The following is a 98,713-nucleotide window of genomic DNA, read 5'->3' on the forward strand; positions in this document are numbered from 1 at the left end:
CTGCTGGCGGCGATTTACCTGCTAGATATCTACGCCACGCTGTTCCTGCTGCCGAAAAAACAGGGCGCAGGCGATACGCTGGGCGCGATTGGTTAACGCTGAAGAGGGATTAAGGCAGAGCCGCACGCGCGGCGGAATGGAACAAAAAGTTGGGGGCACTGCGTTAACAGTGCCCCCGGTTCGTTTTATAGCCATCCCGCTACACAGCGTGCTCCCTGCTCAATCCTTGAAAACTTTTCCTGCGGCCATCCTGACCAAGTGGTCCTTGCATCATCCTGCAGCATCGTCCTGACGCGGTTCCTCAGCCTTCCTGACCCGCCGACAGTCCTGTGCCGGCTCTCAATCTCCGTCCTGGAGGTGTCCCTGGTTTCTATCCTGAAACATCCTGGGCATCTCCTGACGCCATCCTTCGCTCTTGCCTGAGCGCATCCCTTTCTTCTTCCTGAAGCTGCATCATCCTGATGCTTTCCTGCTCCGCCGGTTCCGTTCCGGTAACGATAAGATCGCTTAAATTCCCCGGAATCACAAGGGTTTGGGAGGTGTCTCACACTAAATTAAGCCTAAGAGTTATCCTAAAGAAATTCTAACCAATTGATCTGGATAACAATAATCTCATCACCTGGAGAAAGGCGGGAAAAATTAAGAGCGATCTCTCACAGCCCGTGTGAGAGATCTCGCACACGGGCGACGGCGAATCCGTCGCCATTCAGTCCAGCACCGGGCGCAGCGCATCGAGGAAATTCCCCAGCGTCGCCGCCAGCAGGGTACGCTTATCGCTGCCGAACTGTTCCAGCACCACGTTGCCGCTGACGTTGCACAACGACACCATCGTCATCTCGGATTCGGTGGTCGCCAGGAACAGCGTTGGCGGCAGCTTGAGGCGCTTTTGCGTCACCAGATGGCCGATCAGGTTCTCCTGCAGGCGGATAAAATCCTCTTCGCTCCAGACCTGCAGCAGGCTCAGACGATGCTCGCCGAACTGTGCGCTCATGTCGCCGGCGTATTGCTGCGTGTAGAAACGGTGCGCGTCCGGCTGCAAACGCAGCTCCAGCGCGGCTTCTACCTTTTCCAACGTCGCCGGTTCGAAAGGCTGTGGCAACCACAACACTTCGTCCTCGCGGTTCTCCACGATGCAGGGCGACGGCACGCCGTACAGCGCCTGGCTGGCCGGCGCGTGGCCGCGCTCTTGTTGCCACAACTCGACATAGCGTTGAGTGAATTCACGCAGAGCGTGCGATACATCATGGTCCATATTCTTTCCCGCATACGTTAAACTGACGGCCATTGTACCTATCTCTGACCAAGGTGACAGCAGATGTCCTCATATCAAGACCACCAGGCCCTGTCGGGGCTGACGCTGGGCAAACCCACCGCCTACCGCGATCGCTACGACGCCTCGCTGCTGCAGGCGGTGCCGCGCAGCATGAACCGCGAGCCGCTGGGGCTGTACCCCGATAACCTCCCCTTCCACGGCGCGGACATCTGGACGCTGTACGAGCTCTCCTGGCTGAACGCCAACGGGCTGCCGCAGGTGGCGGTCGGCGAAATCAGCCTCAACGCCGACAGCCTGAACCTGATCGAATCGAAAAGCTTCAAGCTGTATCTCAACAGCTTCAACCAAACCCCGTTCGCCGATTGGGAAACGGTGCGCAGCACGCTGCAGCGCGATCTGTCCGCCTGCGCCCAGGGCGAGGTGAGCGTCACCCTGTTCAGCGTCGAGCAGTTGGAAGGCACGCCGATCGCCCGCCTGGCCGGCGACTGCATCGATCAGCAGGATATCCGCATCGACAATTATGAGTTCAACGCCGACTACCTGCTGAACGCCGCCGGTGAAGAGGTGGTGGAAGAGCAATTGGTCAGCCACCTGCTGAAGTCCAACTGCCTGATCACCCATCAACCGGACTGGGGCTCGGTGCAGATAAGCTACCGCGGCGGCAAGATCGATCGCGAAGCGCTACTGCGCTATCTGGTCTCCTTCCGCCACCACAACGAATTCCACGAGCAGTGCGTCGAGCGCATCTTTAACGATTTGATGCGCTACTGCCGGCCGCAAAGCCTGACGGTTTACGCCCGCTACACCCGCCGCGGCGGGCTGGATATCAACCCGTGGCGCAGCAACGTCGAATTCGCTCCCGAGCGCGGCCGCCTGGCGCGCCAATAAGTGCGAAACATTGCTCAACAACTGAGCTAACGAGCGGTTTATGTTGGTAAAAGCGCAGGGACGGCGGTAAGGTTAAAACGAGGCTGCGGCCGGGCGGAGCGCCCGCTGCGCCGCAGCACGCCAACCATAACGAGATGCTGTTTTGCTGCGTATGGATTACTACCGCCCCGCACCGGGTGCAAAGGAGTTACCTTGATTACACACATCAGCCCGCTTGGCTCTATGGATTTATTGTCGCAGCTGGAAGTAGACATGCTGAAGCGCACCGCCAGCAGCGACCTGTACCGCCTGTTCCGCAACTGTTCGCTGGCCGTGTTGAACTCCGGCAGCCAAACCGACAACAGCAAGCAGCTGCTGTCGCGCTATGAAACCTTCGACATCAACGTGCTGCGCCGCGAACGCGGGGTGAAGCTGGAGCTGGTCAACCCGCCGGAAGAGGCGTTCGTCGACGGCCGCATCATCCGCTCGCTGCAGGCCAACCTGTTCGCCGTACTGCGCGACATCCTGTTCGTGCACGGCCAAATCGCCAGCGCCGGCCGTTTCCAGCACCTTAACCTGGAAAACTCGGCCCACATCACCAACCTGGTGTTCTCGATCCTGCGCAATGCACGCACGCTGCATCTGGATGAAGATCCCAATATGGTGGTGTGCTGGGGCGGCCACTCGATCAACGAGAACGAATACCTGTACGCGCGCAAGGTCGGCAGCCAGCTGGGCCTGCGCGAGCTGAACATCTGCACCGGCTGCGGGCCGGGCGCGATGGAAGCGCCGATGAAAGGCGCGGCGGTCGGTCACGCGCAGCAGCGTTACCGCAACAGCCGCTTCATCGGCATGACCGAGCCGTCGATCATCGCCGCCGAGCCGCCAAACCCGCTGGTGAACGAGCTGGTGATCATGCCGGACATCGAAAAGCGCCTGGAAGCCTTCGTGCGCATCGCGCACGGCATCATCATCTTCCCGGGCGGCGTCGGCACCGCCGAAGAGCTGCTGTACCTGCTGGGTATTCTGATGAACCCGGAGAACAGCGAACAGGTGCTGCCGCTGATCCTGACCGGGCCGAAAGAGAGCGCCGATTACTTCCGCGTGCTGGACGAGTTCATCATGAACACGCTGGGCGATGCCGCGCGCCGTCACTACACCATCATCATCGACGATCCGGCGGAAGTGGCGCGGCAGATGAAGAAAGCCATGCCGCTGGTGAAGGAAAACCGCCGCAACACCGGCGACGCCTACAGCTTCAACTGGTCGATCCGCATCGCACCGGATCTGCAGCTGCCGTTCGAGCCGACCCACGAGAACATGGCGAACCTCAACCTGTATCCGAACCAGCCGCCGGAGCAATTGGCCGCCGCGCTGCGCCGCGCGTTCTCCGGCATCGTGGCCGGCAACGTGAAGGAAAACGGCATCCACGCCATCGAGCAGTTCGGCCCGTACAAGCTGCACGGCGAGCCGCAGATGATGAAGCAGATGGACAGCCTGCTGCAGGGCTTTGTCGCCCAGCACCGCATGAAGCTGCCGGGCAGCGCCTATGTGCCCTGCTACGAAATCGTCGCCTGACCCTCAATCCCGGGCGGCGTAACGGCCGCCCCGTTTTTTGACCTTGCCGCCCATGATGATACACCTACTGATTGTCGACGCCCTGAACCTCATCCGCCGCATTCACGCCGTGCAGGGTTCCCCTTGTGTCAACGCCTGCCGCCACGCGCTGCAGCAGTTGATCCAGCACAGCCGCCCGACCCACGCGGTGGCGGTCTTCGACGAGGACGATCGCCGCGACAGCTGGCGTCACCAAATTCTGCCGGACTACAAGGCCGGGCGTTCGCCGATGCCGGAAAACCTGCAGCAGGAGATGCCGCAGCTGCGCGAGGCCTTCGCCGAACTGGGCGTCGCCAGCTGGCATTCTCCCGGCAACGAGGCGGACGATCTGGCGGCCACGCTGGCGGCGAAGGTCGCCGGCGGCGGCCACCAGGTGACCATCGTCTCCACCGACAAAGGCTACTGCCAGCTGCTGGCACCGAACGTGCAGATCCGCGATTACTTCCAGAAACGCTGGCTGGATATGCCTTTCGTGCAACAGGAATTCGGCGTGCAGCCGCAGCAGCTGCCGGACTATTGGGGGCTGGCGGGGATCGGCAGCAGCAAGATCCCCGGCGTGGCCGGTATCGGGCCGAAAACCGCCGTGCTGCTGTTGCAGCAGTCGGGCAGCCTGGACGGGCTCTATCAGCAGCTGGAACAGGTGCCGGAGAAATGGCGCGGCAAGCTGGAGCGGCACCGCGAGCTGGCCTACGTCAGCAAACAAGTCGCCACGCTGCGCACCGATCTGTCGCTGGACGGCAACCTGCAGCAGCTGCGCCTGCCGATACCATAAGGGCGCTGCAAGCAGCGCCCCTCATCAGGCTTAACGCGATTAATCGCGCTCGTCGCGCCGGCCCGGCACCGCCGACCACATGCGGCGCACGTGTACGGTGATCTCTTCGCGGTCGTGATACAGCTGCTTGGCATGCACTTCGACGCTGACGCCGGCAGCACCCAGCGCTTCGCGGATGCTCATCAGGTTCTGCGACACTTCCTCGTAGCGCTTTTTCATCGGCAGCTTGAGGTTAAAAATCGCTTCGCGGCACCAGCCTTTCACCAACCACTGGATCATCAGGCTGGTTACCTTCGCCGGCTTCTCCACCATGTCGCACACTAGCCAGTAGATCTTGCTGCTGTTCGGCTCGAACTTGAAGCCGTCGGCGCGGTGGTGCGTCACCTGGCCGGTTTCCATCAGGCTCGGCGCCATCGGGCCGTTATCCACCGAATGCACCATCATGCTGCGTTTCACCAGTTGATAGGTCCAGCCGCCCGGGCAGGCCCCCAGATCGACCGCGTGCATGCCGCTGGCCAGGCGTTCGTCCCACTCGTCGGCGGGGATGAACACGTGGAACGCTTCTTCCAGCTTCAGCGTCGAACGGCTCGGCGCATCGGCCGGGAAGCGCAGACGCGGAATGCCCATGTAGAACGGCGAGTTGTTGTTGCTGTAGGAGTAACCGACGTAGCAGCAGCCCGGCGCGATGAAGAACACGTGCACCACCGGGCGAGTGGGGTTCTCACGCGCCATCAGCACCTTCTGCTCGCGCATCGCGGCGCGCAGCGGCACCGTCAGCTTGCGGCAGAACTTCATCAGCTCTTTGCTTTCGTTGGTGTCCGGCACTTCCACCCGCAGCTCGCCGCCGCGGTCAACCACGCCGATCAGCATGCCGACGATCGGCGATACCCGATCTTCCGGCGGCAGATCGCGCAGCAGCTCACCCACCACGATCATCTGGCGGGCGAAAATCAGTTCGCGGAACGGAATTTCCCGCGCCAGGCGGTCGGCATCGTCCGGCTGATAGCATTCGAACAGCACGTAACCGCTGTGCTCTTTTACCCGCGCAAAACCGAAAATCTCCCGCTGGGCGGCTTTGTCGGTGATCTCCGCCGCACACTCTTTTTCAAAGCCAGGGCGGCAGTACAACGCAATCTTATTCATGGCGCTCGGCCTTTTTCCTCAGACGCAAAGCGCCAATCAACATCAATATCCAGCCGATCAGGAAGCACACGCCGCCAACCGGCGTGATGTATACCCAGACCTTCAGGTGCGACAGCGCCAGGCAATAGAGGCTGCCGCTGAACAACACGGTGCCGAACGCCAACAGCGCTCCGCTCCAGTAAAACCACAGGCTCACGCGGCGCTGCATCGCGACCGCCAGCGCCAGGATGGCCAGGGTGTGGAACCCCTGATACTCCAGCCCGGTGCGGATCCAGGCCATTTCGTTGGCGCCGAGCGTGCCGCTTAATACATGCGCGCCGAATGCGCCCAACGCGACAAACACAAAGCCGCTGATAGCGGCGAAAACCAGCATGGAACGGCTGCTCATCGTGATTTATCCCATTTAAAATCACCGGCCGCGGCAAGGCGGCGGCCGGTCTTATTGTTCGTAGCGGAAGCGGAACTTCTCTTGTTCGCTGGCGGCGCGCGCCAGGATCCACTGCCGGAAGGCGGCTATTTTACCCAGTTCTGCCTGGCTGTCATGACATACCAGATAAAAAGCGTTTTTACTGACCAGCACATCGTTGAACGGGCACACCAGGCGACCGGCTTCGATCTCGGTTTGCGCCATCACATTGTTCACCAGCGCCACGCCCTGGCCGTGCACCGCCGCCTGCACCACCATCGCGCTATGGCTGAAGATCGGCCCCTGCTGCACATTGATGTGCTGCAACCCCAGCTGGCGCGTATAGGCCAGCCAGTCGCGGCGTGAAACGTCATGCAGCAGCGTATGATAAGCCAGATCCTCTGCGGTTTTCAGCGGATGATCGCCGGTCAGCAGGCTCGGCGAACACACCGGCAGCAGATATTCCGCATACAGGCGCTCGGCGCGCAGCCCCGGCCAGTTGCCGCGGCCGTAGAAAATCGCCACGTCGACGTCGTCCGCCAGCTTGTCTTCTTCGCGATCCACCGCCTGGATGCGCACGTCGATCCCCGGATAAGCTGAGTTAAAGCCGGACAGGCGCGGCACCAGCCACTGAATGGCGAAGCTCGGCGGCAAACTGACGGTCAATGCCCCCTTGGCGCTGCGCGCCTGCAGCTTGCGCGTCGCCTCGTTGATCGAAGAGAAGATCTCCTTGATATCGAGGTAGTAACTTTGCCCCTCTTCGGTCAGCAGCAGCGAGCGGTTACGCCGGCGAAACAGCTTCAGCCCGAGGAAGTCCTCCAGCGACTTGATCTGGTGGCTCACCGCGGCCTGGGTCACGAACAGCTCTTCCGCCGCCTTGGTGAAACTCAGGTGGCGAGCGGCCGCATCGAACACGCGCAGCGCATTGAGGGGAGGTAAGCGTTTAGACATTAAATTAGCTACTTTTGTGTAACATTAATCCGAATGATTCGGCGCCGAAAATCGGGCGGCTTTGCGTGGCAAGCCATCGGTAAACGCTAACGGCGTATTGCCATTAGTTTTTTTAATCCGAGCCATTATAATTTGTCCGTTGAGGATGCGCCAGCAAATACCTATAGTGGCGGCACTTCCCGGGCCGGAACGAAAAGGGAGTGGGTGTCGAGGACGCCGATGAACTTTTGGCTTGTGGTTGTGATGTTGTGTTTGCAAATTGTCCGGCGATTCCGGACATGGTAGCTAGGCTACTGTTTTTTCACTTCCTGTACATTTACCCTGTCTGTCCATAGTGATTTTATGCAGCACCGCAAAACTTGCGGTGCTTTTTTTTGCCTGACGGTTACTGGTTGCTTTCAACCATCTCTTTCACATCGGCGCGGTTGATCTGCTGCTCGACGCCGTTGGCGTCTTTATAGCTGATCATGCCGGTATCGTTGTCCACTTTTGGCTTGCCGTCAGCGACAATGGTGCGTCCGTCATTGGTATGCATCACGTAGTTGCTGGAACAGGCGGCCAGGGTGAACGTAAGCATCAGGGCAGAGAGAACTGCGGCTGTTTTCTTCATTGAGGACTCCTTTTTAGTTTTAAATGCTGATAAATACCTTTTATGTGTATAGATGCGATTAATAAGCGCACATTTAATAGCATAACAAACTTTCCCAATTTTGCCAGGCGATAAGTCCTAATAGGCAGGATCGCTTGTCTCCGGCGGCAAAATAGGACAGGATCCCCCATCGACTCAAGCCAGTGACAATCAGGGTATGACGCCTTTTAACCCCAGCCTTTTTCGCCAACAGTTTCCCGCGCTCGCGCAGGACGGCATCTATCTGGACAGCGCCGCCACCGCGTTAAAACCGCAGGCGGTCATCGACGCCACGCAGCAATTTTATCGCGATGACGCCGCCACCGTGCACCGCAGCCAGCATCGGGCGGCGCAGGATCTGACCGCCCGCTTCGAGCAGGCGCGCGGCCAGGTGGCGCAGCTGATCAATGCGCCGTCGGCCGACGACATCGTCTGGACGCGCGGCACCACCGAAGCGATCAACCTGGTGGCGCAGAGCTACCTGCGTCCGCGTCTGCAGCCGGGCGATGAAATTCTGGTGAGTGAAGCGGAACACCACGCCAACCTGATCCCCTGGCTGATGGTGGCGGAACAAACCGGCGCGCGGGTGGTGAAACTGCCGATCGGCGCCGATCGGTTGCCGGATTTGACGCAGCTGCCCACCCTGCTCAACGACAAAACCCGCCTGTTGGCGCTGGGGCAAATGTCCAACGTCACCGGCGGCTGCCCGGATCTGGCGCCGGCGATCGCGATGGCGCATGCCGCCGGCGCACGCGTGATGATCGACGGCGCACAGGGCGTGGTTCACGGCCCGGCCGACGTACAGCTGCTCGACATCGATTTCTACGCCTTCTCCGGCCACAAGCTGTATGGCCCGACTGGCATCGGCGCGCTGTACGGCAAAGCCGAGCTGCTGGCGCAGATGGCACCCTGGCAAGGCGGCGGCAAGATGCTGACCCAGGCATCGTTCGACGGCTTTGCCCCGCAAAAGCCGCCGCACCGCTTCGAAGCCGGCACGCCAAACATCGCTGGCGTGCTGGGGTTGGCCGCGGCGCTCACCTGGCTCAGCGAACAGGACATGGCGGCGGCGGAGCGCTACAGCCGCGAGCTGGCGGACCAGGCGGAACAGCGGTTGGCGCAGCTGCCGGGCTTTCGCAGCTTCCGCAGCTCCGGCTCCAGCCTGCTGGCGTTCGACATCGCCGGCGTACACCACAGCGACATCGTCACCCTGCTGGCGGAGCAAGGCATTGCGCTGCGCGCCGGCCAACACTGCGCGCAGCCGCTGATGGCGGCGTTGGGCGTCAGCGGCACACTGCGCGCGTCGTTCGCCCCCTACAATACGCAACAGGACGTCGATACGCTGGTCAGCGCGTTGACTCACGCCCTCGATCTGCTGGCCGACTGACTTGATTCCCGGAGACGCTATGCTCGCCCCCCATCCTTTTGGCCGAGAGGTCACCGCCGAGGCGTTGATCGCCACCTTCAGCGCGCTGAAACAGTGGGAAGATCGCTACCGCCAGCTGATTATGCTCGCGAAACGGCTGCCGCCGCTGCCGGAGGCCTTGCGCAGTGAAGAAATGGCGTTGAGCGGCTGTGAAAACCGCGTCTGGTTGGGGCACCAGTTGCTGGAAGACGGCACGCTGCACTTCTATGGCGACAGCGAAGGCCGCATCGTGCGCGGCCTGCTGGCGGTGCTGCTGACCGAAGTGGAAGGGAAAACGCCGCAGCAGATCGCCGCATTGGATCCGCTGGCGCTGTTCGACCGGTTAGCGCTGCGCGCCCAGCTGAGCGCCACCCGCGCCGGCGGCCTGGCGGCATTGGCCGCCGCCGTCAAGGCGATCGCCGCCCGTTACGCCTGACGCGCCGCCTTCGCCACCATCTTTTTCAGCGCGTGCGACACGGCGACGAAGCCGAAAGTAGCGGTGACCATGGTCGCCGCGCCGAACCCCGCGCTGCAATCCATTCTTTTCGGCCCTTCCGCCGTGCTACGTGAAGCGCACACCGAACCGTCCGGCTGCGGATAAACCAGCGGCTCGCTGGAGAAGACGCAGTCGATGCCCAGCTTGCCCTTACCGTTTTTCACCACGTTGAAATCGTGCTTCAGCCGCTCGCGCAGCTTGGCGGCCAGCGGATCCTGGATGGTTTTCGCCAGATCGGCCACTTCGATCTTGGTCGGGTCAATCTGCCCGCCGGCGCCGCCGGTGGTCACCACCGGGATCTTGAAGCGGCGGCAGTATGACAGCAACGCCGCCTTCGGCCGCACGCTGTCGATCGCGTCGATGACGTAGCTGAAGTTATGGTCCAGCAGCTCGGCGACGTTGTCCGGGGTGATGAAATCGTCGATGCAGGTCACCCGGCATTCCGGGTTAATCGCCAGGATACGCTCCGCCATCACCTCGGTTTTCGATTGCCCGACGTGTTGGCGCAACGCGTGGATCTGGCGGTTGGTATTGGTGACGCAAACATCATCCATGTCGATCAGGGTGATGGCGCCGATGCCGGTGCGCGCCAGCGCCTCAGCCGCCCAGGAACCCACGCCGCCGATGCCGATCACGCAGACGTGCGCCTGCGCGAACACCGCCAGCGCCTGCTGGCCGTACAACCGCGCCGTGCCGCCGAAACGCTGCAGATAGGCTTCCGAATAAGCTGTGCTCATAACGCTTTAATTACCTTCGTAATGCAAATGATAAGGGCCGGAAAATCCGGCCCTTGCGGGTCACTCTTTTCACGCCGTATGCGTTTAGCGGGTGGCCAGCAACGAACCGCCGCCGTTTGACTGATTGGCGCTGAACAGCTGACCGCCGCCGTTGTTCTTCAGCACCCAGACGCGGCCGTAGTGGTTGTAGTACCCCGCCGAGTGGCCGGCTTCCGGCCCGATGCCCTGATACATGTCAAAATGCTGGCCCTTGATGGCGCCGCCCACGTCGAGCGCGACCATCAGACGCATCTCGTATTTTCCCGTGAATTTACCCTTGTTGTCCAGCAGCGGCACTTCGGCCAGCAGCGTGGTGCCCGCCGGGATCAGCGAACGATCGGAGGCCACCGAGGCTTTGGCGATCAGCGGCACCGCGCTGGCGCCTCTCACCGGCGCAAAAGCTTCCGGGCGGAAGAACACGAACGATGGGTTTTGCTCCAGCAGCTCACGCACCTCTGCGGCGCTGTGGGTATCCGCCCACTGACGGATCGCCTGCATCGACATGTCCGCCTTGGCCACTTCGCCGCGATCGATCAGCACCTTGCCGATGCTGCGATAGGCGTGGCCGTTCTTGCCGCCGTAGCCGAAGAACACCAGCGGCTGGCCGTTGCCGTAGTCGACATAGCCGCTGCCCTGGACTTCCATCATGAAGTTGTCCATCAGCGAGTTGGTGTAAGCGATGATATAGCGATCGTCGAGCGCGCCGGAATAGATGCCCGCGCGATCCGGCAAGCGGCCCCTGCCCTTCGGCGGCATGCGGTACAGCGGATAGCGGAACTCGCCCTGTTGGGTATAGCGCGCCTGCACCACCGGCGTGTAGTAGCCGGTAAACTGCACGTTGCCGTAATTGTCGACGCCTTCCATCTGGTAAGCGCTGAGGCCGTACTGGCTCAGCATGCGCGTGTCGGCGCCGGACGCCATCCAATTTTGTACCGCCTGATAGGTGCCGTTGTTGCGGTTGAACAGCGAAGGCGACGCGTACTTGATCTCCATAAGCTGATCCGAATAATCCTTGGCGTTGACCGGCGAACCTTTGGCGTTGGGCTGATTGACCAGCTCCAGCGACTGATCCAGACGGCCGTCTTTATATTGCTGACCCCGATCGGTCGGCTTGGACGAACAGCCCGCCAACACCGCCACCATCAACCCGCCCAGCAGGTATTTGCCCCAACGTCCTTTCATCGCGCACACTCTCAAACTGATATGATCTACCGGCTGAACGATAACAAACGCTCATTGATAAAGGAATCGCTGCAAATAAAAAAAGCCGCACGGAGGATGGTGATGAAAAAGAAGGCAAATTGCGGGCAAATTCAGCAGAAAAACGGGTTTAGGCCAATAAAATGCAAAAAGGGTTTGCAACAAAACGCATGGAGAGTATAGTGCGCATCCATCGGACGCGGGGTGGAGCAGCCTGGTAGCTCGTCGGGCTCATAACCCGAAGGTCGTCGGTTCAAATCCGGCCCCCGCAACCAACCGATGCCGCAGCGGCGGTATTTTGCGTTTGGCTTCGATAACAAAGTATTACACGGACGCGGGGTGGAGCAGCCTGGTAGCTCGTCGGGCTCATAACCCGAAGGTCGTCGGTTCAAATCCGGCCCCCGCAACCAACCGAATGTCGTACCAGCGGCATAACATGAAACGGTGGTTCGTAGTAATACAGCATCAAGACGGACGCGGGGTGGAGCAGCCTGGTAGCTCGTCGGGCTCATAACCCGAAGGTCGTCGGTTCAAATCCGGCCCCCGCAACCAACTCTTGATGACAACAGACAAGCACCCTGACGGGTGTTTTTTTGTATCTGCAATCCGCGAAACTAGCCGGACTCGCGCCCGGCCCTGCCTCTATCGGCTCGCCAGCGCGCCGCCGTTGGCGAAATAAGCCTTGATGCCCGCCAGAATCGACTCCGCCACCTGCTGCTGGAAATGGCTGGTGCGCAGCTTGCGCTCCTCTTCGATATTGCTGATAAACGCCGTCTCCACCAGGATCGACGGGATATCCGGCGCCTTTAACACCGCAAAACCGGCCTGATCGACGCGATTCTTGTGCAGCCGGTTGATTTTCCCCATCCGATTCAACACTTCCTTGCCGAACTTCAGGCTGTCGTTGATGGTCGCGGTCTGGATCAGATCGAACATGGTGTGGTCGAGATAACGGTCGCCGCTCTTGCTGACGCCGCCGATTTGGTCCGAGGCGTTCTGCGTCTGCGCCAGGAACTTGGCCGCCGAGCTGGTGGCGCCCTTGGTGGACAGCGCGAACACCGACGAACCGCGCGCGGCGCGGCTGGTGAAGGCGTCGGCGTGAATCGAAACGAACAGATCCGCGCGCTGCTTGCGCGCCTTGGCGACGCGCACCTTGAGCGGGATAAACACGTCTTCGTTGCGCGTCATGAACACTTTCATGTTCGGCTCGCGCTTGATCATGGCGCTCAGCTTGCGGGCAATCTGCAACACAATGTCTTTCTCGCGCGTCTTGTACTTGCCGATAGCGCCGGGATCTTCGCCGCCGTGGCCGGGATCCAGCATGATGACGATCGGCCGATCGCGCCCCGCCTTGCCGGCCTGCGGCGCTTCCGGCGGCAGCGTGCGCTCCAGATCGCCCTTGTTGTAATCTTCCAGTAACGCCAGCAGCGGATCATACTCCTCGCCGCCGCTGCTGCTGCCCTTGGTCGGATAGAGATCCATCACCAGGCGATTGCGATACTCCGGCACCGGAGCCAGCGTGAAAATATGCGGGCTGACGCTCTGCTTGAGCTCCAGCACCAGCCGCACGGTATTCTGATCGAACTGGCCGACGCGCGCCTGCTTGAGATACGGATCGTCGGCGCGCACCTGCCCGGCGATGCCTTTCAGCACGCTGTTGAGGTGGACGCCTTCGATATCCACCACCACGCGATCGGGATTGGTCAGGGCAAACTGCTTGTATTTCAGCTCGACGTTGGATTCCAGCGTGACGCGGGTATAGGTGGAGGATGGCCAGACGCGCACAGCGATCACGTGCGATGACGCGGCGAAGCCTGTGCGACTCACACTCAGCAACCAGCTGGCGGCAACGCCCTGTAATAAACGACGGCGGCCCAGATTGTGATTAGAGTTTGGCATGCGGCTCCGGCAGTAATAGCTGTTTACAACAGATGAAAAAAACATCAATAAAATGGGGATGCCGAAAACTTTAACCAATCATTCCAGCCCTGTCATCAGAAAATCTTTTTATGGTTTTTCAATTTATTAACGATTTAGCGCCCTTAGCGCACTCTTCATGATGATTTCTCGCTTGCCATCGGCGCCATAAAAGAATAAAAATACAAAAATACCGTATAAATATGCAAAAGAGGTTTGTCGTGAAGGAACGTAGTACAGAGCTGGTGCAAGGATTCCGTCACTCAGTCCCCTATATCAACGCCCACCGCGGCAAAACGTTTGTCATCATGCTCGGCGGGGAAGCCATCGAACACGAGAATTTCTCCAACATCGTCAATGATATCGGGCTGCTGCATAGTCTGGGCATTCGCCTGGTGGTGGTTTACGGCGCGCGGCCGCAGATCGACGCCAACCTGGCGCAGCATAACTTTGAGCCGATCTACCACAAGCACACGCGCGTAACCGACGCCCATACGCTGGAACTGGTCAAGCAAGCCGCCGGCTTGTTGCAGCTCGACATCACCGCCCGGCTGTCGATGAGCCTCAACAATACGCCGCTGCAGGGCGCGCATATCAACGTGGTCAGCGGCAACTTCATCATCGCGCAACCGCTGGGCATCGATGACGGTATCGACTACTGTCACAGCGGCCGCATTCGCCGCATCGATGAAGACGCGATCCACCGCCAGCTCGACAGCAACGCCATCGTGCTGATCGGCCCGGTCGCGGTTTCCGTTACCGGCGAGAGCTTCAACCTGACCTCGGAAGAAGTGGCCACCCAGCTGGCAATCAAGCTCAAAGCGGAAAAAATGATCGGCTTCTGCTCCTCGCAGGGCGTGACCGACGCGGAGGGTAACATCCTTTCCGAGCTGTTCCCCAACGACGCGCAAAAGCGCCTTGAAGAGCTGGAAGAAGGCGGCGATTACCATTCCGGCACCGTGCGCTTCCTGCGCGGCGCGGTGAAAGGCTGCCGCAGCGGCGTGCGCCGCAGCCACCTGATCAGCTATCAAGAGGACGGTGCGCTGGTGCAGGAACTGTTCTCGCGCGACGGCATCGGCACCCAAATCGTGATGGAGAGCGCCGAACAGGTGCGCCGAGCGACGATCAACGACATCGGCGGCATCCTGGAGCTGATTCGGCCACTCGAGCAGCAGGGTATTCTGGTGCGCCGTTCGCGTGAACAGCTGGAGATGGAAATCGACAAGTTCACCATTATCGAACGCGACAACCTGACCATCGCCTGCGCGGCGCTGTACCCGTTCTTGGAGGAAAAAATCGGTGAGATGGCCTGTGTCGCGGTGCATCCCGATTACCGCAGCTCATCACGCGGCGAGATGCTGCTGCAGCGGGTAGAAAATCAGGCCCGGCAGATGGGGCTGAAGAAGCTGTTCGTGCTGACCACACGCAGCATCCACTGGTTCCAGGAGCGTGGCTTTACCCCGGCGGAGGTCGACGTGCTGCCGATGCAGAAACAGGCGTTGTACAACTACCAGCGCCGCTCCAAAATTCTGCTGGCGGATCTGTAATCCCTGCGGGCGCGGCCGTTGCCGCGCCCCTCAGCGCTTATTCCGTCGCCTGCAGCCGTTCAGCCAATCCGCTGCGGCGCTGGGTCGGCGTGCGAATGGCCCGTAGCAGCACCGCCTCCGTAGCGTACAGCGAAAGCAGCTTACGCGCGCGAGTGATCGCGGTATAGACCAGCTCACGCGTCAGCACCGGCAGAAAGTGATTTGGCAACACCAGCACCGTATGGTCAAACTCCGATCCCTGAGATTTGTGCACCGTCATCGCATAAGCGGTTTCATGCGCCGGCAAACGGCTTGGCTGTACCGACTTGATGCTGCCGTCGGGCAGTTGGAAATGCACGCGCAGATCGCCGTGCTCATCCGGCAGCGTAATGCCGATATCCCCATTGAACAGCCCCAGCGCGCTGTCGTTGCGGCCGATCATTACCGGCCGCCCCCGGTACCAGCGGCCAAGCACGCCCGGCTTGCGATCAATTAAACCGGCGCGCTGCAGCCCGAGCTCAATGCGCTCGTTCAGGCCGGCGACGCCGAACGGCCCTTCACGCAGCGCGCACAGCACCTGGAAACGGCCAAAGGCCGCCAGCACCGTCGCCGCGTCCGCCCCTTCTGCGGTCAGCCGCAAATAGTCGCGGTAGCTCGCCACGCAGGCATCCAACAGCGCCTGATACTCTTCGCTCGTCGCCAGCGCATAGCCCGCAACATCACCGAAACTGCCCTTTAATGCCGCCAGCGCGCGATCCCCCGCTCCGGCGTTAACCGCCAACGCCAGCTGACCGATGCCGGAACGGGCGTCGAAGCGATAGCTCTTGCGTAGCAGGCACAGGCTGTCGCGCACCGCCGCTTCCGCGTCGGCCTGCTGCCCCGTGAGCGAACAACCGGTCAGGCGGCTCAGCTCAGCGGCGCGCGCATCGCTGTATCCCTGCTCGGCAAAACGGCAAATATCGCCCAGCACCGCGCCGGCCTCCACCGAAGCCAGCTGATCGCGATCGCCGAGGAAAATCACCCGCGCCCGATCGGGCAACGCGGCAATCAGGCGCGCCATCATCGGCAGATCGACCATCGAGGCCTCATCCACCACCAGCACATCCAAATGCAGCCGGTTGCCACGGTGATAACGCATGCGCTGACTGTTCGGTTGCGCCCCCAACAGACGGTGCAACGTCGCCGCCTCCGTCGGGAACAGCGCCTGCTGCGCCGGGGTCAACGCCAGCTGGCGGCTGGCGCTGCCAAGCGACTCCGTCAGGCGCGCCGCCGCCTTGCCGGTCGGCGCCGCCAGCTGAATGCGCAAGCGCGCGCTTTCATCCAGCTGCACCAGCGCCGCCAACAGTTTGGCGACGGTGGTGGTTTTACCGGTGCCCGGCCCGCCGGAAATGACCGCAATGCGCCGCGTGGCGGCCACTGCGGCGGCAATTTTCTGCCAGTCGGGCTCGTCGCTCGCCGCGCCGAACAAACGGTCGAGAATAGTGCGCAGCTCAGCCTCCGGCACCGCCAGCGATTCGCCTTCACCGCCGATAAACGCCGCCACTTCGCCTTCGTTTTGCCACATGCGCTGCAGATACAGGCGCGGTCCGCGCAGCACCAGCGGCGTAGCGCCGCTGCCGTCCCCAACCGCCGCGCTGGCCGCCAAACGCTGCTGCCAACGCGCGCTATCCGGTCGCCCGGCCGCCTCCCACACCGCCAGCGCCAACGCCGGCTGGCGCCCTTCAAACAGCGTGTCCGCCTGCAGCTGCTCCAGCATCAGGCAGACGTGACCGGCCCCCGCCTCTGCGCTCAGGCAGGCGGCGGCCAGCAAAATATCGGGCTCGTCTTCGCTCGCCACCACGCGGGCGAACTGCACGTCCAGCGGGCGCAGCACGCCAAGCGCCACCGCCTGCTCCAGCAGTGCGATCATGATCCTTCCTCCGTCGCCGCAGCTTCGCCGCTGAACAAGCGATCCATCCCCTCCACCAGCTCAAGCTCGGGGAGACAGGTGAAAATGCCGTTGCCCGGGTGCGCCGCATCCACGCCGCGCAGGAACAGATAAATCACCCCGCCAAAATGGCGCCGGTAATCGTAATCCGGCAACCGATGACGCAGATAACGATGCAGCGCCAGCGTATACAGCTGGTATTGCAGATCGTAACGATGCTCCGCCATCGCCTGCTCCATCGCCGGCCGGGTATAGGCGCTACTGTCTTCCCCCAGCCAGTTGGACTTGTAGTCCAGCAGGTAGTATTTGCCCTGCCAGCAGAACACCAGGTCGATAAAGCCTTTCAGCATGCCCTGCACCTGATGAAAATCTAGCGCCGGGCAGCGGGCGGAAAGCGGATCGTAACGCTTCACCAGGGCATCGAGCGCCTTCGCCTGCAACAACCGGTTAATCGGCAAATAGAACTGCAGCTCGGCCTGCTTGTGCTGCGGCGTCAGCGCCGACAACGTCACGCCGCTGGCGGCGAGCGGCGTGTTGAGCAACACCTGCATCCACGCCAGCAAAATTGGCTGCCAGTGCTCGGCAAATCCTTGCTGTTGCAGCTGTGCCAGCAGCCACTGTTCGTCCAGCGGCTGGGTGAAGTCCAGCGTTTCAAACAGGCTGTGCAGGAAGGTGCCGGGCGTTGCGCCGCGCGGGAAGGTATGCGGTGTGAGCGCTGGCTCACTCTCCTCACCCCGCTCGCCCGCGGCGTCGACATCCAGACGCGGCAGCAGATCCTGCATCAGGCTCGAACCGTGCTGTTGCAAACCGGTATAGCTGGTCACCCGCCAAAAATCCTGGATCCGTCGGGTAAAGCTTTTCGCCGCCAGCGTAGCGGCCAGCGATGCCTGGGGCTGCCAGGGCGCCTCGTCCGGCGGTTCCACCAGCGACAGCGCGATGCCGCCGCCCGCCAATTGCTGCAGGCGCTCCTGCAGATACGCGGCGTCGCCGGCCTGCCCGCCCTGCACCAGATAACCCAATGCGCTGCGGTGCAGATCGGTATCGCCCTGTTTCTTGCGCGTGCCCTGGAACAGCGGCGCGATGCCGATGCTGCAGTGGTACACCGAGCGGGTCAGCGCCACGTACAACAGGCGCAGGTCTTCCGCCAACCGCTCCTCCTCCGCCCAGGCCTGGCTCTCTTCATTGGCATCGAGATCCAGCAACGCCTGGAAACTGTGGCGATCGTGATACAGCGCCTGCTGCTGCTGGCGGAAATTGCCGACGAACGGCAGCCACACCAGATCGAACTCCAGCCCCTTTGATTTATGAATCGTGATCACCTGCACCAGATGCCGGTCGCTCTCCAGCCGCAGTTGCTGATTATCGGACTGGCGATTAGGCTGGGCGATCTGCTGTGCCAGCCAGCGCACCAGCGCATGTTCGCTGTCGAGTTGCGCCGCCGCCTCTTGCAACAACTCCCCCAGATGCAGCACGTCGGTCAAACGACGCTCGCCACCGGCGCTGGCCAGCAGGTTCTCCGCCAGCTGGCGCGCTTTCATCACCTCGCTCAGCATCGGCAACACGCCGCGGCGCAGCCAGAGCGTGCGGTAATCATCGAATTCGTTAACCAGCTCGTCCCAGGCACGCTCATCACGGCTCAGGCCGTCCAGCGTCGGCGCGTCCAGCCCCATCAGCCCGGTGGCCATGGCGCTGCGCAGCGTGCGCTCCTGCTCCGGCGCCAACACCGCCTGCAGCAACCACAGCAGGTCTTTGGCCTCCGGGGTGTCGAACACGCTGTCGCGGTTGGACAGGTAGACCGACGGAATGGACAGCGCGCTCAGCGCATCGCGCACCAACGCCGCCTCATTGCGGCTGCGCACCAGCACCGTGATATCGGAGGCTTGCACCGGCCTTGGCTCCTTGCCGCCCTGCAGCCACGCCTGGCCCTGCTGCCCGGCGCTGAGCCAGTCGCGAATTTGCGTGGCGCACAGGCGCGCCATCAGCTGTTGGTAATCACTTACACCGGCGCCTTCCCCCTGCTGCAGCCAGAACTGCATCGCCGGTTGCGGCTTGCCGTGCAGGTCAAACGCCAGCCCTTGGTTCTTTTCCGCCGCGCTGACCTCGATAAAGGGGATTTGGCCGAACAGGAAAGGTTTTTCTACCTGAGAAAACAGGTGATTAACGCTGGCGACCATCGACGGCGACGAGCGCCAGTTGGTCTCCAGCGTATAGTGGGCGCTCACCTCTGAGCGCGCCCGCATGTAGGTAAAGATATCGGCACCGCGGAAGGCGTAAATCGCCTGCTTGGGATCGCCTATCAACAGCAGGCCGCAATCGGGCCGGCCGACGTAAAGCTTTTGGAAAATGCGATATTGCTGCGGATCGGTATCCTGAAATTCATCGATCATCGCCACCGGGTAACGCTGGCGAATCGCCTGCGCCAGCTGTTCGCCGCCGCCGCTTTGCAAGGCGCCGTCCAGCCGGCTAAGCAGGTCGTCAAACCCCAGCTCGGCGCGCTGGCGCTTTTCTTGTTGAATGGAAGTGCGGATCTCGCTGAGCGCGCGCGCCATGATCAGGTCGCGCAGCGTCAAGGGTTCATCGAACAGCTCGTCGATCGCCGTGAACAGCGCATGCCGCGGCGGCTCGCCTTTCTTGGTTTTCTCCAGCAGCGCCGACTGGCGAAATTTATCCAGTTCCTTCGGCAACTGGTAGTCCTGAGTCTCCTGCCCGCTCCATTCGCCGACCTTGTTCAGCCAGTTCGGCAGGTGTTTGCTGCTGTAGCTGCGCTTATCGACGCCGGACTGGGCGATCAGCGCCTCCAGATCGCCCGCCGCCGCACGCCATTGCGCCTTGATGGCATCGATGCGCGCGACGATCTGCTCGTGGCGCATCAGGACGGTTTCTTCCTCTTTCGGCGGCCGGCGCAGCGCCGGCGCCTCACCGTGCAGGTAACCGGAAAGGTCGGCCAGCAACGCTTCCGGGCCGCTCCACTCCTGGCTGACCGCACGCGCCACGCCCAGCGGCAACGGATAGCAGTGGCGACGCCAGAAATCGGCACAGGCCTGCCGCCGCAGCGGCAACTCGTCCTGCACCAGCGTATGTTCAAACAGCATGCCGGATTCGAAGGCGTTGTGCGTCAGCATTCGTTGGCAAAAGCCGTGAATGGTGTAGATCGCCGCTTCGTCCATTTGCCGCTCCGCCGCCAGCAGCTGCGAGGCGGCGTCGGTCAAGTCGTCAATTTCAGCCATCAGCGCCAAAAACAGCGGGTTGGCGCTGACGCCCCGCACGCAAGCGATGCGCAGCCCGTGGATATTGTCGCGGATACGCCCGCGAAGCTCCTCGGTGGCGGCCTCGGTAAAGGTCACCACCAGGATTTCTTCAACCGTCAGCGGGCGAGGAAACGCCGCTTCACCGCCCAACCCCAACAGCAAACGCAGATACAGCGCGCCGATGGTAAAGGTTTTGCCGGTGCCCGCCGACGCCTCAATCAGGCGTTCGCCGAACAGCGGCAGCGTCAGCGGCTCCAGCCTCTGCGGGGCAGTTTCCGTCATGGCGTCGCCACTTTGCGCGGCAGGATCTGCTGCAATGCAGACGCGTTCGGATAGGTGACCCAGCCCTTAGGCGCCGCGTAATCCGCCTTGTCTTGCCCGCTGCCGCTCACCTGCGACAGCACAGCCAGCCCCTGTGGCTGGATCACCGCCTGGTGGAAATAATCCGCCAGTTTGGCCGGCGTCAGCTGTTGCACCTGCGCAATCAGCTTCTGACGAGTATCGAAGGCGAAATTGCCGCGATCGAAATCGTTGGCGAACCGGCTGGCCTCTTCGCTCAGGGTTTGCGGCCGCTGCTTCAGCTCATTGATCAGCGCCTGTTTGTACTGCTCAAAGTCCGCTTCGCTCATGTCGCGCAAGCGTTTCTCGGTTTTCGGGTAGAAATCCTGATAGCGCTGGTACAGGTATGCCGGCTGTTTGCTGTTGCTCTGCAACAGGAAGCCCACGCCCCATTGGCGCCCCACCGACATTGGGAAGGCGAAGACCGCATACCCCAATTGCTCCTGAGTGCGCAGCTGGCTATAGAACCACGGCTGAATAATCTGCCCCAGCAAGGAGCTGTAGGCCATGCCGGCCACTTCGTCGTAGCCGGTCGGCACATAGACCGCCGCCAGCGCCGAATCGGTGCTGCTGCCCACCTGTTGCAGATTGGCCAGATGATTTTTGTCCACCACCACGTCTTCGCCGTGCCACCATTCGATGCCGGTACAGCCCAGGCGATGTTTCAGCGTCGACGCCAGCGTGTCGACCTGCTGCTTGCTCATGTTGCCCACCACCAGCAGCTCCGGCGTAGCCTCGGCCAGCAGGCTGTCGCGATAGGCCAGCACGTCTTTCAGCGTCAGCGTCTTCAGCACTTCGCGGCGTTCGCTGCGTTCGGAATACGGCACGCGGGAAACCATCTGCACCGGCTGAATGGCCAATTCAAACGCCTTGCCCTTCTCGGCGGCGTCCAACTGCTCCAGATACCAGGACTTGGCCTGCGCCAGCTGATCTTCCGTCGGCGTGAAGTTGGAATAGCCCTCGATCAGCGCCGTCAGCAACTGCGGCAGGCGCTGGGTAAAGCCGTTGGCGTTAAACATCAGGCCGTTGTTCGGCGAGGTCGAGAAGCTCAACCCGCCAACCGATGCCTGATAGCTCAGCTGATCCAGCGCTAGGCCGGCCAGATAATCCGTCAGCGAGAACAGCACCTGGTTGCGCGCGGAATCCATGGTCTTGGCGTTGCGGAAAGCGACGGTGACGTCGGCCTTCGGCTCATCGGCGAAGTAACGGCTCGGCATGTACAGCACACGCAGGCCGGGGTTATCCACCACCATTTCCGGCTTTTTGAACTCGTGCGACGGCTTGGTCAGGGTAAAGTCATCCGGGATGTACGGATTGAGCGTCGGTAACGACAGGGAAATCCCACTCCCCAACTGCTGCCACTGCGTAAAGCGCTGCGGCGTGATTTTGTCGACCTGGTAAGGCGCGTTGACGAAATAGGCCGTCTTGTTGTGCGGCTCATCCGGGCTGACGAACCAGATGCGGGCGTTTTGCGGCGTCATGGCGTCCAGGCGTTCGGCGATCGCCTTCGGATCATAGCGATCGGCCAGGTAAGGCGCGTCCAGCGCATGTTCAACCGGCACGCGCAGCATGGTGTCCACCAGCCATTCGATGTAGTCCATGTCGCGCGTGATCGACGGATAACGGAAATCCAGGTTGAGAACATGCGAGATTTCGTCGAAGTAACTTTGCTTGATGCCTTCGCTGCGCAGCATTTTCAGGTAGTTGAAAATGGCGGCGACGACCTCGTCGCGCTTGGCCAGGCCTTTGTCGGTCAGTGAAACGCTGATGGCGAAGACCCCGCCGTTGCGATCCACCATCGGATCGGCGCCGGCATTGATGGCGTCCGCCAGCCCCTGCTTCTGCAACCAGTCAGACAGGGTGTTCTTGCTGCGGTTGCCGATCAGGTAGCTGATGTAGGTATCGGTTTTGCTGCGAAACGCGGCGCTGTTGTTATCGATGCGAAACTCGACCTTCAACTGTTTGCGCGGCTGTGCTGGCACATAGTGAATGATGATGCCCTGCTGTTCCGGCGTCACGGCCGGCACGGTGATCGGCGGCACGGTGGCGTCGTGATTCGGCACGCGGCCAAAGGTTTTCGCCGCAATATCAGCCAGCTGAGGCAGCGGCTGATTGCCGTACAAAACGCCCATCATCAGGTTGGCGGAGTAGTAGCGTTTATAGAAGCCGGTCAGCTCATCGTGCAGCTTGCTGTCCGTCTTGTCTTTCAGCGTATCGAGATTGCCGCCGGAGAAGCGCGCGCTCGGGTGCGCCGGGTTAAGGGTTTCCGCGCCCACCTGCGCCATACGCATACCGTCGCGCGAACGCGCCATCGTCAACTCGGCGTTAACCGCGTTGCGCTCACGATCGGCATTGCCCGGATCCAGCAGCGGCTCGGCAATGGCGTCGGCCATGCGATCGACCGCTGGCTCCAGCGCGTCATTTTCCACTTCCAGATAGAAGGCGGTGCGATAAGAAGCCGTGCTGGCGTTGTGGCTGCCGCCATGCTTTTTCAGGAACTCGGACAGGTTTTCCGGCTCTGGATAGCGCTTGGAGCCCATCAGCACCATATGTTCCAGATAGTGCGCCAAACCCAGTTGGCTGTTCGGATCTTCAAGCGAGCCGACCGGCAATGCCAGCGCCGCCAGCGATTTCGGCGCCTGAGCATCGGACACCAGCAACACCGTCATGCCGTTAGTCAATTTGATCGCCTCATACTGACGCGGATCGTGTTCGCTTTTGTTGATCTTCTCCGCCAGCGGTTGCCATCCTTGCGCGGCCCAACTCAACGGCGCCCAACACATAGCCAATAATACCAGCCCGGTGATACGGGCCAACTGTCTGCGCATATCCAAAATAAACCCCTATTCTGACGTCGCTGCGCCCACTCCCTGACGGTGGCGACGTTCATCAAAACCACATAACCAAATCTGTACTCACCGTGTTCTTCGCCAATATGGCGACCCGAACTCGGCGGGTATATGCCTGTACGTTATGTAAGACCGGGAATGACCCCAATGGTTGAATATAACCTTCGTTATTTTTACCACCTACCGCCGCACAGCACCACCGGGGGATTGTTACCCCAGGTTATGCCGCGCCACCGGCAGCAGATAACGCTCTGTTTCGGCCAGTATTTGCGCTAAGTATTCATTATCCATTTGGCGGAACACTCGCTGCACGTAGGGATCTTCCCCTTCTCCGGGAATGCGCTGATCGCCCTGCCAGGCTTGCAGCAATTTGGCGCGTGCCTTAATCTGCGCGTCTTCCTCCCAGTCGATTTGCTGCGTTTCCGGTAGATAACACTGACTCAGCCACGCCCAGCCGCTCTTGTTCAGCAACAGCAGCGGCTGACTCAGACCGCGCTGATAGCCCGTCAGCAGTTCCGCCAGCTGCGCCTGTGCCTCTTCAGGCGCCAGCGCGGCAAAGCGCCAGGCGGAGTTCTTGCGGCCATACATGCGGCTCTCGCCGGTGCCGCCGGCGCAGCAGTACACTAGGTGCTCCAGCCACAGCAATATGCCATCCACCGCCGACAGCGTCGCGGGCCGCCAGCGCAACAGGCCGTCACCCTGCACCTGATGCAGCCAGCCGCTGAGGCGCACGCCGGCGATATCGATATCCAGCTCCAGGCTATGGCTCTCTGCGCGTTCCGCACGCACCTGCTCGGCCAGTTCGCTCATCTCTTCCTGCTGCTTTTGCCAATAAATTTCGCCGAAGGCGCCATAGGGCAAGCCGCCGGCGGCGCGCACCCGCTGGAACAGCCGTTCGGGATCGTCGCCGTCGATCAGCGTATTCAGCAGCTGGCTGTTGAACTGGTAGCGGCTGAGGTTATCCAGCGTGAAGGGCTCTTCGTCCGGCAGCTCGGTCTCTTCCAGGATAAAACTGACGCCCAGCCGCAGTTGGAAAAACGCGCGAATCGGATGGCGGTAAAACCGCAGCAGTTCCTCCAGCGATATTTGCTGCAGCGCTTCGGCGGGCAGCGGCTGGTTGAACGCCGGATGCGCCGCACCGCGCCCATCGGCGGCAGGCAGCCACTCGGTGGCATAGCTTTGCGCCTCCGAGCCCGGCAAGAAGTTCTCGGCGGCGAACGGCATGCGCGCGTGCCACTTCAGCAAGTGCTCACCAACCCGCCGGGCGCTGTCGTCTGCGCTAAGCTCTTCATCTCCCGGCAGGCAATAGCTTTGTTCCAGGTACTCCAGCAGCTCGGTGACCAGTACCGAAGGGTAGCGCGGGCTGTTGTCCTGAATGGAACGGCCGATGAAGCTGATATACAGCCGCTGTTGCGCGGACAAAATCGCTTCCAGGAACAGATAACGGTCGTCATCGCGCCGGCTGCGGTCGCCGCGTTTGACCTGCTGCGCCATCAGATCGAAACCCAGCGGCGGCAGCGTGCGCGGATACACGCCGTCATTCATGCCCAGCAGGCACACCACCTTGAACGGAATGGAACGCATCGGCATCAGCGTACAGAAGTTGATTTGCCCGGCGAGGAAGCGCTGGCTGATGCGCTCCTGATCGAGACGCGCCGCCAGATCGTCCCGCAGAATGGTCAACGGCACCTCATCGGGATAGCGCGCCGCCAGGCCAAAATTAATGGCCTGCTGCCACTGCTGTTCGATCAGCGCCAGCACCACCTCGGTGTCGCTGTCCGCAGCGAAAAAAGCATCCAGCAGTTGCCGGCAGAGCGGCAGCCACGCCTCGAGCGGGCGCGCTTCGCTCAAGATTTGCCGCCAGTGGCTGAGCTGCGCCAGCAGGTCTGCCAGCTGCCCCGCCAGTTCGGCGACCAATCCGCTCGATTCGTCGTAAGGCAAAATGCCCTGCCAATCGCCGGCATTGCTGTCCATCGCGTAGCCAAGCAACATGCGCGTGATGCCAAAGCGCCAGGTATGTTGGCCGGTAGCGGGCAGATCCAGTTCGCGCACGTTATCGTCGTCCAGGCCCCAGCGCACGCCGGATTCACCGACCCAATGGCGCAGCAGGCGCAGCCCCTCTTCGCCAATGGCGAAACGGGCGGCCAGGGCCGGCACCTCAAGCAGCGCCAGCACCTGTTCCGAGGTAAAACGGCTTTGCGGCAGATCGAGCAGTGAAATGAACGCCTGCAGCGCAGGATGCGCCTGGCGCGCTTTACGGTCGGAAATGGCGAACGGCAGGTAGCGCTCGGCAGGGGCATTGCCGAACACCGCCTGAATGTAAGGCGTGTAGCTGTCGATATCCGCGACCATCACGATGATGTCGCGCGGCGTCAACGACGGATCCTGCGCCAGCATGGTCAGCAGTTGATCGTGCAGCACCTCCACTTCCCGCTGCGGGCTGTGGCAGGCATGCAGGCTGAGGGAACGGTCGTTCTCATCCAGCGGACGTTTGCTGAAGCTGCTTTCCAGCGTTTCCGCGGTAATACCGATCACCGCATGGTCTTCCAGCTCCAGCATGTCGCGCTGAACGGCGTGCAGCATGGTATCGGCCGGGATATCGACAAAGGCGTCAACCTCTTGCGCCCCTTCCATCTGCGACAGCAGATAGAGGTGATCGCGCCCCAGCTTGCCCCAAGAGGCCAGCAGCGGGTTGCTGAGCTGCTGCTGGCCTTCGGCGTCAAACAGGCGCGCCGCGCCATCCGGCTGGCGGAACAGCCCGTGCTCGCGTGCCTGATGGTAGTGACGGCGCTTGCGGCTCTGCAAGCGAGCCAGGAAAGCGTAATCCTGAATATCGCCCCAATAGTAGCGACAGGGGTTGGTGAACATCAGGTGGATATCGATATGCCGCCCCAGCGCCTGCAGCGCCTCCAGATAGACCGGCGGCAACGCCGAGATACCGCAGATAAACACCCGCGGCGGCAAACCGGGCGGGCAGGTTTTTGCCTGCTCCAGCGCGTGGATAAATCGGCTGTACAGATTGGCGCGGTGCCATTCCGGCTGCCCCAGCTCGCGCGTGTACTCCACCAGCCGCGCCCAGAGCGGCGCCTGCCATTGCTGAGCCTCCGCCAGGCCGTCGATGCGCTCACCGCGCTGCCAGCTCTCCAGCCACTGCGGGCGATAAACCAAATATTGGTCGAACAGGTCGGCGACCCGGCCGGCCAACTGGTGAATCTTGCGCTTGTCACCGTCATCGGTCAGATAGTGCTGCAGTGGCGCAAACGCCGGCTGAGTCAGCATCTCCGGCAGCAACCACATCAGCTTCCAGGTCATGGCGTCCTTGCTGAAGGCGCTCTCTTTCGGGATATCCGGCAACACCCGGGTGAACATGTCCCAAATAAAGGTCGCCGGCAGCGGAAACGCAATATTGGCGGCGATGCCGAACTGTTCCGCCAACTGCATCTGCAGCCATTGCGCCATACCGGGGCTCTGCACCAGCACCACTTCCGGTTGAAAAGGATCGGCCAACGGATCTCTGGCTATCAGCGCGCTGGTCAGCGTTTTCAACAAATCCAGCTGATTGGAATGATAAACCGTGAACATCAAGGCTCCTTTAAAACAAAAGACATACCGGCTTAAAAGCGGGTGCAATACCAGCGGCTCAGCGTCGCCCACTGCCGCTGCGGCGTTTGGACTCTAACCGTCAATCGGCGGCAATCACTCTCCGCATCGTCAAGCGCCGTCTCGCGTCGCCAACCTTCCGGCGGCGATTCGGCCTCGAGCCGCCCGGTGACGGCGAACGCTTCTAACTGCTGATGCGCCAGCGCCCAGGCTTGCCGGTAGTGCCACTGGCGCTGAAACGACTGCAACAGCACCTGATGATACTGTAACAAGCCAAGCAGCGACACCGAGAACAGCAAGGCCGCCACCAACACTTCCGGCAGGCTGAAGCCGTTGCGGGATAGCCGCCCTGCCCGAGCGTTAGCCGTCACAGTCGGTCAGCCTTTTCTCTGGACAAAAATCCAGCCGACCGCCCGGCTGAGCTTGCACCTTTCCAGCGGTCTCTGCGCCGTTAAAGGTGCCCCACTGATACAGCCAAAGCGGTTCACCGCCGCGCATCTCACCAAGGCCGCGTATCGTTACAACGCCCGCTCTGGCAGACAGCCGGGCGCAGGCCGTCAGTTCCGCGCGCTGCCTGCATAACCAGGCCGCCGCACTCAGCTCGGCGCGTGGCCAGCGCTGGCTCATGCCCCAACTCAGCGCCGAAGCGGCCTGATTATAAGCCTGAAGGTAACGCTGCTGATCGGCGGCCAGTAACAGCGCGTTATCCAACTGCCGATGCTGAGCGTTAAGCAACATCAGCCCCAGCGCCAACAGCAACATCACCGCCGCCAGAGTGCTACCGCCCCGCTGGGTTCGCCAATTCATGGCAGCGCCGCCATTTCGACGCTCGCACTCAGGCTGCGCCTGATACGCGTATCGCTGGCGGAGCGCCCCGCCAGCGTCAGGCGAGCCAAGGTCGCGCCGTGATCGCCCCGCTCGATCGCCACATGAAACCGCTCAATGCGCACTTCGTCATGATCGAGCAACCGCTCCCAGCCACCGCCATCGCATTGGCTCACGCCGCGCTGCCCTTCCAAGCCGCCATTGCGCAGCCGATAACCGAAATAGCCCGCATTCTCGCCCGAAGCGAGCCATTGCCCGCTGCGAGCGATGTCGTAGGCAACGATAACGCAGCTGCCCGCCGCTTCTCCCGATGCCTGACCGATCAGCAACGGACGGCCGGCGCACTGCCCGGCGCAAAAACCGGCGCGGCGCAGATCTTTCTCAATGCCGAACGCCAGTTGCCGCAGCGTTGACTCCAGCCGAAAGTGCTGGCTGACGACCACGCTTTGCTGGCGCAACAGCGGATAGGTTTTCGCCGCGCCGAGCGCGATCACGCTGCCGAAGACCAACGCCAACATCACCTCCGGCAAGGTAAAACCGCGTTCTAAAGTCAACATAGCGCAATGCCTCTGACCCGCTGCCCTTCGCTGCACAAACGCAGCCGCCCACGGGCGGACAGCACCAGCCGCAGGCTGCCTGCGTCGTTGCTGAGAAGGATGTGCCCCGCCTGCGCAGTATTGCGCAAACCGTAAAACCCAATCTCTTTGCCGGTGTAGCCGCTCAAAGCGACGTCGTGATAAGACGGCGAGAAAACGGCGCCTTCGGCGGAAGCGCAATCCGTCGGCGGCACGCCACCGCCCAGACACCAGGGCGTGCCGTTCTTGAACCACAGCAGCGTCGCGCGGTTACGCCAGTTGGCGTCCGCCTGCAATCGCAGCAAAAACGCCAGCAGCTGCTGAGCCGTGTGTTCCAGCCGCAGCGCTTGCTGATGATAACGCCATTGCCCGACGCCCCAGCCGGTGAGCATGCCGGCGATCATTATCGCCGCCAACAGCTCAATCAGCGTCATGCCACGCTGGCGATCATCGATGTTCGAGAGAGTGTTGTCTTTCATGCCGCCAGTGTAAGGATCGCCACAACGCGGTAAAGCCGCATGCGTAATCGCTGCGGCAAGCTGCGCAATGTTTTATTTACGACGGCAGAGGACGACAAAAAAATGCGGCGCGGTGCGCAATGCGGATAAAAAAAGGGGTGCAATCGCTGCCCCCCTGGTGTGATGCGGTTAAGGTTAGATCGCGACCGGCGCCTTGATGGCCGGATGCGGATCGTAACCTTCGATCTCGAAGTCTTCGAAACGGTAATCGAACAGCGAAGCCGGCTTGCGTTTGATCACCAGTTTCGGCAACGGACGCGGTTCACGCGTTAGCTGCAGCTGAGTCTGTTCCATGTGGTTGCTGTACAGGTGGGTATCGCCGCCGGTCCAGACGAAATCGCCCACTTCCAGATCGCACTGCTGCGCCATCATATGCACCAGCAGCGCGTAGCTGGCGATGTTGAATGGCAGGCCTAGGAACACGTCGCAGGAACGCTGGTACAGCTGGCAAGAGAGCTTGCCGTCCGCGACGTAGAACTGGAAGAACGCGTGGCACGGCGCCAACGCCATCTGATCCAGCTCGCCGACGTTCCAGGCGGAAACGATGATGCGGCGCGAATCCGGATCCTGCTTCAGCTGTTGGAGCACGTTGCTCAGCTGATCGATCTGACGGCCGTCCGCCGCGCCCCAGGCGCGCCACTGTTTGCCGTACACCGGGCCGAGATCGCCGTTTTCATCGGCCCACTCGTCCCAAATGGTGACCTTGTTGTCACGCAGGTAGGCGATGTTGGTATCGCCGTTCAGGAACCACAACAGCTCATGAATGATCGAACGAAGATGACATTTCTTGGTGGTCACCAACGGGAAACCTTCCTGCAAGTTGAAACGCATCTGATGGCCGAAAATCGACAGCGTGCCAGTGCCGGTACGGTCGGCTTTAGGGGTGCCCTCGGCGAGCACCTTGTTCATCAAATCCAGATACTGTTTCATTTGTCCCTCACGACATTTGTTGCTGCGGGCGACGACGGTACGCCCAAATCATCATAATAATACCGGCCACCACCATCGGGATGGACAGGATCTGCCCCATGCTGATCACGCCTTCGAACAGGCCGAGCTGGGCATCCGGCTGGCGGAACGCTTCAACGATGATGCGGAATGCGCCATAACCGATCAGGAACAGGCCCGAGACGGCGCCCATCGGCCGCGGCTTGCGAATAAACAGGTTCAGAATGATAAACAGCACCACGCCTTCCAGCAGCAGTTCATACAACTGCGACGGGTGGCGCGGCAGTACGCCGTACTGATTCAATAACGGCAGCAAAGAAGGATCGGCGGCGGCGAGGGCCACGTCTTCGCTGCGCGAACTTGGGAACAGCATCGCCCAAGGGGTGTCGGTGGTCACGCGGCCCCACAGTTCACCGTTGATGAAGTTGCCGAGGCGGCCGGCGCCCAGGCCGAATGGGATCAATGGCGCGATAAAATCGGAAACCTGGAAGAAGGTGCGTTTGGTGCGGCGAGCGAACCAGAACATCACCAGAATCACCCCCATCAAGCCGCCGTGGAACGACATGCCGCCATCCCAGACCTTGAACAGATAGAGCGGGTTATCCAGGAACAGCGGCAGGTTATAGAACAGCACATAGCCTACGCGGCCGCCGACGAATACGCCCAGGAAACCGGCGTAGAGCAGGTTTTCAACTTCGTCTTTGGTCCAGCCGCTGCCCGGCTTGTTGGCACGGCGCACCGCCAGCCACATGGCAAAAACGAAGCCGACCAGGTACATCAGGCCATACCAATGCAGAGAAACCGGGCCAATGGAGAAAATGACCGGATCAAATTTAGGAAACGCCAGATAGCTATTGCTCATCTATCACCACAACATGTCTGTTATTTTTCCCCATGCGGGGGCGGCAGGTGCCAAGCGGCGGCGGAGATTGTCCCGCGTCTTGCAAGCAGCAGCATTGGCCGCTGCGGTGTGCAAGGCGACGAGCCTGCGCCGCACTGAGGTTGCGCATCATAACATAGGCTTAGCGCGGTCCGGTCCGGCAGGCCGGGAAAAGTTCTGTAAAAAAATCACAACGCGCGGCGGCTACCGGCCCCCGCGGATCAACCCGCCCATGCCGCGCCGCTCCATAAACGCCGCCACCAGATGGCGCACTTCGGTAGTCATCTGGGTGTTCAACACCCGCTGCGCCAACATTTCGGCGTCGGCAAGGTCGATATGCCGCAGCAGGTATTTGATGCGCGCCACGCTGCGGCCGTTCATGCTCAGATTGCGATAGCCCATGCCCACCAGCAACAGCGCGCCCATGGGATCGCCGGCCAGCTCACCGCAGAGACTAAGCTGCAACCCGGCCGCGTTCCCCTGCTCGGCGATCAGTTTCAGCACCTGCAGCATCGCGGGGTGCAAACTGTCATACAGCGAGGCGACTCGGGTATTGTTGCGATCCACCGCCAACAGGTACTGGGTCAAATCGTTGGTGCCGACCGAGATGAAATCAACGCGCCCGGCCAGATGCGGGATCAGGAAAATCATCGACGGCACTTCCAGCATCACGCCGATTTTCGGTTTCGGGATCGCATAGCCAAGCACCTCTTCCACCTCGCGCCCGGCGCGGTCAATCAGGCGTTTGGCCTCATCGACCTCTTCCAGGCTGGTGACCATCGGCAACAAAATGCCCAGATTGCCGGTACCGGCGTTGGCACGCAGCATGGCGCGCACCTGAATCAAAAAGATCTCCGGCTGATCCAGGGTGATGCGGATGCCGCGCCAGCCCAGACAGGGGTTCTCTTCGCTGATCGGCATATAAGGCAGCTGCTTGTCGGCGCCGATATCCAGAGTGCGCAGCGTGACCGGCTTGCTCGGGTAAAGCTGCAGCATGCCCTGGTACTGCGCGACCTGTTCCTCTTCGGAGGGGAAGCCGCTTTGCAACATGAACGGGATTTCGGTGCGGTATAACCCCACGCCATCTACCCGGCCGCCCAACAGCTGTTCATGTTCCGGGCTGAGGCCGGCATTCAGCATCACCTGAATGCGCTCGCCGCTTTTCAACTGCGCCGGCTGCTCGACGTCGTCTTCCGCCAGCTTGCTCAGTTCCAGCTCTTCGCTGATCAGCCGTTGATATTCCTGCACCAGCACCGGTTCAGGATCGACCAGCAGTTCACCGCGATAACCGTCGACGATCAGCAGCCGCTGGCTGAGCAGAGAAGGCTGGATGTCGGCGCCCATCACCGTCGGCACCCCCATCGCCCGCACCAGAATCGCCGCATGCGAGTTGGCGGCACCGTCGCGCACCACCACGCCGACCAGGCGATCCTGCGGCACTTCGGCCAGCAATGTCGCGGTCAGCTCATCCGCCACCAGCACAAAACGCGCCGGCCACTGGGTGGCGCCCTGAGTGGTGTCGTCGAGGTGGAACAGCAGGCGCTGGCCCAGCGCGCGCAGATCGCTGCCGCGCTCGCGCATGTAGGTGTCCTGCAGTTTGGCAAACTGCTCGGCAAAGGTTTCTATCACCTGTTTCACCGCCCACTCCGCCACCGAACCGTTGTCGATTTCGGCGAACAGTTCGCGCTTGAGGCGGGCGTCGTTTAACAGGTGAGAATAAAGATCGAAGATCGCCGCGCTCTCTTTTTGCGAACTGGCGGCAAAACGCTTGCTGAAGCGGCGAAATTCCGCGCCGGCCTCTTCCAGCGCCAGCGTCAGGCGCTCGCGCTCGCTGGCGGTGTCCAGCGTCGACGCGCGGTAAACCTGATCGAGTGAAGGCTGGCTGCTGTCCTGCCACCCTTCCGCCACCGCCACGCCGGGTGAGGCCGCCAGCGCGCGCACGCGCGTTTGGCGATACTGGCCGAAAATGGCGTTGAGCTGCGACTGTGACAGGATCCCGGCCATCTGCGTGGCCAGGGTGACCATGAAAGACTCTTCGCTTTCGTCGAACTGGCGCAGCTCTCGCTGCTGCACCACCAGCACGCCCAGCAGCTGGCGCCGATGAATGATCGGCACCCCGAGGAAGGATCGGAAACGATCCTCTTTCACCTGCGGAACGTATTTGAAGCTGGGGTGGCTTTGGGCATCGGCCAGGTTGATAGGCTCGGCTCTGCGGCCGACCAACCCGACGACGCCCTCGTCAAACGCCAATGCGATAGTGCGCCCGCGCGGCTTTTTCAGCCCGCGCGTGGCCATCAGGTAGTAGCAGCGGCGATCGTTGTCCGCCAGATAGATGGAACACACTTCGGTGTCCATCGCCAGACAGGTTTCATTGACCAGCAGATCCAGCGCATCCGTCAGACTGGCCGCCGCAGCCACCTTCTCTACAATTTCTCGCAAGCGCGTGAGCATAGTCGGCTTAACTTAACCTCTCTTTCGGCGATAAGCAGGAGCCTGCCGCGGCGCCGCCTGCTCTTGCATCGGCATCACGGTCACGGCGAATTCTTTCATCACCCGGCGGTAGACGTCGCGTTTGAACGACACCACCTGGCGTACCGGATACCAGAAGCTCACCCAGCGCCAACCGTCGAACTCCGGCGTGCTGCTGCGCTGCATATTGATATCAGCGTCATTGCACAGTAGCTGCAACAAAAACCATTTTTGCTTTTGGCCGATACAAACCGGCTTTGTGTCCCAACGCACCAAACGTTTCGGCAATTTATAGCGCAACCAGTTGCGGGTCGAAGCCAGGATGCGCACATCCTTTTTACTCAGCCCCACTTCTTCGAACAGCTCACGGTACATCGCCTGCTCCGCAGTTTCGCCAGGGTTAATCCCACCTTGGGGAAACTGCCAGGAGTGCTGACCGTAACGGCGGGCCCATAAGACCTGCCCCTGACGATTACAGATTACGATACCAACATTCGGGCGGTAGCCATCATCATCGATCACCGGACTACCTCGATAAGCTTAAATTCGCATAGATGTCCTGATTGTTTCACACAAGCTACAGGCGGTAAACCACTGCTTTACGGCGCTGCGGGCCGAATAACATTGGGATAACTCACAGATATAGGCAAAGTTATAAACATACCCTAGCCTTTCAGACCGGTTTTATTCACTTTTTCTGTGGATAGGTGTGTGCAGAACTCGAGGAATAAGCCGGTAAAACTCTTAACCCCCAAAATCCCCCCTCAACACTAAAAACGCATATTTATTTTAAAAACATACAATTATGTATTAACGCATCGTTATATACAGGGCAAAAATGTGATCTGTGCACGGTAAGGATCTTACCCTGGCGAAAGATCCACCAACGTCGTTTTTATCCACAGATTATCCGGGCAAGTTACGCACAAAACGGACAAATTCGTAAAAAACCGCCCGAGTCAAGGCTGTAAATTGAACCAGTGATCGGCAAAAATTTGGGTTATCCCAAAAATCTGTGGATAAATAGGTGTAAGATCCTGTTTATTGTCGGTGGCTTCAGGTGAACAAGCCCCGCCAGTGCATTTTCCACCACGCCAAGAAAGGAAAAAAGTCATGTAAAATCATGCTACTATTATTCTTTTCCCCAAGCGATGGCGGTTATCGCTCACCGTGCATAATTGCAGTACGTTTTTCAACCAAATTAGACAGGCTTGATTTATGGCGTTTTTATCCCCTTTGCCGCCCCCGCCGGAAAATGAACGGCAGCTGTTCGAGCGCGCTCAGGCGCTGGCCGGCGCCAGCTTTGGCGAACTGGCCGCTCGCGCGCAGTTGCCGATCCCCAAGGATCTGAAACGCGATAAAGGTTGGGTAGGCATGCTGCTGGAGCTGTATCTCGGCGCCATGGCCGGCAGCAAACCGGAGCAGGACTTTCCCGAGCTGGGCATCGAGCTGAAAACCATTCCTGTCGATGCCGCCGGCAAACCGCTGGAAACCACTTTTGTCTGCGTCGCTCCGCTCACCGGCAACAGCGGCGTCACCTGGGCCAACAGCCACGTTCGCTACAAGCTGGCGCGCGTGTTGTGGATACCGGTAGAAGGCGAACGCCAGATCCCGCTGGCCGAACGCCGCGTCGGTTCGCCGCTGCTGTGGAGCCCAAGCGCGGCAGAAGACGAAATGCTGCGCCGCGATTGGGAAGAATTGATGGATCTGATCGTGCTCGGCCACGTAGAGCGCATCACCGCACGCCACGGCGAAGTGCTGCAGCTGCGCCCCAAAGCGGCTAACAGCAAGGCGCTCACCGAAGCCATCGGCGAACAAGGGCAACCGATCATGACGCTGCCGCGCGGCTTCTATCTGAAAAAGAGTTTTACCGGCGCGCTGCTGGCAAGACATTTCTCAATCTAAGCGATTTCGTTTAACTCTGGTTTAGCTGCCCCTATCAGCGCCATGATAAACGCGTATAATTCACGCTTTGCATTTATTAAGTATTAATAAGGTGTGTCGAGCAATGTTCGAATGGATTATGGATCCCAATGCCTGGTTAGCGTTAGGCACGCTAACCATTCTTGAGATCGTACTGGGTATTGATAACATCATTTTTCTGTCGCTGGTGGTGGCCAAGCTGCCCAAAGCGCAACAGAACAAAGCTCGCCGGATCGGGCTGGCCGCCGCCATGCTTATGCGCCTGGCGCTGCTGGCTTCCATCGCCTGGGTGATCCGCCTGACCCATCCGCTGTTTACCGTGATGGAGCACAGCGTATCCGCTCGCGATTTGATCCTGCTGCTGGGCGGGCTGTTCCTGATCTGGAAAGCCAGCAAAGAGATCCACGAAACCATCGAAGGGTCGGAAGAAGAGCACCACACCAAGGTGCACAGCTTCTTCGGCGCGATCGTGCAGATCATGCTGTTGGATATTATCTTCAGCCTGGATTCGGTGATTACCGCCGTGGGTCTTTCCGACCATCTGTTCATCATGATGGCGGCAGTGGTGATCGCCGTCGGCGTGATGATGTTCGCTGCCCGACCGATCGGCGAATTCGTCAACCGCCATCCATCGGTGAAAATGCTGGCGCTGGCGTTCCTGATCCTGGTGGGCTTCACGCTGATGCTGGAAAGCTTCCAGGTGCACGTGCCAAAAGGCTACATCTACTTCGCCATGTTCTTCTCGATGTCGGTAGAAGCGCTCAATCTGATGCGCAGCAAAAAAAATCGCGCGCCGGAATAACGCTATCTATATGAAAGCCGCCATTGGCGGCTTTCATCACTTCGTTGACCTCTCATTTCACTTTTTCTTATCAGATAAAGACTTATCTGAGACGCGCTTCGCCGAGAGTTTGCTAATCTTGAAAGAACATTATTTTCTGCATAATCGAGGATCCGCAGGATGAAAAAGTGGGTAATGGCAGTGTCTGCGCTGGTGATGGTGGCTGGCCTGGCGGGGTGTTCCAGCGACTACGTGATGGCGACCAAAGACGGCAACATGATCCTGACGCAAGGCAAACCGGAGATCGATGAAGATACCGGCCTCATCAGCTATAAAGACGAGAAAGGCAACCAGCGCCAGATCAACGGCGATCAAGTTTCTCAGGTTATCGAACGCTAATCACCGCCCGCCGGCTATCGCCCGTTCAAGCGCGGTAGCCCCCATTCGCGTCCGCACGGAATCCGCTTCCCCCATCTTCACCGCTTGGTTATAGTCAGGAAAGGCGACATCGCCGCCCGACGGACTCTGCGCCGTCTTCTGACATTGGGCTCCTGTTTCACCGGGCCGCGCGGCCCGTAAGCGCTAACAAGAAAGGAAGGCCGTTAATGCAATACCACCGTATTCCCCACAGTTCTTTAGAAGTGAGCGTGCTGGGACTGGGCACCATGACCTTTGGCGAACAGAACAGCGAAGCCGACGCCCATGCGCAACTGGACTATGCATTGGCCGCAGGCGTCAACCTGATAGACACCGCCGAACTGTACCCGGTGCCGCCCCGTCCGGAAACCCAGGGCCTGACCGAAAGCTATATCGGCAGCTGGCTCAAGGCGCGCGGCAATCGCGAAAAAATCGTCCTGGCCAGCAAAGTCTCGGGCCCGGTGCGCGGCACAGACAGCAGCATTCGCCCGCAGCAGGCGCTCGATCGCAAAAACATCCGCGCCGCGCTGGACGCCAGCCTCAAGCGGCTGAATACCGATTATCTCGATCTCTACCAATTGCACTGGCCGCAGCGCGCCACCAACTGTTTTGGCAAACTCAACTATCAATACACCGACGACAAAGCCACGGTCACGCTGCTGGAAACGCTGGAGGCGCTGACCGAGCAGGTGCGCGCCGGCAAGATCCGCTATATCGGGGTTTCCAATGAAACGCCCTGGGGCGTGATGCGCTACCTGCAGCTGGCGGAGAAACACGAGCTGCCGCGCATCGTGTCGATTCAAAACCCGTACAGCCTGCTGAACCGCAGCTTTGAGATTGGCCTGGCCGAGATCAGCCAGCACGAAGGGGTGGAACTGCTGGCCTATTCCAGCCTGGCGTTCGGTACCCTGAGCGGTAAATACCTCAATGGCGCAAAACCGGCCGGTGCGCGCAATACGCTGTTCACCCGCTTCAACCGTTATTCAGGGCAGCAAACCCAGCTGGCGATCGCCGAGTGCGTGGCGCTGGCCAAAAAACACGGGCTGGATCCTTCGCAGATGGCGTTGGCCTTCGTGCGTCAACAGCCGTTCGTCGCCAGCACCCTGCTGGGCGCCACCACGGTGGATCAGTTGAAAATCAACATCGACAGCCTCGATGTGGTATTGGATGAAGACGTGCTGCAGGCGCTCGAAGAAATCCATACCCGGTTTACCATTCCGGCGCCTTAATACAGCAAGGGCGCAGCCTGGCTGCGCCCCGTTTCACCGCCGCTGCGACCACCATAGCGCGCTAATCGCCAGCGCAAACACCACGCCAAACCCTACGCCGACGCCCACCACCGGCACGCCCAGCTTCACCACCAGCGAATACAGCGCCAGCATCAGCAACATGGCAGCGTTTTCACCCAGGTTTTGCACCGCGATAGCATTGCCGGCGCCGACCGAATGCTTGCCCCGCTCCTGCAGCAACGCATTGAGCGGCACCACGAAGAAGCCCCCCAGCATGCCGATGATCGCCAACAAGACATAGGCATTGAGCATGGTGGTTTGCAGCGCGAATACCGCGACCGCAACACCGATCAGGATCCCGGCCGGCATGCAGCGCTTCACCGTCTTCAGCGTGACAAAGCGTGCGGCGGCGCCGGCCCCCACCACGATACCGACGGCTACCATGGCGTTCAGCAGCGTCGGCGTGGCGTTATCGGCGATGCCGAGCGCTACCGGCACCCACAGCACCAGCAGAAAACGCAGCGTCACGCCGGCCCCCCAGAACAGGCTGGTGCCGATCAAGGAAAAACGCGTCTGCCCATCGCGCCATAACGTGACGCAGGCGGTAAAGAAGCTGTTCGTCATGGCCCACGGGCGCCAGGAAGCCCCCGGGCGCGCCGCCGCGAGGCGCGGAATATACAGGTTGGCGACCACCGCCCCCGCGTAAACCAAGGCGCAGACCGCCAGCGCCACCACCACATGCCAGTCCGCCAGAATGCCACCGGCCACCGAACCGGTCAGAATGGCGGCGATAGTCGAGGCCTCCATCAGGCCGTTAGCCTTGACCAGCTTCTCGCCGCTGGTGATCTCGCCCAGAATGCCGTATTTGGCCGGCGAATACGCGGCGGCTCCCACCCCGACCAGGCTGTAGCCGAGGAACGGGTTTCCCCCAAAACAGATCACCAACGCCCCCGCCAATTTTAAGGCGTTGGCGAACATCATCACCCGCCCTTTGGCAAAGCTGTCGGCCACCTGGCCGACGAACGGCGCCAGGATGATGTAGGTGGCGACGAAGGCCATCTGCAGGATCGGCTGGCTCCAGTCCGGATACAGCTGCTGCTTGATCAACGCCAGCGTGGCGAACAGCAACGCATTGTCGCCGAACGCCGAGAGGAACTGCGCGCTGATGACGGCGATCATGCCGCGTGACAGCAAAGGGGACTCGGTCGAAGGATTCATCGGGCACTCTCCGGCTGTTCGGCCATATGACGCAGGGTGACGAAATCGGGTTTGCCGCTGCCGAGCACCGGCAGCGTTTTCAACAGGCGAATATCGCGCGGCACCGCCAGCTCCGGGCTGCCCAGCTCACGCGCCACCCGCAGCAATGCTTCACGAGTGATGGCGGGATCGGTGGTGAACAGCACCAGCGCCTCGCCTTTGCTGCTGTCGCCTTTGGGCGTGGCGGCATGCATTTTTTCCGGTGACAGCCGTTGCGCCAGCAATTCGACGCTCTCCAGCGACACCATCTCGCCCGCCAGCTTGGCGAAGCGTTTCACGCGGCCGCGAATGGTGCAATAGCCCTGCTCATCCAGGCTGACGATATCGCCGGTGTCGTACCAGCCCGGCTGCAGCACGCCGTTCGCATCTTCCGCCGCCGGCGGTTCCAGCTCGCCGGGGCGCTCAACCCGCAGATAGCCTTTCATGATGTTCGGCCCCTTCAGCTGCAGGCGCCCGCCGTTATCGATGCCCGGCACCGCAATCAGGCGCGCCTCCATCTGCGGCATGATGCGGCCGACGGTGCCCACCTTGGTCGCCAACGGCACGTTAATGGACACCACCGGCGCGCACTCGGTCACGCCATAGCCTTCCAGAATGCGGATGCCGTATTTGTCCTGGTAGATCTGTTTGGTGCTGTCCGCCAGTTTCTCCGCGCCGGCCACCACGTAGCGCAGGCGGGCGAAATCATACGGATGCGCGAAGCGCGCATAGTTGTTGAGGAAGGTCGCCGTGCCAAACAGCACCGTGCAGTTGCGGTCATACACCAGCTCCGGCACCACGCGATAGTGCAGCGGGCTGGGGTAGAGGAAAATGCGGCTGCCGGTGATCAGCGGCGTAAGCAGCCCCACCGTCAGGCCGAACGAGTGGAACAGCGGCAGCGATGACATGAAACGGTCGCGCGGCGTGAAGTCGGCGATGGTGCGAATTTGTTCTACGTTAGCCAGCAGGCTGGCATGCGAATGCACCACGCCCTTGGGGTGGCCTTCGGAACCGGAAGTGAACAGGATCAGCGCCGCGTCCTCCGGGCGTTGCGGCAACGCCGCGCGCTGCGGCTGCAGCAAGTGCCGCAAAATCCACAGCTTGTCCGCCAGCGTAACGGTGTCTTTCAGATCTTCCAGATACACCCAGTTGGCCTGCGTCACCTGCTCCGGCAGGTGGGTCAGCTTGCCCTTCTCCAGAAACTGGCGCGAGGTGACGATGGTCTTGATGCCGGCGGCGAGCATCGCGCTGTTCAGGCCTTTGGCGCCGGCGGTGTAGTTGAGCATCGCCGGAATGCGGTTACGCAGCGAAGCGCCGAAGATCGCCGCCGCGGTGATGGTGGCGTTCGGCAACAGCAGCCCGACGTGTTCCCCTTCGGCGGTAAAGCGCTGCAGAATGCGGCTGACGCCCAGCGATTTCTTGATCAGCGTCTGGTAACTGTCTTCTTTGAAAGCGATGTCTTCGATACAGGGCTTGCGGCGCCCGTAGCGGTGCTGCGCCGCCAGCAAGGCATGGAACAGCGTCTGCGGTTCGCGCGTATCCATTCGCGCCCGCATCATGATCTGCATCAGCCGATCGCCCGCCAGCGCCCGGCGTTCACGCGCGCGCGGCGCTTCCGGCATCGGCAGCGTGGTCGGTGGCAAGATGCGGATGCTGATTTGCGGGAACCAGCGGATCTTGAACACCCCGGCCATGCGGCCGAACGGGCTGAACTCGGGGCCGTCGATCCGCACCGGCACCACGGTGGCGCCCGATTTGGCAGCGATAAACGCCGCGCCGTCGTAGATTTTCATCAGCGCGCCGGTCACGGTGATGCGCCCTTCAGGGAACACCACAATCGGCCGCCCCTGCTCGACCATGCGCACCAGTTGCTTGATGGCCATCGGCTTGGTGGGATCGAGCGAGACGAAATCAATGTAGGGCCGCAGCCAGCGCATAAACCAGCTCTCGCCGATGCTGGCGTAAACCGCAAACACCGGTTTAATCGGCAGGAACAGCGCCAGCAACACGCCGTCGAGGAAAGAGACGTGGTTCGGCGTAATCAGCAGTTTTTGCCGCTCGAAGTGCTGAACGTCCCCTTCGACCCGTACCCGAAACAGCAGGCGAAACAGCGCGCGCAGCAGTGAAAAGATCATGCCCTTCTCCCTTGGCCATGGAGGCGTAAATCGTTGTAGGGAAAAGAATACTATATGGCAGGCAAAAAAAAACCTACGCATCCGCGTAGGTTGGTGCAATTGAAAATGGCTTCAACATACAGAGTATGCTGATTTCTCACCAATCAATACCTCTGGGATCACCTACTCTAGAGAGATGGCGTGCAGGAAACTACCGGCGAATCGCAAGAGTTCTGCTCCAAATGCAACCAGCTGTAAATTTCCCGCGATCTGCTGTAATAACTCAATGAAACTTAAACCTTCCCGCAGCGGCGAAAAAATAAATACAGCCGCGACGGCGAGCCGGTTATCCCGACGTGAAACCTTCACTCATCGCGCGCTGACCTCCACCAGGCAACTCATGGCGTTCGGCCCCTGCGTCAGCGGCGAGGTGCCGATATCCAGCGTCAGCACGTTCGGGTTGCCCGCCTGCTCGACCGGCCGGCGCTGCGCGTCGTAACCCGGCTCGAACCAGGCGCCGGTCGCCATCAGCACCACGCCGCGCGTCACGCCGTCGGTGAGGGAGGCCCCCGCCAAACAGCTGCCGCGCGCATTGCTGACCAGCACTTCGGCACCGTCCGCCACGCCGCGCTGCGCCGCGTCCTCCGGATGCATATACAGGGTTTCGCGCCCGGCGGTCTTATTGCCCTGCGCCAGCGGCGCCGGATCCATCTGGCTGTGCAGACGATCGCTCGGTTGAATGGAGATCAGATGCAGCGGCCAGGTTTTGGCCTGCGGCGCCCCCAGCCACTCGACCGGCGGCCGCCACTGCGGATGCGGAGCGAAATCCTCGTAGCGATAACCGGCGATCCGCTCGCTGAACAGTTCGATCTTGCCGCTGGGCGTCTGAAGCGGGTTAGCCTGCGGATCGGCGCGGAACGCGTCAAAAAATACGAACTCCTTGGCCGGCGCGGGCAGTTCGACATAGCCCCGGCGCCAAAAATCCTCAAACTCGGGCCAGGCGACGCCGGCGCGCCGCTGCGCCGCATTGCCGATAGATATCTTCGATCCAGGCCCGCTCGCCGCGGTTTTCGGTAAAGCGCTCGCGATAGCCCAGGCGCTCCGCCAGATCGGCGAAGATATCGAAATCGTTGCGCGCCTGATGCTGCGGCGCAATCGCCTGATGCATCGCCAGCACGTAGCGATCGCGCGAGGAGCCGCCGATGTCGTTGCGCTCCAGCGAACTGGTGACCGGCAACACGATATCCGCCATTTTGGCCGCCGCCGTCCACCAGATATCTTGTACGATCACCGTATCCGGCTTCTGCCAGCCCTCCACCAGCCGATTCAACTGCTGATGGTGATGGAACGGGTTGCCGCCGGCCCAGTGCACCAGGTGGATATCCGGGTACTGCCGCGTCTCGCCGCAAAATTGATAGGTTTCGCCGGGGTACAGCAGCATGTCGCAGATGCGCGCCACCGGGATCGCCAGCCCGGCCGGGTTTTCCCCTACCGGCATGGTCGGCGCGGGGGTGTCCACGCGCGGGTTGCCGACGCCGTTCATCGAGCCGTGGCCGAACGAGAAGCCGCCGCCCGGCAGGCCCACCTGGCCCAACATCGACGACAGCGCGATCATCATCCAATAGGGTTGCTCGCCGCGGTGCGCGCGCTGTACGGAGTAGGAACAGGTGATAAAACTGCGCACGCCGATCAGCTGCCGCGCCAGCAGGGCGATGCGCGCCGCCGGAATGCCGGTAATGGCGCTGGCCCAGGCCGGCGTTTTCGCCACGCCGTCGCTCACGCCGTTCAGGTAATCCGCCAACTGTTGATAGCCCACGCAGTGGCTGCGCAGGAAGGCTTCGTCCTGCGCGCCCAGCCGCTGAATTTCGTAAGCCAGCGCCAGCATCAGCGCCACGTCGGTATTCGGCCGGATCGGGATCCACTCCGCGTTGACGAACCCGGGGCAGTCGTCGCGCATCGGGCTGATGTTGACAACCGGCGTGCCCTTGTGCGCCAGCTTTTGCAGCCAGGGTTTGAGCGCATGCTCCGCCGCGCCGCCGGAAGAGACCTGGGCATTTTTCAGCGCCAGCCCGCCAAACGCCACAAACAGCTCGCAATGCTCCACCACGCTTGGCCAACTGGTGACGCGCCCGGTCAACGGCGAGAAAGTGCCGATCACATACGGCAGGAAAAACTGCGCCGCGCCCCAACTGTAGTTGCCCTGCTGATCGACCCCGCCGCCGCCGCTGAAATAGAACCGTCGCACCAGCGAGCGCGCATGATGCAAGCGCCCGGCCGACGACCAGCCATAAGAGCCGGTAAACAGCCCGGAGGCGCCGTAGCGATCGCGCACCCGGCGATTCTCCTGCGCCACCAAATCGAGCGCCAGTTCCCAGTCCACTTCGACGAAATCTTCCCTGCCGCGCAGCGTGCGGTCGCTGCCCTCGCGCTTTTGCAGCCACGAGCGGCGCACCGCCGGCTTGTGGATACGTTTGTCGGAGTAAACCATCGGTACGATGGAATCGAGCAACGGCGAAGGGTCGGGATCGTCGGCGAAGGGTTCACAGCGAATAAGCCGGCCGTCTTCAACCACGGCGGTATAGGCGCCCCAATGGGCGAGCTGCGGATAGCGTTTAATGGACATGGCGTTCTCGGCGCAAATCGGAATGCACAGACGTTACCTCAGCCCGTCGCCAGTGCCAACGTACAAATTGCGCTATCGTTCGGCGGCCGACGGTTATGCGCGCAGCCGCGAAAAGATTCTGCAACGGCCGCCACAAGTTGCGCACAACACCGCTTGCAGCCCCGGTTTTTTTCCGCAAAACTGGGGGATGTAAGCGATTACCCAGGATGTGTTGACTGATATGGCTACGATAAAGGATGTTGCCAGGCTGGCGGGTGTTTCCGTGGCCACGGTATCCCGCGTGATAAACAATTCCCCCAAGGCCAGCGAAGGGTCGCGCACCGCGGTGCTGGCCGCCATGGAACAGCTGCAGTATCACCCCAATGCCAACGCACGGGCGCTGGCGCAGCAGTCCACCGAAACGCTGGGCCTGATCGTCTCCGACGTTTCCGACCCCTTCTTCGGGGCGATGGTCAAAGCGGTCGAGCAGGTGGCCTACGCCACCCACAATTTTCTGCTGATTGGCAACGGTTACCACGACGCCGAAAAAGAGCGTCAGGCGATTGAACAGCTGGTGCGACATCGCTGCGAGGCGCTGGTGGTGCACGCCAAGAGTCTGAGCGATCGGGAACTTGGCGGCTGGATGCAGCAGATCCCGGGCATGGTGCTGATCAACCGCACGCTGCCGGGTTTTGAAACGCGCTGCGTGGCGCTCGACGATCGCTACGGCGCCTGGCTGGCGACCCGTCATCTGATCCAGCAAGGGCATCAGCGCATCGCCATCATCTGCTCCACCCACCAGATTTCCGACGCCACCGATCGCCTGCAAGGCTATCTCGACGCGCTGCAGGAGCACGGCATTGCGGTGGATGAAAAGCTGATCGCCTACGGCGAACCGGACGAGATCGGCGGCGAACAGGCGATGACCGAATTGCTCGGCCGCGGCCGCTCGTTCTCCGCCGTTACCTGCTACAACGATCCGATGGCCGCCGGCGCGCTTTCGGTGCTGAGCGACAACAGCGTCGACGTACCGGGGCAAATTTCGCTGATCGGTTTCGACGACGTGCTGATTTCGCGCTACCTGCGGCCGCGCCTGACCACCGTTCGCTACCCGATCGTGGCGATGGCGACCCAGGCGGCGGAACTGGCCCTGGCCTTGGCCAATCGTCAACCGCTGCCGGAAATCACCAACATGTTCAGCCCGACGCTGGTGCGCCGCCACTCGGTCGCCACCCTCAACAACGCGCACGAACAGCCGTAATTCGCGCCGCCGCATGGGTGAGCCATCACCCATGCGCTCAGATTGCGCAGCCCGCCGCATTTCCCGCTTTTGGATTTTTTCCGCTCCCAGCGTTCGTGCATATTGTTGGCACAATAACCTTTACACTATATAGCATAAACGCTATATTCGGAGCGCGTCATGTGGCAAGTGGTGACCGTCGAACGGTTCGACGACTGGTTTTTAGCGCTGAACAACGCCCAGCAAACAAGTATCCTGGCGGCGATCTTCAAATTACAGACGTTCGGCCCGCAGTTGACGCGGCCGCATGCCGATACGCTGCATTTTTCCGACGCGGTCCGGCAGTTGAAGGAGCTACGCATTCAACATCGCGGGCGCCCTTTCAGGGTATTTTTCGCCTTTGACCCACAGCGGCAAGCGGTATTGCTGTGCGGTGGCGATAAAACCGGCGACAAACGCTTTTACCAGCGCATGTTGCCCATCGCCGCCATGGAGTTTTCACATTATCTGGCAACCCGGAGGTAGTGCAGATGGCCAAACCTTTATCCCAACTGATCGATAAACTCGATCCCGCCGTCGTTGCCGCCGCCAGGCAAAAAGCGGACCAGGAGATTTTCGAGCTGCGGCTGGCGATGCTGAGGGAAGAGCTGGCGGTCTCTCAGGTTGAATTGGCGAAGCGGCTCGGCATCAGCCAACCCTCCGTCGCCAATTTGGAAAAGCGCGGCAGCGAAATCAAACTGTCATCGCTCAAACGCTATATCGAGGCCATGGGCGGCACGCTGTCGCTGGATGTGCAATTGCCCAATGGCCAGCACCGCCGCATGACGCTGTAAAGCGGGCGCAGCACGCCCGCCCGCTTATCAGATAAGCTCCAGCGCGATCAGCTCTTCGATGGTCTGGCGGCGGCGGATCAGCCGCGGTTCGCCGTTTTCGAACAGCACTTCGGGCAACAGCGGGCGGCTGTTGTAGTTGGAGGACATCGACGCGCCGTAGGCGCCGGTGTCGTGGAACACCAGATAATCGCCGATCTGCACCGGCGGCAGTTCGCGGGTTTCCACGCCGCCGCCCGCCTGCTGGGTGAACACGTCGCCGGATTCGCACAGCGGCCCGGCAATTACCGTCTCGCGCAGCGCTTGCCGCGAGGTGTCGCGCCCATCGGCCGGCAACAGCGAAATATGGTGATAGCTGCCGTACATTGCCGGGCGCATCAGATCGTTAAAACCGGCGTCCACCAGCACGAAGTGGCGGCTGCCCATGTCTTTTACCGCCCGCACCTCGGCCACCAAGACGCCCGCTTCCGCCATCAGGAAACGCCCCGGTTCGATCTCCAGCTGCACCGGATGCCCCAGATGCGCGGCGATGCGTTCACGCGCCCGGTTCCACAACCCGAAATAGTGTTCGGTATCGATCGCCTCTTCGCCGTACTGGTACGGGATAGACAGGCCACCGCCGGCGGAAATGGCGCTGATATCATGACCGAGATCGATCACCTGCTGCACCATCGCATCGCAGACGCGCTCCAGATGCTGGTAATCGACGCCGGAACCGATGTGCATGTGCACGCCGACAAGCTTCAGGCCGTAGCGGCGAATTTTCTCCACCGCCTGCGGCAGGTCGGCATACCAGATACCGTGCTTGCTATTCTCGCCGCCGGTGTTGGTTTTCTGGCTATGGCCGTGGCCAAACCCCGGGTTAATGCGCAGCCACACCGGGTGCCCTGCGGAAACCTGGCCGAGCTGATCCAGCATGTCGATGGAACCGGCGTTGACCGGGATCTTCAATTCGCTGACGCGCGCCAACGTGGCGTGATCCAACACGTCCGCGGTAAACACGATTTCGCTCGGTTCGCCGCCCGGCTGAAAACCGGCCTGCAGCGCCCGCTCGATCTCGCCCAGCGACACCGAATCCACCTTCACGCCCTGCTCGCGCATCAAGCGCAAAATATGAATGTTCGAACAGGCCTTCTGTGCGAAACGGATAGTGTCGAAATGGCGCAGCTGAGCGATGAGCTGGCTGATGATGTCCGCATCATAGGCCCAAACCGGGCAGCCGAAACGCTGCGGCAAGGCCAGCAGGTTGGTGGCGTTCAACGCGGTGGAGGTGTCGTGCAACGGGCGTGGCATGGCGATATTCCCAATTCGAAAATGACGGCAGATAACGCCATAGTGCCGCACGCTGAATCGGGTGGAAAATATCTATTTAGCCGTAGTCTATTCATTTATGATATGGCTTTCCCCTTAATCGAGCGCCCTCGCCATGCACAGCATCTCTTTGCGGCAGATCGAAATCTTTCGGGCGGTGATGACCACCGGCAACCTGACCGAGGCGGCGGCCCTGCTGCAAACCTCGCAACCGACCGTCAGCCGCGAGCTGGCGCGCTTTGAGAAGCTGATCCGGCTGCAGCTGTTCGATCGGGTGCGCGGTCGCTTGTCCCCTACCGTGCAGGGCCTACGGTTGTTCGAAGAGGTGCAGCGCTCCTATTACGGCCTCGATCGCATCGTCAACGCCGCCGCCGGCATCCGCCAGTTTCAGCAGGCGCAGCTGTCGATCGTGTGCCTGCCGGTATTTTCCCAATCGCTGCTGCCGGCGGTGTGCCGGCCCTTTATCGAACGTTACCCGGAAGTCAGCTTCAGCGTTATCCCGCAAGAGTCGCCGCTGCTGGAAGAGTGGCTGTCGGCCCAGCGCCACGATCTCGGGCTGACGGAAACCACCCTGACGCCGGCGGGCACCGAGCGGGTGACGCTGATGACGTTGAACGAAGTGTGCGTGCTGCCGACGGGCCACCCGCTGCTGCTGAAAGATCGGCTGACGCCGCAGGACTTCGCCGGGCAGAACTTTATCAGCCTGTCGAGCACCGACAGCTATCGCCACCTGTTGGATACGCTGTTCGGCGAGCAGGGCGTCGAGCGCCGCATGGTGATGGAAACGCACAGCGCGGCATCGGTATGCGCCATGGTGAGGGCCGGCGTGGGGGTGTCGATCGTCAACCCGCTGACGGCGCTCGACTATGCCGGCAACGGCGTGCACGTGCGGCCGTTCAGCATCGACGTGCCGTTCACCGTCAGCCTGATTCGGCCGCTACACCGCCCCTCGTCGGCGCTGGTGACGGCCTTTATCGACCACCTTCATCAGCAGGCCGCCACCTTTGTCGCCCGGCTGGCCGCCGCCGTCAGGCGCTGAAAGCGGCGTGGGAATATTGCCGAAGCATCAGCGCAGCGTCGCCTGCCACTGCTGATCGGTGGCGAACCACTCCACCAAAAAGTCCAGCATGGTGCGCAAGGTGGCGGGCATCTGGCGGCGTGAGGTATAGATGCCGTATATGCCCATCGACTGCGGCCGGTAATCCGGCAACAGTTCGACCAGTTCGCCGCTGGCCAGCAGCGGCGCCGCCGAATAATAGGGCTGCATGGAAATGCCCGCCCCCTGCACCGTGCCGGCCATCAGCACCACCGACTCGTTGGCACTCAGGTTGCCGCTGACCGCTACCGCCGATTTCACGCCCTGAGCATCGAAGTGCCACAGGCTTTTGCCGAAATAGGAGTAGGTCAGGCAGTTGTGCAACGCCAGATCCTGCGGTTGACGCGGGGTGCCGTGCGCCGCCAGATATGCCGGCGCGGCGCACACCACCGATGCGCAGGTGGACAGCGGGCGGGCGATCAGGTTGGGATCCAGCTCGTTGGTGATGCGCAGCGCCAGATCGATGCGCTCTTCCACCAGGTTCACCGCCCGATTGTTCATCTGCAGATCGACCGCCACCTGCGGGTGGCGCTTCAGATACTGAGCGACCGCCCCCACCAGCGCCGTTTGCCCGAGCGACTGCGAACAGGTGATGCGCAGCAGGCCGCGCAGCTCATCGCTCTGCCCTTCCTCCACCAGGTCGATCTCCCCCGCCAGCGCCAGCATTTGCCGGCAGCGTTCCAGAGTGCGCTCCCCGGCGTCGGTCAGACTAAGCTTACGGGTAGTGCGGTGCAGTAAACGCGCCCCGGCCCATTGCTCCATCTGCGCCAGGTAGCGCGTCACCATCGCGCGCGACATCTCCAGCGTTTCCGCGGCGGCGATCATGCTGCCGCGATCGACGATGGTGACAAAAACCTCAGCGGCGGTAATGCGATCCATAATTAGTCCGATTTATGCAACGAATAATTGCTTATTATCCGGTTTTTCTATCGCTTTATGCAACCTAACATCATTACAACATTAACCGATACCTAAGGACCTCTGCCCATGTTTAAGAAATCACTGTTAACTCTGGCCTTCACCGGCGTCGCCACCCTCAGCACCTACGCCACCGCGGCCGATACCCTGACCATGGAAGTGTATAACCCGGGCGAGAAAAGCGTGTTCCCGGTGTCTTCCGAAATCATCAGCGGCAAACACGAAGTGGCGCTGATCGACGCTCAGTTCCAACGCAACGACGCTGAAGAGCTGGTGAAAAAGATCAAGGCGACCGGCAAGAAACTGACCACCGTTTACATCAGCCACTCAGACCCGGATTTCTATTTCGGTCTGGACGTGATTAAAGCGGCCTTCCCGGAGGCGAAAATCATCGCTTCGACAGGCACCATCAAGGACATCAACGCTACCAAAGACGGTAAAGTCGCCTATTGGGGCCCGATCCTGAAAGACAACGCGCCGAAAACCGTGATCGTGCCGCAGCCGCTGCAGGGCGACAGCTTCACCATCGACGGCCAGAAAGTGGAAGTGAAAGGCCTGAACGGCCCGACCCCCGATCGCACCTTCGTGTGGATCCCGGCGCTGAAAGCGGTAGTGGGCGGTGTCGCGGTCGCCGGTGACAACATCCACCCGTGGATCGCCGACAACCAGAGCGTGGAATCGCGCCAGCACTGGCAGCAGACGCTGAAAAACATCGAAGCGCTGAAGCCGCAGGTCGTGGTGCCGGGCCACTTCCTGCCGGGCGCAGCGCAAACGCTGGCATCGGTGCACTTTACCCAGAAATACCTGACCACGCTGGAAGCCGAGCTGCCGAAGGCCAAGGATTCCGCCGCGCTGATTGAGGCGATGAAAAAGCACTACCCGACGCTGAAAGACGAGTCGAGCCTGGAACTGAGCGCGAAAGTGCTGAAAGGCGAGATGAAGTGGCCGCAATAAGCGCCCGTGCGTGATTGAACCAGCCCTGGCGCCGCGGTGAGCTGCCGCGCGCCAGGCGAGGAGTAAAGATGACCGAAACCACTCTGCATTACATTTTCGATCCGCTGTGCGGCTGGTGCTACGGCGCCGCACCATTGGTGAAAGCGGCTCAGAGCATCCCCGGGCTGAAGATCGTGCCGCATGCCGGCGGCATGATGACCGGCAACAACCGCCGTCAGATTACCGACGAATGGCGCAACTACGTCATTCCGCACGACAAACGCATCGCCGAGATGACGAGCCAGCCTTTTGGCGAAGCCTATTTCAACGGCCTGCTGCGCGACACCACGGCGGTGATGGATTCCGAGCCGCCGATTACCGCTATCCTGGCGGCGGAAAAGCTGGCGGGACGCGGGCTGGACATGCTGCACCGCATTCAGCAGGCGCACTATCAAGAAGGCCGGCGCATCGCCGATACGCCGGTGCTGGAAGCGTTGGCGAAAGAATTGGGGTTGCCTTCGGCGGCGTTTATCGCCGAAATGCGTTTCAACACCGGCGCGCCAACCGCGCAGCACATCGCGGAAAGCCGGGCGCTACTGGCCAAAGTGCAAGGCCAGGGCTTCCCGACCTTTGCGCTGCAGGACAGCGAAGGCCGTCTGCATCTGCTGCCGGCCGGCAACTATCTGGGTAACGTGGAAGCCTGGAAAAACCTGCTGGGCGCCGCCGCGCTGGCGTAATCTACCTTTCCCGTCCCGGCTGCCGGGGCGGGTCATTCGACCCGCACGAACCGCCCTTCCGCGCGCACGTTGTGACCGAACCCGCAATCCCCCCGCGTGTGCATCTCCAGCGCTTGCTCGCCAAATTCCAGCGTGACGTCGCAGACCTGCGCGCTTTCCGAGTCATGCTGATGGTAGACCGCTTTGCCGTGCTCGATTGGCAGCTCGGCGGTGAAGTCACCCATGTTCGGCCCGTAATACAGCCCCATCTGCGGCATGGCGTAGCCGGAAAAATCGATCAGCCAGCGCTCGCCATGCGGCTTCACCGCCACTTCGCTCCACACGCCGCGCCCGGCGTATTGCCAATACACGCCGCCCGGCCCCTGCGGCTGCGGCGGCTGCGCCAGGCGTTGGCGCAACAGGCTCATGTTGTGCTGCGATTTGTCATCGTGCGGCGCCAGCGCCAGGTAGGCCTGTGCCTTGAGCAATTCCCCGGCGCGCATCAGCGACAGCGCCACGTTGTTGTAGGCCGTGGCGATGGCCTGCTCGCTCAGGCCGCAAAACTCGCTCCAGGCCGCCTGATCGCGAAAGATGTCGGCAGCTTTGGCGTAATCCTGCCGCTGATAGGCCTTTTTTCCCAGTTCGGCGTAGCTCGCCACCTTTTGGCAGTCGGCGGCGATGTCCGGCTCGTCAATGTGCGCCCAGGCCCGGGCGCCGGCGAAGACGCCGCAGGTCAGCAACAGGGGAAACCAAGCCTTCATCGTTTATCCTTTCTGCAAAAATTCGGCGCCAGTATAACCGCCCGGCGGTGGAGTGTATGCCGCAATTGCGCCCGTCGGCGTGCCGCTGTCGATTCAGCCACCTTATTTCAAACGGTTAGCGGAGTTAAAACTGCTTACAGTCGCGGTTTGTTTGTTACCGTCCCGCAGCCCATGCTGAACGAAATACCGCAATTATCGAGCCGTTATGAACGCAACCCCCCTGCAGAAACACGCCGTGTGGCAGCTGATCAAACCCTTTTGGGTGTCGGAGGAGCGATGGCGCGCCTGGATGATGCTGATCGCCATCGTCGTCCTGTCACTCGGTCTGGTCTATATCAGCGTGCAGATCAACCAGTGGAATCAAGTGTTCTACGATGCGCTGCAGAACAAAAACTACCCGGTATTCAAGGCGCAGCTGTGGCGCTTTACCTATCTGGCGCTGATCTTCATCGTGCTGGCGGTCTACAAGATCTACCTGACTCAGGGGCTGCAGATGCGCTGGCGGCGCTGGATGACGGAAAAGTTCATGGAAAAATGGCTGGCGCACCAGACGTATTACCACGCCGAGCAGCAGCAGATCGTCGATAACCCCGATCAGCGTATTGCCGAAGATCTCAACGTCTTGACCCAATATACCCTGTCGCTGTCGCTCGGGCTGCTCTCCAGCCTGGTGACGCTGTTTTCCTTTATCGACATCCTATGGCACGTCAGCGGGCCGATGACCTTCGCGCTCGGCCAGCACGCTATCACGCTGCCCGGTTATATGGTGTGGTTCGCGCTGCTGTATGCGGTGCTGGGATCGCTGCTGATCTGGTGGGTCGGCAAACCGCTGGTCATGCTGGGCTTCAACCAGGAACGGTATGAGGCAAACTTCCGTTTCGGCCTGATCCGCATCCGTGAAAACAACGACGCCATCGCGCTGTACCACGGCGAACCGCGCGAGGCGCAGCAGCTGGGCGACCGTTTTGACACCATTCGCAGCAACTGGTGGGCTATTATGCGCATCACCCGGCGGCTGAACATCGCCACCAACTTCTACGGCCAGTTCGCCATCGTGTTTCCCCTGCTGGTGGCGGCGCCGCGCTACTTCTCCGGCGCCATTCAGATGGGCGGCCTGATGCAGATCGCCTCGGCCTTCGGCCAGGTACAGGGTGCGCTGTCGTGGTTCATCGACGCATTTAACGATTTGGCGACCTGGAAAGCCTGCGTCAACCGTCTGGCCGGCTTCAACGCCGCCGTCGATCAGGTGCATCATCAGCCGCGCGGCATTCAGCTGCGGGAAGAGACCGCCCATCCGTTGACGCTGAGCAACCTCAGCATGCACTTGCCCGACGGCCAGCCGCTGCTGGCCGGCGCCGAGATGACGCTGCAACGCGGCGATCGCCTGCTGATCGTCGGCCCTTCCGGCTGCGGCAAGTCGACGCTGCTGCGGGCCATCGCCGGTATCTGGCCTTACGGCGCGGGCGCCATCGGGGTAGCGGCCAATGCCAACACGTTGTTCCTGCCGCAGCGCAGCTACATTCCGATCGGCACGCTGCGCGAAGCGTTGAGCTACCCGAGCCTGGCGTCGGAATACAGCGATCCGCAGCTGATGCGAGTGCTGGAAAACTGCCGCCTGAAGCACCTGCAGCGTTGGCTGGATACCTCCGCCAACTGGAGCCATCGCCTGTCGCCGGGCGAGCAACAGCGGCTGGCGTTCGCCCGCGCCCTGTTGATTCGCCCGAACATCCTGTTCCTCGACGAAGCCACCAGCGCGCTGGACGACGAAACCGAACAGCTGATGTACTGCCTGCTGGTGGATGAACTGCCGGAGGTCACGCTGATCAGCGTGGCGCACCGCAACAGCGTGGCGAAGTACCACCAGACCTGCTGGCGCTTCAGCCGCAGCGAAGATCAAGCGGCGCGCCTGGCGCTGAGCCCGCTGCCGGCATAACACACAGAGCCGGGCGCGGCCGCGCCCGGCGTTCGTTCAGATGCCGTCGGCCGGCACGTCTTCACATTTCCCCCGGCGGCGCTCATGCCACAGGCTGGTCAGGCCGCGTTTGCCACACGCCAGCGCCACCTCGCGAAACTCATCCAGGCTCAACCCGTCGCGCTCCAGCATCATTTCCGCCGCCAGCTGCATGTTGACGCCGGTCAGCACTTCGCAATCGCCCTGCGCATCCGCCAGTTCGCAGGCGCTGCGGAACGGCGAGCCGCCGAGCATGTCGGTGAGAAACACCACGCCGTCCGGTTGCGCCACCGCCGCCAGCGCCGAGCGCAAGGCATCGTTGAGCTGCGCGGTGCTCATCTGTTCGGGGAAATCGACCGCCGCGCAGTGCGGCTGCGGCCCCACCACCTGCTCCACCGCCTGCAACAGCCCGGTGGCGAAGCCGCCGTGGCCGGTAATCACAATGCCTGGCATAGCCCGCTCCTCACAAAATGCCGATAAATTTGCCCGCTACGCCGATCGCTACGGTGACGCCAATCAGCTTCACCGGCGAGAAACCGCGCTTCATCAGGAAGAAAATGAGCAGCGTGAAGCACAGCGGCAACAAGTTGGGCATCAACTTGTCCAGCACGTCTGTCTGCAGCGCCACGCTGGCTTTGCCGGCATGCATCACCAACGGCGTGGACAGATGCACATACGAGGCCACCAGTGCGCCGATCACCGTCATGCCGACGATCGACGCGGCGTGAGAAATGCGCCGGGTGTGGGTCTTCAACAGCGCCAGCGCGCTGGTGCCGGCCTGATAGCCGTAGTGCGCCAGCCCGAAGCGCAGGCCGAAGTGGAACAGGTTGAACAGCAGCAGGAAGACGATCGGCCCGAACAGGCTGCCCTCCAATGCCAGCGAAGCGCCTATCCCGGCGCAGATCGGCAGCAGCGTCAGCCAAAACAGCGCGTCGCCGATGCCGCCGAGCGGCCCCATCAGCGCCACTTTCACCGCGCGAATGGTGGAGATCTTCTCCTTGTTCTGCTCCATCGCCAGCACCAGGCCGGACAGGAAGGTGACGTCGAACGGGTGCACGTTGATAAATTCCATGTGCATCTTCATCGAGTTGGCCAGATCCTGCGGGTTGCGGTGGATCTTGCGCAGCCCGGGGATCAGCTGGTACAGCCAGCCGCCGGCCTGCATGCGTTCATAGTTGAACGACGCCTGCAACAGCAGCGAACGCCAGGCCATTCGATTGATGTCGCCGCGCGTCAGCGCTTCGGCGGGCTGGCTGTCCAGATAGTCGTCCTGCTCCACCTGGCTGGTGGCCAGCGCCTGCGCCATGCGTTGCTCGGCCTTTTGCGCCAGCAGATCGTCGGAATCGTTAAATGCCATCTTCGGCGTCCTCCTGCGGAGCGGGCCGGGCCGTCGCCTCTGCCGCGCCGCGTTGCGTGTTGAAGAAATCGATCAGGGCGATCGCCAGGGCGCCCAGCGCCACCGCCAGGATCGGCAGCTTGAGGAACGTGACCGAGATAAAGCCGAGGATAAAATAGGCCACGTAGGTTTTTTTCATCATCACCTTCATCAGCAGCGAGAAGCCGATTGCCGGCATCATGCCGCCCGCCACCGCCAGCCCGTCCAGCAGCCAACCCGGCGCTTTCTGCACCATGGCGCTGGCCGCATCGGCGCCGAAGTAAATCGGCAGGAACGCCACCACGAAATAGAAGATGAACAGGATGCCGATGCCGAGATAGTTCACCCGTTCGACGCCGCGCCAGTTCAGCTCTTTCACCATGCGATCGCAGCGGTGCATCATCGGCGAGAACAGCGTAAACAGCAGCGTGATGCAGCCCTGCACCGCAATCGAGAATGGCACCGCCACGCCGATCGCCACTTTAGGATCGGCCTTGGTCAGAATGGCGAACGCGGTGCCGATCACCCCGCCGATCACCACGTTCGGCGGTTGGGCGCCCGCCAGCGGCACCATCCCCATCCACACCAGCTCCAGCGTGCCGCCCACCAGCAACCCGGTGTAGACATCGCCCAAAATCAGCCCCACCAGCGGCCCCATCACCACCGGCCGATGGAAGTGGGTCAGGCCGTCGAACAGATCCACCCCCGCCAGCCCGGCCAACAGCGCAATCAATAACGCATCCGTCAACATGCTTTCCCCCTGGCTCAAAAGAGCAGTTTGCCGATCGCCTCGCCCGCCTCATCCGGCACCCGGCGCACTTCGCACTCCACGCCCAGCGCCGCTAACGCGCGAAACGCGGCCACGTCGCCGTCGTCCAGCGACACCGTTTTGTGCACCTGCCGCTTTCCCTCGGCGAAGTGCATGTTGCCGACGTTGACGAAACGGATCGGCACCCCGCCGCGCACCAGCGTCAACACATCCTGCGGCGTTTTGCACACCAGAAAAATCTTCTGCCGATCCGCCGCCTTGTGGATCACGTCGATGGTTTTCTGCAGCGTGAAGTAGCGGGTCTGCACCCCTTCCGCCACCACCATGTCCATCAGGTTCTGCTGCACCGGATCGGCGGCCGCCTCGTCGTTGGCCACCACCACCAGGTTGGCGCCGAGGGTGTTGGTCCAGGTCACGCCCACCTGGCCGTGCACCAGACGATTGTCGATGCGGGTCATTAAAATGTTCGGCATGTCAGCGGCCCTCCGGGTAGCAGGCGGCGTGGTAATCGTCGAGCACCTGCGTCACTTTATGCAGCACCCACTCTTGCGGATCGGCGCTCAATTCGCCGGCGTTCAGCGCCCGCGCCTGATCCGGCAGGTACTGGCTGAGCAGCGCCAGCGGCGCCGGGCTGCGGCGCAGGTTGTCCAGCAGCCCGTCGACCGCCTGCTGCACCTGCGGCTGCGGCCAGTAGTAACGAACCCGATCACTCAGGCTGTAGTGGCGATCGAGGTACTGTTGGTGCGGCGTGCCGTGGTAGTAGCGGCTCCACTGCTGCGGCTGCTCGCGCATCACCTGCTCCAGCGTGGCGCACAGCTGCGCCGACTGGCGCTCCCCCAGCCATTCACGCTCGATGCGATCGAGGGCGAACAGCGCTTCGCGCAGCGCGAAGGTCAGCGCCGGCCCCACCTTCAGGATGGCGAAGTGATCGCGCACCAGTTGGCGGTAGGCCTGCGGCGGCTGATAGTCCGTGGAGTGCGCTTCATAGATCATGCCCGGCTGGCGTTCGATGAAATGGCTCAATGCGTCGGCGCGCTGCGGCTGATAGCGTTCGACGCGGTGGTGATCGAACTCGACGCCCGGCTGCACCACCAGCGCGATGGTTCTCTGCCAGGCATCGTTCAGCTCGGCCTGTTGCCAGGCGATACGGTGCGTTTCCAGCGTTTGCGCCACCGCGTGCGGCGTGGTGACCTGCAGACTCGCCAGCGCCTCCTGCGCGCCGCCCGGCACCGGCACTTCGGTGCCAATCACATAGACCGGCGCTTCGCCGCCGCTCTGCATCCAGGCCCGCTCCGCCACCGCGCACAAGCGCGCCGCACGCTCGGCGACCGTGGCATCCCCCAGGGGCGAGGGATCGCCGGCGCACGACATGGAACAATCGAGGTGAATCTTGCGAAATCCGGCGCGAACGTAATCGTCGATCAAGGTTTCCGCCAGCGCCATCGCCTCCTGAGCCGGGCGATCTTGCCAGGCGTTGGGCCCCAGGTGATCGCCGCCCAGCCACACGCGATCGCGCGCCAGGCCAACCTCATCCGCCAGATGCCACAGCGCATCGCGGAACTGGGCCGCCGTTTGGCCGGTATAGCCGCCGAACTGATTGACCTGGTTGGACGTCGCCTCCACCAATACCGGCGTGCCGCGCGCTTTGGCCTGCCGCAGCGCGGCCTTCAGAACCCAGGGATGGGCGGAACAGACGGAAAAGATCCCGACCGGCATACCGGCCTTGTGCTGCTCGACAAGCTGTAACAACTGCTGCATGAAGCCCCCATGCAGGCGCCCTGCTACCGATCGGCGATGATGACCTCTACGCCCAGCTCGGTTAACGCCCGCTCGTAATCGTCCGGAAGACGGCTGTCGGTGATCAGCCGATGGATTTGTCCGGCTTCGCGAATCATGCAAAAGCTCTTGCGACCGAATTTGCTGGCATCCGCCACCGCGATAATCTCGCGCGCCACCTCGCACATCACGCGATTGAGGTGCGCCTCACCGGGGTGAGGCGTGGTGATGCCGGCGCTCAGATCGAACCCGTCGACGCCCAAAAACAGCTTGTCGAAGCGGTACTGACGCAATTGCTGCTCGGCGGCCGGACCGTAGAGCGAGTAAGAGTTGCGGCGCACGCTGCCCCCCAGCACCATGACCTCCACCCCGTCGTTTCCCGAAAGCTCGTAGGCAATGTTCAGCGCATTGGTCATCACCACCAGATCGCGCCGCCCCTTCAGGAACGGCACGATCTGCGTGGTGGTGGAGCCGGAATCGAGGATCAGCGCATCGCCGTCGCGCACATAGCCGGCCGCCGCGTTGGCGATCAGCGTTTTGACGTCGCGATTCAACCGCCCCTTGTCCCGCAGCGGCCGATCGAAAGCGAATTGCTGATTGAGCATCGCGCCGCCGTAAGCGCGCAGCGCACACCCTTTTCGTTCCAGAAAGCGCAGATCGTTGCGGATCGTCACCGTGGATACCGCAAACTGTTTGCTGAGCTGCTCCACGCGCACGCTGCCGTGCTCGCATAACAGATCGATAATGTGTTCACGTCGCTTTGCGGTATTCACTGGCATGAGCTGCGGTCCTCAGGTTTCCGGCATCGCCGGGGAGAAGATGGCTTTCGCTCTACTGCGCAGGCATTACAGCAAAGCGAAAGCAATGAAATTGTGATCGGGCTTACAGCCCGGTTTTAGCAAAAAAACCGCCAAAAAACCTTTCGAATCGAAACGGATCGAAAAGCCCAAAAGCGGAAGGGAGAAAAAGTGAAATGCCAGGATGGGCGAGAAGCCCGGAGCGCCGAGGTGCGGGCTGCGAGGAAAGCGAAAGCGGCGCCTAGCGCGCCCCGCGCCCTGACTTTTAGTTCACTCAGTGACCAGGATCACATAATGGCAATTATCCTGCGGCCGGTGAGGGTTAACCGCCGCCATCCCGCCGGGCCATCCCCTTGTCAGCGCGCGCCATCTTCCCTACACTTGCGATCGGATACCGTCGATTTGTCGGTACGTAAGCGTTAACGTCAATCAACGCATCATGCCATGCAGCACTGATTGACTGCATGCCCTGGTGCGAGGAACCCATGCCGCAACCCGCTTCACCCCCAGCGTCCACCGCGACCCCGCGTCGCCGATTACACCGCCCCGTTCTGCTGATCGTCGGCATTATGCTGATCGCGGCCAACCTGCGCGCCGCCCTGACCAGCGTCGGCCCGCTGCTGGAACAGATCCAGCAGCAGCTGGCGTTGTCCGCCACCGCCGCCGGCCTGATCAACTCGCTGCCGCTGATCCTGTTCGCTATCCTCTCGCCATTGACTCCGGCGCTGGCAAAACGCATCGGCATCGAGCGCACCCTGGGTCTCGCCCTCGCGCTGCTGGTCTGCGGCATCGCGCTGCGTTCCCTGCCGCAAGACGCCATGCTATGGCCGGGCAGCATCCTGATCGGCGCCGCCATCGCCTTCGCCAACGTAGTGCTGCCGACGCTGGTGAAAAGAGATTTCCCGCATCGCGCCGCCGCGATGATCGCCGCCTATGCGGCGGTGATGTCGCTGGTTGCCGCCATCGCCTCCGGCCTGGCGGTGCCGCTGGCTGCCCTGGCCGACCTCGGCTGGCGCTTCTCCTTACTGTGCTGGGGGTTGCCCGCGTTGCTGGCGCTGCTGGTGTGGCTGCCGCAGCTGCGACGCTCAGCCACTCCCGCCGCCAAAGCGCCGCAGCCGACGGAGCCACAGCGCTATCGCTCTCCCTGGGGCAGCGCGCTGGGTTGGCAAGTGGCGATGTTCATGGGGCTGCAATCGATCGCCTTCTACACCATCATCGGCTGGTTCAGCGCCTTTGCCGCCAGCTACGGCACCTCAGCTCAGCAGGCAGGTTTCGAGCTGTTCGTTTACCAGGTGGTGGCCATCGTCGCCAACTTTGTCATGGTGGTGATTTTGCCGCGCGCACACGATCAACGGGCGATAGCGCTGGGCAGCTCGCTGCTGATCTTTATCGGCGTCGGGGGATTGTTGGTGCAACCCGCCAGTTCACTGGTGTGGCTGACGTTTGCCGGATTGGGGGCGGGGAGTTCGCTGGTGCTGGCGCTGTCGTTCTTTGGATTGCGCAGCCAGCATCATCATCAGGCGACGCTGCTGTCGGGTATGGCGCAATCCGTCGGTTATCTGTTGGCGGCGCTGGGGCCTACCCTATTCGGCCTGCTGCACGATCTGACGGCAGGTTGGCGTTTGCCGTTGATCGCCCTGCTGTGCCTGACCGTCTTGCAAATGCTGTTCGGCGCGCTGGCCGGCCGCCGCCGCGTGATCAGCTAACGCGGCTGCGCGATGGGGGCCGCGGCGGCTCAGAGTCGGTATCCTGCCATAAGTCTTCAATAAAGGCGCGCTGCTCATCGCTCAGCACCCATGACGGCGGAATTTTGGACTGTGCGCGACGCTCAGCGCCCTCACGGTTTTTAGCCTGCTTCTTGTTCACTAATCGCCTTCCTGCTTAACCTGCTAACTCAGTAACCAGTAAATCACGGCGGCGGTTAACAGCCAGAACAGCCCGCTACCGATAAATACACACAGCCATGCTCTACGTTTGATATCTGATCCATCCTTGCTCACCACAGCGCCCTCAACCAATAGATTAAACCATTCAAATGATGATTATTGATCTATTTTAACGATCAATAAAGTGGCTTTTTCCTATGGAAATTTAAAAAACAGCTGCCAGCCATAGGCCTGCATCACCGCCTCAGTAAGAACAGCACCGTGGATATCACTGTTATCGGCAGGCGATAACTTGAATTGATAGGCGAACGAAGGTGCAGTGTGTCATACCTTGGAAGGTCGAAATTAAACCACTGGTAAATAATTCAACTATCAATTATTTGACTGGCCGTAAGCCAAATCGGCAACAGGCAGCGCTGGAGACGGGGGAGAAAATGAAGCGATGTACTGGGATCATGCGGAGAGAAGCACCGGCCCGTTTTGGTCTTGCTCGGGCCGGCGTGAGTTAACCGATTCTGCTGACGGAATCCCGGCTGGCGTGTTCACGTTCGCTGCCGGTCAGCTCACGTAAATGGCCTGAGCGCATCTCAAGCAACCGATCGGCGTGTTCGAAATAGTGATCGTCATGGCTGATGGCAAACACCGTTTTGCCCATCGCGCGCAGCTCCGGCAATAGTTCACGATAGAAAGTGCGCCGAAATTGCGGATCCTGATCCGCGGCCCATTCATCCAACAGCAAGATATCGCGCTGTTCCGCCACCGCCAGCAGCAAAGCCAGACGTTTGCGTTGCCCCTGCGACAGTTGCGGATTGGTCACCCTGGTGCCGTCAAACTGCAGTTTGCTTTTCATATTCAACCGCTCGAGCCAGATGGCGACCAGATCCGCATCGGGTTCGCCGCCTTCCGGCCCTTGCAAGCGATCGAACTGATGAAAATCGGTGAAAATCGCCGAAAACAGCCGCCGGTAGCCCGGCATATCCGCTGCGCTCTGTGCGACGCCATCCAGAACGATATGGCCGCTCACCGGCCGGTACAACCCGGTCAACAACATCGCCAGCGTTGACTTGCCGCTGCCGTTGCCGCCGATCAGAAAGACCAGCTCACCACGCCGCAGCGTCAGATTGAGCGGCCCGACGGCAAAACCGGGCTGCTGTTCGGTATCTGCATAGTGAAAAACCACGTCGCGCAGCTCCAGCGTCTGCCAGGGGCGACCAACGGCGGCAGGAAACGCCGGTTGATACTCGGCCAGGCGCAGCGTCTTCAGCTTGTTAAAGGCCACTTCGGCGCTGACCAACGTCGGAAACGCTCCGACCGCTTGCAGTAATGGCGTGCGCAAAAACAGCAGCGTCAGTGAATAGGTGGCGGCCACCGCCGAGTCCGCCCATCCCAGGCTGTTGGCCATAAAGAACACCAGCCCAATCGCGCCCAACATCATGATGTTTGACCAGTTGAGCGCGCTCAAATGGAAGGTATCGGCGCGAATGATGTGGTGGCGATAAGCTTGCGCATCGGGCTGATAGGCCTGTTCGTACAGCGCCTGCGCCCGCTTGCGGTTCAACGTCAGTTCCTTGCGGCCGTCAATCACCGACTCATAACGATGATAGAGACGTTCTTCCGACTCACGCAAACTGGCCATATGACGATAAACCCGTGATACCAGGCAGCCGCTGCCCACGACGGTCACCGCCACCCAGACTGCCGTGACCGCCAGCATTTTCGGCGATAGCCACCCCAGATAGGCCGCTGCCCCCAGGGTTAAAATCACCCCTTGTACCAGTTCAGGCAGGCGCACGAAGGCGACGGTGATATTGCGGATATCGCTGGACAGGCTGGCCAACAATGAGGCGCTGCCCAATTGTTCGAGGCGTTCAATATCGGTATCCAAAATGCGCTTCACTAACTGCCCACGCAGGCGATAGACGAAGTAATGGCCCAATGTCGTCAGCGCCAATTGCGAACCCAAGGTGACCGCTATCAACAATGCCAACAGGGCGAGAAACACCGGCAGCACGGCCAAGGCATCGCCGCCGGCATCCATCAGGTATTGATTGATAAAAGCAATGATACCGATACCTAAGCCGGCGCTGGCCATGGTCAACGCCATGACAGCCAGAAATGGCCAACGATACTGGTGATAAACCACCCGTAGCAGTTCCATGAAAAAACCTCTGAAGTCGCGATCTGGCAGGCATTGTAAGCGGCGTGAGAATGAGATCAAGACGAATTCTCAACACAGTTTATCAAGCACCGTTCTGAGAGAGGCGGTATCCCCGTGGCCATCTGACGGTGGCAAAATTTCCATACGGCTCTTACAGGACGCTCAATATTCGCTGATTAAATAGCTTCCCGAAATAAATTAAATAAACATATATTAATCAAAAAGCCATTCACTTAAAAAATAAAACAATAAAAACCCATGCATTCACAAATGAAATTATTTATTTTCTTTGCCGCCTATTATGTTCCAATGCTTTAATAAAGCGTCATAATAGAAATCGCCAACATCTAAGACGCAGGAAAGGAAAATGAAAAAAAGGAAGTTTCTTAGTCAGGTTGAAATTGAGCAACTGATAGCCGCTGTGCATGAAGGAAAAAATAGCATTCGAGATCGTTGTTTACTATTAATGTGCTTTATTCACGGCTTGCGGGTTAGCGAACTGCGTGCATTGCGCCTTCAGGATATTGACCTTACCTCCAATAGGATCCATATATCCCGGTTAAAAAACGGGTTTTCCGTTCAGCACCCCATTCAACCGCGAGAACGGCAGGCGCTGTTAAACTGGCTGGCCCAACGGGCGAACTATCCTGACGCTGAAGCGCCATGGCTATTCCTGTCGCGCCACGGCGGGCAGATATCACGTCAGCAGCTCTATCGGTTGATGAGAATGTATGGAGAGATGGCCGGCATTAGCGTTCAGGTCCATCCTCACATGTTGCGACATTCCTGCGGTTACGCCCTTGCGGATAAAGGGATCGATACGCGTTTGATTCAGGATTATTTAGGGCACAAAAATATCCAGAATACGGTGATTTACACCGCGACCAACGTAGAGCGATTCCGCACGATCAACATTTAACCTCACGACGAGAATAATTACGCAGCCCCGTCCTCCGTTAAACAACACATCGAGTGCTATGCAATATTCAGATGGGAGAGGCAGCCCGGCACGTCATCAACGGCCTACTCAGCAATATTTTAACGCCGAGCTGCTTTTCATGCATCGGCGCCAGGGATAGGCCACACTGGGTAAGCTTTTAACGGCAAGCCTGCCGATAAATCATAGCCCATACCGTTTCATTAAAGGTTAGGTGCCCTTTGACCATTTCCCCCCCAATTGCCGCGTAATATTGCCGTGCAGAGAAAACAGTTCGCTGTCATTCTTCACCTGCAGCTTACGCATGGCGCTGCATTTATGCGCGCTGATCGTCTTGATGCTGCGCCGTTGCAACTCGGCGATTTGCCGCAGGCTCATTCCGTTGAACAAAAAGGCCAAGACGTCGCTCTCACAGCGGGTCAACTTTCGCGTTGCCGCCTCCTCTCCGCTAACGGAAGGCGCCAGAAAAGCGCCTATCTGCGGGCTCAAAACGCGTTCCCCAAGCAGCACGCGATTAAAAAACTCCGCCACCAGCGGCAAAGCGTCATCTCTGGCTACGATGCTAATATTGGGCTGGTTCAACAGACGCCCCACCTCTTCTGCATTCTGGCAGCGGGTATAGACGATCACCCGCAATTCGGGCAACTGCGTGCACAAGGCAAGCAACGTTTCCCTGCCCTGAGCGACCGTTTCATCTTCACCATCCATCTCGCTAATCAGCACGTCAGCCTGCTGATAGACCACGCTATCCGCCACCGCGCGGACGCTGGTTTCCTTTACGACGACTTTTGCCTGGGTTGGCAGCGTTTTTAAAAAACTCGCCAACCCCTCCAGCGTTAATGGGCATCTGTCCATTAATGCTATGTTCAGCGGCTGCTGACGCCATGAATGCATAATCTGCTCCTATGCTTGCTTACCCCAGAGGCATCGCACGCTTGCCTAGCGAACAAAAGACGAACCTTGCGCAGCCATCCATTTCCCCTGAAGATACAATTCCCCATCGCTGTGAAATCCCAACTTCAACATCGCATTGCGTTTATGCGTGCTGACGGTGCGAATATCACGGCACATCGTTAACGCCACGCTGGTCACGCTTTTGCCGGAAAACAACTGGGTCAGCACATCCAGTTCCTTCGCCGTCAGAGGCTTGTCGGCTGTCGCCTCATGCAATTGACGCTGACGCACCCGATGGCTGAAACTGCTGCAGCCCGCCAAGACCTGTTGGACGCAATGAGTCAACGCAATGGCCGGCTCTTGCTTCAACATCAGGCCGCGGATGCCGGATGCGATCAGTTGCCGCAGCAGCCTGGGCTCATCCAATGCCGTACAAATAATTATCGCGGTGTCCGGCGAGCTTTCACGCACATCGGCAATCAGCCTGAAGCCGTCCAATACCAATTCTGATTTGCCGCACAAATCCATCACCAGTAAACGATGCGTGTGCTGAGTGAATAAGGCTCTCAGCGCCACCAGGTTCGTCACCTGTCGAACGTTGTCGGGCTGTAGACCGCAGGACTCAATCAATCGGTTTCTCATCCCCAACGCCGTGAGGGGGCAAGGCTCCATGATAGCCACGGCCCCCGTCGCCGCATTGCCGGCCGCCAAGGTTGTTCCATAGGGATAATTAATATTCATATCATCACCTTAAATCTGTCGTTAACCTTCCATCTAGGGCAGCCCTTTGTCTACTGATAGACGAAAGTGACCTGCAGAGCCCCTTCTATCGAACCGGGCGTTGAACCGCCATTGACGCTGAATGCCCGCGCCCGCAAATTGAATTTGGCTTCATTCGTCGCCCGATTAACTAACTGGGCCATACTCTTGCCATTGCCCAGGTTTGCCCCCTGGCTATTTTGCAATTCAATTTGCACTCGGCGAGAACTGCCGGTGCTTTTGTACAAGCTGGCACCTTCATCCGCAGCCGTTCCGCTGAAGGTCGCGACGACCGACGTGGTGGTGCTTGGGCAGTTTTTTAGCGTCAAAGGGAACTCCACCCACGGGCTAAAGGCACCGGAGGTCGCCAGTACGGCGGCAGAAATATCGTCCCCCAGATTGACCGAAACCGTGCCGTTCGCGCCGTCGATTTCACAGGGTGCCGCTTTGATGTTGCCGGTAATCACTATTTTTGATACGGCATGCGCCGACGGCATCGCCAGGAGAAACAGGCCCGCCAGCGCCAATTTACAGCCAATACCGCTAAAAACCTTCCCCATAATCTGCTCCTTCTCGTTTAACGCCGGGCCCCCGGCGTGCTACCGTTGAAAAATCCGTTATTGAATTTCTGCCTGAATGGTCGCCGTTGCATTGAACTGCCCCACGGCAGGAGGTCGGCCGGTGGTGTTGATCGGATATACGCTGATCCGTGAACTGCCACTCTGGTTGGGATATTGGAAGTTATCGATCGGCAAGCGCCCGCTCTGAGGCCGAATAACATTGCCCTGCATATCCTTAATCATCACGCCAATGTCGCGATTGCTGGTCTTCAGAGCCTCGGGCATGCTGCCGTCCGCCTCACCGCGAAATGACAGGCTGACCTTGACGCCGGCGGAAATATTGCGGCAAGCCAGCGTCAGCGTTCTCTCTTCTGGCGTGACGCCGGACGCCATCGCCCCCTTGGTTTGAATATTCGACGTCAAGATATCGCCAAAATCGATCGTGACCGTTTGCGGACTGATTTCACAGCTCTGCGGCACGGTGACGGTGCCGCTCATGGAGATAGTGGAGACCGGCACATCGCTTTTCACCCCGCTCACCACGGAGACGTAGGTGTCTACCAGGCGGGTGCTGGGGATTGTGGTCACGCCAACGAAAGGGCGGCGGAAATACAGGTGAATTCGCCCGCGAGCACCGCTGTTGTAGGGCGTGCTGGCACAGGATTCGTCATCACCATCCATATCGGTCTTAAAGTTAGACTCATTGGTGAACGGTGCGGCAATAAACGCGTTGCGATACCCCGCAACGAAAACTTCGCTGGCCACGCCCAGGTATTCATTCAACGCGTAATACGTTAATCCCCCGCTGCTGAATACCGGCTCGCTCAGCAGCATTTTGGCGGTAACATAAGACGCCGTACGCGTCTGACATTCGCACTTCACCCGATAAGAACCGGGCAAATTCCAGTTGCCGCCGTCAGCATTCTTAATAATCCGCCCCACCACGTTTTGTGACGGGTCGGTTAAAACCGGGGAAAAAAGGAATGAAAACCCATGGGTCCCCGAAATAGGAACACACTGCCCGAAAGCCGCCTGCACCTGTGGTGCGCCCAACGTTGCGCACGCCAATAGCCCACCGACGATGATCCCTCGTTGAATCGATATTCCTGTCGCCATCATATGCACCTTATAAACACTGCCCGTTAACGAGGCGAATCCCACCGCTCTCGGGCTGATTAGCCAATTGATAGTTGGCCTGACATTGCTGAGCCGCGTCATTGCCCCACTTAACCCGCAACCGCCCGCTATCCGCCAGGCCAGCCAGATAAACCTGGCCGCCATCACCGACGATGGCTGCATTGTCAGAGGGGCTGTTGAGAGTGCTGACGGTGGCGCCGAACGGCACCGGAGCGCCGCTGCGCGTCAGCAAGGTCAGCAACACGCGGGCACCGACGTCCGGATTAAAGCGGGCGCGCACCACAGCGCCGCGAGTTGGGATCACCGTTTGGCTACTCAGCGTCATGTCGACGTCCTCTGCGAAAGATTCACCGTCCAATCCGACGATGTTGCGCCGGTAAGGCGTCAGGTAAGGCACAACCGCATAGCCACGCCAGTCGGTGCTGACTCCGGTCTGGTTCAGGACATTCACCCCTGAAGCACCAGGCGCTTGCACCAACGCCACCGTATCGCCCAGCGGTTGGGAAAGCGTGATGCCGTTTTGGTGCACCAGAACGCCGCCCTGCACGCCGTAGTTCACCTGCCGGCGATGGCGATCGTAGCCGTACCCCAGGTTCAACTCGGCGAGAGAGCCTTTATAATCCGCCTGAATATTGCCGTTCGCCCCCACATCCCTGCCGGTATAGCCCTGGCTGATGCTGTAGTTCAGGTTGTTTCCCGGCAACGCCGTACCGCTCAACCCAAGGTTGTTGCTGGTGGCACCATTGCGACTGGCGTTCATACTGTAGGTGGCATAGCTGCCCGGCAGCCATTTGCTGAGCGGTACGCTGACGTTGAAAGCCACGATATGGTCACGAATACTGCTGCGATTGCCGTTACTGTCGTAACCGTTCTGGTTGAACGTGTAATTCAGCCCGTAACTGACCGCTTCCCAGCTGTTGTTGTAGCTGAGGCTGACAGACTGCGAACGGCGATTGTTATCCCAGTAGTCTTCGTTAAACAGGCTGAGCGACAGCGTTCCTCCCCGCTCCCACAGGCTTTGGCTCATCGTCAGCTCGGCGCGGCTCTTCTTGTGATCGCTATAGACGGCGCTGTTGCCGCCATAGCTCTCCAGCGCCTCCTGCAGGCTATAAAAGCCGCGCGTGGAGTAGCGGTAACTGGCCAAACTAAAGTTGGTGCCGGTTTCAATGAAGTTTTTACCGTAACGCAGACGCCATGATTGCCCCTGTTCCTTCGGCCGGGTTTCCTGCTTGGTCCAGGCTTGGGTGACATCGGCAGACAGCGCGCCTACCGCCCCCATGTTCTGCCCCCATCCCAGCGCCAAAGACTGATATTTACTGGCCGCCTGCACGCCGCCATACAACGTGGCCCCCCAAGGCAAACCGTAGATCCCGGTTGCCTGGCTGAACGGGCGTTCATCAACGCCGCCGCTGTATGACCGGTATTTCCCGCTGGTCAGGCTGTATTTAAACCGCCCTTCGCGCTGCAATACCGGCACCACGGCGTACGGCACAACAAAATGCTGCTCCTGGCCGTCTGCCTCACGCACGTTTACATTCAGGTCGCCGCTGCCACCCGTGGGATACAGATCGGAAATTTCAAACGCCCCCGGCGGCACATAGCTTTGATAAATCACGTAGCCGTTTTGCCGGATTATGATTTGCGCATTCGTGCGTGCGATCCCGCGCACTACCGGCGAGTACCCTTTCATGCTGTCCGGCAGGATATCGTCCTCAGAGGCCAACTGCCCGCCGCGGAACTGCACGCTATCGAACACATCGCTGGATGTTGTGCTGTCACCCAGGGTCAGGCGGCTTTGCAACGCAACGATATCGCGCTGCAGGTAGGTATTGATTGAGCGCCAGGAAGAAGAGCCACCGGAGTAATGATTCCAGATCGAATAGTTACGCAGGCGCCAGGCGCCCCAGTTGATGCCCGAGCGCAGATTGAGGTAATAGTTATTGTTGTTTTGCCGTTCGCTGGCGCGCATCTGGCTATTGGCGCCGCTGAAATTGTAATTGACCAACAGCGCCGGTATGCCGGAATCCCATTTATCCGGGGAAACGTAGTCGCGCGCATTCAAGCGCAGTGCCGCCTGCGGGATGCTCAAATTCAGCCTCAACTGATTGAACAGGAATGTCGAAGAGGCTTGTGGAATGGCCTGCGCCAAATTGACGCAACTCTCCCCAGGCACCATCGCCGGAAACATGGCAACCCTCACGCCCAATTCAGCTAATTTTTCAGTGCTGAAACAAGGTTGCAGCGTTTGTTTACCGCCGGCCCCTGGCATAAGGCGGAACTCGACGTCGAGGCTGTCTATCTGTTCGCCGTTCAGGTAAAGATCGACCCGATAGTTCCCGGGCGCCTGGCTGCTGTTCTCCTCAAATACGGAGAGATCGGCGCCGCGCAGCGCCGGATTATCGATTTCCAGCAACGCCGGGTTGAAATAATCGCGCGCATAAGCCGTGCCGATCGGGCTCAGCAGCGCCACCTGGCAAGATATCAGGCCGGCAAGAACTGATCGCGCCCCTGGTAAACCAATGCAATTCGGGTTATTCATCCTTTTAACTCCCTGTCCCGATTGGCTCGGCCCGACGAAAAGCCAGGTAAGCCGAACACCTGCTCCAGCGTTATTCCGGAGCAAAAAACACGTACCGCAGCCCGGTTATAATGTGCTGGTGAAGGTCTGGCCGGTGCCGCCATAGTCATTGATGATTTGCCAGCTCAGACCGCCTCCTGCGCCATTCGCCGTCGGCAACGGGAAACTGGCGCTTGCCTGCGGTGCTACCATGGTGTTGCCGGTAATGGCGCGGCCATTCAGCTTCAAATTGAAAAAGGTGAGGTAGTAGGGTGAAGGGTTGGTCACCTGCAGACGATCGCCACTGCGCCGCCACGTCACTTTACCGGCCGCCTCCTCCAGATTGCCGGTGAGCCCCTGCGGGCGGTAAATCAACTTGATACGGGTCTTGATGGCGATTTGCAGGGTATTTTCTTTCTTTTCCACCGAGGGGATCGCCTTCACATTCAGCCAATACAGCGACTCTCTGTCCGTCGGTAAATTGCCGCCCGCACGTACCACGCGCAGCAGGTTATTTTGGCCGCCATCCAAGCGAAATAGCGGCGGTGTAATGATAAAAGGCGCTTTCGCGCTATCGCCTTCTTGCGCATCAACCCAGGATTGGATCAGATAAGGCATCGCATCCGGATTACTGATATTCAGAGCAGACTCTTTTTTGCCGCCGTCGTAGATCAGGCGCGTTCCCCCCACTACTACACCGGCCCGTACCGGAGTCCAAAGCGTCATCAGCAACGCCGCCGTCAGCACAAAGTATCCCGCTTTCATTCTCTTTCTTCCCGTTTCCATCACCGATGAATAAGAGCCAGAGAACACGCTCTCTGGCTCATTTTTCTAACTGTTCCGCCGCCGTAACGGCATGGCCTTACTGATAAACGATGGTGAAGTTGGCCGTAGCGTTGGCGCTACCGACGGAAACGTTGTCATAAGCGAAATAGCGCGCAACAAAGCCCAGAACGTTGTCTTTGTTCTCGGCCAGGGTATAGACGCGGGAATCGTTGCCGATATTTAACACGTTGCTGCCGTCGTCCAGCAGTTGCACGCCAATGCCGCCCGCGACCCCGGCGGTGCCAGCGCCGGTCAGTTGCAGCAGCCCGGACTGCCCCTGCACCTGAGTGCCGTCAAAACGCACGGTGGCGCCGGTGACGGTGGCCGGGCAATTTTTCAGCACCAGATTGAACGCCTTGGCGCCGGCGGTTTTAGACAGGGTGAACGCATCTTTGGCGATCTTGCCCAGAGCGACCTGCTTGTTTTTGGAATCCGCATCGACGGTGCAAGACTGATCGGTGATGGTGCCAGTAATATTCAGCGCGCCGTCGGCGGCAAATGCAGAAGTGGTAAATGCGGACGCGGTCAATATAGCTACAGCCAACAGATTCTTTTTCATCCTACTTTCCTTAAAATTATGCAAAATGTGCATGGGTTTATTTCCGACATATCCTTAATGTCATTCCTTTTATTTAGTTCCATGAATGGGAAACGTCTTAAGCCAAGTTGATTGATGGATTCTGGCTTATTCACCCAAACGATTCATTTTGAACTAAAGTGACTCCTTTGGATTTTTAAACCAATAAACAGACATTTGTCGGAATTTAAAACCAACCAATTGATGAATAACTGATAAATCAGACTAAAAAACCGAGGTGATAACGCAGTGATTTAAACTCGTGGGGTTTTGAGTAGGATTTTACTTAGATTTTCAGGGATGACACAGCATGCACAAAAAACACAACACATTGTTTTTAAATGATATTTATCTTTATCCTGGAAATAAGGCATGGGAATATTGACATTGTTTTTACGCGTCCTTACAGTATGTTTCAGTTTAGTTCAAAGTGACTCCTTAACGTTATTAACTTAAATCACACTTACCAAATTTCCTTGAAGCGCTGCGCATTGCTGGCAGTATAAATCACCGTATTCTGGATATTTCGGTGCCCGAGGTAATCCTGAATTAAACGGGTGTCGACACCGCGATCCGCCAATGCAAATCCGCAGCCATGCCGCAGCATGTGCGGGTGCGCATTGACCTCCAATTTAGCCACCTTGCTGTAATGGCGAATCAACCCGTAAATACGTTGACGAGACAGGCGGCCGCCGCGATTGGAAAGAAACAGCCACTCCTGATCGGCCCAGCGGTGCCGCTGACGTTTATCCAACCAGCGCCGCAAACATTGTCTTTCACGCAGATAAAGCGGATGCACGGTGGAAAAACCATTTTTCAACCGATGCACATAGATATTACCGCCTTCCAGGTCGATATCCGACAAACGCCATCCCCCTATTTCACTGGCGCGGCACCCATGAATAAAACACATATAAATCAAACAATAATCGCGTTCTGGATTCTTTCCATGCAGCGTGACCTCAAGCAGTCTCTCCACTTCAGAAGGCGTCAGATGTTTACGATTAGACATACAACCTCATTACTTTGATAGGAAAAATGTGGCTGTCATTTTCCTTTTACATCACCACAATGGACACTCAGGGCAGCCCCTGACATATGGATAGGTTCCTGCATCCAGCGCGGAGTATAGCGGATTTGCCGAATGCGAACAGCGCGACAACCGTTATTCTCGCGGCCATCAATCGCCCCTGAGAATCGCTATCGTGAATAATCTGCGCAGCTTTCCGGCCGTATCATAAATAATGAGGCCGCACTGCCCCTATTTTCTTTAGCTTGCATTATCACTTACAAGCGCGATGTAGAGTGAGATTGATAAATTAACCGGCAAAACAAAGAATATTCCTAAAAAATATCGCCACATAATTAACACTCATCATTCATAACGCCGCCAAAGGTTGAATAAAAAAAACGCCATCTCTGGCCATATTAACCTGACGGATAAGCATTAATATTTATGGATATCGATAACTGAGTGAAGCAGGATGCGAAAAGAATGAAATGGACGTTACAACAGACGAAAAACCCAGGCCAGACCCTAGCAAGCGATCGCCTGGGGGGATGAAATTATTGACGGGTTATCAGGTGGCACAATTCGCCGAGGGTCAATTCAGGATGCTCGATAAGCATTTCCGCAGTGAGCGTAATGCCGAATTCTCGCCGAACCAACAACATCAGCTCCATATAATCCAGGCTGTCCAGCCCAAGCTGCTGTAGCGGCATGTCTGCCGACAGCAGCGTTCTCTCCAGCCCTCGGGCTTCATGCAACATGCCGCAAATCGTCTCATATAACCGATGATATTTTTCCATGCGTTCTACCGTTATTCATAGTGATTGCCAAATACCAGCGCCGCATTGGCGCCGCCGAAACCGAAACTGAGGCTCATGACATTACGCAGACGACCATGCCGATGTCCTTCGCGAATATAATCGAGATCGCATGCGGGATCGGCTTCGTGCAAATGGCAGGTCGCCGGCATCATTTGCTGCTGTAACGCTTGCAGGCAGACGATCGCCTCAAAGCTGCCGGATGCGCCAAGCAGGTGCCCGGTATAAGATTTCGTGCTGGAAATCGGTGTGCGATAGGCATCGCGCCCCAGCGCAGCCTTGATCGCCTCGGTTTCGTTCACGTCGTTTTGCAACGTAGACGTGCCATGCGCATTGATATAGTCGATTTCATGGCTGCCGAGCCCCGCCTGCTCCAAGGCCCGTCGTAGGGTTTTCACCTTGGCCTGAGGATCCTTCGACGGCGCGGTAAGATCAAAAGCGTCTGAAAAGTTGCCGTATCCTTTGATTTCGCCCAAAATCGTCGCACCGCGCGCTAAAGCCGCTTCCCGTTCCTCAAGGCATAATACGGCGGCCCCTTCCGCCAGGACGAAACCATTGCGTTCCCGGCTAAACGGGCAACTGGCTTTGGTGATATCCTTTTGCTCCCGGCTCAACAAACGCAACGCATCCATATTCCAGATCGCGCCGTTGCCGCGCAGCGACTCCGAGGCGCCGGCCAGCATCATTGAAGCGCGGCCGCAGCGTATCACCTCAAACGCATCGCCAATCGCGATGCCGCCGGTCGCACAGGCCGCCGCCGGCGAGCCTTGATAGCCCCGTAGCAACCAATGCTGGCCGCATATGGCGGTCGCGATATTCGGCATCGCGTGAAAACAGCCAAACAGCTGCCCCAGCCCGGATTGCAGATAGTCCGCATTGTTTTGCATGATCTCATCCTGGCCGCCCCAGCCGCTGCCGATAATCGCTCCGCACTCCAACGACGAATAAAAGTGCGCGGGCCCCACAAAACTGGATGAAAACGCCATTTCGATCGCCTCCGCGGCGGCGGCAAGCGCCAGTCTGGCGAATCTGGGCAAGCGGCGGCTTACCCGCGCGGCAACGCCCTCCAGCGGCGGTTCGGCCTCCAGCAAAGCAAAAAAGCGCGCGTGGATCCCCGCCGCCGATTTATCGTGATAACGATAGGCCAGACGGCTGGCCATGATAGCCTGCCAGCTTTGCTGGGCATTGCCCCCCAGCGCAGTGACGGCACCGTAACCGGTAACCACTACGCGTCTTGTTTTCTCCATGCTTATTCTCCTTGCCCGGATGCGAAAGCCTCGTTGCCGCCCAGCGCCAGCCAGAGTTGCATCGTGGCGTTCAGATAGCGGAATTGCAGTGCCGACAGCGAATTCTCGCTGGCCAACACCGCCTCTTGCGCATCCAGCAGCGTTTGCAGCGCAACGGAACCAGCCTGATATTGATGTCGCGCCAACGCCACGGCTTGTCGGCTCATCGCCAGATGCCACCGCTGATTGCCGATTTGCCGCTGTGCTTCCAGGCGTTGTCGCATGGCGTTGTCCACATCGGCCAGCGCACGGTAGACCGCATCGCGAAATTGAATCTCCGCCCGCTGCGCCTGCAACGCCGCTTTGTCGCTGGACAAGCGCATCTTGCGCCATTCGATAAACGGCAGCGTCAACGTGGCGCCCAGCGAGCGCGAAGGTTCACTGAACCACTGGCGGAAAAGTCCGCTGCCGGCATCCAACCCGGCCTCCAGGCTCAGCGCCGGATAAAAACTCAATCTTGCCGCCTCGGCACCGGCCAGCGCCGCTCTCAGACGGCGTTCTGCTGCCTGAACATCCGGCCGGCGCGCAATCACCCACGCCGGCTGACGCTGCGCGACAGCCACCTCGTCAAGCGGCAACGAACGCCGTTCGCTATAGCGCAGCAGCGGCGATCGCCCGAACAACAGTGCCAACGAGTTACGCGCATCTTCCCGCTGCCGCCCCAGCTCATGCAGCTGATTCTCTCGCGCCAACAAGCTTTGCTCCGCCTGCAACAGCTCGAATCGGCCAACGTCGCCGGCGGTGTGACGTGCCGCCACCAGCCGCAAAGTTTCACGCGCGATCGCCAGCGCCTGTTGCTGATGGAGGACTTGCTGATTCAAGTCGGCAATCTGCCAGTACCCGCGCGCGGTAGCACCGATCAAGGTCAACGCGGTATTGCGCCGGTCCAACTCCGAGGCGACGGCCAGCCATTCGGTCTGTTCGCGAATGCGCGCCAGCTTGCCCCATAAATCCAGTTCATAGCTCAGAGAAAGCCCTGCACGGTAGCTTTCCTGCGCCGTAGACGCGCCCCGCAACGCTCGGGTATTGCGGCCGCTTAGGCTGGCGGTGAAATCCGGCGTCAAGTTGCCCTCCGTTAATCCGGCCTCCAACATGGCCTCGCGCCACTGCAATCCGGCCAGCGCCAAATCCTGATTCGCGATCAGCACGCCATCGATCAGCGAGGAGAGTTGCGGATCATTGAAGTTTTCCCACCAGGCGACGCCCGCCCGCAGTGAACCGGAACGCTCATCGACCACGCGCCACTGCGGCGGCAGCGACGGCGGCGCCGTGGCGTCGATCGGCCGCCCTCCGCAGGCGCTCAGCGACAGCATCACCAGCCCGTAAACCCAAAGTCGGCTCATTCTCGCGCCAGCGCCTCCACCGGCTGCAGGCGCGCGGCGGTGCGAGCCGGAAAGAACCCGAACCCGACACCGATCAACGCCGAAAATCCGCAGGCCAGGAGCAACGGCGGCCAGGTAAAGATCATCGTCACCTGCGGCGCCAATCCGCTCAGAACCCCTTTGACCAGCGCGGCGCAGGCGATCCCCAACACGCCTCCCAGGCTGCAGATCACCACCGCCTCAATCAAAAACTGCCGCATAATGTCCTTCTCGGCGGCGCCCACCGCCAATCGAATACCGATTTCATGGGTCCGTTCCGTCACCGAGACCAGCATGATGTTCATCACCCCCACACCGCCCACCAGCAGCGAGATGGCGGCAATCGCGGTAATCAGCAGTTGCATGGAGCCTGAGGCGCGCTGAATGGATTGCGTCAGCTGATCGTCGGTCAACGTGAAGAAATCACGCCGCCCGTGTTCTACGATCAAACGCCGGGTCGCATCCCGTCCTGCCTCTTCCAGCGTCAGTTTTTCATTCACTCGCATCACAATGGATTCCAGCGGCATATCGCCGGCGATGCGGCCGGTCAGGGAGGTATAGGGCAGCCAGGCAAGCGGTTGAGAGCCGGCGTATTGAGCGCCGCGGCGCTGCGCGACGCCGATCACCCGATAAGGCACGCCCGCGATCAGCACTACCGCGCCTATAGGGTCTTGCCGGGAAGCAAACAGCGCCTGTTTCAGCAAGGGATCAATCACCGCTACCGGTGCGCGCTCACTCAGATCCTGCGCGGTAAACAAGCCGCCGGAAAGCAGGCGAATGCCCTGCGTGCGGAAATACCCTTCGCCGACGCCCATCACGGCAAGCGGCACCTGTTTGCCTTCGCGAACGGCCAGCAGTTGGGTGCCGATCACCGGCGAAACGCTGTCGACGTAAGGCAGCGCCGCCAATAATGCGGCATCCCGCTCGCTCAGCGAGCGCGCAAGGTCGGGCCGCGGTTTCTCCCACCCGAGGCCAGGGCGAATCTCCAGCGTGCTGGTGCCAAGCTGGCTGATTTCCTTGAGAATATTACGCCGCGTGCCTTCTCCGATGGCGATGGCGGAGACCACCGCCGCAATGCCGATAATGATGCCGAGCATCGATAGCAATGCCCGGACCCGGTGCCCCAGCAATGCCCGCCAGGCCATGCCGACGGCCTCTTTCAACGCCGCGCCCGGCGCCATGCGTTTCAGCGGCGCCGCCAGCGGTCGTTCGAACGTAGAAAGATGTCGGGAGGCTTCATGGCGACGATCCGCCACGATCTCGCCGTCGCCGATCTCAATGATCCGCCGCGCCTGTTCGGCGATCCGCCGATCGTGTGTCACGATGACGACGGTATGCCCGATAGCGTTCAGCTCGTGCAAAATGGTCATCAACGCCTGACCGCTGGCGCTATCCAGCGCACCTGTCGGTTCGTCGGCCAAAATAATTTCCGCGCCGTTCATCAGGGCGCGAGCAATACTGACCCGCTGCTGTTGCCCACCGGAAAGCTGCGCCGGGCGATGACCGCCGCGCTGCGCCAACCCGAGCCGGGCCAGCAAATGCGCTGCCCGCAGGCGGCGTTCGGCGGCCGACATGGCGGTATACAACGCCGGGATCGCCACATTCTCACCGGCGGTCAGATAGGGCATCAGGTGATAGCGCTGGAAGATAAAGCCGATATGCCGGCTGCGAAGCTGCGCCAGGCGATCGGCGTCGGCTTGCCCAATAGCCACCCCGTTGATGTGCACGTCGCCCTGAGAAGGTTTGTCCAGACAGCCGATGATGTTCATCAACGTCGATTTCCCGGAACCGGAGGCGCCGACGATAGCGACCATTTCCCCCCGTTGAATGCTCAGGGAAATGCGCTTGAGGACCGCAATTTTCTGCTCCCCCGCCTGAAACTCGCGCGAGACGTTATCCAACGCAATGATGGGAGCGGTGTTAACTGACATCAGCGCCCTCCTCCACATCAGGCTGTTGCTCCAGCAGCACTTGCTCTCCTGCGTTCAGCCCTTCCAACACTTCGGCATAGCGGCGATCGCGGGTGCCGATACGCACGCGGCGCACCACCGTTTGTCCGCCTTCCAACACCTTGACCTGATAGCTTCCTTCCTCCAATGCCGCGCCCAGCGCAGCCATCGGTACCCGCACCACCCCCTGTGCGCGTTCGGTCATGATGAATACCTGCGCCGTCATCGAGGTGCGCAATCGACGCTCGCCGTTGGCGACGGCAAACACGCCGTTGTAATACACCGCCGCCGTTTGCTGGCTTGAATTCCTGCCCAGCGGGTCGGTTTCCAGCGCCTCCGCCGGCGCCTGCTGTATCGCGCCCATCGCTCCCTCATAGCGGCGGCTGGGATCGGCGGCGACGTAAAACCACAGCGGCTGCCCCGTCTTCACCTGCAAGATGTCATTTTCCGATATGCGGGTATGCACCATCATCGTATCCACGTCTGCCATCACCAAAATGGTCGGCGCGCTTTGCGACGAGACGATGGTTTGCCCTTCCTGGGTGACAATGCCCAGCACCTCGCCGTCGATAGGGGCGGTAATACGGGTAAAAGCCAGATTGGCCCTGGCGGTTTCCTGCGCCACTTCGGCCTGGACGATCTGCGACTCGTTCACTTTCAACTGCGCCAGTTGCGCGTCGTGCTGCGCCTGCGCTTTTTCCAAATCGCTGGCCACGCCGGCGCGGTCTCGCGCCAGCGCTCTTTGCCGCTTCAGCTCCAGCTGGTACTGCTTCAGCCGTGCCTGGCTCGCCAGTTTCTGCGCCTGCGCGCTGCGTAATTCAGCCTGTGACTTGCGCAGTTCGTTAAGCTGCAGCGTCGGATCGATCTCGGCCAACAGCTGCCCCTGGATCACCCTGTCACCCTGTTTGACATACAGTTTTTTCAACTGCCCGTTGACCTGCGCGCCCACGTTCACCTGCCGAAGCGGTTTCAGAATCCCGGTCGCCAACACGCTTTTTTCGATGTCCCCGCGCTCGACGCGCGCCGTTTGCGGTGGTTGCGTGTCAGGGGGCCGATTCTGCAACGACAGCCCGCCAAGCAACGCTGCCAAAACGACCATCGCCAACGCCACTCGCCGCCAGCGTCTCTTTCCGGGCACCTCACTCCACCTCTGCACAATCATTCATCCTGGCGTCGTCGGTGGATTCAGGCACCAGCCGCCCCTGCGACATGCGCAAGACCCGATCGAATAGCGGCAACAGCCGCGGATTATGGGTGACCGTCACCAGGGTTTTACGGTTTTCACGGCAATGCGCCACCAGAGCCGACATCACCGCCGCCGCAGTCTTTTCATCCAGATTCGCCGTCGGTTCGTCCAGCACCAACACCGGGCAACGGCTGTACATGGCGCGCGCCAGCAACAGACGCTGCCGCTGCCCCAGCGACAGCCCGGCATGGCTCTCCCGCACCAGGGCGTTCACGCCCCCCGGCAGCTGCGCCACCGCGTCCGCCAGCCCCAAACTGCGCAACGCCTGTTCCACCTGCCGTTGCTGGCCCGGCGCCGACGGCGCGAACAGCGTGATGTTCTGCAACACCGAGGCGTTGAACAGAATGTCCTCCTGGCTTTGCAGGAAGAACAGCCGCTGCGCGGCGGCACTTGCCAGTACGCGCCCATCCAGCGTCAGCTCCCCCTGCTGCGGCGTCAGCAGGCAGGCGAGCACCTTCAGCAACGTGCTCTTGCCCGCGCCGGAACCGCCGCAAATGGCGATGCACTCACCACGCTCCAGCGTCAGCGACAAATCGCGCAACACCGGTTGACCAGCGTCGTAAGCGAAGGCCAGCCCCCGATACGCCAACCGCGCGTCAAAATGGCTCACGCTTTCGTCCGCAGACTGGGCCCGAGCGGATACCGCAGGAAACAGATCCCGCGCGCGTTCATCGATGACGTGCAGCTGGTTTTTCTGCAAAACGGCAAAAAAGATCTTGCTGCTGTACGAAGTAAAGATTTCGCGCAGAAAGCTGTAGGCGAAGAATGCCCCCAGACTGAGCTCGCCCTCCTTGAGCAGCGGCAACGCCAGCAGCATGAACAACACCATCTCCAGACTGCCGATCAGCTGGTAAATGCTGCCTTTTATCTGTTCATAGATCTTTTGCTGCTGCAGGCAATTGAACAGCGAGCGGGCATGTTCGGCGAACCCTTCCTGCCGCTGGCCAGCCAGGCCGGCTGACTTGATGGTCGAAAACCCCTGGATGGTTTCCAGGATGAAGTCATTTTGCACCGCGCCTCGCACCTGCAGCTGCTGGGTGTAATGCCGGTCGCGGTAGATGGCCCATACGCTGACCGCCCCCATCAGCAGCACGCCGACAACCGGCACCAGCGCCAGCATCGGGCTCAGGTAGCACATCACCGCCAGCGCGATGGCGCCGATGATCCAGTCGGTGCGCAGGCCGTTGTCCAGTTCGATTTTCTGGCCGGCGGCCATCTGCCAGCTGGTGAAACGGCTGAAGATCTCGCCGGGGGCGCGCTTGCTGAAGAAATTGAGTGAGTTTTCCAGCAGGCGAGAAAAACCGGCGGCGCCGTGCAACAACACGAAATTTTTGATGAAGCGTTCGGTGAGGGTGCGCGCAATCAGCGCCAACGCCGTGGACGCCACAAACGCCAGCAGATAATAGGCGTAGGGGAACGCGACCTCGCCGGCCATGGCGAACACCTGATTGATCGCGCTGGCGACCATCATCGGCATGATGAACAGCGTCAGTGAGATAAAAAACGTCATCGCCGCCAGGCGATAGATGCCGGCGATGCCGGCGGTATCCTTCAGGCTTAAGCTGGCGAAAGCGCTGCGGCGGTGGCTGCGCCGGGCCGGGACGGTGGCTGGCAAATCATCGCGATCCAGCACCAACGCATAACCGCTGATTTCCGCTTTCAGGGCGGCATACGGCAGCAGCTGCTGCCCCAACGCCGGGTTCATTACGCACACGTACCCCCCCTGGCGATACGCCAATAACACATAGTGGCCCGCGCCGTAATGCAAAATGGCCGGTAACGGCAGCGCCGCCAGATCCCGGTGCTCGAACGCCACCGGATAAGCCGGTAGCGCCAGCTCTCCCAAAATGGCGCACAGCGTCGCCAGCGAAGTGCCGTGCTGCGAAGCGGGATAACGCTCCCGCAGCTCCGTCAACGGTGCGCGAATGCCCTGAGTTTCCGCCAGCATGGCGATGCAGGCCAGCCCGCACTCATTGATTTCGCTCTGCAAGACCGGCGTAGGAAGGGTATTTTCCATACGTTGTGATATCCCTGACTTATTCGTTAATAAAAAATAAAGAGTGCGAATGCCATAGCAGCCAATCATCCGCATGCCGCCGGAGGGTTCGCTCGACGATCGCCGGCATGACGCGGCCGACCCGATCTGCGGCGACAGGTTCTTCAATGTGAATGCGGATGCCGCGATCGAAATAAAGCGAATAGAACACCACCTGAGCCCGCAACGCCCGGGACAGCCGAACGATGCCGCTGTGCAAATGCGCCGGCCGGCCGAACAGATGGCAGGCCAGTTTGGCCGCCACATCCTGATTGCTGTGCAGGGTGTAATCCGGCGTGATATCGGGGAAGAGGATGATGTTGCGCCGATGTTCCGCCGCTTCCAGCATCGCCTGCGACAAGGTGCCGGCGATGTGCCGCGGATCGTCGTGAATCGAGCAATAGTCGAGCCGCTGCCGCCATTCGCCTTCCGGCGATCGCCGCGCAAACGCCTGCACATCGCCGGAAACGATCACCGTGGCCCGCCCGGGATAAACGCCCGCGCCGACCAGCGTCGCCAACACGTCTGAGACCGTATGCATCGGTGCCAGCAGCACCGGCACGCCCGCGCGATGCAGCGGTTCCACGACCTGATCAAGCTGTGCGGAACAGTGCGCCAAATGGCTCATCAACGCCGCATTGCGGGCAGAGACCGCCGCCATGTCCAGCCACTGCCGCCGCTGCATCAGCCAGGCGAAGTCCAGCTTGCCTTCACCCAACAGGCTTTGGCGGTTCGCCAGCGCTACCGCATGCCGGTGGCGAAAGCGGCGCTGCGGCCTGCTTCCCCTCAACCGCCGGCGCACCGCCAGCCACAGGCGATAGTCCACGCGCCGCAGCAGGGCACACGTCAGGCGGTTGCCCATCCCGGCACCGGCAGCCGATAAGCGGGCCATCGCGTCCAGGCCGTTGCGCCAGGCCAAATACCCCCGAACCGCGAGCAGGCGCATCAGGGGGCCAGCGGTTTATCGTGCTGCAACAGCGACAGCAACTGCTGGCTGAAAGCGGAAAACTCGCGATCTTGCAGCGCCAGCCATTTGCGATTGACGATAAAACTGGGGGTCGCGTTGATCTGGTAATAGCGGCTCACCGCCGTCATATGCGCCAACAGCGCCTTGACCCGCTCTGACTCTCTGGCCTGCCGATAGGCAGCCTCATCGATACCGTTGGCCGTCAGCCAGGCGCTAAGCTGCTTGTCGTCCGCCAGGTTGAGGTTTTCTTTGATAATGGCGCGATAAGCGGCGGGGCGATGCTGTGCTTCGATCCCCATGATCGTCAGCGTGGCGAACAGGGGCGCAAAGGCCGCCATGCCGGCTTGACTGTCGTCGCTGAGGTGCAAGCGCACCAATTTGGCGCCCGCCGGCAAACGTTTTTCCAGCTCTGCCACGCCGCTTTCGTTGACTTCACAATAGTGGCAGGCGTAAGAGAAGACTTCGACAATGGTATTATCGTCTTGCAACGGGCTTTGTTCGATTTTTTCCGGGGAGATAAAACTCAGGCTTTCCGCCTCCGCCGGTTGCATGACGTAATGTTGAAAATAAAATGCGGTCAAAAAAGAAGAGGCAAAAATAATAACGAGCGTGTAGCCGATAAAAAGCAAGGGACGTTTATACATAACGGACGCATCCTGCGCATATATTAATATTCACCCGGCAGAGTGAATACATGAAAAAGAGTTAATGCCGTAAATAATGAGAACGTAAGACGACTTTTTCGCCGGTATCAGGCGGGACAGCGCGAACGCTGCCCGCCTGCCCACCGCTAATCTAAATGCAGGGGGTCAACCCGCATCAGCTTGGCGTGGTTGGGTTAGACGGGCAGCTTGCTACCGGCGCCGGGTAATAAGACTTCTGTACGCCACCGAATTTGTTCGCACAGGTTTTCACCAGCTGGCAGGTGCGGTTGTTGCCGCTGCCCACCCAGGCAAATTCCTTGGTACAAACAAAAGTACCGCCGACGATGTTTTCCGCTTCTGACAGATTGATTTTTTTCATTACAATATCCTTATTTATATTAAAACATAAACACACTACCCATTACCCTGTCGGCAGACAGAGCAATCCTTCAATACATTTCAAAACTATTTAACCAATAACAATGAGAGCGCTTCGGGAAAAAGCATAGCCATCCCAAACGAGCAGATCAATACAATTATTTACACTGCAAGTTAAAGTTAATCGAATAAGTAACGCTCGATTACAGGACTATTCCAATTTAAATAAGACTAAAAACAAGAAAAGTAGACTAAAACCGGTTACACCAAGAAAAATAAAAAAGGATAATTCTCAGTAAAATGAAAAAACAAATAAGAAAAATTCAGATCCGACCAGTTGGTGACGACGTGCGACACGCTGAAAAGATTGCTTCCTGCCGCGCCGGATTTACACTGGGACAAAAGGACTCTCACTCTACAGGATGCCCATGCTCGCCACCCACGAATACGCCAACGACCTGATTCTGTTCGCCCTGATCGTCGACTGCGGCTCGTTCAGCAAGGCCGCGGAGAGCGCCGGCATCACCAGCTCGGTGGTCAGTAAACGCATCGGGCGGCTGGAAAAATCGCTGGGCGCCCGTCTGCTGTACCGCACCACGCGCAGCCTGACGCTGACCGAAAGCGGCCAGGCGCTCTACCAGCAGGCCAAAGAGATCGGCGCCAAAGTGCAGGAGGCGCTGTACGCCGTCAGCGAAAAGAGCGAAGAGTTGACCGGCACCATTCGCATGTCGGTGCCGACCATTTCGGGCGAGCTGCTGCTGAGCGAGAGCGTGGCGGAATTTTGCGCTCTGCATCCCAGCCTGAAAGTCGAGATGCGGCTGGAAAATCGCTTTGCCGATCTGGTGGAAGAAGGCATCGATCTGGCGATCCGCACCGGCACCATGCCGGATTCGAGCCTGATTGCCCGGCCGATCTTCGATTCCCGCTGGGTGATCGTCTGCTCGCCGGGGTATCTGGAAAGCCACCCGGAACCGCGCTGCGCCGAAGACCTGCTCGGCCACAACTGCCTGACCTACACCTATCAGGAGAGCGGCACCGCCAACTGGCTGATGAAGCGGCCGGGGCGCAACGACATCTACGAGCTGCAGGTTAACGGCAACCTGTCGGCCAACAATGCGCGGGCGATCCGCAAAGCGGTGATCGGCGGCCACGGCATCGCCATGGTGCCACGCTGCATGGTGTATGAAGATTTGCAGGACGGCAAACTGACGGAGATCCTGGCCGGCCACTGCGGCAAGGTATTGGGCATTTACGCCGTCTATCCTTACACCCGCAATCTGCCGTTAAAAACCCGTCTGCTGATCGAGCATATCATCGGTTCCTACCAAAATATCAGCCACTATTTTTGAATTTTCCTCGCTGATTATTTCCCCGCGGCCGCAAAAGGCCGCGGAGATTACGGCATTTTTGGACATAATCTATTGAACATTACCGCTTAATTAATGTGAGCCTGCGCATTCATCACACAATAATACTTTCTATCAATATGATTTTTAAGCAGTTAATTCATCCCCTTCTACCGGCCAATTTTCCACCGCCGGCGCCGTTCGCCGATGTTAAAAAAATACCGCATGGCATCGTCGTCGACGTTGTGATTAGAATGAAAATGTTGCGGTAATTAACCTTTCAGCTACATATCTCTGCCCATAAAAATAATAACCCTGAGGATCTTATGCCCCTGTTTTTCAGTATTGCGCCCATCGTCCTGCTGATTTGGATGATGACCAAAAGGAATGGCGTGCCCTCTTATCTCGCCCTGCCGCTGACGGCCGCCGTGGTCTACGCCGTACAGCTCCTGTGGTTCGATGCCTCGCTGCGGCTGCTGCATGCCAATATCATCACCGCGCTGGTATCGACGCTGACGCCGATCACCATCATCGCCGGCGCCATCCTGCTCAACAAACTGATGCAGGTAAGCGGCGCGGAGAACGTAGTGCGCCGCTGGCTGGAAACCATCAGCCCCAATCCCGTGGCCCAGCTGATGATTATCGGCTGGGCGTTCGCCTTTATGATTGAGGGCGCCAGCGGCTTCGGCACCCCGGCCGCCATCGCTGCGCCGATTCTGGTCGGGCTGGGCTTCAACCCGCTGCGCGTCGCCCTGCTGACACTGGTGATGAACTCGGTGCCGGTCTCCTTCGGCGCCGTGGGCACCCCCACCTGGTTCGGCTTTGCCAACCTCGGCCTGTCGGACGCCAGCCTGCTGGAGATCGGCCGGCAGACCGCGCTGATCCATTTTGTCGCCGGCTTCGTCATTCCTCTGCTGGCGCTGCGCTTTATCGTTTCCTGGCAGGATATCCGCCGCAACCTGCCGTTTATCCTGCTCAGCGTGCTGAGCTGCACCCTGCCCTATCTGCTGCTGGCCCAGGTGAACTATGAATTCCCGGCGCTGGTCGGCGGCGCCATCGGCCTGGCGCTGTCGGTGCTGCTGGCGCGCGGCGGCATCGGCCTCGCCCGCAGCGGCAAACCGCAGAGCGCCGGGCAGGCGGTGCCGTTCATGCAGGTGGTCAAGGCCATGACCCCAACCCTGCTGCTGATTGCTATCCTGATAGTGACGCGCGTCCACCAGCTGGGCCTTAAAGCCTTGCTCAACAACACCGCGCTGCTGTGGCAGGAAAACCTCGGCTGGCTCGGGGAGCTGCGCATCAGCCGGGCGCTGATCGTCGAACTGCAGCAGGTGCTGGGCACCTCCGCCGCCGCCGGCTACAAAACGCTGTATGTCCCGGCGCTGATCCCGTTCCTGCTGGTGGTGCTGCTGTGCATTCCGCTGTTCCGTCTGAATGGCGGCCAGGTGCGGCAAATGTTCAGCGAAACCGGCGGGCGCATCGCGCGGCCCTTTATCGCCCTGTTCGGCGCGCTGGTGATGGTCAACCTGATGATGCAGGGCGGCGACAACGCGCCGGTGATCCTGATCGGTAAAGCGCTGGCGGCGCTGACCGGCGAGAGCTGGCTGCTGTTCTCTTCGTTCCTCGGCGCGCTGGGATCGTTCTTCTCCGGTTCCAATACCGTTTCGAACCTGACCTTCGGCGGCATTCAGCAATCGATCGCCCAGAGCAGCGGCCTTGACGTCAACCTGACGCTGGCCTTGCAGTCCGTCGGCGGCGCCATGGGCAACATGGTGTGCCTGAACAACATTATCGCGGTCTGTTCGATCCTCGGGATCGGCAACGCCGAAGGCAAAATCATCAGAAAGACCGTACTGCCGATGCTGGCGTACGGCGGGATTGCGGCCGGTATGGCGGCGATCCTCACGCTCTGACTGACCACTCGTTATCGCAAGCAAGACAAGAAGGTAAACACTATGATCATCTCCGCGTCAACCGACTACCGGGCCGCCGCCCAGGCCAAACTGCCGCCGTTTCTGTTTCACTACATCGACGGCGGGGCCTACGCGGAGCATACGCTGAAGCGCAATACCGCGGATCTGGCCGATATTGCCCTGCGCCAGCGCGTGCTGCGCAATATGTCCGAACTCAGCCTGCATACCACGCTGTTCGGCGAGCAGCTGGCGATGCCGGTGGCGCTGGGGCCGGTGGGGCTGACCGGCATGTACGCCCGCCGCGGCGAAGTACAGGCCGCGCGCGCCGCGGCTAAAAAAGGCATTCCGTTCACGCTGTCCACCGTGTCGGTCTGCCCGATCGAAGAGGTGGCGCCGGCGATCGATCGGCCGATGTGGTTCCAGCTCTACGTGCTGAAAGATCGCGGCTTTATGCGCAATGCGCTGGAGCGCGCCAAGGCCGCCGGCGTGAAAACGCTGGTGTTCACCGTCGACATGCCGGTGCCCGGCGCCCGTTATCGCGACGCCCACTCGGGGATGAGCGGCCCTAATGCCGCCCTGCGCCGCGTGCTGCAGGCGTTTGCGCATCCGCAGTGGGCCTGGGATGTCGGCCTGCTCGGCAAGCCGCACGATCTGGGCAACGTCTCGGCCTACCGCGGTAAACCGACCAGCCTGGAAGACTACATCGGCTGGCTGGGCGCCAACTTCGATCCGTCGATTTCCTGGAAAGATCTGGAGTGGATCCGTGAATTCTGGGACGGCCCGATGATCATCAAAGGCATTCTCGATCCGGAAGACGCCAAAGACGCGGTGCGCTTCGGCGCCGACGGCATCATCGTCTCCAACCACGGCGGCCGCCAGCTGGACGGCGTGCTGTCGACCGCGCGCGCCATGCCGGCGATCGCCGACGCGGTGAAAGGCGACATTACCCTGCTGGCCGACTCCGGCATCCGCAGCGGCCTGGACGTAGTGCGCATGATCGCGCTGGGCGCCGACAGCGTGCTGCTGGGGCGCGCCTTCGTCTATGCGCTGGCGGCGGCCGGTGAAGCCGGGGTGGCTAACTTGCTGGATCTGATCGACAAGGAAATGCGCGTCGCCATGACGCTCACCGGCGCGAAAACCATTGCGGAAATCAACGCCGGATCGCTGGTCAGAAACGCCTGAATCAAAGCGGCTGCACGCCTTCCGGGTAGGCGTTATAGCTCATCTTGCTGATGAAGGCCCCGGCCGGTGACACCAACACCCGGCCGGCGGTGTCCAGCCCGAGGAAGGTGCCGGTGCAGCGCCCGGAAATAAAGTCGAAGAAGAACACCGAGCACACCGGGATGATCTTTTCCCGGAAGGTGAACAGGAACATCTCGTCCTCAAACTTGTAGTAGGTGGCGTAGTCCATGTCGCCGTGACCGAATTGTTCGCCGCGCAGGTTTTGCCAGGCGTAGCGCTCGGTGTTGACATAAAAATGTTCGTAATAGTGGTTGGGGCTGTAGACGTTCAGCGTGCGATAGCCGATAAGCTCGCGGGTCAGATGCGGCGCGACGCCACCCGGCGTGGCGCCGACAATCCGGCCGACGTGGAAGCTTTGCTTGAGACGGGACCCCTTTTCCACCGTCTGTTCCGGCAACAGCGTGCTGCGCACCAGCAGCGCCCGGCCGCTGTCACGATTGAGTACCAGCGTCAGGCACTCGTTGCCCGGCGACTGCAGCGGAATATTGAAGAAATAGCGCGCGGCGGAGGTTTGCACCTCTTCGTAAGCGTCCTCGCCGCTCTCCCCGCCCCAGGCCCACAGCACCCGCTGCCGATCGGCGCTGAAGCGCAACGTGATTTCCCCGCTGCTTTCAAAAGCGATCTGCAGCGTTTTGCCGCGCCAATCCTGGGTGCCCGGCAGCCGGTTAGTGTCGATACCGCGCGCAAAATCGTCGTAATTCTTCCAGTCCGGTTCAGCATTCTGATTCAGTACGGATTGTTCTGCTGACATCTTCGCTCTCCTTGATTGAATGGGATGAAAACCGCCTCAAACGTCGGCGACGCCCGCCGGTTTCACCGCTCTGCGGCTCACCACCGCAGGTGCAGTTTCATCGAGAAAACAACTCAGTACGCCGGCGCACACGGCGCCGGTAGCCGCCAGCCACATCACGCTGACCAGCCCATAGCGATCGGCGATCAGCCCGGCGATAAACGGCGCCAGACAGCCGCCAATCACCTCGCCAATCCCCATCACCAGCCCCAACGCGGTCGCGATGCGGGCCGGTGACACCGTTTCAGACGGGATGGTGGCCATAAACAGCGTGAAGCAGCCAAGGCCGGTATAAGACAGGAACACCAGCACGCCCAGCAGCCACGGGTTATCGACGTAACTGAGGAACAGCGGGCAGCACACCGCCAGCAGCGAAAAGAAGATCAGCGTCGGCTTGCGGCCAAGGCGATCGGAAATCGCCGGCACCGCCACGCCCCAAAACACCCAGGCGGCGCCGATGGCGCTCATGATGCCGCCCATCGTGCCCTCGCTGAAGCCGCGGTCGGTCACCAAAAAGTTGGGGGTGAAGGTAATGATGATCATGAACCAGGTGACGAACACGCAGGAGATCAGAATGCACAGCGCTACGTTCTTGATTTTAAACAGCTCGCCGTAAGCGCCTTTGTTCGCCGCCTTGTCGGCCGCCGGCGCGGCGCTGAAAGCAGGATCCTTCTTGCCGTTCACATAACGATAGATCAGCCACGCCAGAATGATGCCCGGCACGGCGGTCAGGTGAAACGCCATGCTCCAGCCCCACTTCTGCGCCAGATAGATGATCAGCGGCGGCGCGATAATACCGCCCAACAATCCCGGCGCCGCCCCCTGGATCAGCCCCATATTGAAGCCGCGGCGCTGCGGCTGCGATTTTTCCACCATCAGCGATTGCGCGATCGGCAGCACCGGCCCTTCGGCGATCCCCATCAGCGCTCGGAAGATCAATAACATGGCAAAGCCGCTGACCAGCCCCGACAGCGCGGAGAACAGCGAAAACACCAGGATCGACAGGATCAGCATCGGTTTGCGGATATTAAAGCGATCGGCTATCGCCCCCAGCCCCGCGCCAGATAGCGCCCAGGTCAATGCCAGCACCGCCGACAGCGTGCCAAGATGCACGTTGCTCAGCTTCAAATCGGCGGCAATCATCGGAAACAGAAAAGAGATGGTCAGACGATCGACGAACACGCAGCCGAAAACGAAAAACAAAATGATCAGCAATCGGTTCTCTTCGCTCAATCGCGAGCGCTGTCCTGGCGAATTATTCATAGCGTCATTGGTCCATAAGTTAACTTATAAATGGCGAGCGGCCATGGCATAAGTCGGTTAAGCGCTCGACCAAGAGAGATATTGGCCATCGGTCACGATAACAACTCATTAACATGTTAATGATATAAACTTATCTCAAGCTACGGGCATGTCAAACAGCCGTTGAAAACGGCGACGGAGAGGCAATTCAGGTATTTTTCACAGAACGCGAATGACATGAAAATAAATCAACATCATGTTTTTACTGATTTAAATAAAATTAAGCGGCACTTTTTACTTTTATCGAAAAAGCCAAAACGCGCTGATTTATAAACAGGTTAATAAATAAAACTTAACTCCTGCTTATAAATGAACGGTATTTCCCTTTTCATCAGCCGCATTACCCCGCCCTCTTTATTATTTGAATCCGTTTGCTTTATAGCGGCTATAACGAGAACTATTAACTCCATTGTGTTAATCAATAATCACGCAATGACATTATCAATGCTGAATGATAATAAAAGCGCAGGCCGTGACAGGAATCACAAACAGACCGCCCCTTAACGCCCTGGTAGCGGGTTATTACCGGCGCGGCTAGCTTATGCCAACTCGATCCAACCCCGGATGGGAAAACAACGGCATGATAAGCGGCAGGCAACCAGCAAGGAGATGAACATGACGACAGCACTGACAAAAGCCGGTTTCTGGCGCAAAACCGCCGACTCTTCATCGCTGCGTGAGCCGCGCGTGCTGATTCGGGTCTACGTTGGCGAAGGCGAAATCGACCGCGCCATCGCGTTTTACGAGCAGCTGCACGGCGTAACGGCGGACATGCGCTTCGATTTTCCCGAACATCGGCTGGTATTGGCGGCGGTGGGGCCGTTTCTGATCCTGGAAGGGGCGGAAGAGCAGTTGCGCCCTTTCCGCAGCACCGTCGGCACGCTGCTGGTCGATGACATTTATCCCTACCACCAGCGGCTACAGGCCGCCGGCGCCGAGATTTTCTTCGGCCCGGTGGAGGTGCCCACCGGCGCCTGTTTCAATGCGCGCCTGCCGGACGGCACGATTGTCGAGTACGTGCATCACCGGCCGCGCGCGGGCGAATAAACCGCCTCAGGGCAGCGCCGGCTTCATGGCGTAACGGCGCAGATCCTTGCGCAGGCTGATCATGTACAGCACGATCACCGCCGAGAACGGCAGGCCGCACAGCACCACCGCGGTCTGCATCGCGCTGAAACTGCCGGCGTACAGCAAGCCGGCGCATACCAACGTGGTGACCGCTGCCCAGAACACGCGTAGCCAGGCCGGCGCGTCATCATGGGCGGAGCCGCCCTGGCAGGAGAGGTTGGCTATCATCAGCGTGCCGGAATCGACCGGCGTCAAGAACAGCACGAAGCTGATCACCACCACAAAGCCGGCGGTCAGTTGGGTATAGGGCAAGTATTCGAACAGCTTGAACACCGCCATCGGCGGATCGCTTTGCGCCACCTGCCCCAGGATCGCCTGCCCGCCTTCCAGCACCAGACTGATGGCGGTATTGCCGAAGATCGACAGCCACGCCAGCGTGAAGCCCAGCGGGATCAGCAGCACGCCGAAAATCAGTTCGCGAATGGTGCGCCCTTTGGAGATGCGCGCGATGAACAGCCCGACGAACGGCGCCCACGCCACCCACCAGGCCCAGTAGAACAGTGTCCAGGCGCCCTGCCACTGGCGCGCCTTGCCGTACAGATACATATCGAAGCTGCGGCTGATCAGCGAGGTAAGATAATCGCCGAGGTTCTGCAACATGCCGTTCAGCAGGTTCAGCGTCGGCCCGGCCAAAAACACGAACAGCAGCAGCAGGCACAGGAAGCCGACGTTGATGTTCGACAGCATGGCGATGCCCTTCTCGACGCCGGTGACCGCCGCCAGCGTGGCCACCACCATCATCACCACGATCAGCGCCAGCAGCACGCCGGTGCTTTGCGGGATGTCGAACAGATAAAACAGCCCGGAGTTCACCAGCAGCGCGCCGATCCCCAGGTTGGTCACCATCGAAATCACCGTCACCAGAATGCCGAAGCTGTCCACCAGATGACCGACACAACCGTGGGTGCGCTCGCCGAAGATCGGGTATAGCGCAGAGCGTAGCGCCAGCGGCAGGCCGCGGCAATAGGCGAAATAGGCCAGCGCGGTGGCGATCAGCGCATACAGCGCCCAGCCGTGCAGCCCCCAGTGCAAAAAGGTCAGCGCCATCGCCTGTCGTGCCGCCTGCACGGTGCCGCCGCTGCCTTCCGGTGGCGACAGGAAGTGATCCAGCGGCTCATAGGCGCCGTAGTACACCAGCGCAATGCCGATGCCCGACGAGAACAGCATCGCCACCCACGAGGGATAGCTGAACTGCGGCGGCTCGTCATCCTGGCTGAGGCGAATATGGCCGAAGCGCGACAGCGCCAGCCAGAACACGAATGCCATGCAGGCGACCATCAATAACATGTAGTACCAGCCGAATACGTCGGCGACCCAGCTTTGCGCGGCGTTCAGCCACAGTTTGCTGGCGGAGGGGAACAGAACGACCAGCGTTCCCAGCAGCAGGATCACCGCCGCCGAGCCGAAAAATACCGGAACATTCAATCTGACAGGTTCTTCGTCAAGCGATGGGGGAGTTTTTGTTGTCATTGGCAGGCTTCCATGATGCGAAAGACAGACGATTTCAATGCAACTTTTAGTTAACATATTATCGCCATTTATTTGACATTTTCGCAGCATATAGAGTATTGATTGACCGTTCAATCAATCAAATCCAAAGTGTGATTGGCCTATCAGTTGAGGAAAATATGTACCGAAGAGACATTCCGGAACAGCGTAAGGAGCAGTTGATTAACGCCGCCTTCGAGACCATTAACGTCGTCGGGCTGGCCGGCGTCACCCTGTCTCAGGTGGCGAAAGAAGCCGGGCTGTCGACCGGCATCGTCAGCCACTATTTTGGCGATAAAGAGGGGCTGCTGAGCGCCACCATGCGCAAAATCCTGCGCGACCTGCGCGATGCGGTGGCCGAGTGCCGCGCGCAGGCGGCAAGCGACAGCCAGTCACAGCTGTTCGCCATTATCCAGGGCAACTTCCACCCCAGCCAAACCAATGCCGTGTCCATGCGCGCCTGGCTCGACTTCTGGGCCGCCAGCATGCATCAGCCGGTGCTGCGCCGCCTGCAGCGCGCCAACGATCGGCGGCTCTATTCCAATATTTGCAGCCAGTTCCGCCGCGAGCTGCCGCTGCCGCAGGCGCGCGACGCGGCGCGCGGGCTGGCGGCGATGATCGATGGGCTCTGGCTGCGCGGCAGCCTGGCCGGCGACGAGACGGACCTGAAGCAGGACTGCCGCATCGCCTGCGACTACGTGATACAACGGTTCAAGGCCGCGCCATCGGCGGCGTGACCGCCTCCGTCAGTGTGGCTCCTGCTCTTCGCTGTACTGGGTTTGCCACATCGCGGCGTAGCGGCCGTTCGCCGCCAGCAGCGCCTCGTGCCCCCCGCGCTCGACGATCTCCCCCGCCTCCAGCACGATGATTTCATCGGCGTCCACCACGGTGGAGAGCCGGTGGGCGATCACCAGCGTGGTGTGGTTGCGGCTTACCTCGCGCAGGTGCCCCTGGATTTCGCGCTCGGTCTGGGTATCCAGCGCGCTGGTCGCCTCGTCGAACACCAGGATGGCCGGATTTTTCAGAATGGTGCGCGCGATCGCCACCCGCTGCTTTTCACCGCCCGACAGCTTCAGCCCGCGCTCGCCCACCCGGGTGTCGTAACCGTCGGGCAAACCGACGATAAAATCATGGATATGCGCCAGCCGCGCCGCCCGCTCGATTTCTTCATCGCTGGAGCCGGTTTTGCCGTAGCCGATGTTGTAGCGCAGCGTATCGTTGAACAGCACCGTATCCTGCGGCACGATGCCGATCGCCTGCCGCAGGCTGGCCTGGGTCAGTTGGCGAATGTCCTGGCCGTCGAGGGTAATAGCGCCGCCCTGCACGTCGTAGAAACGGAACAGCAGGCGCGACAGCGTGGACTTGCCCGCGCCGGAGGCGCCGACCACCGCCACCGTGTGGCCCGCCGGAATGGTAAAACTCACCTGCTTGAGGATCGGCCGCCGCGTGTCGTAACCGAAGCTGACCGCGTCGAACCGCACTTCGCCGCGATCGAGACGCAGCGGCTGCGCATCCGGGCTATCGACGATCTCACGCTTTTCTTGCAGCAGATCGAACATGTTCTCCATGTCGATCAGCGCCTGGCGCACCTCGGAATAAATAAAGCCGAAGAAGTTCAGCGGCTGATACAGCTGCAGCAGATAGGCGTTGACCAGCACGAAGTCGCCGACCGTCATCGTTCCCTGGGTAATGCCCTGCGCCGCCATGGCCATCATCACGATCAGCCCGATCGAAATAATGGCGGTTTGCCCCAGGTTGATCGCCGTAAAACTGAATTGGTTCTTGATGGCGGCGTATTCGTACAGCCGGCGCGACAGGTCGAAACGCTCGGCCTCGAACTCTTCATTGCCGAAGTACTTCACGGTCTCATAGTTCAGCAGGCTGTCGATGGATTTGCTGTTGGCGTCGGCGTTGGCCTTGTTGAGCTCGCGGCGAAAGCGGGTGCGCCAGCTGACCGCCAGCACGGTAAACAGGATGTAGCAGCCGACCGTCGTCAGGATCGCCAGCGCGAACCAGCCGTTCAGCATGTGCCACATGATCGCCGTGACCAGCGAGAGCTCGAACAGGATAGGCACGATGGAGAACAGCAGCCGCGACAGCACCGTGGACACCGCCTGGGTGCCGCGCTCGATGGACAACGACAGCCCGCCGGTCTGGCGCTCCAGATGGAAGCGCAGGCTCAGCGCATGCAGCTGGCGAAACACCCGCACGCCCAGCAGGCGCGTGGCGTTCTGGCTGACGTGAATGAACATCACGTTGCGCAGCTCCTCAAACAGCGCGCCGCCCACCCGCGCCACGCCGTAGGCGACGATCAGCCCCAGCGGCACCGCCAGCATTTTCGCCGTCTCGCCGCTCAGCCCATCGACCATCGCTTTGTAGGCCAGCGGCACCAGCGTGGTGCTGACCTTGGCCGCCACCATGAACACGAAGGCCACCACCAGATACCCGCGCAGCCGCGGGTTGTCTTTCGGCCACAGGTAGGGCAGCAGGAATTTCAGCAAACGGGAACGATCCATCATGTAATATTCATCTTCTCGGTCGGGATCGCGGCGCACGGCCGCGCGGGGGTTATGAGTTTGGCCTGGCCGGCGGCGAACGCCGCAGCCATCCCGTTTTCCTGCGGCGGCAACTCAGCATCATCCGTCAGGAGAAGCGGCGGCGGCTCGGGCAAAGTTCAGGCATGGAGGAGACAATCACATGACCCAGACGTATGCAAAGCGCTTTGCGCAGGTCTTTGACTATATCGACCGCCACCTGGACGAGGCGCTCACCGTCGAAAAACTGAGCGAAGTGGCCCACTTTTCGCGCTTTCACTTTCAACGCCAGTTTAGCGCGTATTGCGGCATCTCGGTGTGGCGTTATATCCAGTGGATGAGGCTCAAACGCGCCTCGTACCGCCTGGCGTATAACCCACTGGAGCCGGTGATTGACATCGCGCTGGACGCCGGTTTTCAAAACCCGGAGTCCTTCAGTCGCGCCTTCAAACAGGCGTTCAGCCAAACGCCAAGCCAGTTTCGCAAACGGCCGGCCTGGATCGATTGGCAGCAGCGCTTTCCCGAGCCGAAACACACAAGGAAACAACCCATGAAGGTAGACATTGTCGACTTCCCGGCCACGCCGGTGGCGATGATCGAACATCGCGGCCCGTCCGCGCTGGTCAACGAAACCGCCGCACGCTTTATCGAGTGGCGCAAAACCAGCGGCCTGTCGCCGGTCAGAAGCAGCCGCACTTACGGCATCGCACCGCACGATCCGGCCACCACCGAAGCGCAGGACTTCCGCTTCTTCATTTGCGGCGAGGTCACTGCGCCGATCCCCGAAGACAACGCCTTTGGCGTGGTGAACAGCACGCTGCCGGCCGGACGCTGCGCGGTGCTGCGCCATCACGGCTCGCTGGATGGGCTGTCTGAAAGCGCTCGCCATCTCTACAGCGAGTGGTTGCCGAACAGCGGCGAGGAACCGCGCGATTTTCCGCTCTATTTCCACTACCACAACTTTGTGCACGAGGTGGCGGAATATGAACTGGTGACCGATCTTTACCTGCCGCTGAAGTAACAAAAGTCAGGCTCCGCCAGGAGCCTGACTGACGTCAACAGGACGGCGACGATCCCTGCGGCGGCAGATAACGCTGCGGATCGAGCGCAGTGGCGCGGTAGCGGATCTGGAAGTGCAGGAATACCGAATCGGTGCCGGTGCTGCCCATGGTGCCGATCTTCTGCCCCGCTTTCACATCCTGACCGTTGCGCACCAGCGTGGTGTCGTTGTGCGCATAGGCGGTAATGAAGTCCTCACCGTGCTTAATCATGATCAGATTGCCGTAGCCGCGCAGCTGGTTGCCGACGTACACCACTTTGCCCTTGGCGGAAGCGTAGATCGGCTGGCCGCGCTTGCCGGCGATATCGATGCCCTTGTTGCCGCCGTCGGAATTGGAGTACGCCTGCACGATCCGACCGCTGGTCGGCCAGCGCCAGCAGCGGGAAGCGCCCGGCGGCGGCGTTTGTTTGACGATTGCGGTGGAAGACGACTTTTTACGGCGCGTAGCGGCGGTTTTGGCCGGCGCGCTGCCGCTCAGCCGCAGTTTCTGCCCCACCTCGAGGCTATAAGGCGGACGAATTTTGTTGATTCTGGCCAGCTCGCTGACTTCACTGTCGGTGATCCAGGCGATGTAATACAGCGTATCGCCCCGTTTGACGGTATAGGTTTTGCCGGAATAACTGCCCTTCGGCAGTTTGTCATAGTCGCGGTTGTAGGTGTTTTTGCCCGAACACCCGGCTAACAGCAGCCCTAATGCCAAACACACCGCCACGCGGCGCCACCCTGCCAGTTTGCTTCCTGTGCTCAAATCCTGTCCCCAGTCGTCGTTTCGGTTCTGATACGCGTCAGCCGCACAGTGTAACATTTGCGCCGGGTCAGTCAAAAAAGGGGGATAAAGGGGGGCGATAAACAACACGAAAATGGCGCCCTCAGGCGCCAAGCGAAAAACGAGCAGGCAAAGGACGTTTCAACGCTGCGAGTCCAGGATCTCGTTTTTCTTAATCACATCCTGCGCTTTGTTGTAGCTTTCAATCAGCAAGCGATAGTTCGGGAAGATTAAGGTGTACACGTCTGCCCATTCAGCCGCATCCGCGCGATTCCAGGTTTGCTGAATTTCCGACGCGACGGCGGCGGTATCCATCGGCACCGCCCCGGCTTGCACCACGCGAGCCAAGGTGATTTCCTGAGCCATCTTGGAATAGGTGCCGGAGGCATCAACCACGGCAAACACCTGATAACCGGCGTCAATTGCGCTGATCGCCGGGAAAGCCATACAAACGCTGGTGATCGTACCTGCGATGATCAACTGTTTTTTGCCCGTGGCTTTCACCGCCGCAACGAAATCCGGGTTATCCCAGGCGTTTATCTGTCCGGTGCGAGCGACATACTGCGCATGGGGCGCACTTTCGTGGATTTCCGGAATCAATGGCCCATTTGGCCCCTGCGGCACGGAAGCGGTAGTAATGACAGGCATTTTCGCCAGAGTGGCGATTTTGGCGAGCGCTGTCGCATAACGGCGCAGATCGGGCATCGGCATATCACCGATCGTTTGAAACAAACCGCTTTGATGGTCGATAAGCAGCATTGCCGCATCGGCAGGGTTAATCACCGGGCGTTGATTATTAAAGTTGGCTGGAGAGCTCATATATCCTCACTTATTCATCCTGAAACCTTGTGGCGATTATTTAAGCGCCGGTCGGCGGCTAACTCGTCGTAACGACCAGAGATATTTCAACGCGCCCGGCGCCATATCATCAAATTCTGATGGTTTGAAGCATTTCAAATATTTACCATGCAATGAAATCTTCACTTTTCAAACTAGCAATGAATCGACAGGATAAACAGTAAGAAAATTGGGAATGAGTATTTCACCAATGGGAAGGTCAGATTTGTATGATAGATTTCAATGAAATGTTTATGTTTGCCAAAGTGGTTGAATGTGGTGGTTTTCTTGCCGCCAGCAAGAAATTCGGCATATCAAAATCCATGCTGTCCAGAAAGATATCCAATCTTGAAAAGAGGCTTAACGTCAGGTTAATTCAACGTTCAACCCGAAAAATAATGATTACCGATATCGGAAAGGAATATTATCGCTACTGTATAAAAATGCTCACTGTCGCTGAAGAGGCGGATAATTTCATTATTAATAAAATCGAAAAACCCACGGGAAAAATAAGGATAACATGTTCAAACATGCTTATTGATCTTGGCTTGCCAGCTATTTTAACCAAGTTCATGTTGCAGTACCCCGAGGTCAGTCTGCATGTAAAGATATTCAACAGAGATGTTGATATCATTGCCGAAGGGTATGATATCTCATTAAAAATTGTCACCGACGTGCCCAAAAACAGCAATCTGGTTATGCGGACCATTTGCACCATACCTTCTGCATTTATGGTGAGCGCATCAGCATTCGACAAATATGCTTTAAGCAAACCTGCGGATTTATCGAAAGTGCCCACGCTTGGCTGGCTGTCTTCACACGTCCAGGCTACCTGGACATTTCGTCAAGCCAAGCGCGAGATCAAAATCAACAGCGATCCATGCCTGGTGTGCGACGATATTCGCCTGATAAAAGATGCCTTGGTGGGCGGCGTCGGCGTTGGTTTTTTGCCGCTGGCGCTGGCGGAGCAAGAGTTGATGGCAGGAAGCCTGAAAACCGTTTTCGACGATTGGTCTGTGGAGGCGCATAAAATTGTCGCCATTTACCCCACCCGACAAGGCCTGCCTCCCGCTGTCAGAGTATTAATTGATTTCATTGTTGATGAATTCAATGGATAGCAGGCGATTTTTCAACCCATTACTGCCGCGGCATTTTCTCTTATATCCCCAATGGCGACTATGCTAGTAATCGACAGTCGTAGATTTCAGGATCGTAATACGCAAAATGGAGAACTATCATGTTGAACCTCGACCGCAATAATCTGCCCCTCCTGAGCGAAGAACTGCTCAAAAAGCAACGCACTACCCTGCTGATCATCGCCTTCCTGCTGCTGGCGGGCGGCATACTGTGCCTGGTCAATCCTTTCGCCTCCGGCGCGGCGCTGAGCATCGTGGTCGGCATCCTGCTGCTGTTGAGCGGCGCCGGGCTGATTATCGCCATGATCGCCAACCGGGCGCAGAATACCTGGCCGATGATCGGCGGCATTTTGCTGGGTGTGGCCTACCTGATTATCGGCTATGTGTTCATCGCCAGCCCGCTGGCGGGCATTCTGGCGCTGGCGGTGTACCTCGCCGTGCTGTTCGCGCTCGGCGGTATCGCGCGCCTGGCGGCGGGCTACATGCGCCGCGGGCTGCCGGGCAACTGGCTGCAGTTCGTTATCGGCGTGCTCGATTTGATCATCGCCTGGATGCTGATCGGCTCAGGCCCGGCGGCGTCGGTCACGCTGGTGACGGCGATCGTCGGCATCGAGATGCTGGTCAGCTCCTTTGCGCTGTTCCAGGCGGCGAATCTGTTTAAACGCGCCTGACGTTACCGGCCCGCCGCCGCGGGCCTCATCGCTTTGGTTGTTTGCAGATAAAACAAGGCGATACCCCCTCTGCTTGTCCGTGGTTATCTTCATCGGTAAGTGCCAATATAGGCGCAGACAAGGGAGCTGAAACCGATGACAACCCATTCCAACCCGTTGAACTCGCGGGAAGTCTGCCTGCAATTACGCCACTTCAATCAGGTAATCGGGCAACAATGCCGCAATATGGCGCGCCAAAAAACCACCTGTCCATGCTGCCTGACGGACATCGCCACCGGCTGCGACGCCGGTATCAAACTGTGTGGTCAACAGTTGGCCAGACCCAACCCGCAAACCCCGTTATTCCGGCAGATTCGCAACTTGCTGCTCGACCTGCGCGCAGAAGCGATAGGGGTTCACAGAATAGACGTCCTGAACCGCACCAATAACGAAATATCCTGGCTGCTGCGCGAGCTGTATTTCGAGACGTTCTAAGGAAGGTGCGAACAAGTCCCTGATATGAGATCATGTTTGTCATCTGGAGCCATGGAACAGGGTTCATCATGAGTCATCAACTTACCTTCGCCGACAGTGAATTCAGCAGTAAGCGCCGT

At 59.9% G+C, this 98,713-nt stretch carries 85 protein-coding genes, 3 tRNA genes and 1 pseudogene (1 of these 89 running past the window's edge); 32 read left to right on the forward strand and 57 right to left on the reverse strand.

All coding sequences use genetic code 11. The features are described 5' to 3' along the window. Positions 1 to 96 carry the final stretch of an MFS transporter gene (locus ACJ8IM_RS20990; protein WP_033654117.1) on the forward strand. 1,143 nt of this gene lie to the left of the window's left edge, so only the last 96 of its 1,239 coding nucleotides appear in the window; its start codon lies beyond the left edge, outside the window; the stop codon is at positions 94 to 96. Positions 97 to 706: 610 nt separating this feature from the next. Here ACJ8IM_RS20990 and syd read toward each other — a convergent pair. Continuing rightward, positions 707 to 1,252 (reverse strand): SecY-interacting protein, encoded by a 546-nt coding sequence (gene syd, locus ACJ8IM_RS20995; protein ID WP_033654116.1) that lies wholly within the window; start codon positions 1,250 to 1,252, stop codon positions 707 to 709. A gap of 63 nt (positions 1,253 to 1,315) precedes the next feature. Here syd and queF point away from each other — a divergent pair, with 63 nt between their 5' ends. The 3 genes from queF to xni all read left to right on the forward strand — a co-directional run bounded on the left by queF (position 1,316) and on the right by xni (position 4,529). Continuing rightward, on the forward strand, positions 1,316 to 2,161 hold the full coding sequence (gene queF, locus ACJ8IM_RS21000; protein ID WP_033649800.1) for an NADPH-dependent 7-cyano-7-deazaguanine reductase QueF: 846 nt from the start codon (positions 1,316 to 1,318) through the stop codon (positions 2,159 to 2,161). A gap of 192 nt (positions 2,162 to 2,353) precedes the next feature. Then, positions 2,354 to 3,718: a nucleotide 5'-monophosphate nucleosidase PpnN gene (ppnN, locus tag ACJ8IM_RS21005; RefSeq protein ID WP_019455737.1), complete on the forward strand. Its 1,365-nt coding sequence runs from the start codon at positions 2,354 to 2,356 to the stop codon at positions 3,716 to 3,718. 52 nt (positions 3,719 to 3,770) lie between these two features. Next, positions 3,771 to 4,529, forward strand: coding sequence for a flap endonuclease Xni (xni, locus tag ACJ8IM_RS21010; protein ID WP_033635747.1), 759 nt, complete (start codon positions 3,771 to 3,773; stop codon positions 4,527 to 4,529). A 39-nt stretch (positions 4,530 to 4,568) separates the two neighbouring features. Here the strand turns inward: xni and rlmM are convergent, their stop codons facing one another. The 4 genes from rlmM to ACJ8IM_RS21030 form a co-directional block, all read right to left on the reverse strand. After that, positions 4,569 to 5,672 carry a 23S rRNA (cytidine(2498)-2'-O)-methyltransferase RlmM gene (rlmM, locus tag ACJ8IM_RS21015; RefSeq protein WP_033635748.1) on the reverse strand — a complete coding sequence of 368 codons (1,104 nt, stop codon included), beginning with the start codon at positions 5,670 to 5,672 and terminating at the stop codon, positions 4,569 to 4,571. Further along, a complete protein-coding gene (locus ACJ8IM_RS21020) occupies positions 5,665 to 6,060 on the reverse strand; it encodes a DUF423 domain-containing protein (protein ID WP_004931896.1) in 396 nt (131 codons plus the stop codon). Before ACJ8IM_RS21020 ends, rlmM begins: the two co-directional genes overlap by 8 nt. A 51-nt stretch (positions 6,061 to 6,111) precedes the next feature. Continuing rightward, a complete protein-coding gene (locus ACJ8IM_RS21025; protein WP_025304049.1) occupies positions 6,112 to 7,029 on the reverse strand; it encodes a transcriptional regulator GcvA in 918 nt (305 codons plus the stop codon). Positions 7,030 to 7,414: 385 nt separating this feature from the next. Further along, the gene (locus ACJ8IM_RS21030; RefSeq protein WP_025304050.1) at positions 7,415 to 7,639 is read right to left on the reverse strand and encodes a YgdI/YgdR family lipoprotein; all 225 of its coding nucleotides are present in this window, start codon (positions 7,637 to 7,639) and stop codon (positions 7,415 to 7,417) included. A 196-nt stretch (positions 7,640 to 7,835) separates the two neighbouring features. On the opposite strand from ACJ8IM_RS21030, the gene csdA reads away from it, so the two are divergent. Together csdA and csdE are read left to right on the forward strand one after the other, a co-directional pair. Then, positions 7,836 to 9,041, forward strand: a complete 1,206-nt coding sequence (gene csdA, locus ACJ8IM_RS21035; protein WP_074027308.1) for a cysteine desulfurase CsdA — start codon at positions 7,836 to 7,838, stop codon at positions 9,039 to 9,041. A 19-nt stretch (positions 9,042 to 9,060) separates the two neighbouring features. Then, the gene (gene csdE / locus ACJ8IM_RS21040; protein ID WP_033654114.1) at positions 9,061 to 9,495 is read left to right on the forward strand and encodes a cysteine desulfurase sulfur acceptor subunit CsdE; all 435 of its coding nucleotides are present in this window, start codon (positions 9,061 to 9,063) and stop codon (positions 9,493 to 9,495) included. On the opposite strand, the gene tcdA is transcribed toward csdE, so the two are convergent. Together tcdA and mltA are read right to left on the reverse strand one after the other, a co-directional pair. Then, complete coding sequence (gene tcdA, locus ACJ8IM_RS21045) at positions 9,486 to 10,292, reverse strand: tRNA cyclic N6-threonylcarbamoyladenosine(37) synthase TcdA (RefSeq protein ID WP_004931886.1); 807 nt, start codon at positions 10,290 to 10,292, stop codon at positions 9,486 to 9,488. The two genes, csdE and tcdA, sit on opposite strands and share 10 nt — an antisense overlap. Before the next feature lie 84 nt (positions 10,293 to 10,376). Beyond that, positions 10,377 to 11,513, reverse strand: a complete 1,137-nt coding sequence (gene mltA / locus ACJ8IM_RS21050; RefSeq protein ID WP_033635751.1) for a murein transglycosylase A — start codon at positions 11,511 to 11,513, stop codon at positions 10,377 to 10,379. A gap of 216 nt (positions 11,514 to 11,729) precedes the next feature. Here mltA and ACJ8IM_RS21055 point away from each other — a divergent pair. The 3 genes from ACJ8IM_RS21055 (at position 11,730) to ACJ8IM_RS21065 (ending at position 12,083) form a co-directional block, all read left to right on the forward strand. Beyond that, positions 11,730 to 11,806 (forward strand) — tRNA-Met (locus tag ACJ8IM_RS21055). A 58-nt stretch (positions 11,807 to 11,864) separates the two neighbouring features. Beyond that, positions 11,865 to 11,941: transfer RNA gene (locus ACJ8IM_RS21060), tRNA-Met, on the forward strand. A gap of 65 nt (positions 11,942 to 12,006) precedes the next feature. Next, positions 12,007 to 12,083 (forward strand) — tRNA-Met (locus ACJ8IM_RS21065). 90 nt (positions 12,084 to 12,173) lie between these two features. On the opposite strand, the gene amiC is transcribed toward ACJ8IM_RS21065, so the two are convergent. Next, positions 12,174 to 13,430 (reverse strand): N-acetylmuramoyl-L-alanine amidase AmiC, encoded by a 1,257-nt coding sequence (gene amiC / locus ACJ8IM_RS21070; protein WP_033654113.1) that lies wholly within the window; start codon positions 13,428 to 13,430, stop codon positions 12,174 to 12,176. Positions 13,431 to 13,651: 221 nt separating this feature from the next. Here amiC and argA point away from each other — a divergent pair, with 221 nt between their 5' ends. Further along, complete coding sequence (gene argA / locus ACJ8IM_RS21075) at positions 13,652 to 14,995, forward strand: amino-acid N-acetyltransferase (protein ID WP_049232224.1); 1,344 nt, start codon at positions 13,652 to 13,654, stop codon at positions 14,993 to 14,995. 37 nt (positions 14,996 to 15,032) lie between these two features. Here the strand turns inward: argA and recD are convergent, their stop codons facing one another. From recD to rppH, 12 genes are all read right to left on the reverse strand, one after another. Beyond that, positions 15,033 to 16,883, reverse strand: a complete 1,851-nt coding sequence (gene recD, locus ACJ8IM_RS21080) for an exodeoxyribonuclease V subunit alpha (RefSeq protein WP_033654112.1) — start codon at positions 16,881 to 16,883, stop codon at positions 15,033 to 15,035. Next, a complete protein-coding gene (gene recB / locus ACJ8IM_RS21085) occupies positions 16,880 to 20,431 on the reverse strand; it encodes an exodeoxyribonuclease V subunit beta (protein ID WP_033654111.1) in 3,552 nt (1,183 codons plus the stop codon). The genes recD and recB overlap by 4 nt, the downstream gene beginning before the upstream one ends. Further along, entirely contained in the window at positions 20,428 to 23,316 is a 2,889-nt protein-coding gene (ptrA, locus tag ACJ8IM_RS21090) for a pitrilysin (protein ID WP_033654134.1), read from the reverse strand. The genes recB and ptrA overlap by 4 nt, the downstream gene beginning before the upstream one ends. A 231-nt stretch (positions 23,317 to 23,547) precedes the next feature. Continuing rightward, positions 23,548 to 26,919, reverse strand: a complete 3,372-nt coding sequence (gene recC / locus ACJ8IM_RS21095) for an exodeoxyribonuclease V subunit gamma (protein WP_033654110.1) — start codon at positions 26,917 to 26,919, stop codon at positions 23,548 to 23,550. A 32-nt stretch (positions 26,920 to 26,951) separates the two neighbouring features. After that, complete coding sequence (locus ACJ8IM_RS21100) at positions 26,952 to 27,308, reverse strand: prepilin-type N-terminal cleavage/methylation domain-containing protein (RefSeq protein ID WP_033649504.1); 357 nt, start codon at positions 27,306 to 27,308, stop codon at positions 26,952 to 26,954. Next, entirely contained in the window at positions 27,298 to 27,744 is a 447-nt protein-coding gene (locus tag ACJ8IM_RS21105; protein ID WP_033649503.1) for a YgdB family protein, read from the reverse strand. The genes ACJ8IM_RS21100 and ACJ8IM_RS21105 overlap by 11 nt, the downstream gene beginning before the upstream one ends. Then, positions 27,741 to 28,319 carry a prepilin peptidase-dependent protein gene (locus ACJ8IM_RS21110; RefSeq protein ID WP_033654109.1) on the reverse strand — a complete coding sequence of 193 codons (579 nt, stop codon included), beginning with the start codon at positions 28,317 to 28,319 and terminating at the stop codon, positions 27,741 to 27,743. Before ACJ8IM_RS21110 ends, ACJ8IM_RS21105 begins: the two co-directional genes overlap by 4 nt. Beyond that, positions 28,313 to 28,816 carry a prepilin peptidase-dependent protein gene (locus tag ACJ8IM_RS21115; protein ID WP_033654108.1) on the reverse strand — a complete coding sequence of 168 codons (504 nt, stop codon included), beginning with the start codon at positions 28,814 to 28,816 and terminating at the stop codon, positions 28,313 to 28,315. Before ACJ8IM_RS21115 ends, ACJ8IM_RS21110 begins: the two co-directional genes overlap by 7 nt. 174 nt (positions 28,817 to 28,990) lie before the next feature. Then, a complete protein-coding gene (thyA, locus tag ACJ8IM_RS21120) occupies positions 28,991 to 29,785 on the reverse strand; it encodes a thymidylate synthase (RefSeq protein WP_016929918.1) in 795 nt (264 codons plus the stop codon). Between the two features lie 7 nt (positions 29,786 to 29,792). After that, the gene (lgt, locus tag ACJ8IM_RS21125; RefSeq protein ID WP_442516250.1) at positions 29,793 to 30,665 is read right to left on the reverse strand and encodes a prolipoprotein diacylglyceryl transferase; all 873 of its coding nucleotides are present in this window, start codon (positions 30,663 to 30,665) and stop codon (positions 29,793 to 29,795) included. 222 nt (positions 30,666 to 30,887) lie between these two features. After that, positions 30,888 to 33,134: a phosphoenolpyruvate--protein phosphotransferase gene (ptsP, locus tag ACJ8IM_RS21130; RefSeq protein ID WP_033654107.1), complete on the reverse strand. Its 2,247-nt coding sequence runs from the start codon at positions 33,132 to 33,134 to the stop codon at positions 30,888 to 30,890. Positions 33,135 to 33,146: 12 nt separating this feature from the next. Continuing rightward, positions 33,147 to 33,674 carry an RNA pyrophosphohydrolase gene (gene rppH / locus ACJ8IM_RS21135; protein WP_004931849.1) on the reverse strand — a complete coding sequence of 176 codons (528 nt, stop codon included), beginning with the start codon at positions 33,672 to 33,674 and terminating at the stop codon, positions 33,147 to 33,149. Positions 33,675 to 34,370: 696 nt separating this feature from the next. Between rppH and mutH the strand changes: the two genes are divergently transcribed. The 4 genes from mutH (at position 34,371) to ACJ8IM_RS21155 (ending at position 37,502) form a co-directional block, all read left to right on the forward strand. After that, entirely contained in the window at positions 34,371 to 35,057 is a 687-nt protein-coding gene (mutH, locus tag ACJ8IM_RS21140; protein WP_033635764.1) for a DNA mismatch repair endonuclease MutH, read from the forward strand. Positions 35,058 to 35,160: 103 nt separating this feature from the next. Next, a complete protein-coding gene (locus tag ACJ8IM_RS21145) occupies positions 35,161 to 35,877 on the forward strand; it encodes a TerC family protein (RefSeq protein WP_033635765.1) in 717 nt (238 codons plus the stop codon). A gap of 159 nt (positions 35,878 to 36,036) precedes the next feature. Then, entirely contained in the window at positions 36,037 to 36,255 is a 219-nt protein-coding gene (locus ACJ8IM_RS21150) for a YgdI/YgdR family lipoprotein (protein WP_033635766.1), read from the forward strand. 206 nt (positions 36,256 to 36,461) lie between these two features. Next, the gene (locus tag ACJ8IM_RS21155) at positions 36,462 to 37,502 is read left to right on the forward strand and encodes an NADP(H)-dependent aldo-keto reductase (protein WP_101455640.1); all 1,041 of its coding nucleotides are present in this window, start codon (positions 36,462 to 36,464) and stop codon (positions 37,500 to 37,502) included. A gap of 33 nt (positions 37,503 to 37,535) precedes the next feature. Here the strand turns inward: ACJ8IM_RS21155 and lplT are convergent, their stop codons facing one another. The 3 genes and pseudogenes from lplT to ACJ8IM_RS21170 form a co-directional block, all read right to left on the reverse strand. Next, positions 37,536 to 38,720, reverse strand: coding sequence for a lysophospholipid transporter LplT (gene lplT / locus ACJ8IM_RS21160; RefSeq protein WP_033654106.1), 1,185 nt, complete (start codon positions 38,718 to 38,720; stop codon positions 37,536 to 37,538). After that, positions 38,717 to 40,873: a bifunctional acyl-ACP--phospholipid O-acyltransferase/long-chain-fatty-acid--ACP ligase gene (aas, locus tag ACJ8IM_RS21165; protein ID WP_101455641.1), complete on the reverse strand. Its 2,157-nt coding sequence runs from the start codon at positions 40,871 to 40,873 to the stop codon at positions 38,717 to 38,719. The genes lplT and aas overlap by 4 nt, the downstream gene beginning before the upstream one ends. Positions 40,874 to 41,221: 348 nt before the next feature. After that, positions 41,222 to 43,475 (reverse strand): annotated as a pseudogene (locus ACJ8IM_RS21170) (molybdopterin guanine dinucleotide-containing S/N-oxide reductase). A 220-nt stretch (positions 43,476 to 43,695) separates the two neighbouring features. Here ACJ8IM_RS21170 and galR point away from each other — a divergent pair. From galR to ACJ8IM_RS21185, 3 genes are all read left to right on the forward strand, one after another. Further along, complete coding sequence (gene galR, locus ACJ8IM_RS21175; protein WP_033649496.1) at positions 43,696 to 44,715, forward strand: HTH-type transcriptional regulator GalR; 1,020 nt, start codon at positions 43,696 to 43,698, stop codon at positions 44,713 to 44,715. Between the two features lie 159 nt (positions 44,716 to 44,874). Continuing rightward, positions 44,875 to 45,219 (forward strand): type II toxin-antitoxin system RelE/ParE family toxin, encoded by a 345-nt coding sequence (locus tag ACJ8IM_RS21180; protein WP_033654103.1) that lies wholly within the window; start codon positions 44,875 to 44,877, stop codon positions 45,217 to 45,219. 5 nt (positions 45,220 to 45,224) lie between these two features. Continuing rightward, complete coding sequence (locus ACJ8IM_RS21185; RefSeq protein ID WP_004931828.1) at positions 45,225 to 45,527, forward strand: helix-turn-helix domain-containing protein; 303 nt, start codon at positions 45,225 to 45,227, stop codon at positions 45,525 to 45,527. A gap of 27 nt (positions 45,528 to 45,554) precedes the next feature. On the opposite strand, the gene lysA is transcribed toward ACJ8IM_RS21185, so the two are convergent. Next, positions 45,555 to 46,817, reverse strand: coding sequence for a diaminopimelate decarboxylase (lysA, locus tag ACJ8IM_RS21190; RefSeq protein ID WP_033654102.1), 1,263 nt, complete (start codon positions 46,815 to 46,817; stop codon positions 45,555 to 45,557). A 133-nt stretch (positions 46,818 to 46,950) separates the two neighbouring features. On the opposite strand from lysA, the gene ACJ8IM_RS21195 reads away from it, so the two are divergent. After that, entirely contained in the window at positions 46,951 to 47,874 is a 924-nt protein-coding gene (locus ACJ8IM_RS21195) for a LysR family transcriptional regulator (protein ID WP_033654101.1), read from the forward strand. Between the two features lie 27 nt (positions 47,875 to 47,901). Here ACJ8IM_RS21195 and ACJ8IM_RS21200 read toward each other — a convergent pair whose 3' ends face one another. Then, positions 47,902 to 48,810 (reverse strand): LysR family transcriptional regulator, encoded by a 909-nt coding sequence (locus ACJ8IM_RS21200; protein ID WP_033654100.1) that lies wholly within the window; start codon positions 48,808 to 48,810, stop codon positions 47,902 to 47,904. A gap of 108 nt (positions 48,811 to 48,918) precedes the next feature. Between ACJ8IM_RS21200 and ACJ8IM_RS21205 the strand changes: the two genes are divergently transcribed. Both ACJ8IM_RS21205 and ACJ8IM_RS21210 read left to right on the forward strand, forming a co-directional pair. Beyond that, entirely contained in the window at positions 48,919 to 49,803 is an 885-nt protein-coding gene (locus ACJ8IM_RS21205) for an MBL fold metallo-hydrolase (RefSeq protein ID WP_033654099.1), read from the forward strand. Positions 49,804 to 49,871: 68 nt separating this feature from the next. Next, positions 49,872 to 50,519 (forward strand): DsbA family protein, encoded by a 648-nt coding sequence (locus ACJ8IM_RS21210; RefSeq protein ID WP_033654098.1) that lies wholly within the window; start codon positions 49,872 to 49,874, stop codon positions 50,517 to 50,519. Positions 50,520 to 50,551: 32 nt separating this feature from the next. Here ACJ8IM_RS21210 and ACJ8IM_RS21215 read toward each other — a convergent pair whose 3' ends face one another. Then, positions 50,552 to 51,259 (reverse strand): tetratricopeptide repeat protein, encoded by a 708-nt coding sequence (locus ACJ8IM_RS21215; protein ID WP_101455642.1) that lies wholly within the window; start codon positions 51,257 to 51,259, stop codon positions 50,552 to 50,554. A 205-nt stretch (positions 51,260 to 51,464) separates the two neighbouring features. Between ACJ8IM_RS21215 and ACJ8IM_RS21220 the strand changes: the two genes are divergently transcribed. Further along, a complete protein-coding gene (locus tag ACJ8IM_RS21220) occupies positions 51,465 to 53,192 on the forward strand; it encodes an ABC transporter ATP-binding protein/permease (RefSeq protein WP_101455643.1) in 1,728 nt (575 codons plus the stop codon). A gap of 36 nt (positions 53,193 to 53,228) precedes the next feature. Here ACJ8IM_RS21220 and agaF read toward each other — a convergent pair whose 3' ends face one another. The 6 genes from agaF to agaR are packed head-to-tail and all read right to left on the reverse strand — an operon-like array spanning position 53,229 to position 57,909. Beyond that, entirely contained in the window at positions 53,229 to 53,663 is a 435-nt protein-coding gene (gene agaF, locus ACJ8IM_RS21225; protein ID WP_101455644.1) for a PTS galactosamine/N-acetylgalactosamine transporter subunit IIA, read from the reverse strand. A 10-nt stretch (positions 53,664 to 53,673) separates the two neighbouring features. Beyond that, complete coding sequence (locus ACJ8IM_RS21230) at positions 53,674 to 54,567, reverse strand: PTS system mannose/fructose/sorbose family transporter subunit IID (RefSeq protein WP_016929936.1); 894 nt, start codon at positions 54,565 to 54,567, stop codon at positions 53,674 to 53,676. Then, positions 54,557 to 55,336, reverse strand: a complete 780-nt coding sequence (gene agaW, locus ACJ8IM_RS21235) for a PTS N-acetylgalactosamine transporter subunit IIC (protein WP_033635784.1) — start codon at positions 55,334 to 55,336, stop codon at positions 54,557 to 54,559. Before agaW ends, ACJ8IM_RS21230 begins: the two co-directional genes overlap by 11 nt. A 14-nt stretch (positions 55,337 to 55,350) precedes the next feature. Next, complete coding sequence (gene agaV / locus ACJ8IM_RS21240) at positions 55,351 to 55,827, reverse strand: PTS N-acetylgalactosamine transporter subunit IIB (protein WP_019455696.1); 477 nt, start codon at positions 55,825 to 55,827, stop codon at positions 55,351 to 55,353. A gap of 1 nt (position 55,828) precedes the next feature. Continuing rightward, entirely contained in the window at positions 55,829 to 57,112 is a 1,284-nt protein-coding gene (locus ACJ8IM_RS21245; RefSeq protein WP_039567337.1) for a D-tagatose-bisphosphate aldolase, class II, non-catalytic subunit, read from the reverse strand. A gap of 23 nt (positions 57,113 to 57,135) precedes the next feature. After that, positions 57,136 to 57,909 (reverse strand): transcriptional repressor AgaR, encoded by a 774-nt coding sequence (gene agaR, locus ACJ8IM_RS21250; protein ID WP_033649488.1) that lies wholly within the window; start codon positions 57,907 to 57,909, stop codon positions 57,136 to 57,138. A 503-nt stretch (positions 57,910 to 58,412) separates the two neighbouring features. Between agaR and ACJ8IM_RS21255 the strand changes: the two genes are divergently transcribed. Next, positions 58,413 to 59,633, forward strand: coding sequence for a CynX/NimT family MFS transporter (locus ACJ8IM_RS21255; protein WP_049194773.1), 1,221 nt, complete (start codon positions 58,413 to 58,415; stop codon positions 59,631 to 59,633). A gap of 183 nt (positions 59,634 to 59,816) precedes the next feature. Here the strand turns inward: ACJ8IM_RS21255 and ACJ8IM_RS21260 are convergent, their stop codons facing one another. Then, a complete protein-coding gene (locus tag ACJ8IM_RS21260) occupies positions 59,817 to 59,930 on the reverse strand; it encodes a YmiA family putative membrane protein (protein WP_049232362.1) in 114 nt (37 codons plus the stop codon). Between the two features lie 388 nt (positions 59,931 to 60,318). Beyond that, a complete protein-coding gene (locus ACJ8IM_RS21265; RefSeq protein WP_101455645.1) occupies positions 60,319 to 61,971 on the reverse strand; it encodes a multidrug ABC transporter permease/ATP-binding protein in 1,653 nt (550 codons plus the stop codon). 367 nt (positions 61,972 to 62,338) lie between these two features. Between ACJ8IM_RS21265 and ACJ8IM_RS21270 the strand changes: the two genes are divergently transcribed. Continuing rightward, positions 62,339 to 62,890: a tyrosine-type DNA invertase gene (locus ACJ8IM_RS21270; protein ID WP_049194775.1), complete on the forward strand. Its 552-nt coding sequence runs from the start codon at positions 62,339 to 62,341 to the stop codon at positions 62,888 to 62,890. Between the two features lie 228 nt (positions 62,891 to 63,118). Here the strand turns inward: ACJ8IM_RS21270 and ACJ8IM_RS21275 are convergent, their stop codons facing one another. The 17 genes from ACJ8IM_RS21275 to ACJ8IM_RS21355 all read right to left on the reverse strand — a co-directional run bounded on the left by ACJ8IM_RS21275 (position 63,119) and on the right by ACJ8IM_RS21355 (position 81,911). Then, the gene (locus ACJ8IM_RS21275; RefSeq protein WP_004931798.1) at positions 63,119 to 63,802 is read right to left on the reverse strand and encodes a response regulator transcription factor; all 684 of its coding nucleotides are present in this window, start codon (positions 63,800 to 63,802) and stop codon (positions 63,119 to 63,121) included. 45 nt (positions 63,803 to 63,847) lie between these two features. Beyond that, the gene (locus ACJ8IM_RS21280; protein ID WP_033649483.1) at positions 63,848 to 64,543 is read right to left on the reverse strand and encodes a response regulator transcription factor; all 696 of its coding nucleotides are present in this window, start codon (positions 64,541 to 64,543) and stop codon (positions 63,848 to 63,850) included. A gap of 50 nt (positions 64,544 to 64,593) precedes the next feature. Further along, positions 64,594 to 65,121: a fimbrial protein gene (locus ACJ8IM_RS21285; protein WP_033649482.1), complete on the reverse strand. Its 528-nt coding sequence runs from the start codon at positions 65,119 to 65,121 to the stop codon at positions 64,594 to 64,596. Between the two features lie 57 nt (positions 65,122 to 65,178). After that, entirely contained in the window at positions 65,179 to 66,237 is a 1,059-nt protein-coding gene (locus ACJ8IM_RS21290) for a fimbrial protein (protein WP_223479863.1), read from the reverse strand. 10 nt (positions 66,238 to 66,247) lie between these two features. Continuing rightward, entirely contained in the window at positions 66,248 to 68,797 is a 2,550-nt protein-coding gene (locus ACJ8IM_RS21295; RefSeq protein WP_033649481.1) for a fimbria/pilus outer membrane usher protein, read from the reverse strand. A 105-nt stretch (positions 68,798 to 68,902) separates the two neighbouring features. Further along, on the reverse strand, positions 68,903 to 69,580 hold the full coding sequence (locus tag ACJ8IM_RS21300) for a fimbrial biogenesis chaperone (RefSeq protein ID WP_033635793.1): 678 nt from the start codon (positions 69,578 to 69,580) through the stop codon (positions 68,903 to 68,905). Between the two features lie 97 nt (positions 69,581 to 69,677). Next, positions 69,678 to 70,199: a fimbrial protein gene (locus tag ACJ8IM_RS21305; protein WP_033635794.1), complete on the reverse strand. Its 522-nt coding sequence runs from the start codon at positions 70,197 to 70,199 to the stop codon at positions 69,678 to 69,680. A 481-nt stretch (positions 70,200 to 70,680) separates the two neighbouring features. Next, the gene (locus tag ACJ8IM_RS21310) at positions 70,681 to 71,229 is read right to left on the reverse strand and encodes a tyrosine-type DNA invertase (protein ID WP_033635795.1); all 549 of its coding nucleotides are present in this window, start codon (positions 71,227 to 71,229) and stop codon (positions 70,681 to 70,683) included. Between the two features lie 554 nt (positions 71,230 to 71,783). Further along, on the reverse strand, positions 71,784 to 72,026 hold the full coding sequence (locus tag ACJ8IM_RS21315; protein WP_033649480.1) for an acyl carrier protein: 243 nt from the start codon (positions 72,024 to 72,026) through the stop codon (positions 71,784 to 71,786). An 11-nt stretch (positions 72,027 to 72,037) separates the two neighbouring features. Beyond that, positions 72,038 to 73,291: a beta-ketoacyl-[acyl-carrier-protein] synthase family protein gene (locus ACJ8IM_RS21320; RefSeq protein WP_060452460.1), complete on the reverse strand. Its 1,254-nt coding sequence runs from the start codon at positions 73,289 to 73,291 to the stop codon at positions 72,038 to 72,040. Between the two features lie 2 nt (positions 73,292 to 73,293). Continuing rightward, complete coding sequence (locus tag ACJ8IM_RS21325; RefSeq protein WP_308317463.1) at positions 73,294 to 74,673, reverse strand: efflux transporter outer membrane subunit; 1,380 nt, start codon at positions 74,671 to 74,673, stop codon at positions 73,294 to 73,296. Continuing rightward, positions 74,670 to 76,622, reverse strand: coding sequence for an ABC transporter permease (locus tag ACJ8IM_RS21330; protein WP_101455646.1), 1,953 nt, complete (start codon positions 76,620 to 76,622; stop codon positions 74,670 to 74,672). Before ACJ8IM_RS21330 ends, ACJ8IM_RS21325 begins: the two co-directional genes overlap by 4 nt. Further along, complete coding sequence (locus tag ACJ8IM_RS21335; RefSeq protein ID WP_373275243.1) at positions 76,612 to 77,739, reverse strand: efflux RND transporter periplasmic adaptor subunit; 1,128 nt, start codon at positions 77,737 to 77,739, stop codon at positions 76,612 to 76,614. Before ACJ8IM_RS21335 ends, ACJ8IM_RS21330 begins: the two co-directional genes overlap by 11 nt. A 40-nt stretch (positions 77,740 to 77,779) precedes the next feature. Next, the gene (locus ACJ8IM_RS21340) at positions 77,780 to 79,903 is read right to left on the reverse strand and encodes a peptidase domain-containing ABC transporter (RefSeq protein ID WP_094860050.1); all 2,124 of its coding nucleotides are present in this window, start codon (positions 79,901 to 79,903) and stop codon (positions 77,780 to 77,782) included. Positions 79,904 to 79,922: 19 nt separating this feature from the next. After that, positions 79,923 to 80,867, reverse strand: coding sequence for an ABC transporter (locus ACJ8IM_RS21345; protein WP_101455648.1), 945 nt, complete (start codon positions 80,865 to 80,867; stop codon positions 79,923 to 79,925). Further along, positions 80,867 to 81,532, reverse strand: coding sequence for a DsbA family protein (locus ACJ8IM_RS21350; RefSeq protein WP_101455649.1), 666 nt, complete (start codon positions 81,530 to 81,532; stop codon positions 80,867 to 80,869). Before ACJ8IM_RS21350 ends, ACJ8IM_RS21345 begins: the two co-directional genes overlap by 1 nt. A gap of 175 nt (positions 81,533 to 81,707) precedes the next feature. Further along, the gene (locus ACJ8IM_RS21355; protein ID WP_033635804.1) at positions 81,708 to 81,911 is read right to left on the reverse strand and encodes a DUF4762 family protein; all 204 of its coding nucleotides are present in this window, start codon (positions 81,909 to 81,911) and stop codon (positions 81,708 to 81,710) included. Between the two features lie 427 nt (positions 81,912 to 82,338). On the opposite strand from ACJ8IM_RS21355, the gene ACJ8IM_RS21360 reads away from it, so the two are divergent. From ACJ8IM_RS21360 to lldD, 3 genes are all read left to right on the forward strand, one after another. After that, positions 82,339 to 83,259, forward strand: coding sequence for a LysR family transcriptional regulator (locus ACJ8IM_RS21360; RefSeq protein ID WP_033654085.1), 921 nt, complete (start codon positions 82,339 to 82,341; stop codon positions 83,257 to 83,259). 323 nt (positions 83,260 to 83,582) lie between these two features. Continuing rightward, positions 83,583 to 85,166: an L-lactate permease gene (locus ACJ8IM_RS21365; protein ID WP_033654084.1), complete on the forward strand. Its 1,584-nt coding sequence runs from the start codon at positions 83,583 to 83,585 to the stop codon at positions 85,164 to 85,166. A gap of 42 nt (positions 85,167 to 85,208) precedes the next feature. Next, a complete protein-coding gene (gene lldD, locus ACJ8IM_RS21370; RefSeq protein ID WP_033654083.1) occupies positions 85,209 to 86,348 on the forward strand; it encodes an FMN-dependent L-lactate dehydrogenase LldD in 1,140 nt (379 codons plus the stop codon). 1 nt (position 86,349) lies between these two features. Here lldD and ACJ8IM_RS21375 read toward each other — a convergent pair whose 3' ends face one another. Together ACJ8IM_RS21375 and ACJ8IM_RS21380 are read right to left on the reverse strand one after the other, a co-directional pair. Next, entirely contained in the window at positions 86,350 to 87,159 is an 810-nt protein-coding gene (locus ACJ8IM_RS21375; RefSeq protein WP_033654082.1) for a MoaF C-terminal domain-containing protein, read from the reverse strand. A 36-nt stretch (positions 87,160 to 87,195) separates the two neighbouring features. Further along, entirely contained in the window at positions 87,196 to 88,413 is a 1,218-nt protein-coding gene (locus ACJ8IM_RS21380) for an MFS transporter (protein ID WP_077791400.1), read from the reverse strand. Between the two features lie 702 nt (positions 88,414 to 89,115). Between ACJ8IM_RS21380 and ACJ8IM_RS21385 the strand changes: the two genes are divergently transcribed. Further along, positions 89,116 to 89,547, forward strand: a complete 432-nt coding sequence (locus ACJ8IM_RS21385) for a VOC family protein (RefSeq protein ID WP_060422137.1) — start codon at positions 89,116 to 89,118, stop codon at positions 89,545 to 89,547. 6 nt (positions 89,548 to 89,553) lie between these two features. On the opposite strand, the gene ACJ8IM_RS21390 is transcribed toward ACJ8IM_RS21385, so the two are convergent. Further along, a complete protein-coding gene (locus ACJ8IM_RS21390) occupies positions 89,554 to 91,098 on the reverse strand; it encodes a BCCT family transporter (protein ID WP_074027053.1) in 1,545 nt (514 codons plus the stop codon). 158 nt (positions 91,099 to 91,256) lie between these two features. Here ACJ8IM_RS21390 and betI point away from each other — a divergent pair, with 158 nt between their 5' ends. Continuing rightward, positions 91,257 to 91,853 carry a transcriptional regulator BetI gene (betI, locus tag ACJ8IM_RS21395; protein ID WP_033654078.1) on the forward strand — a complete coding sequence of 199 codons (597 nt, stop codon included), beginning with the start codon at positions 91,257 to 91,259 and terminating at the stop codon, positions 91,851 to 91,853. 9 nt (positions 91,854 to 91,862) lie between these two features. Here the strand turns inward: betI and ACJ8IM_RS21400 are convergent, their stop codons facing one another. Then, the gene (locus tag ACJ8IM_RS21400; protein ID WP_033654131.1) at positions 91,863 to 93,632 is read right to left on the reverse strand and encodes an ABCB family ABC transporter ATP-binding protein/permease; all 1,770 of its coding nucleotides are present in this window, start codon (positions 93,630 to 93,632) and stop codon (positions 91,863 to 91,865) included. 181 nt (positions 93,633 to 93,813) lie between these two features. Between ACJ8IM_RS21400 and ACJ8IM_RS21405 the strand changes: the two genes are divergently transcribed. Continuing rightward, entirely contained in the window at positions 93,814 to 94,671 is an 858-nt protein-coding gene (locus tag ACJ8IM_RS21405; protein ID WP_060424033.1) for an AraC family transcriptional regulator, read from the forward strand. 34 nt (positions 94,672 to 94,705) lie between these two features. Here ACJ8IM_RS21405 and actS read toward each other — a convergent pair whose 3' ends face one another. Beyond that, positions 94,706 to 95,458 carry an amidase activator ActS gene (gene actS / locus ACJ8IM_RS21410; RefSeq protein ID WP_041036544.1) on the reverse strand — a complete coding sequence of 251 codons (753 nt, stop codon included), beginning with the start codon at positions 95,456 to 95,458 and terminating at the stop codon, positions 94,706 to 94,708. 159 nt (positions 95,459 to 95,617) lie between these two features. After that, on the reverse strand, positions 95,618 to 96,295 hold the full coding sequence (locus tag ACJ8IM_RS21415) for a hydrolase (RefSeq protein WP_033635814.1): 678 nt from the start codon (positions 96,293 to 96,295) through the stop codon (positions 95,618 to 95,620). Between the two features lie 248 nt (positions 96,296 to 96,543). Between ACJ8IM_RS21415 and ACJ8IM_RS21420 the strand changes: the two genes are divergently transcribed. The 3 genes from ACJ8IM_RS21420 (at position 96,544) to ACJ8IM_RS21430 (ending at position 98,594) form a co-directional block, all read left to right on the forward strand. Further along, complete coding sequence (locus ACJ8IM_RS21420) at positions 96,544 to 97,431, forward strand: LysR substrate-binding domain-containing protein (protein ID WP_101455650.1); 888 nt, start codon at positions 96,544 to 96,546, stop codon at positions 97,429 to 97,431. 119 nt (positions 97,432 to 97,550) lie between these two features. Continuing rightward, entirely contained in the window at positions 97,551 to 98,120 is a 570-nt protein-coding gene (locus ACJ8IM_RS21425; RefSeq protein WP_033654076.1) for an HdeD family acid-resistance protein, read from the forward strand. 135 nt (positions 98,121 to 98,255) lie between these two features. Continuing rightward, positions 98,256 to 98,594, forward strand: coding sequence for a hypothetical protein (locus tag ACJ8IM_RS21430; protein ID WP_033654075.1), 339 nt, complete (start codon positions 98,256 to 98,258; stop codon positions 98,592 to 98,594). Positions 98,595 to 98,713 lie beyond the last annotated feature (119 nt).

Origin of the sequence: Serratia sp. CY33525 (genome assembly GCF_052169115.1) — a bacterium.
Taxonomy (GTDB): domain Bacteria; phylum Pseudomonadota; class Gammaproteobacteria; order Enterobacterales; family Enterobacteriaceae; genus Serratia; species Serratia sarumanii.

Excerpts from the sequence above, each read along its gene's own strand:
- syd (WP_033654116.1), bottom strand. The coding sequence starts at position 1,252 with ATGGACCATGATGTATCGCACGCTCTGCGTGAATTCACTCAACGCTAT.
- queF (WP_033649800.1), top strand. The coding sequence starts at position 1,316 with ATGTCCTCATATCAAGACCACCAGGCCCTGTCGGGGCTGACGCTGGGC.
- xni (WP_033635747.1), top strand. The coding sequence starts at position 3,771 with ATGATGATACACCTACTGATTGTCGACGCCCTGAACCTCATCCGCCGC.
- rlmM (WP_033635748.1), bottom strand. The coding sequence starts at position 5,672 with ATGAATAAGATTGCGTTGTACTGCCGCCCTGGCTTTGAAAAAGAGTGT.
- ACJ8IM_RS21020 (WP_004931896.1), bottom strand. The coding sequence starts at position 6,060 with ATGAGCAGCCGTTCCATGCTGGTTTTCGCCGCTATCAGCGGCTTTGTG.
- ACJ8IM_RS21025 (WP_025304049.1), bottom strand. The coding sequence starts at position 7,029 with ATGTCTAAACGCTTACCTCCCCTCAATGCGCTGCGCGTGTTCGATGCG.
- ACJ8IM_RS21030 (WP_025304050.1), bottom strand. The coding sequence starts at position 7,639 with ATGAAGAAAACAGCCGCAGTTCTCTCTGCCCTGATGCTTACGTTCACC.
- csdA (WP_074027308.1), top strand. The coding sequence starts at position 7,836 with ATGACGCCTTTTAACCCCAGCCTTTTTCGCCAACAGTTTCCCGCGCTC.
- csdE (WP_033654114.1), top strand. The coding sequence starts at position 9,061 with ATGCTCGCCCCCCATCCTTTTGGCCGAGAGGTCACCGCCGAGGCGTTG.
- tcdA (WP_004931886.1), bottom strand. The coding sequence starts at position 10,292 with ATGAGCACAGCTTATTCGGAAGCCTATCTGCAGCGTTTCGGCGGCACG.
- mltA (WP_033635751.1), bottom strand. The coding sequence starts at position 11,513 with ATGAAAGGACGTTGGGGCAAATACCTGCTGGGCGGGTTGATGGTGGCG.
- amiC (WP_033654113.1), bottom strand. The coding sequence starts at position 13,430 with ATGCCAAACTCTAATCACAATCTGGGCCGCCGTCGTTTATTACAGGGC.
- argA (WP_049232224.1), top strand. The coding sequence starts at position 13,652 with ATGCAAAAGAGGTTTGTCGTGAAGGAACGTAGTACAGAGCTGGTGCAA.
- recD (WP_033654112.1), bottom strand. The coding sequence starts at position 16,883 with ATGATCGCACTGCTGGAGCAGGCGGTGGCGCTTGGCGTGCTGCGCCCG.
- recB (WP_033654111.1), bottom strand. The coding sequence starts at position 20,431 with ATGACGGAAACTGCCCCGCAGAGGCTGGAGCCGCTGACGCTGCCGCTG.
- ptrA (WP_033654134.1), bottom strand. The coding sequence starts at position 23,316 with ATGCGCAGACAGTTGGCCCGTATCACCGGGCTGGTATTATTGGCTATG.
- recC (WP_033654110.1), bottom strand. The coding sequence starts at position 26,919 with ATGTTCACGGTTTATCATTCCAATCAGCTGGATTTGTTGAAAACGCTG.
- ACJ8IM_RS21105 (WP_033649503.1), bottom strand. The coding sequence starts at position 27,744 with ATGAATTGGCGAACCCAGCGGGGCGGTAGCACTCTGGCGGCGGTGATG.
- ACJ8IM_RS21110 (WP_033654109.1), bottom strand. The coding sequence starts at position 28,319 with ATGTTGACTTTAGAACGCGGTTTTACCTTGCCGGAGGTGATGTTGGCG.
- ACJ8IM_RS21115 (WP_033654108.1), bottom strand. The coding sequence starts at position 28,816 with ATGAAAGACAACACTCTCTCGAACATCGATGATCGCCAGCGTGGCATG.
- thyA (WP_016929918.1), bottom strand. The coding sequence starts at position 29,785 with ATGAAACAGTATCTGGATTTGATGAACAAGGTGCTCGCCGAGGGCACC.
- lgt (WP_442516250.1), bottom strand. The coding sequence starts at position 30,665 with ATGAGCAATAGCTATCTGGCGTTTCCTAAATTTGATCCGGTCATTTTC.
- ptsP (WP_033654107.1), bottom strand. The coding sequence starts at position 33,134 with ATGCTCACGCGCTTGCGAGAAATTGTAGAGAAGGTGGCTGCGGCGGCC.
- mutH (WP_033635764.1), top strand. The coding sequence starts at position 34,371 with ATGGCGTTTTTATCCCCTTTGCCGCCCCCGCCGGAAAATGAACGGCAG.
- ACJ8IM_RS21145 (WP_033635765.1), top strand. The coding sequence starts at position 35,161 with ATGTTCGAATGGATTATGGATCCCAATGCCTGGTTAGCGTTAGGCACG.
- ACJ8IM_RS21150 (WP_033635766.1), top strand. The coding sequence starts at position 36,037 with ATGAAAAAGTGGGTAATGGCAGTGTCTGCGCTGGTGATGGTGGCTGGC.
- ACJ8IM_RS21155 (WP_101455640.1), top strand. The coding sequence starts at position 36,462 with ATGCAATACCACCGTATTCCCCACAGTTCTTTAGAAGTGAGCGTGCTG.
- lplT (WP_033654106.1), bottom strand. The coding sequence starts at position 38,720 with ATGAATCCTTCGACCGAGTCCCCTTTGCTGTCACGCGGCATGATCGCC.
- aas (WP_101455641.1), bottom strand. The coding sequence starts at position 40,873 with ATGATCTTTTCACTGCTGCGCGCGCTGTTTCGCCTGCTGTTTCGGGTA.
- galR (WP_033649496.1), top strand. The coding sequence starts at position 43,696 with ATGGCTACGATAAAGGATGTTGCCAGGCTGGCGGGTGTTTCCGTGGCC.
- ACJ8IM_RS21180 (WP_033654103.1), top strand. The coding sequence starts at position 44,875 with ATGTGGCAAGTGGTGACCGTCGAACGGTTCGACGACTGGTTTTTAGCG.
- ACJ8IM_RS21185 (WP_004931828.1), top strand. The coding sequence starts at position 45,225 with ATGGCCAAACCTTTATCCCAACTGATCGATAAACTCGATCCCGCCGTC.
- lysA (WP_033654102.1), bottom strand. The coding sequence starts at position 46,817 with ATGCCACGCCCGTTGCACGACACCTCCACCGCGTTGAACGCCACCAAC.
- ACJ8IM_RS21195 (WP_033654101.1), top strand. The coding sequence starts at position 46,951 with ATGCACAGCATCTCTTTGCGGCAGATCGAAATCTTTCGGGCGGTGATG.
- ACJ8IM_RS21200 (WP_033654100.1), bottom strand. The coding sequence starts at position 48,810 with ATGGATCGCATTACCGCCGCTGAGGTTTTTGTCACCATCGTCGATCGC.
- ACJ8IM_RS21205 (WP_033654099.1), top strand. The coding sequence starts at position 48,919 with ATGTTTAAGAAATCACTGTTAACTCTGGCCTTCACCGGCGTCGCCACC.
- ACJ8IM_RS21210 (WP_033654098.1), top strand. The coding sequence starts at position 49,872 with ATGACCGAAACCACTCTGCATTACATTTTCGATCCGCTGTGCGGCTGG.
- ACJ8IM_RS21215 (WP_101455642.1), bottom strand. The coding sequence starts at position 51,259 with ATGAAGGCTTGGTTTCCCCTGTTGCTGACCTGCGGCGTCTTCGCCGGC.
- ACJ8IM_RS21220 (WP_101455643.1), top strand. The coding sequence starts at position 51,465 with ATGAACGCAACCCCCCTGCAGAAACACGCCGTGTGGCAGCTGATCAAA.
- agaF (WP_101455644.1), bottom strand. The coding sequence starts at position 53,663 with ATGCCAGGCATTGTGATTACCGGCCACGGCGGCTTCGCCACCGGGCTG.
- ACJ8IM_RS21230 (WP_016929936.1), bottom strand. The coding sequence starts at position 54,567 with ATGGCATTTAACGATTCCGACGATCTGCTGGCGCAAAAGGCCGAGCAA.
- agaW (WP_033635784.1), bottom strand. The coding sequence starts at position 55,336 with ATGTTGACGGATGCGTTATTGATTGCGCTGTTGGCCGGGCTGGCGGGG.
- agaV (WP_019455696.1), bottom strand. The coding sequence starts at position 55,827 with ATGCCGAACATTTTAATGACCCGCATCGACAATCGTCTGGTGCACGGC.
- ACJ8IM_RS21245 (WP_039567337.1), bottom strand. The coding sequence starts at position 57,112 with ATGCAGCAGTTGTTACAGCTTGTCGAGCAGCACAAGGCCGGTATGCCG.
- agaR (WP_033649488.1), bottom strand. The coding sequence starts at position 57,909 with ATGCCAGTGAATACCGCAAAGCGACGTGAACACATTATCGATCTGTTA.
- ACJ8IM_RS21255 (WP_049194773.1), top strand. The coding sequence starts at position 58,413 with ATGCCGCAACCCGCTTCACCCCCAGCGTCCACCGCGACCCCGCGTCGC.
- ACJ8IM_RS21265 (WP_101455645.1), bottom strand. The coding sequence starts at position 61,971 with ATGGAACTGCTACGGGTGGTTTATCACCAGTATCGTTGGCCATTTCTG.
- ACJ8IM_RS21270 (WP_049194775.1), top strand. The coding sequence starts at position 62,339 with ATGAAAAAAAGGAAGTTTCTTAGTCAGGTTGAAATTGAGCAACTGATA.
- ACJ8IM_RS21275 (WP_004931798.1), bottom strand. The coding sequence starts at position 63,802 with ATGCATTCATGGCGTCAGCAGCCGCTGAACATAGCATTAATGGACAGA.
- ACJ8IM_RS21280 (WP_033649483.1), bottom strand. The coding sequence starts at position 64,543 with ATGAATATTAATTATCCCTATGGAACAACCTTGGCGGCCGGCAATGCG.
- ACJ8IM_RS21285 (WP_033649482.1), bottom strand. The coding sequence starts at position 65,121 with ATGGGGAAGGTTTTTAGCGGTATTGGCTGTAAATTGGCGCTGGCGGGC.
- ACJ8IM_RS21290 (WP_223479863.1), bottom strand. The coding sequence starts at position 66,237 with ATGGCGACAGGAATATCGATTCAACGAGGGATCATCGTCGGTGGGCTA.
- ACJ8IM_RS21295 (WP_033649481.1), bottom strand. The coding sequence starts at position 68,797 with ATGAATAACCCGAATTGCATTGGTTTACCAGGGGCGCGATCAGTTCTT.
- ACJ8IM_RS21300 (WP_033635793.1), bottom strand. The coding sequence starts at position 69,580 with ATGAAAGCGGGATACTTTGTGCTGACGGCGGCGTTGCTGATGACGCTT.
- ACJ8IM_RS21305 (WP_033635794.1), bottom strand. The coding sequence starts at position 70,199 with ATGAAAAAGAATCTGTTGGCTGTAGCTATATTGACCGCGTCCGCATTT.
- ACJ8IM_RS21310 (WP_033635795.1), bottom strand. The coding sequence starts at position 71,229 with ATGTCTAATCGTAAACATCTGACGCCTTCTGAAGTGGAGAGACTGCTT.
- ACJ8IM_RS21315 (WP_033649480.1), bottom strand. The coding sequence starts at position 72,026 with ATGGAAAAATATCATCGGTTATATGAGACGATTTGCGGCATGTTGCAT.
- ACJ8IM_RS21320 (WP_060452460.1), bottom strand. The coding sequence starts at position 73,291 with ATGGAGAAAACAAGACGCGTAGTGGTTACCGGTTACGGTGCCGTCACT.
- ACJ8IM_RS21325 (WP_308317463.1), bottom strand. The coding sequence starts at position 74,673 with ATGAGCCGACTTTGGGTTTACGGGCTGGTGATGCTGTCGCTGAGCGCC.
- ACJ8IM_RS21330 (WP_101455646.1), bottom strand. The coding sequence starts at position 76,622 with ATGTCAGTTAACACCGCTCCCATCATTGCGTTGGATAACGTCTCGCGC.
- ACJ8IM_RS21335 (WP_373275243.1), bottom strand. The coding sequence starts at position 77,739 with ATGGTCGTTTTGGCAGCGTTGCTTGGCGGGCTGTCGTTGCAGAATCGG.
- ACJ8IM_RS21340 (WP_094860050.1), bottom strand. The coding sequence starts at position 79,903 with ATGGAAAATACCCTTCCTACGCCGGTCTTGCAGAGCGAAATCAATGAG.
- ACJ8IM_RS21345 (WP_101455648.1), bottom strand. The coding sequence starts at position 80,867 with ATGCGCCTGCTCGCGGTTCGGGGGTATTTGGCCTGGCGCAACGGCCTG.
- ACJ8IM_RS21350 (WP_101455649.1), bottom strand. The coding sequence starts at position 81,532 with ATGTATAAACGTCCCTTGCTTTTTATCGGCTACACGCTCGTTATTATT.
- ACJ8IM_RS21355 (WP_033635804.1), bottom strand. The coding sequence starts at position 81,911 with ATGAAAAAAATCAATCTGTCAGAAGCGGAAAACATCGTCGGCGGTACT.
- ACJ8IM_RS21360 (WP_033654085.1), top strand. The coding sequence starts at position 82,339 with ATGCTCGCCACCCACGAATACGCCAACGACCTGATTCTGTTCGCCCTG.
- ACJ8IM_RS21365 (WP_033654084.1), top strand. The coding sequence starts at position 83,583 with ATGCCCCTGTTTTTCAGTATTGCGCCCATCGTCCTGCTGATTTGGATG.
- lldD (WP_033654083.1), top strand. The coding sequence starts at position 85,209 with ATGATCATCTCCGCGTCAACCGACTACCGGGCCGCCGCCCAGGCCAAA.
- ACJ8IM_RS21375 (WP_033654082.1), bottom strand. The coding sequence starts at position 87,159 with ATGTCAGCAGAACAATCCGTACTGAATCAGAATGCTGAACCGGACTGG.
- ACJ8IM_RS21385 (WP_060422137.1), top strand. The coding sequence starts at position 89,116 with ATGACGACAGCACTGACAAAAGCCGGTTTCTGGCGCAAAACCGCCGAC.
- ACJ8IM_RS21390 (WP_074027053.1), bottom strand. The coding sequence starts at position 91,098 with ATGACAACAAAAACTCCCCCATCGCTTGACGAAGAACCTGTCAGATTG.
- betI (WP_033654078.1), top strand. The coding sequence starts at position 91,257 with ATGTACCGAAGAGACATTCCGGAACAGCGTAAGGAGCAGTTGATTAAC.
- ACJ8IM_RS21400 (WP_033654131.1), bottom strand. The coding sequence starts at position 93,632 with ATGGATCGTTCCCGTTTGCTGAAATTCCTGCTGCCCTACCTGTGGCCG.
- ACJ8IM_RS21405 (WP_060424033.1), top strand. The coding sequence starts at position 93,814 with ATGACCCAGACGTATGCAAAGCGCTTTGCGCAGGTCTTTGACTATATC.
- ACJ8IM_RS21415 (WP_033635814.1), bottom strand. The coding sequence starts at position 96,295 with ATGAGCTCTCCAGCCAACTTTAATAATCAACGCCCGGTGATTAACCCT.
- ACJ8IM_RS21420 (WP_101455650.1), top strand. The coding sequence starts at position 96,544 with ATGATAGATTTCAATGAAATGTTTATGTTTGCCAAAGTGGTTGAATGT.
- ACJ8IM_RS21425 (WP_033654076.1), top strand. The coding sequence starts at position 97,551 with ATGTTGAACCTCGACCGCAATAATCTGCCCCTCCTGAGCGAAGAACTG.
- ACJ8IM_RS21430 (WP_033654075.1), top strand. The coding sequence starts at position 98,256 with ATGACAACCCATTCCAACCCGTTGAACTCGCGGGAAGTCTGCCTGCAA.